Below are 115,343 nucleotides of genomic sequence, written 5' to 3' on the forward strand. Positions count from 1 at the left end.
GCGGAGCGTCACCCACGGCATTCCCACGCTGGAGCGTGAGGAACGATGATCTCAACTATCGTGCGTGGCGCTTTTTCGGGGGCTGACTATCGTGCGACGCTCCGCGTCGCATGCCGTTCTGGACGCTCTGCGTCCTATCCTGAGAACTGCAGCGCGGCGCAAATCTGTGACGCGGAGCGTCACCCACGGCATTCCCACGCTGGAGCGTGAGGAACGATGATCTCAACTATCGTACATGGCGCTTTTTCAGGCTTTCACTATCGTGCGACGCTCTGCGTCGCATGCCGTTCTGGACGCTCCGCGTCCTCTCCTGAGAACTGCGGCGCGGCGCAAATCTATGACGCGGAGCGTCACCCACGGCATTCCCACGCTGGAGCATGAGGAACGATAGCTATCTAACTACCAGAGCAGCAAGCCTGCTCAACCCTCGGCAGGCTGCGACGCCAGGGCAACGGCGCGGAACATGGCGCGGCGCTTGTTCAGGGTTTCTTCCCATTCCAATGCTGGCACCGAGTCGGCAACAATGCCGCCACCGGCCTGCACATGCAGTTCGCCGTTCTTGATAACCGCAGTACGAATCGCGATAGCCGTGTCCATGTTGCCATTCCAGGCCATATACCCCACGGCGCCGCCGTAGACACCGCGCTTGACCGGCTCCAGCTCATCGATGATTTCCATGGCGCGAATTTTCGGTGCGCCAGACAACGTGCCAGCCGGCAGAATCGCCCGCAGTGCATCCATTGCCGTCAGCCCGCTTTTCAGTTGACCGGTGACGTTGGAAACAATGTGCATCACGTTGGAATAACGCTCGATAACCATCTTCTCGGTCAGTTTGACCGTACCGATCTCGGACACCCGCCCAACGTCATTACGGCCCAGATCGATGAGCATCAGGTGTTCGGCGATTTCCTTGTGATCGGACAGCAGGTCTTCTTCCAGCGCAAGATCAGCCTCTTCGGTGGCACCGCGAGGGCGAGTACCGGCGATTGGACGCACCGTGATCAGGTTGTCCTCGACCCGCACCAGCACTTCCGGCGAACTGCCGACGACATGGAAATCGCCGAAGTTGAAGAAGTACATGTAAGGCGTCGGGTTGAAGCAACGCAGTGCCCGATACAGATCGATGGGCGCGGCGCTGAAATCGATGGACATGCGCTGTGACGGGACGACCTGCATCACGTCGCCCGCGAGGATGTACTGCTTGATTGTGTCGACCGCAGCCTCGTAATCGCCCTGAGTAAAGCTGGAACGAAACACCGGGTCGGCGGCCGGAGGTCGGTCCAGGTCCAGCCCGCGACGCGGAGTGATCGGCTGACGCAGTTTATGCATCAGTTCATCAAGCTGCGCAACGCCACGTGCGTAGGCATCCTGTTGCGCCGGATCGACCAGCACGATGGCGTGCATCTTGCCCGCCAGGTTGTCGAACACCACGACCGCGTCAGACACCATCAACAGGATATCCGGCACGCCCAGCGGGTCAGGGTTAGGGCAGTTGGCCAGACGCTTCTCGACATAGCGCACACAGTCGTAGCCAAAGTAGCCCACCAGCCCGCCGTTGAAGCGTGGCAGCCCGGCAATCGTCGGTACGTTGTATCGCGCTTTAAAGGTCTCGACGAAGTCCAGCGGGTCTTCGACATCCAGGCTTTCGATCTCGACGCCATCGTGGGTCACGCTGACGTGATGGCCATGAACGCGCATCACGGTGCGGCATGGCAGGCCGATGATCGAATAACGCCCCCACTTCTCGCCGCCCTGAACCGACTCCAGCAAGTAGGAGTTGGGCTGATCGGCAAGCTTGAGGTAGATCGACAGCGGCGTGTCGAAGTCGGCCAGGGTTTCGCGGGCAAGCGGGATGCGGTTGTAGCCTTCAGCGGCCAAACGCAGGAATTCTTCACGGTTCATGAGCAACCTCGTGGTTTGAGGAAAAACGGTCAGTCAGGCAAACGTGCCGGCAGGCCGGCCAGGATCAGGTCAGGCGCGCCAACGCCAGCGGGCCAGGGCCTTGATGACTTTCATCCAGAGCTTGCGAGTGACCACCACGATGGATTCTCTTGAGGAGGGACGTTTGATGTCGGGCAACAGTATCTCAGCGTCCATGTCCAGGCAACCGGGAATCAGTTTGCGCAGATCATCGATCACCATCGCAGGGTTTTCCTCGGCAATCGGCCGCCCATGGTTGTAGCCATAACTCAACGCGACACAGGCAACACCGGCCGCCTTGGCAGCCTGTACATCACTGCGTGAATCACCCACGAACAGTGCTTGCGAGGCCGGAACACCCGCCATTTTCATTACGAAAAACAGTGCGGCAGGGTCAGGCTTTTTCTGCGGCATGGTGTCGCCACCGATGATCCAGCGAAAGAAACGCCCCAGCTTCATCTCATCCAGCAGCGGCGCGACAAAGCGCTCCGGTTTGTTGGTGATGAGAGCCATTTCGACGCCCATCTTCTGCAGCCATTTCAGGGTTTCACGCACGCCGGGGTAGACCACGGTGAACTCGTGCTTCTGGGCGTAGGCACGCATGAAGATTTCCAGGCCCTGCTCAGCCAGAGCATCATCGACACCACTGTGGTCGAGTTGGTTGGCCAGTGCGCGGCGTACCAGCACCGGAGCACCATTGCCTACCCAGGCACGGACCGATTCAAGCCCGGCTATTGGCCGGCCAAGTTCAGCCAGCATGGTATCCACCGCTACTGCCAGATCAGGGACCGAGTCCACCAGGGTCCCGTCCAGATCGAACATGATCAGCCTGGGCAACTTGCCTGCAAACAGCTGCTCAAAGCCGCTCATGCGCGGGATGCTGCCAGTTCTGCGCGCATTTTCTCGATCACTTCCCGGTAGTCCGGTGCGTTGAAAATGGCTGAACCGGCAACGAAGGTATCAGCACCTGCCGCTGCGATCTCACGGATGTTGTTGACGTTTACGCCACCGTCGATTTCCAGACGGATGTCACGGCCCGACGCATCGATCAACGCCCGCGCTTCACGCAGCTTGTTGAGCGTGCCGGGAATGAACTTCTGCCCGCCGAAACCCGGGTTGACGCTCATGAGCAGAATCATGTCGACCTTATCCATCACGTACTCCAGCAGGTTCAGCGGAGTTGCCGGGTTGAACACCAGCCCCGCCTTGCAGCCGCCTTCACGGATCAGTTGCAACGAACGATCAATGTGCTGGGTCGCTTCCGGGTGAAAGGTAATATAGGTGGCACCTGCCTCGATGAAATCCCCGATGATGCGATCCACCGGGCTGACCATCAAATGCACATCGATCGGTGCAGTAACGCCATATTTGCGCAACGCGCTGCACACCATCGGACCAATGGTCAGGTTCGGGACGTAGTGATTGTCCATCACATCGAAGTGGACAAAGTCGGCGCCGCTGGACAGCACGCTGTCGACTTCCTCGCCCAGACGGGCGAAGTCAGCGGAAAGAATCGATGGGGCAATAACGAAGGGCTGCATGACGCACCTGTTTGAGCAGAATCACGGTGCGCGGATTGTACGCCAAGCTTCGCCCGGAGCGGTAAGCCTCAAGCTGCACGCCAATGGATTCGCCTTGGCTGGCAGCTTGAAACTTGCGGCGCCCGGTTATTGAGCCGTTCGGAGTTTTTCACTACGCCCGCGTAACCACTCCAGTACCAGCAGCAACAGCACGGAGAAGCCGATCAGCAAGGTCGCGGCGGCAGCGATGGTCGGGCTGAGGTTTTCGCGAATGCCGCTGAACATCTGCCGAGGCAAGGTCGCCTGCTCCGGCCCGGCGAGGAACAGCGTCACCACCACTTCGTCGAACGAGGTCGCGAAGGCGAACAGCGCACCGGAAATCACCCCTGGCGCAATCAATGGCAGGGTCACGCGACGGAATGCAGTCAGCGGCGATGCACCGAGGCTGGCGGCAGCGCGTACCAGATTGTGGTTGAAACCCTGCAAAGTGGCCGACACGGTAATGATCACGAACGGCACGCCCAGTACCGCGTGGACCAGAATCAGCGAGGTGTAGCTGTTGCCCAGGCCCAGTGGCGCGAAGAACAGGTAACTGGCGACACCGACGATAACCACTGGCACCACCATCGGCGAAATCACCAGCGCCATGACCAGCGCCTTGCCGGGAAAGTTGCCACGGGTCAGGCCGATCGCCGCCAGCGTGCCGAAGCCCATCGCCAACAACGTAGCGGCCGGGGCAACGATCATGCTGTTCTTCAGCGCGCGCATCCACTCGGCAGAGTTGAAGAAGTCCTGATACCACTGCAACGAGAACCCTTGCAGCGGATAGACCAGAAAGCTGCCTGAATTGAACGACAACGGCACGATGACCAGCACCGGTAACACGAGAAAGAGCAGCACCAGCGCACAGATGATGCGCAGGGCGTAATACCAGATGCGTTCGATCGGCGATGTGTAGGGGTTCAACATGGTGACACTCCTCAGCTCAGACGCAGGCGGCTGGCGCCGACCAGCCAGCTATAAATCAGGTACAGCACGATGGTCGCCAAGAGCAGTAACCCGCCGAGCGCGGTGGCCATGCCCCAGTTGATGCTGGTGTTGGTATAGAAGGCGACGAAGTAGCTGACCATCTGGTCGTTCGGGCTGCCCAGCAAGGCCGGGGTGATGTAGTAGCCGATCGACAGAATGAACACCAGCAGACAGCCTGCACCGATCCCGGCGTAGGTCTGCGGAAAGTACACGCGCCAAAAACTGGTGAACGGATGGCAGCCGAGCGAAATGGCGGCACGCATGTAAGTCGGGGAGATGTTTTTCATCACGCTGTAGATCGGCAGGATCATGAACGGCAGCATGATATGCACCATCGAGATGTATACGCCCACCCGATTGAAGACCAGTTCCAGCGGCTTATCGATGATGCCCATCGCCAGCAACGCGCTGTTGATCAGACCGCTCGACTGCAGTAACACAATCCAGGCAGCCACCCGCACCAGAATCGAGGTCCAGAACGGCAACAGCACCAGAATCATCAGCAGGTTGCTCTGCCGCGCAGGCAGGCTGGCCAGCAGGTAAGCCAGCGGATAAGCCAGCACCAGGCAGATCGCGGTAATCACCAGGCCCATCCAGAAGGTGCGGGCGAAGATATCCAGATAGATTGACTGATCCGGGGTTGCAGGCGCCACTTCCCCAAGGTCGTCGATACGATGGTCTACCGCCGCAAGCAGGTAATACGGGGTGATGCTGCTGGTATTGCGGCGCACCGCCTGCCAATAGGCCGGGTCACCCCAGCGCTCGTCCAGCGCTTCGAGCGCTTCTTTATAAGAGGCCGGTTCAGTCTTGAACGGCAAGGCGCGAGCGGTCTTGCTCAGCAGGCTGCGATAACCGGCCAGTTCCATGTTCAGACGCTTGGACAGATCGCCCAGCGTGGAATTCTTGCGTGTTTCGGCCAGGTCCAGGCTCATTGCCTTGTAGACCGACTCGGGCGGCAGCCCTTTTCCATCCCACTTTTGCACTTCGACCACTGTGGTCGGCAGTGCAGTCACGACTTCCGGGTTGCCGACACTCTTATAGAGCAGCGCAGCAATCGGCACCAGAAACACTAACAGCAGGAAAATCACCAGCGGAGCGATCAATGCCTGAGCCTTCCAGCGGTTGACCCGCTCGGCGCGAGCGAGACGTTGCTTCAAGTTAGGGCTGGCGCCTTCAGTCAGGGGCACGGCGATGGCCATAGCGAACTCCGGAATCTTTCAACGAGAGGGCGCTCCCTACAGCAGAGAGCGCCCGGATCTGACGTGATGCAGCCTGTTTACTTGGCAGCCCAGGCAGTGAAACGCTGCTCAAGGGATTCGCCGTTGTCGGTCCAGAACGCTACGTCCATCTGCACCTGATCCTTGATGTTCTCAGGCGTGGTCGGCATGTTCTGCAGGGTTTCCTTGTCCAGCAGCTTGACCGCCTGGGTATTGGCCGGGCCGTAGGCGATATTCTGCGAATAGGTCTTCTGCTGCTCGGGGCTCAGCATGTAGGCGATGAACTTCTTCGCGGCATCGGCGTTTTTCGAGCCCTTCGGGATGGCCCAGGCATCGAAGTCATATACGCCACCGGTCCACACGACCTTGAGGTTGCTTTCCTTCTGCACAGCAGCGATCCGGCCGTTGTAGGCCGAGCTCATCACCACGTCACCGGAAGCGAGGTACTGCGGCGGCTGTGCGCCTGCTTCCCACCACTGAATGTTTGGCTTGAGTTCATCGAGCTTCTTGAACGCGCGGTCCTGGCCGTCTTTGCTGGCCAGCACTTTATAAACGTCTTTCGGCGCAACGCCGTCAGCCATCAGGGCGAATTCCAGCGTGTACTTGGCACCTTTACGCAGACCGCGCTTGCCCGGGAATTTCTTGGTGTCCCAGAAATCGGCCCAGCCGTTTGGAGCTGTGGCGACCTTGTCGGCGTTGTATGCCAGCACGGTGGACCAGACGAAGAAACCGGCACCGCAGGTGGTGATGGCGCCAGGCACGAAGTCAGCGGCATTGCCCAGCTGTTTCGGGTCCAGCTCTTCGAACATGTCCTCATCGCAACCACGGGCCAGTTCCGGCGATTCGACTTCTACCAGGTCCCAGGAAACGCTCTTGGTGTCGACCATGGTTTTGACCTTGGCCATCTCACCGTTGTATTCACCGGCGATGATCTTGCCGTTACCGGCCTTTTCCCACGGCGCGTAGAACGCCTTTTCCTGAGCGGCCTTGTTGGCACCGCCAAAGGAGATGACGGTCAGGTCGGTGGCTGCCATGGCCTGCGCGGCGCACATGAGGCCCAACGTGATGGCGGTGAACTTCAAAGACTTCAACATAGGTTCTTTTCTCCACGAGCAGTGTTGGTAAGCGATTGGGATGGGCGATCAGGTCGCCTCTGTTATTGCTTTTATCGGTAGATCAATGCACTTGCTGCAAGGGGTCGAGCGCGCGAACGTGCTCGACTTGCCAGCCGATGGGCACCACGTCGCCCACACTCAGGCCAGGGTCCAGTTCGGCAATCGGCTGTTTGACGAAGAAGTCGCTCTTGCCTGCTACCTCCAGACGCACGCGAACGTGGTCACCCAGGTAGATGAACTCAGCCACACGGCCGGAAAAACGGTTTGCACAATTCTCGCTGCGACCATTGAGGTTGATGCGCTCAGGACGGATCGACAGGGTCACCGGGCCGCCAGGCTGGCCGACGTTGATCGCCAGCGCATGCACTTTCTCGCCACGCTCCAGCTCGACCACACAGCGGTCGCCGTCCTGGCTGACCAGACGTCCATTGAGGCGGTTGTTCTCGCCGATGAAGTTGGCCACAAAGGTGTTCTTCGGCTCTTCGTACAGGCTGCGGGGCGGTGCGATCTGCTGGATCTCGCCCTGATGGAAGACGGCGACCCGGTCGGACATGGTCAGGGCTTCACCCTGATCGTGGGTCACGTAGACCACGGTCACACCCAGACGCTGATGCAGATGTTTGATCTCCATCTGCATGTGTTCGCGCAGCTGCTTGTCGAGGGCGCCGAGCGGCTCATCCATCAGCACCAGCTGCGGTTCGAACACCAGCGCGCGTGCCAGCGCCACACGCTGCTGCTGACCACCGGACAACTGCGCCGGGTAGCGATGCGCAAAGGTGTCCAGCTGGACCATGCCCAGCGCCTTTTTAACTTTCTCGCCAACATCGGTCTTGCTCATGCCACGCACCGACAGCGGGAACGCCAGGTTCTCGGCCACGGTCATGTGTGGAAACAACGCGTAATTCTGAAACACCATGCCGATGTCGCGCTTGTGCGGCGGCACGTTGTTGATGGCGCGGCCACCGAGGAGGATTTCACCAGCCGTCGGGGTCTCGAAACCGGCCAGCATCATCAGGCTGGTGGTCTTGCCCGAGCCGGACGGACCGAGCAGGGTCAGGAACTCGCCCTTGCGAATGTCCAGGTTGAGGTCTTTGACGATCAGTGCTTCGCCGTCGTAGCTCTTCTGCACACCACGAAAGCTGACCAGAACATCATTTGCTCCAGCGCTTGTATCGACGTCGCTCATTACCCACACCTTTGTTTTGTCTGCGTGGGCTCAAGCCTAGAGCAGCCTGAATGCCCCGCAAATCGGCAGCCGGGAGAGAATCGCCTAGGCCGGCTGGAAGGCGGGGGGTAGGGATTGCCCTACAGCGATGGCGCGATTGAGTATGTGAGTGAGCCTGATCGTTCCGCACGCTCCAGCGTGGGAATGCAGTGCGTGACGCTCTGCGTCACAAAAGAGGACGCGGAGCGTCCAGAACGGCATGCCGACGCGGAGCGTCGCACGATAGTTGTGAGTAGAGCACCGACCCGACACTCAACTGGAGTGTCGTTTTCAGACTCAGAATAGCTTGTGCTCCATCGCGTATTTGACGAGATCGGCCAGTGAGTTGAGTTTCATTTTCTGCATCAGCCGCGCCTTGTGGGTGCTGATGGTTTTGCTGCTCAGGGCCAGTTGCTGAGCGATGTCGTTGACGTTGGCACCCTGCGCCAGGCGCTCGAACACCGAGAACTCGCGCTCCGACAACAATGAGTGCAAAGGTCGGCTATCGGTCAGGCCCACTTCAAAAACCATGCGGTCGGCGAGGTCAGGGTCGATATAGCGCCCGCCTGCCGCGACCCGACGAATTGCCGTCAGCAGCAGCGCCGGGTCGCTGTCCTTGGTGGCATAACCTGCGGCGCCGACTTTCAGCGCACGTGCCGCCATCTGCGCTTCATTGTGCATCGACAGCACCAGAATGGCGGGCGGACTGGCCAGTGCGCGAATCCTCGGAATCGCCTCAAGACCATTGACGCCGGGCATGGAGATATCCAGCAAAACCACTTCGCAAGTCACATGACGCAAGGTTTCGAGCAACTGCTCGCCGTTGCTGGCCTCACCGACCACTTGCAGGTCTCTGGCCAGACCAATCAGTTGCTTGATCCCTTCACGCACGATGGTGTGGTCTTCGGCTACCAAAACACGAATCACTGGCTTCGCTCCTGTGCGACGGGGTCCAACGGGATGTAGGCGCGCAAGGTTGTGCCCTCACCGGCCTCGCTGTCCAGCTCCAGTCTGCCGCCGAGCATCAGCACCCGCTCGCGCATCCCGACCAGACCGAATGAAACCACCCTGCCCGACTCGACGACAAACCCCTGCCCGTCATCGGCGATGGTCATGCACATCACGCCATCCTGCAACGTCAGGCTGATTTCCACCGTGTGCGCCTGGGCGTGGCGCATGACGTTGGTCAGCGCTTCCTGAAGAATCCGGAACATGCCTGTGGCTCTGGCATCGCTAAGCACTGGCAGGTTGTCCGGCACCTGCACCAGACAAGGGATTTGCGTGCGCGCCTCGAAACGGCGTGCCTGCCACTCGATGGCCGACGCAATGCCGGCGTCGAGAATCGGTGGCCGCAATGCCGTGGCAACATCACGCACCAGTTGAAACAGTTGAGCGATAAGACGCTTCATGCTGTCCAGTCGCTCACCAAGGCCAGGGTCCAGGTCAGCATAGGCCAGCTCGCACATCGACGTTTCCAGCTTCAGCACCGTCAGCATCTGCCCCAGCTCGTCATGCACCTCGCGGGCAATACGCGCCTTCTCTTCTTCACGCACGCTTTCCAGGTGCGCTGACAATTCACGTAGCTGATCATGCGCGCGGCGTCGTTCACTGGCATCACTGAGAAACACCACCAGGTATTCCGCCTCACGAAAGCGCAGGAAGCTCAACGAAACATCGGTAGGCAGAAGGCTGCCATCAGCACGCAGACAATGGGTCTCGAACACCTGAGGGCTGTCTTCAAGAGAGCGCGCGTTCTTCCACAGGTTGAGCCAGCGGTCCATATGCAGACCGGGCTCGAAATCAATCAGCGGGCGCTCGACCACCTGTCCCGGCGCGTAGCCGAGCATGGATTCCGCCGCCCGGTTGGCGTAACGCACACGACTGTCCCAGTTAACCCAGAGGATGCCGACGGTGCTCTGGTCGATGGAGAATTGCGCCAGACGCAGCGCCTCCTCACCTTCAACGCGACGGGCAAGCTCTTCACGCGCGCGCAGCAACTCCTGCTCCTGCGCCTGCTGCTGGCGACGCTGCCAGACCACGATCGCAAAACAGGCCAGCAGCATCACCAGCAGCAGAATGCACAGGTTTTTCCAGAGCTTGGTCGACTCGATGAAATGCGATGGGGTGAGCGGCATCCAGCGCGCGTGCAGTTGCTCAAGCTCTTTGGCAGGAATCGCGCGCAACGCTTCGCTGACGATGGCGGCCAGCTCAGGCATGTCACGGCGCGAAGCCACGCGCAACAATTGCGGCAGCCCGATATCCCCCACTACCGCCAGCCCGGCAAATTCCGGCTCGCGGAGCAGGCGGCTGAGCTGCGCTTCGTCCACCACGGCATAGCGTGCCTGCTGACTGAGCAGCAATTGCAGCGCCTGACGCTCCAGCGGCACGCCTTGCAGGTTCAGGTGCGGGAAGTTGCTGCGCAGGTAATCGGCGGCAGGGCCTGGCATGCGCACAGCAACCCGCGAAAGGCTGTCGAGTTTCTCGAGGTCCACGGTAGTGCTGCCATCGCGTTCGCCGATCAACAGTTGCGAAACACGCAGGTACGGATCGGAAAACAACCACAGACGCAGGCCTGCCGGGGTCTGCATCAAGCCAGGCGCAACATCGATTTCACCATTGGCCAGGGCCTTCTCAAGCGCCGCCTGATCAGGAAAGTTTCGCCACAGCAACTCGACCGGCAGCGTCGAAGCCAGCGCATTCATCAGATCGACATTGGCTCCGGACAACTGCTGCAAGCGTTGATCGAACTGGGCGTAAGGCGCACGCAACACCAGACCCACCCGCAGCGGACCGTGCTGGTCGAGCCAGCTACGCTGTGCTGAACTCAACTGCGCAGACGCAGGCATTTGTGGCTCGTCAGCCTGCGTAATGGCCATCTGAACCATCAAGAGCAAAGCCAGGCAGCCGATAAAACCGGTGCGCAGAAGACCAATCATCAATGTGTCGCTCTCGTGTGTTCGTATGACGGCCATATGCCGCGCAGGCTCAGGCCTGACAAAAGCCGATCAACCCATTAGGCTGCCGGGATAGTTTCTGGCTTGGAATATCCGATGTCCTACACCTTTCGCGCAACGTTTCCTGCATTGTTTCTGTCATTGGTCCTGCCTTGCGCACTGCCTGTACTCGCAGCCGACCCGGCCCCGGCGAAAGACGCTGCTGCCGAAGCGCCGGTAGAACGGGCACCGCTGCTCAGCCGCTCACAGGAAGACGCGATAGCGCTGGAGCGTCAATTGCCTCGCGAGGATCAGCAGCAGCTTCAGGCGGGTGACGAAAGCTTTCTCGCCCTCTGGAAGCCCGCAAACAGTGACGCCCCCCAAGGCGCGGTGATTATTGTGCCTGGCGACGCCGAGTCACCGGACTGGCCGGATGCCGTCGGCCCGTTGCGAAGGAAGTTTCCGGATGTCGGCTGGTCAAGCCTGAGCATCACCCTGCCGGATGCGATGGACAACAGCCTGGTGCCACGCGAGCCCGACGCCGCCCCGACCGACGCGAACGCTGCCAAACCCAAGGAATCCCCCAAGGACGCCAGTCCGAAAGCGCAAGACCCGGCAGCTGAAGCCGAGGCCCTAGCTGCCGCAGCAACCGCAAAGGCAGCTGCCGACGAGGAACTCAACAAGGCTCAGGCGGAGCGCATCTTCGCGCGGATCGAAAGCGCGATCAGCTTTGCGCAGCAGAACAAGGCCCGCAGCATCGTATTGATCGGCCATAGCAGCGGCGCCTACTGGGCAGCCAGATTCCTCAATGAACGCACATCGCCTGCCGTGCAGAAGCTGGTGATGCTTGCTGCGCGCGAGCCGGTAAATGCTGCGCCTTCGCTGCTGGACATGGTGCCTCAGCTCAAAATAAAGACCGCCGACTTCATCTACAAAAACTCGCCGGACCAGGCCGCCAAAGCACGCCTGCAGGCCAGCAAACGCGCCAAAGGCCCCGGTTTTACGCAGATTGGCCTGATCAATATCGTAGGCAATGAAGATACCGAGCAAGAACAACTGTTCCGCAGGGTTCGTGGCTGGATAGACGCCAAGGAAGAAAAATAAGCTTCACGCCAAGCACCCGACGCACGAGCAGGCTCAGTTGAACCCGCGTCGGGCCTTCACCACCCGATAGGCGTTATGCAACTGGCTGGTCTTGTCGGTCGCCAACCGCACTTGCTGAGGGTTGGCACCCGAACCGGCAACCTTGTCAGGGTGATGCCGACTGAGCAGCCGGCGGTAGGCGCGCTTGATGCTCGACGGGTCGGTGTCCGGTTTTATTCCCAGAAGCGTCATCGCACTTTTGTAGTCATCCCCGCTGCTGACCGGCGAACGCTTCATCGGGTCGTGATCGGCAGCCAGCGCCTCGACTTGTGGCCCTGTCCAGCCAAGCCACATGCCCCATACCCCGATCAGCTCACGCTCGACCCGGGAAGCCTTGCCATCCGCCCAGGCCATGCGCCAGCAGGCACGCAACAGCTCCTCGGCGGTGTCCGGCTGCCCGTGCAGGCCGCGCAAATAACTGCGCAGCCCGTCGGCACCATCACGACCACGCTTGAAGGCGTTGATGGCGCGCAACTGATCCGCCTCGTTCAGGTTCAGACGGCGCATTTCGGTACGGGCCTGATGAATATGGCTGGCCAGGACACGTCCGTCACTCTTGGCCAGACGGCCCAGCAATACAAACAGCAGGCCATCCGCAGGTATCGCCGCCCGCCCGCCCAGACGCTCACGCAGGTGCGCCCAGCTCTGCAGCTTCAGGCGACGATCCAGCGCCTGCCCCAATAGAGCACCCAGCATCGCGCCCGGGATGCTGGCAATTGCATAGCCGACACCCGCGCCGATCAATGTGCCAGGCCAAAGCATTCAGCGGGTCTCCGCAAGCAACTGCTCGACTTCTGCCAGGCGCTCGTGAGTGCCGACATCGACCCAACGCCCTCTGTGGTGCTCACCCGTTACCAGGCCTTGATGCATGGCCTCACGCAACAACGGCGCGAGTTTGAACGCACCGGGCTCACAGTCGGCAAACAACTGTGGATGCAGGATGGCGATACCGCTGTAGGTGAGCCGCTGACCTGCCGAATCGTCATCGCGCACCTGCCCGTCAACCAGCGAGAAATCGCCAGTGGGGTGATGTGCCGGGTTATCGACCAGCACCAGATGCGCGAGACCGGTAAGCGGCACGCGCAACGCGCTGAAGTCATAGTCCGTCCAGATATCCCCATTGATCACCACAAAGGGCTCAACGCCCAGCAATGGCAATGCCCGATGAATCCCGCCGCCTGTTTCCAGCGGCTGGCCCTCGGGGGAATAACGGATACTCAGGTCGAAACGCTGACCGTCGCCCAGATAATCCTCGATCTGCTGCCCCAGCCAGGCATGGTTGATGACCAACTGGTGAAACCCGGCTGCGCGCAAGGCGTTCAGGTGGTACTCGATCAACGGCATCCCCCCGGCACGTACCAACGGTTTAGGCGTGTGCAGGGTCAACGGGCGCATTCGCTCGCCTTTACCGGCGGCGAGAATCATCGCTTTCATGCAGTCCTCTTCAACACAATCAGGTTTCTTTCAAAATGGCCGTTTTTCAGGCCGTCTCTGCCGTATCAGACAGCGGTCTCTACCGGTTGCTGCAGACTGGTGAGCAACTGCCCGAGCTGAGCAAGCTCGGGGCGGCGCGACAGAACTGCCTCTATATAAGCGAAAAAGCGCGGAACGTCTTGCAGATAGCGCGGTTTTCCATCGCGGTGGCAGATGCGGGCAAAAATACCGATCACCTTCAGATGGCGCTGAACACCCATCAGATCACTGGCGCGCTCGAAGGCGGCAAAATCCTCCTGCACCGGGATACCAACGGCGCGTGCCTGATCCCAGTAGGTCCTGAGCCAGTCGCTGACGCGTTCTTGTGGCCAGCTCAGGAACGCGTCCTTGAACAGGCAGGTCACGTCATAGGTGACCGGGCCGTAGACAGCGTCCTGAAAATCCAGCACGCCTGGGTTGGGCTCGCTGATCATCAGGTTTCGCGGCATGTAGTCGCGATGCACCAGCACTTTGGGCTGCGCCAGAGCGCTGTTGATCAACAACTCGCTGGCCTGCTGCCAATCGCTCAGTTGCGCCTCGTCCATCTCGATACCCAGGTGGCGCTTGACGTACCACTCGGGGAAAAGCTCCAGCTCACGACGCAGCAACGCGACGTCATAGCTGGGCAGCGGCGCGTCCATCGGCAATTGCTGATAGGCCAGCAACGCCTGGATTGCATCGGCGAACAAGGCATCGGCATTGTCAGCGTCAATCACATCCAGATAGGTCTGACGACCAAGATCATTGAGCAGCAAAAAGCCTTGCGTCAGGTCTTCGGCATAAATTTCCGGAACATTAATGCCCGACTTTTTCAGTAAATGAGCGATATCCACAAACGGTTTGCAGTTTTCCTGCGGTGGTGGCGCATCCATCACAATAAAAGTTCGGCCAGCGCCCTCCCAGCGAAAATAACGACGAAAACTTGCGTCACTACTGGCCGCAGTCAATGTGGCCGGGGGTACAGCGCCCCAATTTTGCGCCGCAAACAGCGCTGGCAACTGCTCATCGAGCCAAACTTTCAGGGATTGCAGGCGTATATCTTGATCTGACATTACAAGGGTCTCCGACGGCGCTAGCCGTCAAGCGGGTCATGCTTTATTATCCGGAATCTTTTTCAGCCCATCGAGAGGCGTGCGGCCCCCCCGCGGGCAGATGGCGCGCAGGAAGCCCGGACTAATAAGATGGCATTGAAATCCCCCGCGTTTCGTAAAAAATTTCCGTTGCTCGTAACCGGCAGTCTGCTGGCGATGCAACCTCTGGCCACTCAGTTCGTGGTCGCCGCGGAACAGTATGACTGCTCAGTCTCTGCTTCGGGTGCCTGGAACTGTGCGCCGAAATCCAATGCTGCTGCAGTGGACCTGCCTCCGCGCCCCGTGCATGACACGACGTCGGTCAGTTCCAACGGCACAGTCACCTCGCAAGGCACCTCTTCGGGTGAGCAGGTTGCAGGTACGCAACTGGTTACCGAAGCCAAGGGCAAAGGTCTGAGGTCGCGTAGTGCTGACTACAGCCACCTCGATTGGGTTCCTCGCGAAAAGCTGACCGCAGCACAACTGGCCGAGACCGGTCCGTATTGCTCGGGTGCCTACGTCGAGCCGATCCGCCCAGGCATGGACGACAAGACGCCGATGAAAGACGCGCCTATGTTCGTCGGAGCCAAGGCTTCGCGTTACGAACAGGAAGCGCAGGTCGCGACGCTGGCAGGTGATGTGGTGTTGCGCCAGGGCAGCATGCAGGTACAGGCCCAGGAGGCCGCACTGCATCAGGCCGAGAACCGTGGCGAGCTGAACGGCGATGTCCGTCTGCGCGACAACGGCGCGCTGATCGTCGGTGACAAGGCCGAGTTGCAACTCGATACCGGCGAAGCCCGTGTCGACAATGCCGAGTACGTCCTGCACAAGTCGAACATCCGCGGTAACGCCCTGTACGCCAAGCGTGCAGAGAACGCGATCATCCGTCTCAAGGACGGTACCTACACCTCGTGTGAGCCGAACAGCAACGCCTGGACGCTCAAAGGCAACAACATCACGCTGAACCCGGCCACCGGCTTTGGTACAGCGACCAACGTTACCCTGCGGGTCAAGGACATACCGGTTCTGTATACGCCGTATATCTACTTCCCGATCGACGACCGTCGTCAGTCCGGTTTCCTGCCGCCGTCCATTGCGGCAGGCGGCGATAACGGTTTCACGCTCGTTACTCCGTACTACTTCAACCTGGCACCGAACTACGACGCCACGTTGTACCCGCGTTACATGGCTGACCGCGGCCTGCTGATGGAAGGCGAGTTCCGCTACCTGACCAAAGGCAGCGAAGGCCAGTTTGGCGGCGCGTACCTGAACGACGAGAATGACGACCGCAAGCTTCAGTCGGACTACGACAAGACTCGCTGGATGATCAACTGGCAGCACAAGGGCGGACTTGATACGCGCTGGCTGACCCAGGTTGATTACACCGACATCAGCGACCCGTATTACTTCCAGGATCTGGAAACCGATCAGATCGGCGTTAAACGGACGGACTTCCTCAACCAGCAGGGATCCCTGACCTACCGTGGCGACAGTTACGTGGCAACGCTCAACGCCCAGGCTTACAAGCTGGCGACGGTCGCGAACATCACACCTTATAACCGCCTGCCACAGCTGACGCTTAACGGCACCTTGCCGTACAACCCGGGTGGTCTGAAGTTCGATTATCAGACAGAAGCTGTCCGTTTTGAACGTGATCTGCGCAGCGGCGCGTTCATTGATGAAGATGGCAACTCCGAGACACGCCTGGACAACAACATCTCCGGCCTTGCCCGGGCAAACGGGGACCGCCTGAATCTGGCGCCGTCCGTCAGCCTGCCAATGAACTGGACCTATGGTTTCCTGACACCGAAGCTTAAGTACGTCTACACCCAGTACGCGCTGGACCTGGACAGTAAGGGCAAAAGCTCGCTTCTGGCTGGCGAGGAATACAGCAGTAGTCAAAGCCGCAGCGTGCCGATCTTCAGCGTCGACAGCGGCCTGTACTTCGACCGCAACACCAACTGGTTCGGCAAGGATTACCGTCAAACCCTGGAACCGCGCCTGTTCTATCTCTATGTACCCGAGAAAGACCAGACCGACATCCCGGTATTCGACACCAGCGAAAGCACATTCAATTATGCCTCGCTATTCCGTGACAACCGCTTCACTGGTTCCGACCGCATCGGCGACGAGAACAAGCTGTCGCTGGGTATCACCAACCGCTGGATTGAAAGCAACGGCTTTGAACGCCAACGCTTCAGCATCGGTCAGGCGCTGTATTTCGAAGACCGCAAGGTGCAGTTGCCTGGCGTGGTGTTCGCTGACCGTGATGATGCGCGTTCCAACGTTTCGCCTTATGCACTGGAATACGAATACCGCTTCAACCGCGACTGGCGCTTCAACTCCGATTTCAACTGGGATCCGGACAGCAAGAGCACCCGTTCGGGCAGCGCAATGTTCCATTACCAGCCTGAAGACAACCCGAACAAGATCGTCAACCTCGGCTATCGCTATCGCAACGACCAGATTCGTTACGACGAAAGCACTGGCCGCTGGATCGTGGGCGGTGGCGACTACGGACGTCCGGGCGATGCCAACTACGTGAAGGACTACTACAAGATCCAGCAGCACGATTTCTCGGTCATCTGGCCAATCGTGCCGCAGTGGAGCCTGATCAGCCGCTGGCAGTATGACTACAACCGTGCGCGCACCATCGAAGCTTTCGGCGGGTTCGAGTACGACAACTGCTGCTGGAAAATGCGTCTGGTCAACCGCTACTGGGTCGATTACGACGAGTTCAGCCAGGCAGCGCCTCAGAACGAGAAAGGCGACCGCGGCATATTCCTACAAATCGTGTTGAAGGGGCTCGGCGGTGTAACTGGCGCCAAGGTAGACAGCTTCCTCGACAAAGGCATTCAAGGTTATCGTGAACGTGAAGACCAAGCTTTCTGATTGTCTGCGCCCGCTGATGCTGGGCGCGTTACTCCTGAGCGGTGCAGTGCATGCTGCGGTTCAACCTCTGGACAGTATCGTGGCCATCGTCGACAACGACTTGATCATGAAAAGCCAGATGGACCAGCGTGTACGTGAGGTTCAGCAAACCATTGCCAAGCGCGGCTCTGGCGTACCTCCTGCGGAAGATCTGCAACGGCAGGTTCTGGATCGTCTGATTCTGGAAAACCTGCAGCTGCAGATGGGCGAACGGTCCGGCATTCGTGTCTCCGACGACGAACTCAATCAGGCCATCGGCACCATTGCCCAGCGCAACAACATGAGCGTGGAGCAGTTCCGCGCCGCACTGGCTCATGACGGCTTGTCCTATAACGATGCACGCGAGCAGGTGCGCCGGGAAATGATCATCAGCCGTGTGCGTCAGCGCCGGGTAGCCGAACGTATCCAGGTATCCCAGCAGGAAGTGAAAAACTTCCTCGCCTCTGATCAGGGCAAGGCTCAGTTGTCTGAAGAGTTCCACCTGGCAAACATTCTGATCGCAACGCCTGACAGCGCCTCTTCGGATGCCATCCAGGCTGCTGCGGTCAAAGCCAAGGGCATTTATGACCAATTGAAGAAAGGTGCTGACTTCACCCAACTCGCAGCCACCAGTTCCTCCAGCGAAAATGCACTGGAAGGCGGTGACATGGGCTGGCGCAAGGCTGCGCAACTGCCACCGCCGTTCGGTGACATGCTCAGCGCGATGCCTGTCGGCGACGTGACGCCTCCAGCGCGCACGCCGGGCGGTTTCATTATCCTCAAGTTACTGGAAAAACGTGGCGGCCAGGGGCAGGCACAAATGCGTGATGAAGTGCATGTGCGTCATATCCTGATCAAACCGAGCGAAATCCGTAACGAAGAAGAGACCAAGCGTCTTGCCGAGAAAATCTACGACCGCATCCAGAATGGCGAAGACTTCGCCGAACTGGCGAAAAGCTTTTCGGAGGATCCGGGCTCGGCACTCAATGGCGGCGATCTGAACTGGGTTGATCCGAACTCTCTGGTTCCGGAATTCCGTCAGGTCATGAACGAAACGCCACAAGGCGAATTGTCCAAACCGTTCCAGACCCAGTATGGCTGGCATGTTCTCGAAGTACTCGGTCGTCGCTCCACGGACGCTACCGACCAAGCTCGTGAACAGCAGGCGTTGAACGTACTGCGTAACCGCAAGTACGACGAAGAGCTGCAAACCTGGCTGCGTCAGATCCGTGACGAAGCCTACGTTGAAATCAAACTCCCTGGCGCGACCCAGGCTGCGCAGTGAAACCCAAGCGTTTCGCCCTGACACCCGGCGAGCCGGCCGGCATAGGCCCTGACCTTTGCCTGCTGCTCGCCACGCAGCCTCAGCCATACCCTCTGATCGCCATCACCAGCCGTGACCTGCTCCTTGAGCGGGCCGCGCAACTGGGTGTGGCGGTCAGTCTGCTTGACGTCACCCCTGATTCGCTTCCCGACCTGCCTGCGCCTGCCGGCAGCCTGTATGTCTGGGATACGCCCCTGGCAGTTGCGGTAGAAACCGGTGTGCTGAACAAGGCCAACGCAGCGTTCGTGCTGCAAACCCTGACTCGCGCTGGCCAAGGCTGTCTCGACGGGCTGTTCAGCGGGATGATTACTGCCCCGGTGCACAAAGGCGTCATCAACGACGGCGGTATCGCTTTTTCCGGACACACCGAATTTCTTGCCGAACTGACCCACACCGAACAGGTGGTGATGATGCTGGCGACCGGCGACCTGCGCGTGGCACTGGTGACCACGCACCTGCCGTTGCGCGAAGTGGCTGATGCCATAACACCGGACCGACTGGAGCGCGTGACACGCATCCTGCATGCCGATCTGGTGAACAAGTTCGGCATTGCCCACCCGCGTATTCTGGTCTGCGGCCTCAACCCTCATGCTGGCGAAAGCGGGCATCTGGGCCGAGAGGAAATCGACATCATCGAACCGACTCTGGAGCGCCTGCGCAGCGAGGGCCTGGACTTACGCGGCCCACTGCCTGCCGACACTCTGTTTACCCCCAAATATCTGGAGCACTGCGACGCAGTGCTGGCGATGTACCACGACCAAGGCTTGCCCGTGCTGAAATACAAAGGTTTCGGCGCAGCAGTCAATGTGACGCTCGGCCTGCCGATCATCCGCACTTCTGTCGATCACGGCACGGCGCTGGATCTGGCTGGCAGCGCGAACATTGATACCGGCAGCCTGCACGTTGCACTGCAAACCGCCTACCAGATGGCCGAGACCCATTCATGACCGAGCAATACCAACACCGGGCGCGCAAGCGTTTCGGGCAGAACTTCCTGCACGACGCAGGCGTTATCGACAAAATCCTGCGCGCCATTCGTGCCAAACCTGAAGACCGGCTGCTGGAAATCGGACCGGGCCAGGGCGCACTCACCGAAGGGCTGCTCAACAGCGGCGCGCAGCTGGACGTGGTCGAGCTGGACAAGGACCTGATCCCGATCCTCACCGGCCAGTTTGGCAACAAGCCGAATTTCAACCTGCATCAGGGTGATGCACTGAAGTTCGACTTCAACAGTCTGGGCGCCGAACCGCGCAGCCTGCGTGTCGTGGGCAACCTGCCGTACAACATCTCGACGCCGTTGATTTTTCATCTGTTGCAGAACGCCAGCCTGATCCGCGACATGCACTTCATGTTGCAGAAGGAAGTGGTCGAGCGCATGGCTGCAGGTCCGGGCGGCGGTGACTGGGGTCGCCTGTCGATCATGGTCCAGTACCATTGCCGCGTGGAGCATCTGTTCAACGTAGGACCGGGGGCGTTCAATCCGCCACCGAAAGTGGACTCGGCCATTGTGCGCCTCGTCCCTTATGAAACACTGCCGCACTCTGCCAAGGATCACCGTGTGCTGGAGCGCATCGTGCGTGAAGCGTTCAACCAGCGTCGCAAGACCCTGCGCAACACGCTCAAGCTGCTGTTGACCAGCGACGAGATTACCGCTTCCGGAGTAGACGGCAGCTTGCGTCCCGAGCAGCTCGATCTGGCTGCATTCGTCCGTCTGGCAGACACTCTCAGCGAAAAAGCTGTAACAGAGTGAACCCTGAGGACAAGTAAACGGCACTGCCAGTCGTCATTTCCCGCTTACTTGTCCTAGACTTGTCTACCTGCCGCACACGCCCTTTTTTTCGTTATGGATTTCAAGGCCTATTGCATGCCCGATTCTCGTTACAAGGTCGACGTCAGCGTCGTCACACGCTTTCTCTCGGAACAGTCGCAACCCGAGCAGAACCGCTTCGCTTTCGCCTACACCATCACCGTGCACAACAACGGTAAATTACCTGCCAGGCTGCTGTCTCGTCACTGGGTCATCACCGACGGCGACGGCCATGTCGAAGAGGTGCGCGGCGAGGGCGTGGTCGGTCAGCAACCGTTGATCGAGGTCGGTAAAAGCCATACCTACAGCAGCGGTACGGTAATGACCACTCGGGTAGGCAATATGCAGGGCTCTTATCAGATGCTGGCTGAAGACGGTAAACGCTTTGAGGCGGTCATAGAGCCCTTTCGTCTGGCCGTCCCGGGTTCGCTGCACTGATGGCGGTGTACGCCGTTGGTGACCTGCAAGGTTGCCTTGAACCTCTGCAATGCCTGCTTGAGCACGTCCACTTCAACCCCGAGCATGATCGACTCTGGCTGGTGGGCGACCTGGTCAACCGTGGTCCGCAATCGCTGGAAACACTTCGCTACCTGTACGGCCTCCGTGAATCGCTGGTGTGCGTGCTGGGTAATCATGACCTGCACCTGCTTGCCGTCGCCCGTAAACACGAACTGCTCAAAAAAGGCGATACGCTGCGCGAAATCCTTGAAGCGCCGGATCGTGACGAATTGCTCGGCTGGGTGCGTCGGCAAAAGCTGATGCACTACGATGCAGAACGCAACGTCGCCATGGTGCATGCCGGTATCGCGCCGCAGTGGTCGCTGAAAAAGGCCTTGAAGCACGCAGCCGAAGTCGAGCATGCACTTCAGGACGACCAGCTGTATGGCGCTTTTCTCGACGGCATGTACGGCAATGAGCCGGCCAAGTGGGACAACGACCTGCAAGGCGTCACGCGTTTGCGGGTCATTACCAACTACTTCACCCGTATGCGCTTCTGCACCAGCGACGGCAAGCTCGACCTGAAGAGCAAGGAAGGCGTTGAAACCGCCATACCTGGTTATGCGCCCTGGTTCAGCCACCCGAAACGCAAGACCCGTGAGCTGAAAATCATTTTTGGCCACTGGGCGGCACTTGAGGGTCGCTGCAACGAGCCCGGCGTCTTTGCCCTCGACAGCGGATGTGTCTGGGGCGGCTCGATGACGCTGCTCAACGTTGATACCCTTGAACGTCACCAATGCAATTGCGATGCTGTCGGCCAGGCCGCCAACGGGCTTGTTACAAGCGCACAGGCCGGCACCGCCACTAACCCCCAGGCTCAGGAGCCCAGGCAATGACCGAATTCAAACGTATTCCACCTGAACAGGCACAGGCACTGCGCGAGCAAGGTGCAGTGCTGGTCGATGTTCGTGATGCGCAGACTTTTCAAAGCAATCACATTCCTGACTCCGTGCATCTGGACAATCACTCGATTGCCGACTTCATCGCCAAGGCCGATCTGGACAAGCCGCTGGTCGTTGTCTGCTACCACGGCAACTCCAGCCAGAGCGCTGCAGCCTACCTGGTGGGCCAGGGTTTCTCCGACGTATACAGCGTGGACGGCGGCTTTGAGCTGTGGCGCGCCACTTACCCTGACGAAACCGCGCAAGGCTGATAAAAAATATTTTTATGACAGCTGATCCCGCGTTCTACGCGGGCTCGCGAGCCATCTGACGAACGGTCAGCCCGTCTTCTCGCGCATCCCTTCTTTATCTTTCCGAATCCGAACTATCCTTAGCCTAGGCCATCCGAATTCAGGGGAGAGCCGGTACACCGGCGCGTGGGTCATCGGTAGTTACTTTTAAGGTGTTCTGGGGGGAAACAGCAGCCGCATTGCGGTCGCTGCCAGCATCGACTGACGATCCGCCGCCGGCTCCACGTATCGAGCGAGGTGACGTCATGAGTATATTCAGCCACTTCCAACAACGCTTCGAAAGCACACGGCAAGAAGAGCTCTCGCTACAGGAGTATCTGGAGCTCTGCAAACAGGACCGCAGCGCCTATGCCTCTGCCGCAGAACGTCTTCTGCTGGCCATTGGCGAGCCCGAACTGGTGGACACCTCCACCAACTCCAGGCTCTCGCGAATATTCTCCAACAAGGTGATACGCCGCTATCCTGCCTTTGCCGACTTCCACGGAATGGAAGAATGCATCGACCAGATCGTTTCGTATTTCCGCCATGCCGCCCAAGGCCTGGAAGAGAAGAAGCAAATCCTGTATCTGCTCGGCCCGGTGGGCGGCGGTAAATCGTCCCTGGCGGAAAAACTCAAGCAACTGATCGAAAAAGTACCGTTCTACGCCATCAAGGGCTCGCCAGTCTTCGAGTCGCCTCTGGGCCTGTTCAACGCCACTGAGGACGGCGCGATTCTGGAAGAAGACTTCGGAATTCCGCGACGCTACCTGAGCACTATCATGTCGCCCTGGGCGACCAAGCGCCTGGCCGAGTTCGGTGGCGACATCAGCCAGTTCAAGGTTGTGAAGCTCTACCCTTCGATTCTCAACCAGATCGCCGTAGCGAAAACCGAGCCCGGCGACGAAAACAACCAGGATATTTCCGCGCTGGTCGGCAAGGTCGATATCCGCAAACTGGAAGAATTCCCACAGAACGACGCCGACGCGTACAGCTACTCGGGCGCACTGTGCCGGGCCAACCAGGGCCTGATGGAATTCGTCGAGATGTTCAAGGCACCGATCAAGGTCCTTCACCCGTTGCTGACCGCGACCCAGGAAGGTAACTACAACAGCACCGAGGGGCTGGGAGCCATCCCGTTCACCGGGATTCTGCTGGCGCACTCCAACGAATCGGAATGGCACAGCTTCCGCAACAACAAGAACAACGAAGCCTTCATCGACCGTATCTACATCGTGAAGGTGCCGTACTGCCTGCGTGTCAGCGACGAGATCAAGATTTACGACAAGCTGCTGTTCAACAGCTCGCTGTCCAAAGCGCATTGCGCGCCTGACACCTTGAAGATGCTCGCGCAGTTCACCACGCTGTCGCGCCTTAAAGAGCCTGACAACTCCAACATCTACTCCAAGATGCGCGTGTATGACGGCGAAAACCTGAAAGATACCGACCCCAAAGCCAAGTCGATCCAGGAATACCGCGACAGTGCGGGTGTCGACGAAGGCATGAACGGTCTCTCTACCCGCTTCGCGTTCAAGATTCTGTCCAAGGTCTTCAACTTCGATCCACACGAAATTGCTGCCAACCCGGTGCACCTGCTGTACGTACTGGAACAGCAAATCGAACAGGAGCAATTCCCGGCAGAGACGCGTGAACGCTACCTGCGTTTCATCAAGGAATACCTGGCACCCCGCTACATCGAGTTCATCGGCAAGGAAATCCAGACGGCGTACCTGGAATCCTACAGCGAGTACGGTCAGAACATTTTCGACCGCTACGTGCTGTATGCAGACTTCTGGATTCAGGATCAGGAATACCGCGACCCGGAAACCGGCGAGATTCTCAACCGCGTAGCCTTGAACGAGGAACTGGAAAAGATCGAGAAACCGGCCGGCATCAGCAACCCGAAAGATTTCCGCAACGAAATCGTCAACTTCGTGCTGCGTGCCCGCGCCAACAACAACGGCAAGAACCCGACCTGGCTCAGCTACGAGAAGCTGCGCGTGGTAATCGAGAAGAAAATGTTCTCCAACACCGAGGACCTACTGCCCGTCATCAGCTTCAATGCCAAGGCCAGCAAGGAGGATCAGCAGAAGCACAACGACTTCGTCACACGAATGGTCGAGAGGGGCTACACGGACAAGCAGGTACGTCTGCTTTCCGAATGGTATCTGCGCGTGCGGAAATCGCAATAAAGCAGCTGCAAGCTTCAAGCTATCAGCTGCAGGCGAAAAGCGATCGAGGCCCGGCTCCGGGATCGATGGCGCGCTCGCTTGCAGCTTGAAGCTTACAACTTGAAGCTCCCCGGAGGAGCCTATGAGCTATGTGATCGACCGACGTCTCAACGGCAAGAACAAGAGCACGGTAAACCGGCAGCGGTTTCTGCGGCGTTACCGTGACCACATTAAAAAGGCAGTGGAGGAAGCGGTCAGCCGGCGCTCCATTACTGACATGGAACACGGCGAGCAGATCAGTATTCCCGGACGCGATATTGACGAGCCGGTCCTGCACCACGGTCGTGGCGGCAAGCAGACCGTTGTTCATCCTGGCAACAAGGAGTTCACCACAGGTGAGCACATCGCCCGCCCTCAAGGCGGTGGTGGCGGCAAAGGGCCTGGCAAGGCAGGCAACTCCGGCGAAGGCATGGATGAGTTCTCGTTTCAGATTACTCAGGAAGAGTTTCTCGAGTTCATGTTCGAAGACCTGGAGCTGCCGAACCTGGTCAAGCGCAACCTGACCGGTACCGATACCTTCAAGACCGTGCGCGCGGGTATCAGCAACGAGGGCAACCCTTCACGCATCAACATCATCCGTACCCTGCGCTCGGCGCATGCGCGACGCATTGCGCTGTCCGGCAGCAGCCGGGCAAAACTCAAAGAGGCAACTGTCGAGCTTGAGCGTATGAAGCGCGAAGAGCCCGACAACTTCGGCGATATTCAGGAACTGGAAGTAGAAATTGATCGACTGAAAGCACGTATTCGTCGCGTACCGTACCTCGACACGTTCGACGTCAAGTACAACCTGCTGGTCAAACAACCCAACCCCAGCTCCAAAGCGGTCATGTTTTGCCTGATGGACGTCTCTGGCTCCATGACCCAGGCGACCAAGGACATCGCCAAGCGCTTCTTCATCCTGCTGTACCTGTTTCTCAAGCGTAATTACGACAAGATCGACGTTGTGTTCATTCGTCACCACACCAGCGCCCGTGAAGTGGACGAAGAAGAGTTTTTCTATTCTCGGGAAACCGGCGGCACCATCGTTTCCAGCGCATTGAAACTGATGCAGGAGATCATGGCCGAACGCTACCCAAGCAGCGACTGGAATATTTACGCGGCACAGGCCTCGGATGGAGACAACTGGAACGACGATTCGCCCATTTGCCGGGAAATCCTGACCAAACAGATCATGCCCTTCGTGCAGTACTACACGTACGTGGAAATCACGCCGCGTGAGCACCAGGCCTTGTGGTACGAATACGAGCGCATCGGTGAAGACTACGCCGACACGTTCGCCCAGCAGCAGCTGGTCTCTGCCGGTGATATTTATCCGGTATTCCGCGAACTCTTCCAGCGAAGGTTAGTGTCATGACCGCCAGAGAGCAGAAGCGCCAACCCCTTTCCACGGGGTCAGAGTGGACATTTGAACTGATCCGGGCCTACGACCGTGAGATCGGCAGAATTGCCGAGCGGTATGCTCTGGACACCTATCCCAACCAGATTGAGGTGATCACTGCCGAACAAATGATGGATGCCTACGCCTCGGTGGGCATGCCCCTGGGCTACCATCACTGGTCATACGGCAAGCACTTTCTCAGCACTGAAAAATCCTATTCGCGTGGCCAGATGGGGCTGGCGTACGAGATTGTGATCAACTCGGACCCGTGTATTGCCTACCTGATGGAAGAAAACACCATCTGCATGCAGGCACTGGTCGTTGCGCACGCCTGCTATGGCCACAACAGCTTCTTCAAGGGCAATTACCTGTTCCGCACCTGGACCGACGCCAGCTCAATCATTGATTATCTGGTGTTCGCCAAGCAGTACATCATGCAATGCGAGGAACGGCACGGCATCGACGCCGTGGAAGATTTGCTCGACTCGTGCCACGCGTTGATGAACTACGGCGTGGACCGCTACAAGCGTCCGTATCCGATTTCCGCTGAAGAGGAACGGCGGCGTCAGAAGGATCGGGAAGAACATCTTCAGCGCCAGATCAACGATCTTTGGCGCACTATTCCGAAGAACGCCGAAAAAGGCAGCAAAGAGGACAACGCACGCTTTCCTGCCGAGCCGCAGGAAAACATTCTCTATTTCATCGAGAAACACGCGCCGCTGCTGGAGCCCTGGCAGCGCGAAGTGGTGCGCATTGTGCGCAAGATCGCGCAGTATTTTTATCCACAGCGCCAGACCCAGGTGATGAACGAAGGCTGGGCAACGTTCTGGCATTACACGCTGATGAACGACCTGTACGACGAAGGTTTGGTCACCGACGGCTTCATGATGGAGTTTCTGCAGTCGCACACCAGCGTGATTTTCCAGCCCGGTTTTGACAGCCCCTACTACAGCGGCATCAATCCCTACGCGCTGGGCTTTGCCATGTATCAGGACATACGCCGGATGTGCGAAAGCCCTACCGATGAGGACCGGCAGTGGTTTCCGGAAATTGCCGGCACCGACTGGCTGACGGCGATCAAGTTTGCGATGACCAGCTTCAAGGACGAGAGCTTCATTCTCCAATACCTGTCGCCCAAGGTGATTCGCGACCTCAAGCTGTTCAGCATCATGGACGACGACCAGCAGGAAGACCTGCTGGTGCCTGCCATTCATGATGAAAACGGTTACCGGACCATTCGCGAGATTCTCGCTGCGCAATACAACCTGGGCAATCGGGAGCCCAACGTGCAGATCTACAGCATCGACCGCCGAGGCGATCGCTCGCTGACCCTGCGCCACCAACAGCACAATCGAAAACCGCTGGGCGATTCGACTGACGAGGTGCTCAAGCACCTGCACCGGCTATGGGGCTTTGATATCCATCTGGAAACCCTGCAGGGCGATCAAGTGGTCAAAACCCATCACGTACCTCCAAAAGGCGAGCATGCCGACAGTGAGTATCCCCGGCTTGATATGGCGGTCGTCCACCTTTAGGCGTTAGGGAAAAGGCTGTTTAAACGGCTGCTCATGCAGCTTTAGCCTCCGCAAGCACGGCACAAGGTTTATCCTGTCGCGCTTACGGAGGCTTTTTATGCAGATTTATAAAGTGGGCGGTGCTGTACGCGACCGCCTCCTGGGTCAACCTGTCACTGATATCGATTGGGTCGTGGTCGGCGCGAGCACTGAGGACATGCTGGTCAAGGGCTATCGCCCGGTCGGCACAGACTTCCCGGTGTTTTTGCACCCGCTGACCAACGAGGAATACGCGCTGGCGCGAACCGAGCGCAAAAGCGGCGTGGGCTATGGAGGCTTTGTTTTTCATGCAAGCCCCGAGGTAACGCTTGAGCAGGACCTGATTCGGCGCGACCTGACGATCAATGCCATGGCCGAAGACAAGGACGGTAACCTGACCGATCCGTATAACGGCCAGAAAGACCTTGAAGCGCGAGTATTGCGCCACGTTTCCCCCGCGTTCGCCGAAGATCCGCTTAGGGTCTTGCGCGTGGCCCGGTTCGCAGCGCGCTACGCACGTTACGGTTTCACCATCGCACCCGAGACTTTGGGGCTGATGCGCCAGCTCAGTGAGTCCGGCGAACTCAAGGCGCTGACTGCCGAACGAAGCTGGAAGGAAATCTCTCGCGCGCTCATGGAAGATCAGCCTCAGGTGTTCATCCAGGTACTGCACGACTGCGGCGCACTCAAGGAACTGATGCCCGAGGTCGAGGCGCTGTTTGGCGTGCCGCAGCCCGCTGCACATCACCCGGAAATAGACACCGGCGTACATGTCCTCAGCGTGCTTGAGCAATCTGCGATTCACAAACACCCGCTGACCGTACGCTGGGCCTGCCTGCTGCACGATCTGGGCAAGGGGCTGACGCCGGAAGCCGAATGGCCCAGGCACATTGCCCATGAACATACCGGCCTGCGCCTGATTAAAGCGGTCAACGAGCGTTTTCGGGTACCCAGGGAATGCCAGGAACTGGCGCTACTGGTCGGCCAGTACCACACCCACGGCCATCGGGCGCTGGAACTGAAACCCTCGACTTTGCTGGAGCTGCTGCAAAGTTTCGACGTCTACCGCCGCCCGCAGCGTTTTGAAGAGTTCATTGCGGCGTGCGAGATGGACGCGCGAGGACGTCACGGCTTCGAACAACGCAGTTATCCACAGGCTGATTACCTGCGCGGTGCAGCACAGGCCGCTCGAACAGTGTCAGTACAGCCGCTGCTGGAGAAGGGCTTCAAGGGCAAGGAACTGGGCGACGCGCTAAAGAACGAACGGCTCAAGGCGCTGAAAATCTATAAGGCGGAGGACGTCGCCTGACTTTAACTGACTACTATCGCTCCCACGCTCCAGCGTAGGAGCGCAGCCCTGAACGCTCTGCGTCCGATCTTCAGCACCCGAGAACCACGAACCCACTCAGCTAGCTACGCAGCAGACTCTCAGGCGTCAGCTCCACTCCGCGCCACTCAAACGCTACCGGCCAGAGCTGCTGATCGATCTGCGCGTCAGCCCAAAGCTTGCTGAAGGCAATACCGACACCCGGATGCAGACGTTCAGGGGCAATCAATGCCAATGGGCACAGCACGAAGGCATTCTTCAGAATCTCCGCTCTGGGCAAAATCAGCCCGTCGAAATTGCCGACCTGCTCGCCATACAACAGCACATCGATATCCAGCGGCAGCCCTTTGCGATCCGGGGCATAGCGGCCATTATCGGCCTCGATGAATTTCAGGCGGCGATCAAGCTCCATCAACGGCAGGTCGGTCAGCGCCGACACCACAAGATTGAAGAATGGCCCGCTCTTGATGCCCACCGCATGGCTTTCAAAGACCGGCGAGCAACTGAGGTCAGTCAAAAAGCCATCCAGCGCATCCAGCCCGGCATGCAGATGGCGCTCGCGCTCGATATTGCTCCCCAGGCCGAGGAAAATCCGCGTCAGCGACATCCGCGCTCGATCTCCACGCCCACACCGGCAGCGGCCGCTACGGCACCCGGCTTGGTCAGTTTCAGACGCAGCCAGGGAATATTGAATTCGCTCATCAGCACTTCAGCCAGCCGCTCAGCGAAGGTCTCTACCAACTGAAACTGAGCCTGCTCGGCGAAAGCCTGAATACGTGTCGAAACACTGGCGTAGTCGAGGGCCTTGCTCAGGTCGTCGCCTGCCGCTGCAGGGCGATTGTCCCAGGCGAAGCTGAGGTCCAGACGCAGGCACTGGCGAATGCCGCGCTCCCAGTCATAGGCGCCGATGACCGTATCAACCTCAAGGCCCTCGATGAAAACTCTGTCCAAGCACTACTCTCCACTGCACGACAAGGGCGCGATGCGCCGTTAGAATCAGGGCATCCTCGCCCGGAATGGTTAGCATGTTTTGGTTACTGGCCACCTTCGCCTACCTGCTTGGTTCGCTGTCCTTCGCCATTCTGCTCAGCCGCCTGAGCGGCAGACCAGACCCGCGCGCCAGTGGCTCGGGCAATGCCGGCGCTACCAACATGCTGCGTCTGGCCGGAAAAAAACTGGCCATCCTGACCCTGCTTGGCGACCTCTGCAAAGGCCTGCTGCCGATCCTGATCGCCAGCGCCTGGAACCTGAACATCGCGCAACAAGGCTGGATCGGCGTCTGTGCAGTGCTGGGCCACCTGTTCCCAGTGTACTTTCGCTTCCGTGGTGGCAAAGGTGTCGCAACAGCCGCCGGGGTGCTGCTGGGGCTATACCCGCCCGCAGCCGCCCTGGCGATAGCGGCCTGGCTGCTGACGCTCTACCTGACCCGCACCAGCTCGCTTGCCGCCCTGATTGCCACACCGCTGACCCTGCCATTACTGGCATGGCAAGAACCTCATGCGCTGTTGCCGATGAGCGTGCTGACACTGCTCATCGTCTGGCGCCATCGCGGCAATCTACGCGACCTGCTCGCCGGGCGCGAACGACATTTCTGAAGGGCAACCTGAAATCATTTTACCCTCGCCTGCCATCACAGCCCCGGCAACTGCTCCATGGGCCAACGCGCCTGCACGCTGATGCTCAAATCTTCCTTCTGCCCTGCCTGCAAACGCTGACAGCCAGCAAAGGCAATCATTGCGCCGTTATCGGTACAGAACTCGGGCCGTGCGTAGTAAACATTGCCGCGCAGGTCGCCGAGCATGCTTTCCAGCGAAGCCCGCAGTGCCTTGTTGGCGCTGACGCCGCCCGCAATAACCAGGCTCTTGAGGCCGGTCTGTTTGAGCGCACGCTTGCACTTGATGGTCAAAGTCTCCACTACCGCCTGCTGGAACGCCAGAGCGATGTCGCAGCGGGTTTGCTCGCTGTCGTCTCCAGCGCCCTGACATTGCTGCCAGGTATTGAGCGCAGAAGTTTTCAAGCCGCTGAAACTGAATTCCAGCCCGGGACGATCGGTCATTGGCCGGGGAAAGACAAAACGCCCCGCCACGCCCTGCATCGCCGCCTTGGAAATCTCCGGGCCGCCTGGGTACTGCATGCCCATCATTTTGGCGGTCTTGTCGAACGCCTCGCCTGCTGCATCATCCAGCGTCTCGCCCAGCAGTTCGTACTGACCGATGCCATCGACGCGGACCAGTTGCGTGTGTCCACCGGACACCAGCAACGCGACGAACGGGAACTGTGGCGGGTTTTCTTCCAGCATCGGGGCCAGCAAATGGCCTTCCATGTGGTGAACGCCCAACGCCGGGATATCCCAGGCGAATGCCAGCGCCTGAGCGCACGAGGCGCCGACCAGCAATGCACCTACCAGACCCGGTCCGGCCGTGTAGGCAATGGCGTCGATGTCAGTGGCCACGCAGTCCGCCTCGGCCAGTGTCTGGCGAATCAGCGGCAGCATGCGCTTGACGTGATCGCGCGAAGCCAGTTCCGGCACCACACCGCCGTAGGCCCGATGCAGGTCGATCTGGCTGAATAATGCGTCCGCGAGCAAACCGCGTTCGCTGTCGTACAACGCGACACCGGTTTCGTCGCAGGAGGTTTCTAATCCCAGTACTAGCATGGGGTTGCGCCTTGTAGGGGGCAGATTTGAAGGCGCGCATAATAGTCGTCGACCGAGGTGCCGACCAGCGGTTTTCGATCAGAGGCTTTGCATTCCTCTCAATGAGGGGTTAACATCCGCAACCCTTAAAAACCGACGTACTTTTGTGCAGTGTTTGCACTAAGCGTTGACCCCGGTAATGAATGAAGGTAGCTCTGGATGCCAGCCGTCAAAGTTAAAGAGAACGAACCCTTCGACGTAGCTCTGCGTCGTTTCAAGCGCTCCTGCGAAAAAGCCGGTGTTCTGGCTGAAGTTCGTAGCCGCGAATTTTACGAGAAGCCGACTTCGGAGCGTAAGCGCAAGGCAGCAGCTGCTGTCAAACGCCACGCCAAGAAAGTCCAGCGCGAACAGCGCCGCGCCGTTCGTCTGTATTAATTTACAGACCTTCGTCGCAAGCTTCTGCCTTGCCCGGCCAACCAGCCGGGCTGTCGGCAGTTCCAGCTTCGCTTTTTTGCGTTAGCTGGATTGCGCGTTAGCTAGATTGATTGACCCCGTCCAGGCCGCCGATGCGACTCAGACATTCAATCAAGCACGTCCAGCCTGTTCACAGGCAACATTGGCCATGCCCACTCGGGCAGCAGACGGCCGGTGACAAGACGAGTATGCCTTGATGACTTCGCAAGAAGCTCAGCCAAGGCAGCGTCTTCCGTGCACCCAGGCTTATGTCTCCGGGTTTTGTCACACTCAGGTGTACACCCAGCATGAAGCCTTCTGACCTGTCCGCAGGTTCAAGTTTATTTCCTTTCAGGCCCACACCGTCCAGCGGATGCAAAGACGTGCCCGTTGATTGCTCACGCCCTCAAAAAAAGACGGCTGACAGGCTGACGGAACGCTCGTAGAGTCTCCCGATACTTTTGCACCACGCTTGAATGATGAGAACGCCATGGCCGGGCTGATTCCCCAGAGCTTTATCGACGACCTTCTGAACCGCACCGACATTGTCGATATAGTCAGTTCGCGCGTGCAGCTCAAGAAAGCCGGGAAGAACTACACCGCCTGCTGCCCGTTCCACAAAGAGAAAACACCCTCTTTCAGCGTCAGCCCGGACAAACAGTTCTATTACTGCTTCGGCTGCGGCGCTGGCGGCAACGCGCTCGGTTTCATCATGGACCACGACAATCTGGATTTCCCCCAGGCTGTCGAAGACCTCGCCAAAGCAGCAGGCATGGAAGTGCCTCGCGAACAGGGCGTAAAAGGCCAGAAGCCCCGCCAGCCAACCGACTCCCCGCTCTACCCGCTGCTGACTGCCGCCGCCGAGTTCTATCGCCAAGCCCTGAAAAGCCATCCATCGCGCAAGGCAGCAGTGGATTACCTCAAAGGCCGCGGGCTGTCCGGTGAAATCGCGAGGGACTTTGGCCTGGGCTTTGCTCCGCCAGGCTGGGACAACCTGTACAAGCACCTGAGCAGCGACTCACTGCAGCAAAAGGTCATGATCGATGCCGGCCTGCTGATCGAAAATGCTGAAACCGGCAAACGCTACGATCGCTTCCGTGACCGGGTGATGTTTCCGATACGCGACTCGCGCGGACGCGTCATTGCCTTTGGCGGTCGCGTACTGGGCGATGACAAGCCCAAATACCTGAACTCGCCGGAAACACCGGTTTTCCACAAGGGCCAAGAGCTGTACGGGCTGTTCGAAGCCCGAAAATTCAATCGCAACCTCGATGAAATCATCGTCGTTGAAGGCTACATGGACGTCATCGCCCTGGCCCAGCAAGGTTTGCGCAATGCCGTGGCCACGCTGGGTACGGCGACCAGCGAAGAGCATTTGAAACGCCTGTTCCGGGTCGTGCCCAACGTGCTGTTCTGCTTCGACGGCGATCAGGCCGGGCGCAACGCCGCGTGGCGGGCACTGGAAGCCACCCTGTCGAACCTGCAGGACGGGCGTCGGGCGCGTTTTTTGTTTCTTCCCGAGGGCGAAGACCCGGACACGCTGGTGCGCTCCGAAGGCACCGACGCGTTCAAGGCGCGCATCAATCAGCATGCCCAGCCGCTGGCCGATTATTTTTTCGAGCAACTGACCAAAGAGTCTGACCCGCGCTCGCTGGAAGGCAAGGCGCACATGGCCACCCTCGCGGCGCCACTCATCGATAAAGTGCCTGGGGCGAACCTGCGCATTCTGATGCGCAAACGCCTGACCGAAATTACCGGGCTTACCGGCGAGGCCGTCAGTCAACTGGTACAGAGCGCGCCGGCGGATGCACCGCCGAGCTACGACCCGTACGTCGATTACGACGCCATGCCTGACTTTGCCGATTACCAGCCCCAAGGCGGTTATGAGCCACAGCAGGAATGGACGCCAAAGAAAACCGGCGGTCAGAATCAAAAAAAATGGGACAACAAATCCTGGGGCAAAAAAGGCAAGCGCCAGGACTTCGAACCTCGAACGCCGCGAGTACCGACCGCTGTCGAGCCACCCATGCAGGCCGCACTGAGAACATTGCTGCACCACCCTGAACTGGCCGAAAAGGTCGAAAATGCCAGCCATTTCGCTGCAGAAGACCAATCTAACGCGCAACTGCTGGTCGCCCTTATCGAAGCCAGGCAAAAGAATCCGAACCTGCGGTCGTTACAGTTGATAGCGCGATGGCACGGGACTGAACAGGGCCGTTTGCTGCGCGCTCTGGCAGAAAAGGAATGGCTGATTGAGGCCGACAACCTTGAACAACAGTTTTTCGACACTATAACTAGCTTATCCGCTCGCCAACGCGAGCGCAGTCTGGAACATCTGATCAGCAAGGCTCGTCAAACCGAGTTGAGCGCAGAAGAGAAAATTCAGCTTAGGGAACTGCTAAATCGCAATGTTCCCGCACAAACCCCGACCTCAACTGGCGCGTGAGGTCATAGCTCGGGTATAATCCTCGGCTTGTTTTTTGCCCGCCAAGACCTTCAGTGGATAGGGTGTTATGTCCGGAAAAGCGCAACAGCAATCTCGTATCAAAGAGTTGATCACCCTGGGTCGTGAGCAGAAGTATCTGACTTACGCAGAGGTCAACGACCACTTGCCCGAGGATATTTCAGATCCCGAGCAGGTGGAAGACATCATCCGCATGATCAACGACATGGGGATCCCGGTACACGAGAGTGCTCCGGATGCGGACGCCTTGATGCTGGCCGACGCCGATACCGACGAGGCAGCCGCAGAAGAAGCGGCTGCAGCGTTGGCAGCGGTCGAGACCGACATCGGGCGTACCACCGATCCCGTTCGTATGTACATGCGTGAAATGGGTACCGTTGAACTTCTGACCCGTGAAGGCGAAATCGAAATCGCCAAACGTATCGAAGAAGGCATCCGTGAAGTGATGGGCGCAATTGCGCACTTCCCTGGCACGGTTGACCATATTCTTTCCGAATACACACGTGTCACCAGTGAAGGCGGTCGCCTCTCCGATGTTCTGAGCGGCTATATCGACCCGGACGACGGCATTGCGCCGCCTGCCGAAGTACCTCCGCCTGTCGATCCCAAAGCCGTCAAGGCCGAAGGCACCGATGACGACGAGGAAGAATCGGCAGACGCCAGCGACGACGAAGACGAAGTCGAAAGCGGTCCCGATCCGGTCATCGCCCAGCAGCGCTTCGGTGCGGTTTCCGACCAAATGGAAATCACCCGCAAGGCGCTGAAGAAATTCGGTCGCGACGACAAGCACGCCATTGCCGAAATGGTTGCACTTGCCGAACTGTTCATGCCGATCAAACTGGTTCCAAAGCAGTTTGAAGGTCTGGTAGAGCGTGTGCGGGGTGCTCTTGAGCGTCTTCGTGCTCAGGAACGCGCCATCATGCAGCTGTGTGTACGTGATGCACGTATGCCGCGCGCCGACTTCCTTCGCCAGTTCCCGGGCAACGAAGTTGACGAAAGCTGGACTGACGCACTGGCCAAGGGCAAGAGCAAATACGCCGAAGCCATTGGTCGTCTGCAGCCTGACATCCAGCGTTGCCAGCAGAAGCTGTCGGCACTGGAAGAAGAGACCGGCCTGAAAATAGCCGAGATCAAGGACATCAACCGTCGCATGTCGATCGGTGAGGCCAAGGCCCGCCGCGCGAAGAAAGAGATGGTTGAAGCGAACTTGCGTCTGGTTATCTCCATCGCCAAGAAGTACACCAACCGTGGTCTGCAATTCCTCGATCTGATCCAGGAAGGCAACATCGGCTTGATGAAGGCTGTGGACAAGTTCGAATACCGTCGTGGCTACAAGTTCTCGACCTATGCCACCTGGTGGATCCGTCAGGCGATCACTCGCTCGATTGCCGACCAGGCCCGCACCATTCGTATTCCGGTGCACATGATCGAGACGATCAACAAGCTCAACCGTATTTCCCGGCAGATGCTGCAGGAAATGGGTCGCGAACCAACCCCGGAAGAGCTGGGCGAACGCATGGAAATGCCTGAGGACAAAATCCGCAAGGTATTGAAGATCGCGAAAGAGCCGATCTCCATGGAAACCCCGATCGGCGACGACGAAGATTCGCATCTGGGTGACTTCATCGAAGACTCGACCATGCAGTCGCCAATCGATGTCGCCACTGTTGAGAGCCTGAAGGAAGCGACACGCGAAGTGCTGTCGGGCCTTACCGCCCGTGAAGCAAAAGTTCTGCGCATGCGTTTCGGCATCGACATGAATACCGATCACACGCTTGAAGAGGTCGGTAAGCAGTTTGACGTTACCCGCGAGCGGATTCGTCAGATAGAAGCCAAGGCACTGCGCAAGCTGCGTCACCCGACAAGAAGCGAGCACCTGCGCTCGTTCCTCGACGAGTAATCGCATCTGCGAGTCAAACAAAACCCCCGGCCTGCCGGGGGTTTTGCGTTTCAGAGAAAAAGAAATCCAGATTTGCAGGTCCAGTCGTCAATTGATCAAATCAAACAGATGTCAGACGTCGGTCTAATTGCAGGCCCTGACGAATTGACCTACAACTATGTATCACACAGGACACAAGCGCTTCTCAGTCCAGCCTTGGCCAGTGATTGTTACAAATTCACGCCACAACAATATCAGCGATAGTCAAACACGGACGTAAGCCGCATATGCGTGAAGTAATAATCGACACCAATGACCGGGAAGCGTCGTGCCTGTCCGAGGGAAAATTCGCCTCGGTCTTCGCTCAGTGCCCGGATGCCATGATTATCGCAAGCCTTGTCGACGGGCATATCATGGATGCCAACGCGGCATTCGTTGAACGGACCGGCATCGCCCTCGACGAAGTGATCGGAAAAACGCCCACCGAACTGGACCTGTGGGCAGTGCCAGGTATAGGCCCAAAAGTTTTGCAGCAACTGCAGACAGGCAACATCCATAATCTGGAGATACCCTTTCGGCGCAAGAACGGCGAAACCTTTTCCGGGCTCATGTCCGCCCAGCCTTTCGACCAGAGCTCCACGCCAGCCGTACTGGTGATAGTGCGTGACATCACCCAGCGCAAGCAGGCCCAGCAGCAACTTCAACTTTCCGAAGAAAAATTCGCCAAGGCGTTTCATGCCTCGCCTGACGGGCTGGCTATCACCCGCCAACAGGACGGAATGCTTTTAGAGGTGAACGAAGGTTTCTGCCGCATCACGGGGTATAGCGAAGCGTACTGCCTTGAGCACTCGACATTCGACCTGGGTGTTTGGGTGGATCTGGGCGACCGCTCCAGGCTCATTGAGCAACTGAAGCGGCACGGATCCGTCCGGGACTTCAGGGCCCGGCTTCGTAATGTTGATGGCAGTATCAAACTGTGCGAACTGTCCTCGCACCCGATCGTCATCGCAGGCGACGACTGCCTGCTGACGATTGCACGGGATATAACCGAAAGCAGACAAATGCAGGAAAAACTGCACTTGGCTGCAACGGTGTTCGAGAGCACAGCCGAGGGCGTGCTCATTACCGACACCAACCAGCGCATCAATGCAGTAAACCGTGCCTTCACTGAGATTACCGGCTACAGCGAGAGCGAAGCCATCGGCCAGACGCCTCGCCTGCTCGCCTCAGGCCAGCATGACAGCGCGTTCTATGCCTCAATGTGGCATCAACTTGCAGCCGATGGCCACTGGCAGGGCGAGATCAGCAACCGACGCAAGAGCGGCGAGCTCTACCCAAGCTGGCTGACGATCAATGCAGTGCGCAACAAAGCCAACCTCACCACCCATTTCGTCGCCGTCTTCGCTGACATCTCCAGCCTCAAACACGCCCAGGCGCGCCTCGACTACCAGGCCCACCACGACCCACTCACCGGCCTGCCCAACCGAACCCTGTTCGAGAGTCGCCTTCAATCGGCATTGCTGCACAGCGAAGAATCCGGCAGCCTTGGCGCAGTGCTGTTCCTCGATCTGGACCGCTTCAAACACATCAACGACAGCCTGGGCCATCCGGTCGGCGATCTGCTGCTCAAGGGCATCGCACACCGGCTCAAGGAGACCCTGCGCGATGTCGACACGGTCGCGCGCCTTGGTGGTGACGAGTTCATCGTTCTGTTACCTGGCCTGCTGCAGCCCAGCGACGCACAAGCCATTGCCAACAAACTGCTGTCCAGCTTCAACACACCTTTTGAAGCTGGCGAACATGAGCTCTACATCAGCCCGAGCATTGGCAGCTGCGTTTTCCCGACTGACGGCACCGACGTAGCAACGCTGGTCAAAAACGCCGACGCTGCGATGTACCGCTCCAAGGCCAAGGGCCGCAACCGGGTCGAAAGCTACACCTGCGACCTGACCACACAGGCCAGCGAACGTATTGCCCTTGAACAGGAATTGAGAAGAGCGCTGGACCGCAATCAGCTGTCCCTGGCCTACCAGCCCAAAATCAGCCTTCTGACCCACACGCTGATAGGCGCAGAAGCGCTGATCCGCTGGAACCACCCGACCTTCGGCGACGTGCCGCCCGAACACTTCATACCGCTGGCCGAAGAAAACGGCATGATTCTGCAAATCGGCGAATGGGTGCTGGAGCAGGCCTGCCAACAGATGGGCAAATGGCACAAAACCTGTCAGCCGTTCGGCCCCGTGTCAGTCAACCTGGCAGGCGCTCAATTGCGCCAGACAAACCTTGTCGAACACATCGAACAACTGCTGGCCGACAACGGCCTGGAGCCAGGCTGCCTGCAGCTGGAAATCACCGAACACTTCATCATGAGCCAGACCCAGGAGGCGCTGGCAGTGCTGCACAAACTGAAGAAACTCGGCGTGCAGCTGGCCATCGACGACTTCGGCACCGGCTATTCCTCGCTGAGCTACCTCAAACGCCTGCCGCTGGACATCCTCAAGATCGACCAGTCCTTCGTTCGCGGCCTGCCCGAAGACACCCACGACGCCGCCATCGTCCGCGCCATCATCGCCCTTGGGCGCAGCATGCAACTGACCGTGATTGCCGAAGGCGTAGAGAACAGCGAACAACAGCAATTCCTGACCCGCGAGGGCTGTGAACAGATCCAGGGCTACATCATCAGCCTGCCCCTTCAACCCGAAGAATTCAGCGCGAGATTTCTTCTTATGAATCTTTCGGACGTTTCGGATAGCACAGCCGCGAAACCGCCGTTATAATCCGCGGCCTACTGAGGGCCCATAGCTCAGTTGGTTAGAGCAGAGGACTCATAATCCTTTGGTCCACGGTTCGAGTCCGTGTGGGCCCACCATACTCAAAGCCGCGCACTGCGCGGCTTTCGTGTTTCTGGGTGGTTCTCCACTAATACAGTCCTATGGTCCAAAGGTACAAAATCGGTACAGTGCTGGTGCGCCAGTACACCTTTGGAGTCCTTTCAGATGGCAACATTAGTCAAAACCCCTTCCGGCACCTGGAAGGCTTTGATCCGCAAAACCGGCTGGCCAACTGTGGCTAAAACCTTCCGCACCAAACGCGATGCGGAGGACTGGTCACGTCGCACCGAAGACGAAATGGTCAGAGGTGTTTATATCCAGCGCAGCGGCTCCGAGCGCATGACGCTGGAGGCGGCCCTAAAGCGCTACTTGAGCGACATCACCCCCACCAAGAAGCCCACCACTCAGCGTGGCGAAACCTCGAAAGCCAAGAAGCTCATCGAGCATCTGGGCAAATACTCACTGGCTGCGCTCTCCGCTGACATCATCGCCGGCTATCGCGACAAGCGCCTGAACGAGCCCAGCCGTGGTGGGACCATTAGCAACAACACTGTGCGCCTCGAACTGGCCCTGTTGAGCCACCTGTACACCGTAGCGATTCAGGAGTGGGGGTTGGGCCTGACTTTCAACCCAGTGCTGAATATCCGTAAGCCTAGCCCTGGGGATGGTCGTGATCGGAGGCTATCGCCGGAGGAAGAACGTCTTCTGCTCGCGGCCGTGAATCGACATAGCAATCCTATGTTGGGCTGGATTGTTTGCATCGCTTTGGAAACGGGCATGCGCTCGTCAGAGATTTCATCCCTACGTCGACCTCAAGTGGATTTGGCAAAGCGCGTCATACGCCTCTCCGACACAAAGAACGACGGCTCGCGCACTGTGCCTCTAAGCAAGCGTGCCACCGAAGTATTCAAAGCCGCGATGGATAACCCGGTGCGACCAATTGACTGCAATCTGGTGTTTTTCGGTGAGCCTGGAAAGGACGGAAAGCGTAGGCCGTATACCTTCACCAAAATTTGGGGTCAGCTGAAGAAGAAGCTCGACCTACCTGATTTCAGGTTTCACGACCTGCGCCATGAGGCAGTGAGTCGGCTTGTCGAAGGCGGGCTATCTGACCAAGAGGTTTCTGCCATCAGTGGCCATAAGTCGATGCAGATGTTGAAGCGCTATACCCACCTTCGTGCGGAAGATCTGGTTGGGAGGCTCGACAGCTTGAAGGGAAAAAATAAGTGAAAATAAATTATATCAAATACGCAAAACCAATAGATTTCAATCAATACCCTATAAATCCTGGACCTAACACCAAAAAGCACGACCAAGATTATATAAATTGGCAAATACAGATAAGTAACTCCACTAATCCAAACTAATACGTATTGGTCGAAAATCACGACGTGCCCATTTGACGGCTGCCTATAACTACTCAAAGATACGCTCAACTGCTATCAATATGGTCACAACGACAAACGACCAGCACGGAGACCTTATGACTGCTGAAGAATATCTTCTGGACCGATTCGGTCCTCTGATGAGCATGGCCCAAGTCGCGGATTTGCTGGATAGGTCTCCAGACGGCTTCAGGGTCGCAATGTACACGGACTCAGACTTGTCTCGAAAGCTAAAGCCAACCGTGGTAAGGGTTGGACGCCGGGTATTTTTCCGCACGATCCAAGTCAATGACGCCCTAGGCTTAGATGTAATAGTGGAATGACTATACGCGCCGACGACTGGATCTGGACCGCCCTAGCCAGTCAAATCGAAGGGTCCGGGAAGGGTTACGCCAAGTTACTTTCATCAGCGAACTATCAGAATTTCCGTTAAATATCTAGGCAGCATGCCGCATGGTGCAGTAACCAAAAAGCAGAAAACAAAAGGCCCAGCGTGGTAGCCGGGCCTTTTGGAGTAGTTAGAACAGGTTTTCTCTTTCGACGGTAGAAACCTGCTTCTAATCCCCCTCGATTCACATAAGAAGGTGAGCTGATTATGGCTGGCACCTCGACTTCGCACAAGTTGAAGAAACCAGTTTCAATCATCTTATCGCCGAATGGCGGGAACATGAACGCAATTTCAAATGCTTTGACCTCGGCATCCGTTAACGATAGCGCACAAAGCAAAAAGCAGACAAGCAAGGCTAAAGCGGTCCCAACCCGCTACTTTGAAGAGGGGACCGCCCTCAACAGAATTCTTACTGAATCGCCTTACCTCGCGCGTTGCAGTGATAACAAAACCGCCGCGCTGGTTCGACCACGTGAGCATGCGATTCGGTTCCCCTATATGCAGATCAACCGGCGCGAAATGGTGTCGTGGTTGATCTTTGACCTCGATCACGCGAACTCCTTGATCTGGGATGATCTAGGCCTGCCGCAACCCAACCTGATCGTGCGCAATCGCGTAAGCGGGCATTCCCATCTGTACTATGCCATCTCCCCCGTATGCACGTCAGAGAAGGCCAGAGACAAACCGATTCAGTATATGAAAGCGGTTTACTCTGCCTTTGCGTTGCTTCTCAAAGCAGACCCGGACTACAGCAGCGGACCGGTAGCCAAGACACCAGGCCACCCTTGGTGGCTTACGACGGAGCTACATGACAGCGTCTACGAGCTTGCTGATCTGGCTGACTATGTGGACACGCAGGTTTCGTCATGGAGCAAGGCATCGAGGCTTGAAGACCTGCCAAAATCCAGGCACGGAATTTTATTTGAGAAGCTGCGCTACTACGCATACAGCGTGGTCGGCCAACAGCGTGAGGAAGGAAATTTCGAGTCGTTCTGTCGGTTGCTCGACACATATGCCGCAAACATCAACAATTTTAGCCGTCAGGGGTTCCAGACTGGAAACCTACCCTTGTCGTCACTCCGAGCGACCGTTAGGTCAGTCAGCCGTTGGACGTGGACTAAGTATTGGGGCAACTCGAGCTGCTGCCGGGGAGTTATGGCGTTAGATCGCTCGCTTCCACTGAAACAGCGGCAAAGGCTTGCAGCAAAGCGCACACATGAAGTGCGCCAGAAGGAAACTGAAAACAAGATCCGCGTTGCCTGTCACGCCCTCCATAGGAGGGGCGAACAGCTTCGTTTGACCCTTGTGGCAAAAGAAGCACGAGTTACCCGTCAGACGGTTGCTAACTACACACATATCCTTGCTGAAGCAGCGAATGCATCATCCATCGCGGACTTGAATCCCCGACCAGCGAGCGAGGCGTCTGGGCTCTGTAAGCAGGACTCGCACTCAGCAGGACAACCGGGCTCAACATTGTTAGACCCTAATTTCGGTCGTTTCCAGAGCATGGGGAATAGCTATAAAAATGTTAAGCATGCTGTACGTCAGATATCATCACGTAGCGTGAAGTCGATGGGTGTACGCTTAGAAGATGCGCAAGACCACAATTCCTCGTAGCACTGACGCTGAATTAATACTGCCGTAGATTTATATTGATGTGCCCAAGCTAAGGTTTACCTCTATTTAAGGCTGCTGTCGCCCTTGAGAGTTTGAAGCCTGCCCGTCGCTACCGCTCGAAACAGACTAGAAACCTGATTTGGGGGTATTCACCAAAATACTGATGGTAAAGACAAACCTTGGATAGTATTTGTGGCATGTCGGCGGGCTTGGGGGTTGCGCGGCATTATGATATCGGCGACTCTATTCTCTATGGGGTGGCACCCCAGAAATCGGGCTACCCTATGGATTCTTTGCCGTTTCGGGACGCGATACCAAATTAAAGCATTCAAGGAGTGATAATGCCACTAAGCGACGAGCAAATTCAGGAGTGCCACCAGAGATATCTGCGTGAATATGACAGATATTCAAAGATGGCAGATCTGGTATATCAGAAATGTATAGAAATCGTACAAAAAAAATTAACTGTGCGTGCAACCGTGCAACGACGTGCAAAGAACCCTAAAAGCTTTTTCGATAAATTGAGAAAAGCAGAACTGCGGAATAGATATAACAGTGTTGATGAGGTATTTGAAAGAATCAGCGATCTAGCTGGAGTGCGAATCGCAACCTATCTAGAGTCAGATCGTCAAAATGTAGTTCAGGAAATCAGGCAGGCCTTTGTCGGAAGAGACGGAGGTGAGCCAGACATTGACTTAAAAGATCGCTCAGAAGCAGGAAGACATTATCGAGCGACCCACTGCCAAGTATATTTGATTGAAGAGGATTTCGCGGGCACAAACTCTAACCTAGAGGGTACGACATGTGAGATTCAAGTCTGTAGTTTGCTTGCTCATGTCTTCAACGAAATTGAGCATGATCTTCAATATAAACCTCTAAGCGGTGAACTGTCTGACGCGGAGCGAGAATTTATAGATCAGCTGGGCCTGCTAACGAAAGCGGGTGACCTGACTATCAAAAGACTCCTCGCTGATACGGATGAGCGTCTAACCCATCGAACTGGCGCATTTGATGATGTCCATGATTTCGTAGCACGAATGAGAAAGGAGCTCGATGTTGGAACCGGTTTTTCCGCTAATGCTGGACAGTTATTTGAAGAGCTGGAAGCATTACGAATAAATACACCGGGAGAAATTCACAATACAATCTGTCCCGGCGGAGAAAACCTTAAGGAAACGGTCCAGCAAGAGTTTGATCGCCTGCTCAGATTTGCCGAAGAGCAAAATGTGGATATATTAGAGAGAGACAGTTCGGACTTACTTTTAGCTGGATTATTGAAAAACAAGGTTGACGAAATTCTAGCCAGGCATCCGATGGGAAGAGCCAAAGGTCGTCCAACACGACTCGCGCAGATTGCTAAGCTATACAACCAAATGCCGTAAATCTCGCTTCCGAGCTTATGAACTCTATAGAAAATACGGCGAATTCATCAATAGGAATACAGTTTCAGGAGAAGAAATGAAAGAACTAGGATGGCAAAAAGACAACCCTTTCATGCCCGACTTAAAAACGGCAAAAGATGTTGAAGATTACATAGCAGCAGGCGGATTAGGAGTCATAGAAGCTCGCATCGAACGGGCATTTAGCGCAAGATTTAGCGAACTAAAAGAAAAAATTTCGCGCCTGTTTGATATCGAGCTTAGCGATCCGTTTGAAGCGAATCTTTTATTAACGTCCATTCTGGTCGATACTCGCGCGCTCTTTCTTGAGTCGGATCGCCAGAAGCGCAACGCAACGTTACAGAATGTTTATCGCGCCCGACGCATGGAATCCAGAGCCGCAGCCGTTGACGCGGTGTTTGATGAGGAATTTTTCCCTGGGAAATCCTTGCGAGAAGTAATTAAAGCGTGGGTTGATAAACGTGTCGTCCACATGGATTGGCTGTGGGATGACGATGAAGTAATACTATTCAAGCGTATGGAGTCGCTAATTTTCGGTGGAGGAATGAAGAACCTGCTAATAGTGTTAGTAGAGCTTATTACGGAATATGAAGAAGTAGTTTTAAGATTTGGTGAAAATATGCGAGAACAATTGGATCTTATTGTTAGATCGATGACCGGGGGCACCAAGGAATGACAGATGAGGCAGGCAGCTATCAGCCAGCTGCCTGCCCCCATACTGTAAGCTCTTAAAGGCAGAGCTAACTCCACCGATAGCTTTACAGGTTGATCTCTGATTCTAGCTTCCGCACCGCTGTAATCTCGCCAGTATCTGTCTTCCGGAAAGACCGTTTGCAGCAAACGCTTTTCCTATTGCAGCTGGATCTGTGAATAAAGGGCCGTCAAATGAAAGGCCGATAATGACTTGCCTGAGATCACCCAGCAGACTAAACACTAGCTCCTCGGTCATTATCATAGGTCCAAAACTAATGTCTTCTACTCTATCGGCCTTTGCTGAGTTGGTTACGAAAACTGGTGTAATTCCTCTCTCAGGGGCCTCTATATGCTCTCGGCACCACTCAAGGCTAAGCACAAGCTGTGCAGCCTCTACTTTGAAGATATCCGCTGTCTTCTCACTCTTAGCTTCCAAGCAAAAAGCAACGTCGTCAAATAACCAGAGGTTGTCCGGCCCTCTCTCTGTTTCTCTTTCGGGACGACTAGACGCCGCTCCGAGAACTTTCCCTAGTTCCAGAATGCCCTGCTCAACAATATCAGCTGGCATCGCAAAACTCAGCTTTGCGGCAATCTCATCCAACTTGGCAATTGCGGCATTAGCTTGGGCAAAACTTCCAAGGTAATCTCTAGCTGCGATGGCTTGGTTCGTCAAACGAGCAAATTTCTTATCTGCAACCTTGTCAGGCCTGGGGAAGTCAGAGTTGATTTCAAAGGCGGCGCGATAAGCGTCAGCAGCAGCTGCGGGATCAAATTGGTGAAGGTTTGCAGCTATTTTGTAAAGTAACTCTCCGCGTTGAACAGGATGTAAGCCAGGGTTGTTACAAGCGTCTCTGAGTACAGGAACTGCTGCTTGGAAATTTCGTCCTTTTGCCGACTTCCAGCTCACCCGAGCGGCTAGCGCAATGGTTTCATGCACAGTTATCTCATTTCCTTGCCGGACAGTTTTCTCTGCTTCTCGGACGCGCGCCCTATGGGCCTCTTTCCACTGCTCATTTCTGGATAAAATTGCCTGAACCATACCGTTAACCGCGGCGGGTAGCGTGGTGCCAGGAGTCAGTTTCACTAGGTCTTTCCCTAGATCAACTTGCACCCGCGTCCGGGATTCTAGCAACTCTCTCACAGATCTCTTTCCGATAAATGCAGCGATATCAGTACCTACTAATAGGATGGCCGCATAGTCAGCACTGGAGCGAACTGCCCGCCCTAGTGCCTGCTCGAATCTATTAACCGTCCTCACCTCGTATTCTGGCGAATCTTTCTGCCTTGAGGCGTCAACTTTATCGCTCAGACGATCTCCAGAGGGTACACCATCAATCACTAGCACGCGGCAAGCGTCATCTGGCAAATCGACGCCATCGAAACGCTGCGTAAAGACCACAAAATTTCCACTACTGCTCTTAAGCCTTTCTATTGCTGGCTCAAAACTCTTTCCTTGAGAGAGGCAAGCTCCCGCCTCAACCCAAACTTTAGATTGAGCTTCAGAACTTGTCAAAACAACAACATTAGTTTGTTTTGCCAAACTCGCACACACATTAGCGATCTCTTTTTTGGAAGCATCGGGAGTTATCAACGAAGTCGCGAGCATCATTCGTTCACCCGCCCCCTCGTCCTCCACTGGCTCAATTACTCGCTTGAAGGCTTGCGGATCGCAATCGAGGTCTCCAATGAAGGAAGATCCATCTTTAATACTGGCTGACATGAACAGCCTATGCTTAGCAGACGCATATACAGCTCGTTCTTCTACAGCTGCAATGGGCAATGAGATTTCAGCAGCTACGCCAGAGATACACACTCGCGCCTGATCCATATACCTCGCTATATTTCCCCACTGGTACTTCATCTCATCTTCATATTTGTAAGGCTCGAGCAGCTTAGCCGCCTCGCCCTGAATATTGGACCAAACCCAATATGGCACCTCAAAACGCGCGTCATGTGATGAGCTTTTTATCCCCCTCCAAGTCGCTGGGTCTGATGATTCGCAAAGAGGCAGCAACATTGCCTTGAACTGCTCAAAGCAAGAGTCCGGCACACGCACGGTGTAACAACCTCTAACGCGCTCAACCCCTGCGTGAACATCATCAAGGATAATAGCTGACGGTCGCGCACCATTCGCTTCTAGCCGGCTAATCGCGTTGAAAATACGGTCATAGGTACATACTAAGATCGACTCACCAGCGAGGGCCTCAAATGGAAGCCCAGACACAGGAAATGTGCTTGCTGGAGCCCCAATGGCCTGGGCTGATTGAAGTACTTGCTCTACCAGTTGGATCGTTGGGCAAACATAAAGAATTGGATCGCCTTTGTAACGGCAACGCATCATTTCTGCATAGACAAGGCCCACCACTGTTTTGCCCGACCCAGTGCTGAGCTTGAGTACAATATCCTTTTCGCCAGCTTGTTCATCGAGTTTTCTGAGAGCCGCTGCTTGAGCTGGGCGAAGACTGATATGAGTAGCCTTACGGTCTAGCTGACCAAACAGCTCTATCAGAGTGGCTGGGCACTCAGATCTAGGCTTAAGGGTAAGACTTGTAAAATCGAACATCGGTCCCTCTCTATTCGAAAATTTGGCGTGGCGTGATCGTCAGATAGGGCAACGTCTGAGTCAAGCTAATACGACACTTATCGGCGTTTATCGTTGCCAGCCCTAGAATTTCTAGGACGGGCAATAGCTGCGGGGTGACACCGTTACAGCGGAGTGCTTGGTTTCACTTGAGGTGAACTGACTGCTTTTGACTGGGTACTGCCAGTCAATCCAGGATTCAATTTGGTCATACTGCACCCAGAATCTGGAGACGGTTTGCAGGCATACGTAATTGAATGGACACGCGTGGTTCGACCCAATGCGAGCCAGGCTCCTAGTTATAAAAAGTACTGGTCAATTGGCAGCCCATCCGTTCAGTCTGGAAGCCGAACGAAAAAAACAGCGTGTTAGCCCCGCGCTTCGCTTGGGCAACCCCTTCGGTTGCATTCCGCGTCCTATCCTTGCCGGACGGGCGGCAGGGGCAGGTCCGGCGGCTTCGCCTTGTTCCTTCCCCTGTCGCTAGGCTTGGGCGCTTACAGCTGCATCAAGGGTGAAGGCTTTGCCCATCATCCTCACCCGTTCGGTGCTCGCCCTTCGGGCTCCGCTCCGCTGCGGCCTGCGGTGATGCCCTTGACCCAGCTTCCAGCTATTGATCGATTTCTACAGCGATAAACTCAGCGAGAGTCAGCTTGCCCTTCACGAAGGCCTGAGCGTGCTGTTCTTCATCGGTGCTGATTACAAACCCCTCAAGCGCAAGTGATGCGCGGGCATAATCAACTGCTTTTTGACGACGAAGCATTTCCGCATCCGAAACGTCGATGATGTCTGGAGTATTCATGGCCCCTCCAAGTACTCAATGATTAAAAACAAGACAATTTCAGCGCTAGATCGGCAGAGGGAGGGTCAAGGGCGTCACCGGAGGCCGCAGCACGCGAAGCGGGACCGGGCGAGGATGACGGCGAAGCGAACCCTTGACGCAATGCAATCCACATCCTATCTGCGGGGGCTGCTGGGCGCTTTTCCCAGCGGCCCCTGCTACCGGCGAGGGCGGGAAGTCCAGAGGGGCAGAGCCCCTTTGGGTAAGCCCGCGAGGGCGCGTAGCGCGATTCACTGCACTGCTGTTTTGATCTGCTAGCTACTTACCTTCCCTCCCCTTGCCTTACCCCAGTTACGTCCAAGGTTTTGCATCACGTGCTGCCGATAAGCCGGGTTCCAAGCAGTGTTGCCCGCGACCCAGTGATTGGCAGCCCTCGCGCTGGTCATCATGCCTGACTGAAGATCGCGCCGTGTTGTCATGGGATTAACAGCGTTATAAACCGCCTTCGCGGGATTTATCGCGGCTTGGGCCATCTGCCTCAGTGTAATCGCGCTGGACGATAAACCACCCGCAAGTTGACTTCCCAAGGAGCTGGCTTGATAGACCATGTAGAGAACTATCCCACTCAGCGCCAAGACCTCCAACATATCGGTCGCGGGGCCATTACCAGCAGTCGGCTGGATGTCCGTCAACATCGTAGTGAAAAACTTCATACCTAGCGTCAGCACGGACGTTATCGCCGCGCTCTGCATAATGTAGTTCATCACCTGCGCAAACCACTGGTCGAACCACTTGCCGGTCATTTGGCCGAAGAGCAGCATTGCGATGAAGATCGGGCCACACCCCAGCAGAAACGACATCAGCACCTTGGCGGTAATGATCATGGCACCGGCAGGCAGCGTGATCAGAAATGTTGCGACGAGCATCGTGCCAGCCATGAGCAAGTCATAGCACATCATGCCTATCTCCGTTACGCCTCGCCTCCCTGCGCGGGCAAGGAGATCAGAGGCAATTTTGAAACCATCAGTCATAGCCCTGTCGATTACCTGATAGACAGACGTCGCCGTAGCTCCTTTACCATTGGGCGAAAACGCATCAGCCAACCCAACTTCCAGGCCACGGATCGCTTCCACAACCCATCCAAGGTACGTGTGGGCGTTTAATGCCAGAGCTCCAATGAAAGCCCATTTAAGTGCGATTTTGAAGAGATGTGGTAGAGGTTGCTCAATGAAGCCGCCGACAGACAATAGTCCCATCGTCATGAAAAATAGCGCGCCACCCAAGGCGAGCAAAACGGAGAAGTCGCCAATGACACTCTGCGCCATGAGCTGAACGTATTCGTTTAATACGACATCGATAGATCCACCTACCCATTCGTAGAAATTGGATTCCATAGTCACCGCTCCTTCAAATCTAAAGTCTCGCGCTTACGGAACCCTCGCTCGGCAAGCCGCAGCTCATTCTCGGCGTGCTTGGCGTTGACGCAATTCGGCGTCAACGCAAGCCTTCCCGGATCACGCTCACATTCCGAAATATGAATCGCTCTTTCCGCGTTATGAGCCTTGTACCAATCGACGGAGCGGACAGGCTCATCCGCTCCACACCCTGTTAGCAGTAAGGGAATCAAAACCAACCAGCGAGAGGTAATCATTCCTGATCCTCCCGCTCGACAACGCTCAGGTTCCGGGGCGAGGCGCAACGCGCCTTAGCTCGAAACTGTTCTGCGTATTTAAGGGAGTAAGCGAGTTCGGCAGCATCGATAATCTGCAAAGCGGCAAGCGTGCGCAGGGCACTTTCTCTTGTGCCAGCCCAACTACCAGCAATGCGAGCTTCGGCCTTCGAAACCAAAAGAGCCGAGGCAAGCGCGCAGGCAAATGAAATCAAAACTGCAAGCGTTGATGAAATCGGGCCTGTTGCTCGAGGCGGGACTATCTGGAGCCAATCAGCAAGCGCCAAGAGGAATGGCATCACTGCGGTAGCGGCGGCGAGCAGATCACTCTGAATCAGTTCTGGGGCACGCCGCGATACCTCTTTCAGAGCGCCGAACCGGCCGATACACAACCAGAATTTACGCAATGACGTGAGAATGAAGAAGCAAACGATGATCGGGAGGATGTGAGCGTACGAAACCATTTCAATTTCCCCCCAGGTTCAGCATGGTGCGAGTTTTGAATCCTCGCTTATCAAGAATCTGAGCATTCAATTCACGCTGCCTCTGCTCCTGTACCTTGTCCTCTGCCTGAGCCACCATTTGGAACATCTGCAACTTGGTCTGCTCGTTTTGAATCATTGCTTGCTCTGCAGCAATGCGCCCCTGTAGCTCGGCGATGCCTTTGGGGTCTTGGGTTTTATCGATTTGCCCCATAAGCTGATCAAGCTGACGCAACCTACCTTTGGCTTGATCATAGGCATCCAATGCGAACGCTTTGTCTTGCGATGGCTTTACAGCCTGGGCCTGGCAGGCACCACGCTGCTCATCCTGAGCGAAGCTTTGGCATGCATCGAACACTTTATTATCTGCATAAATCGTCTCGGCACGGCCATCCAGGCCTGAATATCCGCCGCGTTTCACTGAGTCATAGACCGCTTGCCATTCTTGTGGCAGATACTCTCGGAGCCGGGGATCATCGAACACTCTTCCGAGCCCTCGCGAGCCTGTGATCGCCCCGTACTGCTGCTTCATCTGGTCAATCTGAGAAGCCATCTGTTGAACCTGCTGGCCCCAGCGGGTGGAGTTAGAAGCAAACTCAGCGATAGTCATTGGGGAGTCCGTAACCTGGCTGGTAACGGTTACGGGAATTTGTGCAAAGCCATGCTGCGCGCACATCAAGGATGAAAACGCGGTAGCAATACGAAGCGGCTGCTTGCCCATACGAGCCAGACACCTAAACAGATCCATAGTCACCTCTCCATTAGAATTGGTGAGCGCTGGACCGTCTGTCCGGCCTGTCGATCTGTTTAGGAATCGCACCCGGCACGGCGTTGCCGTTCTTGGGGTGACTATGCGCCAGTCTTACCCGGTGTAGGCCCCGTCTTTTAAGGGCCGCGCCCATAATGCAAGCAGCATCAGCGAGGCGGTTTCAGCGTTCGTTTCAGAAACCAAAAAACAGTATTTTGGCGAAACAATTATCTCATTATAGTGCTATGACCTGAAGTACCGACCATCTAGGAAATTTCGTCATGACGACGTTTTTCTCTGCCTAAAAGCTAGTGACGGATCAGTTAAACCAAAACACTATATATTGGCAAACCAACTATATAACTTTGGCTCAACCGTCGAATAATACGCTCCTAATTCTTCGTCATGACGAAGTTTTTATTGTCACGAAATACTAGTGCAGGATAGGCTAAACGCCGGTTAATGTGCGCACACATTTAGCAGCGCATGGCTTTGCAAGTTTCGTTATCGTCGACTGGAGTGTTTATGGAGAGCTCAAGCCGAGCCTTGAACGTTCACCTTGGAGCAGACCTAAAAGCTCGCTGGGCGGATTATTGCCTCGCTTTGGGTAAATCTCCTGGAGCAGCAATCAAAGCTGCGATTGAGCAACAGCTTGCGCAATCAGCAGCCAACCCACCGCTAAAGCCTTACCAGCAGGTCGAAGAGACGACGACACGCGATCCCATGCAACGCTTTGAAATCCTGCTGACTGCTTCGGAGAAAGCAGCTATCAACGAGCGAGCTCAGATAGAGCGGTGTTCCATGAGGCGTTGGATCGTCGACGCCATCCGGATCGGTTTGACCCACGAGCCACAGTTCGGCATGGATGAAATCGATGCATTAGGTGAATCGAACTATCAGCTTTTGGCTCTAGGACGAAATCTCAACCAGATCGCCCGCCGCATGAACGAAGGCGGATATGAGCCGGTTACAGCCGAGCGGATCGAGGCGCTGAGCAGAATCATCGACAACCATACAGAAAAGGTTAGTCGGGCAATTCGCGCCAGCATTGAACGCTGGGACCTTAGGCAGACGCCTGAGGATGGGCTGGGACATACCCACCAGAGGGGCCGGGAGTGAATGCACCTCCGGTGAAGCATGAATGCTGAGTTAGGGGCCTGCCAGCGCATCATTACTCACCGCATACACCAACACCATCAGGCGCCGTAACAGATGTGGTGCTCACGGCAATGGGACGCAGGTCGGATTGCGCGCACTCATGGCAAAGTGCTATAGATGCTCATATCAAGAACACCAAGGAGGGTCCATGGCTAAATTTCCGAAGCATCCGCAGTATATGCCAGTCATCAAATGGCAATCTTGGGAGCAGCGCGCCCTCGAAAAGGTAGATGCCGAACTCAAACCTCGTATGCGCCCCTGTATCGAGGTACGTACTTCCAAACAGCACCTGAATCTTCTGAGCAAACTTCAGACTGTTTGGCCACACGACGTACTTGTGGACTACTCAAACCCCAGTGGACTTTTGAGCCACGTCCGACAGAGCGAGCTCCTGGACTTCATGCAACATGCGGTTCAGCAGAAAATCCCCGCTTCCCCGATAATCGGGCCAGCTTACGTTGCAAATATGGGAGCGAAGTTCCTGAAACTGGCCGCATCGTTGCCAGGTGTGGGTATTCGCCTGCGCTTAGGGGCGCTAGCAGTCCCTAACGATAAGCTGCAACTTGCTAAAGGGGCCTACGCGTACCTTAAAGCCGCAGGCATCAACACAACTTTGATTGTCGATCTGGGCGTAAGCCCAAAAGAGTGGTCGCCCGCGCAGGTCACTAGCTTTGGCCACGACCTGAATTCTTTAGCCGCTATCGGCTACCAATCTATGCATCTCGTCTCTGGCGCCTACCCCGCGAGCTTAGCTTCGGTCAAAACAGGTAGCGCGACATTCCAACGGTCCGATTGGCGATTCTGGTACGACGTGAATGCTAATGTGCCGAATCTGGGGTTAGGGTTCGGTGATTACGGAACTCTATCCCCGGAGTGGACTGAGGAGATTCTGGAGCGGCGCAGCAATCGCATTGCTATTCGATACACCAGAGGTGTTGACTGGCTCATCCTGCGGGCTGATGGAAAAACCACCAACGACTCTGTCGCAATCTCCGAGATCTTGGTAAACACATATCCCAAGGACTTCAAAGGCGCTCCATACTCATTTGGCGATCAGATCCTTTCTGAGCGAGCAGACCCTACCGTGCCGGTGAAACAGAAGCGCTGCGGTCATTACCACATCACTGAAGGCTGGAGTCACCACATCGCGTACGTACTTAAAGAGCAGTACTGAGACAGCCCATAGCACGCTCGATTAGGCATTTGCGAACCCTCTCCTTGAGATCTTTCAAGGGGAGTAGTTCAGCGACCTTGGCTTGTATGACGTACAGGCTCTTGCTTTTGAAGCCACGCGTAATACCCAGCTCTTCTAGAATCTGCAGACCTTCTTCGCGCTTAATTAAAGTTACCAGCACATCAGGCTTGTGGCGAGTGTTTGCCTTAGCCTTCCGAACCTGCTTGAAGCCCTTTCCTGACTCATTAGGCACCACCATTACCCCCCACCAAGGAGGGAGCATAGGCATTGCCTTTTTGAGGTGGCATTCAGCGGTAACGAGAGTGACCTGATCGAAAGCCCGAGCATACCGAGATCCCTGACCAATAAGTCTGTTCAGTGAATCACTGGCGCTTTTTATCTCATAGCAATGCATGTCCATGACCTGTACGAGATCCGCCCGAATCTCACCACCGTTGATTTCAACCTCCTCCAAGAAATGGAAGACGTCGTTAGGCATCGCAGCTGCCAGATGGTATGTGAGAGCGAGTTTTATTTCGGCTTCGCGCATGGTCGTTCCTCAAGGGGGCATCAATCATGCCGGAAAGAGATGTCAGCTGCGTCCCTTTTCCGACACAACGAAGGAATTTTAGCTGATGGCGAAGAATATGCATATATGCTATAAATAATGCATGAATCGACCAAAACCGCTGCACCAACTTATCTCGGAGCTGCTGCAGTTTTTCACTGCGAACGGCATTGGAACGAGCTCATCTATAGCAAAGGCTACAGGCATAAACCAATCCCAGGTCTATCGAAATTTATTTGCCGCACCGAAAAAAGTGACAAAAACACATCTGCGCTTATGCAAATTTGCGAATATTGATGCACGCGAAGACACACTCGACCCTCGCTCAAGCGAAATCCTGATGGAAGCGCTAGCCACTATCTGGGATGGCTCTGATGATCACGCGCGCAGACTTGCTGACTTACTCTTTGCACATAGCCGCGCCAGCGTGGGAACATGTACCTAGGAACAGCGTTATAGGAGGTTGCATATGCATGACGCAAAGACTCCGATAACCGTTAAAACTGCGTTCGAAAGCCTCAAGGCTGCTGGCTACCCGCGTGCGTATGTCACGAAGCTCCTGCCTGACTGGTGGGACAACAGCCTTCTGAAAACCAGTGCAGGGGCCTTCCAGTTCGCTCTGATCCTGAAGCAGCGGTTAGGCCTGGACGTAAGTTTTGGGCAAGACGGTGATCTGGCGATCGAGCCACGGGCAGCTCGTGCCAATTTCAAGCATCGGGCAGGAACTGATGCCGATGAATTAAATGTCGCGGCGAGCCTCGGCATCGCTTTGGCGCGCGTAGCGGTTTTTGCCACCCGCGAAGCTTACCGTGCGTTGCCTGCAGACCCACTGGCAATTTATGAATTGGTACGCAAAAGCACTGGCAAAGCATGTGTTGATTTCGAAGGTTTGTTGGACTTGTGCTGGATGCATGGCATTCCAGTCCTGTTCTTAAAGGACATGCCTAAAAACACCAAACGAATGACCGGCATGGCTGTCATGGTGGATGGCCGCCCCTCGATATTACTTGGCTTCAACTATGCAGTGCACTCAAAGCAGTTGTTTGTGCTGGCTCATGAGCTAGCGCACATCTTGTGCGAGCACGTCCAGACAAATGGTGCGCTGGTCGATGAGGATATAGCGGACGTCAGCGAGGGACTTGAGGGGCGGGCTCAGGTTCGGCGCGATGCGCAAGAACGGGAGGCAGATGCTTTTGCGCTCAGTCTAATCAGGCACGGCCAAATAGATATCATCCGGCAGATCCCCCGCCAAGCATCTGCTGCGACACTCGCCGCCGCAGCAATGAAGCTTGGTCTAACTCACGGTATAGATCTCGGGCATCTGATCATGTCCTATGCAAAGGAGCATGATGACTGGATCAGGGCGAACCAAGCGATGGGTTTCGTGCCGCAAGACATTGGAGCAATTGAGTTACTGCGAGACAGGTTCATAAAAAATGCTGACCTGTCAGCGATAACCGAGGAAGGTGCCGACCACCTTTTCACCATGCAGGGATTTGCGAGGTAACCCGTTCTTGTATCTGCTAGATAGTGATGCCGCCAAGAAGATCTGCCAATACCACCTTCTCCACGAACTGGCTGGAGCGCTAAACTGCGCCTTAGCCGATTTCGCGGTGCTACCGCAGCTCAAATTCCAGTTGAAGCTAACCAAAGATGACAAGGCCCTAGCAAAGCTTGGCACCCAGGAAGCAGTGGATCTCGCGCGACAACTGGTGGCAGCGGCATGCGAGGTTCAGGTCGTGGCCGAATCAGCAAATCCACTATTGCTACTCAATCGGCCCGATATTGATAGCGGAGAGGCAACATTGTTCGCTGCGTTATACGGCAACGAGGCAGAACTGCTGAGCGGAGACAAACGGGCCTATGTGGCTCTTTCCAAGGTTGATGACGTGCCAACAGTGGATGCTCTTTGGGCCCATTTAATCTGCCTGGAAGAGGCAATGTGGCTTGTTTTGAAGCATATAGATTTTCAGCAGGTCTCGGACAAGGTCCGGGGCCGACCGGATGTCGACATGGCTATCAGCATCTCGTTTGGCCGGACAGCGGCGAACCCATTAGAGACTGTGAATGAGGCGCTTTGGGGCTACCTGAGAAGTCTGCGGACAGATACCGGCGGAAAGTATCTACTGCCGAGCTGCGCCACCGCATGAAGCGCCAAAACTATCGTGATGGTGGAAGGAAACGGTACAGTAGCAGTACAATGCCGATGTTTCATAGACTTCGCAGAATTACGCTAAACCCATGATATTGAAACACTTAAAGCTTCCTGCACCTACGGAAAATTATGCTCGTTTTTGCTGGGCTTATAGTGTCGCCCAGCAACTCATAATCCTTTGGTCCACGGTTCGAGTCCGTGTGGGCCCACCACCTTTGAAAGCCGCGCATTGCGCGGCTTTTGTGTTTCTGGCGGAACACGTCAGATACAGTCCTATGGTCCAAAGGTACGCGCCTTCACCGCTCAGCTTCCGGACAATTCGAGAGAACCGACCTTTTCAACAGAATCGGCCAAAAACTGCCGTTCAGATCGCAGCTCAATTCTTCGCAGGCGCTGGCGCAGAGGGAAGTTGTTGCACCTCTGTGCAGTCGACCATCGCAACAGGCGCAGCCGCTGGCGGTGCGATGTTCAGCCTCGTTGGCAGTACAGGCGTATTCGTAGAGACGGCCATCCTGATGCTGTGTTGGCCGCGTTGCTGGTTGCGCTGCGTGTCCGGATGCCTTCTGTTCATGGCAGTACCCTGACCAGGTCAGCGATGCATCGTTGATAAGATGCCCCGAGGCGCCGCAGCCGCTGCACAAACGCAGATCTGGAGGGCTGTCGAACAAGGGGTGTTGTCGTAGAATGCCCACCCTTGAACAACCTCAAAGGAATGAAATCTATGCCCGGCGAAAAAACCAGGAAGACGCTTGTGTATTCGGCGTGGGGGTTACTGTTTTTGAGCGTGGTGGGGGTTCTGGTCATACAGGCTTTCCAAGAAACACCCCAGCCGAGCAAACCCACCTTTCTCAGCGACCTCATCATTGTGACCGCGCGAACGATGGCCCAGAATCGAATAATCGACGAAGATATAACCTTCGTTCGGGCGCAAGCGGCCAACAGTCACGCACTCAAGTTCTATTACACGTTGACCCGTTATGACACTCATCCCAATAACGTTGACTTGGGCGTTATGAAATCAAACATCCTCAAGGCTAATTGCGCCGCGCAAATGCGCAGCGACCAATCGATACTTTCCTTAGGCGGCACCCTCATTTACATTTTTGGCAGCAAAAATGTAAAAGAGGTTGGACAGTTCGAAATTAACAAGCAGAGTTGTGAGGGCTGATGCTACCCCTGATGTCGCCTGCATGACAGGGGCAGGTCAGCCTTTGCGCTCTCCCCTATCCCAGCCTTTCCCGGTGCAATTCAGGTTCAAGCCCGCTTGGGCAACTTCCAGTTCGGCCGGATGAAGTGACAGGTATACCCGTTCGGTATCCGCTCCAGATAATCCTGATGCTCCGGCTCCGCCTCCCAGAACTCGCTGGCGGGCTCGATTTGTGTGACCACACGCCCCGGCCACAGCTTGGAGGCGTCCACGTCAGCCGCGGTATCTTCGGCAATATCCCTTTGCTGTTCGCTCAGGTAGTAAATCGCCGAACGATAGCTTGGTCCAAGATCATTGCCCTGCCGGTTAGGCGTGCTCGGGTCATGGATCTGGAAAAAGAACTCAAGAATCTGCCGGTAGCTGATCACCGCCGGGTCAAACACGATCTCAATCGCTTCGGCATGATTGCCGTGGTTGCGGTAGGTGGCGTTCGGTACGTCACCACCGGTGTAGCCGACTCGCGTATGCAGCACGCCGGGGTAGCGTCGCAATAAATCTTGCATGCCCCAGAAGCAGCCGCCGGCAAGGATGGCGGTTTCGGTTGAGTTGGTCATGGTCTGTCCTTGCTGTTCATGGATACAGGGATAGTTATGGGGTGATGTCAGGCAATACCAAGCCGGATGAAGTAAAAAACCGGATCGTGTTGCGGAACGAGTACACGTCCTACAGAAGCCTTGGCGCCTTGCTCCGTTGCCTACAGTTGCATCAGAATCCGCTGGCTTGAGCGCTTGAGTCAGCGTTTCCAAGATGGCTCGTTCGCTGACAACTCAGTGATCGGGTTTAGTTGACCCACTACAAACCTGCCAACCAAACAACTGTAAGTCCAGTCATCGACCCTCTCAATCACCCGATCAAAACATCCGATTAGCCATCCTCCGAAACATTCCGTAACGTTGTTTCCCCGTGCGACAGATGCGCGCACCGCTTGAGCTTCTGCTCCCCACGCTCAGCCCACGACCACGCACGAGCCCACCATGTCTCTGAACACCCCGCAGCAAATCGCTGAAATTGCCGTCGAAAGTGGCGTCAAGAAAGCCCACTTGGGCCTGTCGTCGTTGATGATCCTGGGCTTTCTGGCAGGGGCTTTCATTGCCCTCGGGTTTCTTCTCGATATTCATGTCAGCACCATGATCCCTCACGAATGGGCGTCGCTGGGCAATCTGCTTGGTGCTGTGGTATTTCCGGTCGGGCTTATTCTGGTGGTGCTGGCCGGTGGCGAGTTGCTGACCGGCAACATGATGAGCCTGCCCATGGCGCTGTTCGCCGGGCGTATCGGTCTGGGTCAGTTGGTGCGCAACTGGGTACTGGTGACGCTGGCCAACCTGATCGGCGCGCTGTTCGTCGCCTATTGTTTCGGCCATGTGGTGGGGCTGACTGAAGGAGCATTCATGGCCAAGACTGTGGCCATCGCCAATGCCAAGGTGGGGGCCAGCTTTGAACAGGCGTTCATCTCCGGCATTGGCTGCAATTGGCTGGTGTGCCTGGCGGTGTGGCTCAGCTACGCGAGCAAGGACGTGATCGGTAAAGTGGTCGGCATGTGGTTTCCGGTGATGGCATTCGTCGCGATCGGCTTTCAGCACATCGTCGCCAACATGTTCGTTATTCCTGCAGCGATCTTTGCCGGCGCCTTGAGCTGGGCGCAGTTCGGCGACAACTTCGTTCCGGTATTTTTGGGTAACGCGGTGGGCGGTGCGGTGTTCGTAGGCCTGGCCTATCACCTGGCCTTCTTCAATGCGGCAGCCCGACCTGTTGAGCTGTCCAGGACCAGCGGCGCGCAAGCACCGGAATAATCTGACGCCATACACGCTCTGTGGTGAAAAGAGATGACGACCGCAGAGCAAACCAGCAAGTTAAAGAGCAAAACTCACGTCACAAGCAAATAGTCGAGTTGCTCGACAAGAGCAGCCTTTGATTTGAAATGAAGCCGACTCCTCGCGTGCCTGCTGCCAACCCATGCCGCACACGTTCAGACACTGTCCATAAAACCGATCCACGCCGCCAGCAGCAACAAAACCGCCAGCACTCTATTCATGCACTTCACTCGCCAAGGCGATGTGAGCCAGCGGGTCGAGCCTGCGCCCATCAACGCCCAGCTGCCGAGGCAGGGCAAGGAAATCAGAAAGAACACCAGCGCCAGGTAAGACACCGGGTTGCTCTGGCTGAATACACTGACCACCGCCAGCGCCATGACCCAGGTCTTGGGATTTACTAATTGCAGTGCTGCGCCACCGATAAAGCCCATCGGTAGGCTGTTTTGCCGCTCGATTGAGTCGGTCGGGCTGGCACCTGTCTTCCAGGCCAGCCAGGTCAGCCACAGCACGCCGACCCACGCCATGACGCGCTGAGCATTGGGGATCGCGAGCAGTGAGTGGCCGACACCCATGCCGACGAGCAACACCAACAGTGCAGCGCCGGTGCAGGCTCCCAGAATCAACGGTACGACGGCGCGCCAGCCGAAGCGGGCACTGTTGCTTAATACAAGGATGTTGGTGGGGCCGGGGGTAATCGAGGCGACGAAGGCGAACAGAATGAAAGGCAGCATGATCGGCAATCCAGGGCTGAAAAAGCCCATGCTGCGACATACCACAGGATCAGTCTGGAAGGTTTGAGCAGCGCAAGCGATAGGCCGCCGGGCTCAGTCCGTAGGCGCGCATGAACCAGCGGCCCAGATGGCTTTGGTCAGCAAAGCCCAGATCGCTGGCCACCTGAGCGGGCCAGATTCCGGCTGCCAGCATTCGACGGGCCTTGGCCAGGCGCAGCTGTACCAGATATGCATGAGGCGGCAGGCCGAAGGCGGCCTTGAACGCCCGAGTCAGGCGAAAGCGGTCAACGCCACAAACAGTTGCCAACTCGTTCATGCCCACGTCCTGATGCAGATGCGCGTGCAGATAATCCCTCGCCCGCAAGGCCACCTGCGGCAAGCGCGGATCGGGATCGGTCATGCGTCGCCATTGCACCCGATCAATGAGCTGCGCCAGTAATTCATCCAACGCGCTTTGACGAACGATGCGTAGTTCTTTTTGATGCAGCGCCGTGAAAGCGAACGTGACCGCGTGAGCCAGCCGTGATTCGGTTTGCAGGGTGTTGGCGAAAGAAGGCAGATGCTGGTCGGGAGCCTGATCGAACAACCCACTGAGCTCCCGGCTCAGCCAATGCGGGTCCAGGTACAGCATCTGATAGGTGAACCCTTCGGCGCACGGGGCATTGCCATCATGAATTTCCCCCGGTTCCAGTGTGAACACCTGCCCGGGCGTGCTGGCATGGCGCTGACGGCGGCAATTGAATTGCTGCACACCTTGCCGGGTAACACCCACCAGATAGCTGTCATGCCAATGGGGATCATAGGCATGCCCCTGAAAGTGCGCGTGCAGCGTCTCGATGCCTGTATCAAAGTCGCGAGCGAGGTCTATCCAGTGTGTGGAAGGCATAAAACACCTGAATCGATGAAAGCGATTGGTTATCGCTGACGTCAGGAGGTGAGTCTAGAACATTCGTGCATTCATCTGTCTGTTGGAATTGCAGTTGCCAAAGGTCGCGACACGAAGCCCAACGGCTCGCTATCCAAAAGTTTTCATAAACGGCTCAGCACATCGCCTGACCGCAGCGATGACCTCCGGCGCCCGCTCGTTCAGCTCAACCGAACGCGCCAGTACTTGCTCCAGTGCCTGAAGTTGCCCGGAAATCACCTCCTCTGGACGTGTCACATCACAGATCTGGGCGAAATCCAGTAGGCCCTGCCGCGAGGCGAATAGCGACTTGTTGCCGAGCAGATCCAGTGCCAACACGTCCTCGGGGATGTAAGCCGTGGTGTTGACGATGTCGTAAGCTGGAGCGAGCCGTGCATCTCGTTGGGTGGGGTTGGAATACAGCAAACCGAAGTTTTTCAGGTGGGCGTCGCCGTTGCCGACAATACAGCTCAGGGTCACGATGGCGAATAGCTGGGCCAATGAGTCCTGTACCTGGTCGGGGGCACAGAACAGACGGATTGCTTCGGCGATAGCGGAGTAGCTCTTGCAGCGTGGTCATCATCAGTCGAATACTCCCTCAATTTCATCCAGTGTAGGCATGACAGCGGGTATGACCGAGAGCTCACAATCCAGCGCCCCGAGCACGCGCGCATAGGCCGTCATACCTACTGAGAGGTCACCTTTTTCTACGGCAATTATCTTTTGCCGGGTGACGGCTGCCATCGTGGCAAGCCTGGCTTGCGTAAGCCCTCGATTGAGGCGGCGCTGCCGAATCTGCTCGCCAAGACGCGTTGTGATGAGGGAATAGTCCATGTTCCGTATACATAACAAATTAGATGAAATGTAACGTATACCTAACCTTTGAATAAATCAAACTGTTGTGTGAACGGGGCTTTGAATCGCGGCACCGGCTAGCGGATTTATTGAAATGCTATTACAAAGTCAGATGAGGCCTGGCGGCTCTGAGCTACACATCGAGGCCATTTCAAAGCCACCATCCCAACCACATTCGTCCCCAATTCAACCTCGATGCCCACGCCCTCCAACTGCCCCACCTCTGCCCACTCCCCCAACTCACGCCCATGCAGTTTCAAAAACGCTTCTCGCTCACACCAGGCCCTGGCAAACGCGACCGGGCGCATCGTCTCGGAAACATCCCGCAGTCGCGCACCTACATCTGGCCCGAGATAATCCCGCGCAACAACCTGCCAGTCCGGTACAGGCTGGACCTGCATCAAGTCCACACCCACCGCTCCGTTGAGATTGACCGCAGCCAGAGAGAATCCAGCTTCGTGGCTGATGGAAAAACCGGGCTCCGGCAGGCCGTCGATCATCAATCGCGGTGCAACACCTGGAGCGCTGATGAACGTGATCGCGTCCGGGGGCAATTCGAGCCACTGCCCCACGGCTATACGCGCGCAGGTCCGAATGCGGTTTCTCGCGTCATCTCTTGCAGAGCCAGGCCTGGTGACGCAACTGACCAGCAATACACCGTGGTTCGGGAAAGACTTGGGAGGGGCAAGCTGGCCATTTTCATCAAATGTCCAGCTCGCTCCGGGCCTCATGCTTTGTCAGGTGCCGCAGGGCAGCCGGCCCAGCGGCTGCACGCGGGGATGTGTTCGCCTTTCATCACCAGGGTCAGTGGGCCAAGGTGCGCATCGTTGCCGACTACGGCGCTGTAGAGCACGGCGCTGCGTGGCCCCATGTACACCCGTTCGCCGATGATGACGTGGTCGATTTTCATCACCCGGTCTTCAAACAGGTGTGTTTGCGGGCAGGCACCGGCATTCAGTTCGCTGTCTGCGCCGATGCTGACGCAGTCGAATTCGGTGATGTCGGTGGTGTCCATGTACACCCCTCGTCCAATCTTGCAGCCGAGCAGGTTGAAGGCCAGCGGCAGCCACGGAGTACCGCGCAGGTAGCGCATGAAGTTTGGTGCGGCCATGCCTTCATAGAGACTGGTGATGCCTTCCGAGAGCCATACGAATGGCGTCCACATAGGGTCCGCGCGTTTGCGATAGCGCCCCATGACCAGCCACTTCAAGGCTGCAATCAACAGAAAGTTACCCACGCTGTAAGCCAGGCCGATTACGGCAAGGTAAGCCAGCACGGCACCCCAGCGCTCTTGGTCGGCGAGTGGCATCAGGTCAAGCATCACCGTATAGCCAACCGCAATCACCACTGCGTGCGGAGTGACGATGCGTACACCTTCGACCAGACCTCGGGCCAGACGACGCAATGGCGAGGGCTTGAAGGTCAGCGATTCCGGAGCACCGCTTACCTGCTCGCGGGCTGGCAGGTGAATTGGCGGCGAGCCCAGCCAGGTGTCGCCATCGGCCATCTTGCTGTTATCCGGTGCACAGGAGTGGACGCCGATCAGGACGTTTTCTGGCAGCACCGTGCCATCTGAAATGTAACCGCCGTTGCCGACAAAGCTGCGATTGGATACGACTGTGGGTTGCATGGTCATCCAGCCGCCATCGATACGCTCATCGCCCAGCATCACCGCATCGGCGATAAAGGTTTCATCACCCAGGGTCAGCATGTCCGGAATGACGCCCTGGGCGCTGGAAATCTCGGCGTCGCGCCCTACTTTCGCACCCAACAGTCGATACCAGAAGGGCGAATACACCGTGGCGTAGATGCCGGACAGCACGTTGAGGCTCGCTTCCTGAATCTGGCTGATCAGCCACTTGGCGCAGTAGGTATTGCTGTGTACCGCATAGCGACCCGGCTTGAGACGTGGAAAGACGATCCAGCGCAATGCCGCAGACGCCAGAACAGTCGCGACGATCAGCACCGCACTGGCCGGAAACGCGAGTATGAAATAGCGAGCCAATTGCCCCGCTGCCCCGCTGCCCTCAAACCACGGCAACACGTGCCGGGTATCGAACCAGTCGATCAGGAAAAAAGTAGGGAAGACCGGAATGAAGAACAGCGTGGCAACCGACAGAATACCGAGGGCAAAGAACAGTTTTTCTGCACGCAAGCGCGCACGACTTGCCATGGGCCGCGCAGGCTGACTGAGCGTATCGAACGCGCCGACATCACGCGCAGGTGAGCCCTGCCAGATACGCCCAGCCGGAACCTGCCGGCCGTCGGCCATGGCCGATTGCGCCTCAAGATGCCCCCACGGACCGATAGCGGTATTGCCTTCCATGATCACGTAAGAACCCACACAGGCATTGTCCTGCAAGGCGATACGTCCCAGATGCAGCTGACCCCGCTCGACGCGTGCGTTCTCGAAGCTCACGCCGTTGCCGACGCTGACCCCGTCACCGATTTCCAGCAGGTCGTGGGCCCGCATTGTGGCCCCGCCGATAATCACTTCCTCACCGATCTTTGCTCCCAGGGCGCGCAGCCACAGGGGATAAAGCGAAGAACCACTCAACAGGTAAGTCGGTGCCGACTCGACCATACGGTCGGCGGCCCACCAGCGAAAGTAAGTGACGCCCCACAATGGGTATATTCCAGGCTTCAGGCGACCAACGATCAGCCATTTGGCCGCCCACGCGATGAAAAACTGCAGAACGGTGGCAATCAGAAACACCGAGATAGAAGCCAGAGTCGCCAAAGCCACAGAGTCGTCAGGCGAACCGGTAAGCAAGTGGTAGGTAAAGAACGGCGCGAGCCACTGGGTCATTCGCAGGCTGACCATTACCGGCAATGCCAGGGCCTGAGCCACGCCGCAGCGCCAGCGACGCCACGCGGACGGAAGCGTCCAGTCGACCGGGGCAGCCATCTCTTGCGGTGCTTGATCCAGCACTTCGGCAATCGCGCCGATACGGCGTTGCTGGTAAATGTCGCGCACGGTGATTTGTGCAAAGCGAGGGTTCGCCCGCAAGGCCGAGGCCAAACGAGCGGCAAAGAAGGAATGCCCGCCCAGATCGGTGAAAAAGTCCGCATTGCGGCGGATCGGCATGCCTGGAAAGAGTGTGGCCAACGCAGCAAACAGTGCAATTTCGCCTTCAGTTTCAGCCACGTCGGACTCTGCGTCAGCACCAGCGGCATCAACCGTCAACGGGCGGGCCTTGAGTGTTTTGCGGTCGATTTTTCCGGACGTGAGGCGCGGCATGCTATCGAGCAGCTCGAAATGCCCCGGCACCATGTACGACGGTAACCGGGCCTGCAAGGCCTTGCGCATCTGGCTGGTGAATGTGGAATCCGTCGATGTGTCGCAAACCAGATAAGCAATCAACTGATCAACGCCACCCTCGTTGCGCAACAGGACTGCGACAGTACCTACACCGGGTTGTTGCGCCAACAGCGCTTCAATCTCGCCCAGTTCGACGCGAAAGCCACGAATTTTCACCTGATCATCGGCACGTCCCAGGCATTGTACTTGCCCTTCATCGTCGATCCGTGCGAGGTCGCCGGTCCGGTACAGGCGCGCATCGTGATAGCCGGTGGACCACGGGTTAGGCAGGAATTTCTCCTGGGTCAGATCCGGCCTGCCCAGATAACCTTCAGCCAGACCTGGGCCGATGATGCACAGTTCGCCGACTTCGCCACGGGGCAGCAGGCTGGGTGCCAGGCTGCTGCCGACCGCTGGGTCATTGGCGATTACCAACAGACCATAATTGGGGAGCGGCGTACCAATCGAGACCGGGCGACCACGCGACAACCGCGCCAGACTCGCCGATACAGTGGCTTCGGTGGGCCCGTAGGTGTTGAACATTTGCCGGTTCGGCGTGGCCCAGCGGTCGACCAGCGACTCAGGGCACATCTCGCCGCCCAGATTGATCACGCGCAGGCCGGGGACGTCTTCGCTGAACAGCGCCAGCAAGGTAGGCACCGCGTGCAAAACGCTGATGCGCTGCTCGTTCAGCAGACGTGGCAGGGTTTCGGGGTCTCCGCTGGTTTCCTTTGGGCCTATCCACAACGTTGCGCCCACCAGATAGGCAATCCAGATTTCCTCGAACGACATGTCGAATGCCACGGAAAAGCCCTGGTAGACCCGGTCGCTGGCGCGGATACCGAGTACCGCGTTTTCGCTGCGCAGGAAATGGCAGATGCTGCGCTGGGAAATCAGGATGCCCTTGGGCTTGCCGGTGGAGCCGGAGGTGTAGATCACGTACGCAGGATGTTCGGGAAGCACACCACTGCGGCGCACCAACGCTGCGTCGGTCTGTGTCAGCAGCGATTCGGCAGTCCACACTTTCAGACCGCTACCAGCCAGCAACGGGCTCAGCGCGTTACAGGACACCAGCCCCACGGCACTGGCATCGTCCAGGCATATCTGCAGACGCTCAACCGGCGTGTCCTGATCCAGAGGCAGCCAGGCGGCACCCGCCTTGGCGATACCGGCCTGCATCACCAGAAGCTCAATGCCTCGCGGCAGCCACAGACCAACGATGTGCCCCGGCCTTACGCCAGCCTTGATCAGCGCAGAAGCCACCTGATCAGCCTGCCGGTCCAGCTCCCCATAACTGATCCGGTGCTCGCCGAAGATCAGTGCCACTTGCTGCGGATCGCGCCGGGCGCTGGCTTCCAGCAAATCGGCCAGCACTTCCTCGCGCAGCAGTTCAGGTTGAATCGGACCGTAAATCACGTCCGCCGATTGTTCGTTCTGGCAGGTCTGCAGCAGGTTCAGGTTATTCATGGCAGCAAATATTCGCTCGTCTGAAGGAGATGCCTGAGATTTCTGGTTATGGGGTCAGAGCCGGTCCATCAGCGAGTGGCGTGCATTTTGTGGTGACAAGGTGTCCGCAATATTTATGTTTTGATACATTTTGGCTGGAGCGCTGCAGCTCTCACCGCGGTGAAAGAACAGGCTGGCAAGGCGAATATGGCAAAGACTGGCTGTACGAATCTTGAACGATGCAGCGAAGGCAGCAGGTGCCTGTCGAGACAATGGTCTGCCCGTTTTTTCAGTGCTATGACTGCACTCAGGGATCGTTTAAACGAATGGCGCGCACCGTTTCAAGTGCTCCATTCAAAGGAAAACTTCGGTGCCGTGAGCCAAGGAGGGAATGCATCTTTCAGGGTAAAAACCTTGAGGACGGCAACACGCGTCAGGTGCTGCCGACGGCCTTGTGCTCTTCAGCCAGGCAGGGCTCAGCGCCCGACTGAAGAGCAGCTATTTGCCATAGCGGCTGATGAACAGCGCGGCGCGTTTGGTCACCACGGGCAGCGAACTCAGATCGATGGTTTCATTCTCGCTGTGGGCACCCTGCCCCCACGCGCCAAGCCCGTCCAGGCTCGCCGTTACATATTTGTTCACATAGGAAATATCGGCACCGCCTCTTTCCGCTGACGGAGCCGATTCCAGTGCAGGTCCATCAAGGTCCTGGCTGACCTTGCTGTAGGCTTGCAGAAGTTTGCGATTACTTTCGCGATCAACCATGACCGGCATGATTGCCTTGATCTTCAACTCGCTATGGGTCTGTGGCAGCGAGTGACTGGCTATTTCCTGCAGGCGGGCTTCGGCGGAGCTTCGCTGTTCTTCACTGCTGAACCGCAGGTCGCCATGCACGGACACTATTCTGGCGATTGTGGTTTTTCTTCCCGAGGCAGTGCCTTGCCCGCTTGGTACATCTTCCTGGGCTGTGGCACCGCCCAGAATGAGCCCAGGGTTGATGGTCAAGCCTTGCTCACCGGAGAGTTTGGAGCGAATTTCATCAAGCACCCGGGCCGACTCGTACACCGCACCGAAACCGGTTTCAGGCTGAAAAATAGTCGCTGAGTGTTTGTCTATGCCGGTACTGGTCAGAAACCATTCGCTCAACCCTCTGCGTTCGGTGAGAGCCTGATTGGGCGACAAGGCGAATTCAAAGCCCAGTGCTATGTCACTTCTTTTGGCTTCGGCAATCAGCCATTCTCTGGAAATTTCAGTCGGCTTGGCCGCCAGCTCTTCGTCACCAACCAGGACCACAGAGATATTCATGTCCTGCAATGCGCCGCTGTGTTTCAGCGCCTGCAAGGCGTAAAGAATGGTGACCAGGCCGCCCTTGTCGTCGATCACTCCGGGGCCTTTGGCTTTTTTGCCGCCATCTATCAATGAATACTCCTGAAACTTGCTGGTGGCCGGAAACACCGTGTCCAGATGGCCTATCAGCAGAATTCGTTTCGCAGACTTGTTACCGTCATGCACCGCGACAAGGCTACCGGCATGGTTCATCCCTGCGGGCAGCTCGTGCCAACGGGTATCGAAGCCCAGCGCTTCCAACTCTGCCTTCATCAGATCACCGACCTTGACGACACCGTCCACGTTGTCCGTGCCGCTGTTGATGTTCACCAGTTTTTCAAGCAACGCGACCTGCTCGGCACTGTGACTGTCGACGTACGAAGTAATGCTCTGTTCATCGAGCATCGTTCCTGCCAATGCGCCATGGCAGAAAAACAAAGTCGTGAGCAGGGAAATACTTTTTTTCATGGAAGATAAACTCCGCTTGGCCATTAGTGATGACCGGGGCATTGCGCCCGGGATCTCATCAGATTGCCCACAAGGAGCGATGCTGTGCCGTCCTAAGTGTCGGGAAGGCTGATACGGTTCCATTGCGCCAGCAAGTGAACCACTATGAAGGCGGACGAACGGTAGTTGAATTTTTTTGGCCCGAAACAACGTCTGGACGGTGAGCCGAATAGCCAGCACAATCGGCTCACCTTATGAGCCGATTAAACCCGTATTCGGCTCACCTCAAAGGCATATCCAATGTCCGAACATCTCTGGATCTGGCAGCAGCCGGACTGGCCCCACTTCAACTGGAGCGATGAACGCATCGCGCCCTTGATACGAGCGTGCGCTAAAGCTCAAGGTCGCCTGCTGGGAATGAGCGGCGTAGTGAGTGGCGATGCCGAAATGCGCGAGGGCGTGGACACCCTGTTGCAGAATATTGTTACCTCGTCTGCCATCGAAGGCGAGCGACTGAATGTGGGCTCTGTCAGGTCTTCGTTGGCGCGTCGTCTGGGTATTGCCAATAACGGTAAACAAAACCCCCGCAGCGAGGGGTTGGCAGAGCTGATGCTGGACGCCACACGCAGGCACGATCAACCGCTTGACCTGCAACGCCTGTACACCTGGCATCGCTGGCTGTTCCCGGCAGAAGACAGCTTTGTATCCGCTCGCATCCTGGCAGGCCAGTTGCGTAGCGACGAGCCCATGCAGGTGGTCTCCGGGAGACTTGATAGACCGGTCGTGCATTTCGAAGCACCACCGCGCGCGGTGCTTGCGCAACAACTGGACGACTTCCTCGACTGGTTTGCCGCCAGTCAAAATGATCCGGGGCTAGATCCATTCGTGCGTGCCGGCATCGCACATTTCTGGTTTGTGACGCTGCATCCATTTGACGACGGTAATGGTCGCCTGACGCGGGCACTGACTGACCTGACGCTGACTCAGGGCGATCAACAAGCCATTCGGCTGTTTTCCATGTCTGCCAGCATCCTCGATGACCGCGCCGGGTATTACCATGTTCTGGAAACCAGCCAGAAACGTACAACCGATATCACCGAGTGGCTGGAATGGTTTTTGCGCACATTGCTGAACAGCATTGAGCATGCCCTGGTTCGTATCGAACGGGTGTTGGCCAAGACGCGATTCTGGCAGTTGCACAATGGTGACGGCTTGTCCGCCGAGCAGGTCAAGGTGTTGAATCGACTGCTTGATGGCGGCGAGCGGGGCTTTGAAGAAGGTCTGAGCGCCGCGCAGTATCAAGCGGTAGCGAAAGTCTCCAAGGCCACGGCGACCCGGCATTTAAGTGATCTGCTTGGCAGAAACTGCCTGACTCGTCTGCCCGGCGGCGGCCGCAGCACTCGCTACCAGATCAATCGGCCCTTGCCATAAGGGCTGCAGAATCTGAGAGGGCTACTAGCCCTTCAAGCGCGCGGCACTGGTAGCATCGACCGTAGCGTCCAACTCTGCACACAGGACACGCCATATAAATGTAGGCCTGAGCCATCAGAAGTCCTCCGGCTTGCTTCTGGGCAGGCGAACGCGCTTGCGGTCGGCCGCTTCAAGCTGTTCGACGCTAAACGACTCGTCGTCTCGCAGCCCCTGAAACAAGCGCTCTGACACACCCAGCCCCCAGACCACCAGCATGAAGTCGCGCAGCGATACGCCGTCTGCGCTGCCTGCTTCGATGCGTCGAAATGTACGCAGCGAAATGCCCAGCCGCTCGGCAAGATCCACTTGCCGAACGCCCTGTTGTAGCCGGGCCTGCTTTACCAGCAGGGCAATCCGCAACAGCGTGTCGCTGCATTGAACGGGGAAAAAAGCTTTCATGAGCAGTTACCAGCGAGCAGGCGCGGGGGTTCAAGGAATCACAAAGTAGCAAGCTTGCAGGCTTGAACCTGTAGATAATAGATCATGAAAGTACACATTAATGACCATAAAGCCTCATATAAAGGCATCTTAAAAAGTGCTGGATTTCATCCTTACTGAATTCAGATCGTCATTCCTACCGCTTGAATCCACGATGTCATGTTCACTGATCGCCAACATACACCACCCATCTCCTCTCAAAATGTGGCTTACTGAGACCTGCCATCATCCAATCAGGGAATCTCTTCCCTACCCTCGCGGTCTCTTAACGCATGACGAATTCGCGCTCTGCTTTCATACCCTCCTGGCTTCGCCCTGTTCTGCGTCCGCTGCTGGACCCGTATCGCCGTTATCGGCATGCGCGGCTGATCCACGCGGCGCGAATTGCGGTGGGCTTGCTGGTGACGATTCTGTTGACCACGGGCCTCAATCTGCCCCATGGCGAGTGGGCGTCGGTGACGATGCTGATCGTGATCGGCGGTTTGCAGCACCACGGCAATATCGGCAAAAAATCAGTCGAGCGCGCCTACGGAACGTTGATTGGGGCTGGTCTTGGCCTGATCGTGGTGGTCCAGCAGGGCTATCTGGAAATGCCGTTGCTGACCTACGCGATGATGTCGGTGCTGTGCGGTTTTTTTGCCTATCACGCTATCGGCAAAGGCGGTTACACCGCGTTGCTGTCGGCGATAACGCTGTTTATCGTGGCTGGTCATGGCTACAACCCGATCAGTGACGGGTTGTGGCGCACAGTAGATATTTTGATCGGTATCGCGCTGGCGCTGGCCTTCTCCTTCGCCCTGCCGCTGTATGCCGTGTTTTCCTGGCGCTACAACCTGGCCAGTGGCTTGCGTGATTGCGCCAAGGTCTATGGACGCATCGTGCAAGGCCAGCCGGTCACCGCAGACGAGCATCTCAAGCTGACCGCCAGGCTCAACGCCACGATGCTGCAATTGCGCTCACTGCTGCCGTCGGTTTCCAAGGAAGTGAAGATGTCCATGGTCGAACTGGACGCCATTCAAGGCCATTTCCGCATGTGCCTGAGCACCCTGGAAATTCTTGCCAATATTCGCCCCGCCGATCTGGATAAAGTGGCGGGCGAGTCGTTGAAGACTTCGCTGGATAACGATTACCGGCAGATCCGTCGTCAGTTGATCGGCATGGCTCGCGCGCTGCAAACCGGCGCAACCGAGCGTCTGGTACGCACATCAGAAAGCGCTCCCGCGCAGCCGGTCATTCCAGCCGAGTTGATGGGCTATCACTTGATGACTCAGCAACTGGCACAGAACCTGGATGGCCTGCAGGCACGTCTGGCCAAGACCGCCAAACGCTGGAAGTTTTAAGGAAATACCCGTGCCCGATACCCGCCCGCCCGTGCTGGACGAAATTGATCGCCAGTTGATCGCAGCGCTGCAAATCAATGCACGCGAAAGCGTTGCCATGCTCGCCCGTCAACTGGGCATCGCCCGCACCACCGTTACCTCCCGGCTGGCACGCCTGGAAAGCAGCAAGGTGATTACCGGCTATGGCGTGCGCCTTGGCCAGCGAGTGGTCAGTGGCGGATTGCAGGCGTATGTCGGCATTACCGTGCAACCTCGATCGGGCAAGGAAGTGTTGCGGCGGCTGAGTGCCATGGCGCAGGTTCAGCAACTCTGTGCGGTGAGTGGCGAGTTCGATTATGTCGCCTGGCTGCGCACGGACTCTCCCGAGCAACTGGACCAGCTACTGGACCTGATCGGCAGCGTGGATGGTGTCGAGAAGACCACGACATCGATCATCCTCAGCAGCAAGATCGACCGCGGGCAACCGGTATAAGCAAGCCGTGGCTGAACAGAACCATACAATATGACCAAAATTTTCGTCAATTCGCATAAACAAACAGCATAACGACGACACTTTGCGTCTTATTTACGTGCTCACCCTTCTCTAGACTGTTGTTTTTCGCCGTTGCCCATCAAGGTCCGTCATGAAGAACAACCGTCACCCTGCCAACGGCAAAAAGCCGATCACCATGTTCGGCCCCGACTTCCCCTTTGCCTTCGATGACTGGATCGAACACCCGAAAGGTCTGGGCAGTATCCCGGCTGAAAATCATGGCGCGGAAGTAGCGATTATCGGTGCCGGTATCGCCGGGCTGGTGGCGGCCTACGAGCTGATGAAGATGGGCCTCAAGCCAGTGGTTTACGAAGCCTCCAAGATGGGTGGGCGGTTGCGTTCGCAAGAGTTTGAAGGTGCCAAAGGCATCGTTGCCGAACTGGGCGGCATGCGTTTTCCGGTGTCATCGACCGCATTCTTTCATTACGTCGACAAACTGGGCCTTGAGTCCAGGCCCTTTCCCAACCCGCTGACCGCCGCTTCAGGCAGCACCGTCATCGACCTGGAAGGCACCACCTATTACGCACAAATGCTCTCGGATCTGCCGGCGCTGTTTCAGGAAGTGGCCGACGCCTGGGCCGACGCACTGGAAAGCGGCTCGCAGTTCGGTGACATCCAGCAGGCTATCCGTGACCGTGATGTGCCGCGCCTCAAAGAGCTGTGGAACAAGCTGGTGCCGCTGTGGGACGACCGCACCTTCTACGATTTCGTCGCGACGTCCAAGGCCTTCGCCAAACTGTCTTTCTATCATCGCGAGGTGTTCGGTCAGGTAGGCTTCGGCACCGGCGGCTGGGACTCGGATTTCCCCAACTCGATGCTGGAAATCTTCCGCGTGGTGATGACCAATTGCGATGAGCACCAGCACCTGATCGTCGGCGGCGTGCAGCAGGTGCCGGTCGGTTTGTGGAGCCACGTGCCCGAGCGTTGCGCGCACTGGCCCAAGGGCACCAGCCTGTCTTCGCTGCACCGTGGCGCACCGCGTCCTGGCGTAAAACGTATTGCTCGGGCCGAGGACGGAAGCTTTTCCGTGACTGACAACTGGGGCGACACCCGGCAATACGCAGCCGTGCTGACCACCTGCCAGAGCTGGCTGCTGACCACGCAGATCGAATGCGAAGAATCGTTGTTCTCGCAAAAAATGTGGATGGCCCTGGACCGCACTCGCTACATGCAATCCTCGAAGACTTTCGTGATGGTCGACCGTCCGTTCTGGAAAGACAAGGACCCGGAAACCGGTCGCGATCTGATGAGCATGACCCTCACCGATCGCCTGACCCGTGGCACGTACCTGTTCGATAACGGTGACGACAAGCCGGGCGTGATCTGCCTGTCTTACTCGTGGATGAGCGATGCGCTGAAGATGCTGCCGCAGCCTATCGAGAAGCGTGTGAAGCTGGCGCTTGATGCGCTGAAGAAGATCTATCCGAAAGTGGACATCGCAGCGCGCATCATCGGCGACCCAATCACCGTTTCCTGGGAGGCCGACCCGCACTTCCTGGGTGCCTTCAAGGGTGCGCTGCCGGGGCATTACCGCTATAACCAGCGCATGTACGCGCACTTCATGCAGCAGGACATGCCCAGCGAACAGCGCGGCATGTTCATAGCCGGTGACGATGTATCCTGGACACCGGCCTGGGTTGAAGGCGCAGTGCAGACTTCGCTCAACGCCGTGTGGGGCATCATGAACCACTTCGGTGGCAAGACTCACGCCGAGAACCCAGGCCCCGGTGACGTGTTCCATGAAATCGGCCCGATTGCACTGGGCGACTGACAGAAGGAAGCTCCCATGCGCATTGCGCTGTATCAATGCTCGCCGTTGCCGCTGGATGTCAGCGGCAACCTGACGCGTCTGGAACACCAGGCCCAGACTGTCGCAGAGCAAGGGGCACAGCTGCTCATCTGCCCGGAGATGTTCCTGACTGGCTACAACATCGGTGCACAGGCAGCCAGTGAACTGGCGCAAGCGCAGGACGGTCCGGCGGCGACACGCATTGCCGCCATCGCGCAAGCCAGCGGCATTGCGATTCTGTACGGCTACCCGGAGCGCGGGCCTGATCAGCAGATCTACAACGCCGTGCAGTTGATCGACAGCCAGGGCACACGTCTGTGCAACTACCGCAAGACCCATCTGTTCAGTGAGCTGGACAGGTCGATGTTCGCAGCAGGCGAGGATCATTACCCGGTGGTCGAATTGAACGGCTGGCGTCTGGGCATGCTGATTTGCTACGACGTGGAGTTCCCTGAAAACACCCGTCGGCTCGCGCTGGCAGGGGCCGAGCTGATACTGGTGCCGACCGCGAACATGCTGCCTTACGACTTTGTCTGTGAAGTGACCGTACGGGCGCGAGCGTTCGAGAACCACTGCTACGTGGTGTACGCCAACTATTGCGGCAGCGAAGGCGAGATTCGTTACTGCGGGCTCAGCAGCCTCTGCGCACCGGACGGCAGCCGCCCACTGCTGGCATGTCAGGACGAAGGCTTGCTGGTGGGGACGCTGGACAAGGCATTGCTGGCCCAGGCCAGGACGGTGAACGACTATTTCGTTGATCGTCGGCCGGGGCTGTATACGTCGCTGACTTGATCCCGAGGCGTCACGCTCGGCGCTCCTACACTGGAGTGACGATCTCGACTATCGTGCGACGCTCCGCGTCGGCATGCAGTTCTGGAAGCTCCGCGTCCTGCCTTGGTTCAGCCATGCTCGCGAACTTCGCCGGTTATCCGCTAGCATGACGCTTTGCATTCCCTGCTGCCGTGGACACCCTCATGCCTGCCCCGCCTTCCTCTGACATCAAACGCCTCACGCTGGCCAACGGCCTGAATGTGGTGCTGTGTCATGAGCCGCGCCTCAAGCGCTGCGCGGCCTCATTGCGCGTCGCGGCGGGCAGCCATGATGCGCCGCGGGCCTGGCCGGGGCTGGCGCATTTTCTGGAGCATCTGTTGTTCCTCGGCACCGAGCGTTTCCCTGCCAGCGAAAACCTGATGACGTTCGTGCAGCGCCATGGCGGTCAGGTCAATGCCAGCACACGCGAACGCACCACTGACTTCTTCTTTGAGCTGCCGCAGGCGGTCTTTGCCCAAGGGCTGGAGCGACTGTGCGAGATGCTTGCCCGGCCGCGCATGAGCATGGCCGATCAACTGCGCGAGCGCGAAGTGCTGCACGCCGAGTTCATCGCCTGGGTCGGCGATAGCGCAGCACGCGATCAGGCGCACCGGCTGGCACCGATCAATCCACTGCATCCACTGCGCGGCTTTCATGCGGGCAATCGTTACAGCCTGTCAGTGCCCAACCCGGCTTTTCAGCAAGCGTTGAAAGACTTTTGCCGAGGCTTCTATCAGGCCGGACAGATGACCCTGTGCCTGAGTGGGCCGCTACCAATCGCCGAGCTGGAAACGCTGGCAATCAACCATGGCGCAATGTTCGCCAGTGGTGTGAAGGTCATACAGCAACCGCCTCCACCGCTGATTGCCAATCGACCAAAGGCTGACGAGCAAAACCACCTGCTGTTTGCCTTTGAGGACTTGCCGGAAAAGTCTGACGAAGCAGTAGCGTTCTTCTGTCACTGGCTTAATGCAGCTCAGCCGGGCGGACTGATTGCCGAGCTGGTCGACAGGGGCTTTGCCAGCTCATTGAAAGCCGCACCGCTGTACCAGTTCGGCGGACAGCTCTTGATTGATATCGAATTGAAAAATGCCCTTGCGAACACTCTCACCCTCAACAGCCTGTTTTTCAGCTGGCTCGATTTTTTCAAGGCTCACTGGCCGGTGCTGGTCGAGCAATATCAACGCCTCGAACAACGCCGCCTGCACATGCTCGGTGCGTTGGCGCTGGCACATCATTACTGTCGCGAGACGCCTGCGCAGTTAAGCGAGCAAGGCCAAGAGGCATTGCGCGTGCTGCTTGAACATTTCACGCCCGACGCGCTGGTCAGTTCCGCATTCGCCGATACCCACAGCATCGAGCAGGTCAATTGGCGTTTGCCAGCGCCGAATCCGTTTCTCGGTACGGTACTCAACAACAGCGATGAAGCCGCGTTTTATCTGCGTTGGGAACTGCCCTCCCCGCAGCCAGCCCTCTGGCGGATGCTCGATGCAGGGCTCAAGCCATTGATCGAAGACGCACGTCAGGCTGGTGTGGCCCTGACGTTCAGTGCTTACGGGCCTTATTGGCAGCTTCAACTGAACGGCCTGCGCGAGCCGATGGTTGCGGTTATCGAACACGCTCTGCATCGCTTGCAGCACCCTGAGCCCGCATCGCTGGCAGGCGACGAACCTGAGCTGATTCCGATTCGTCAGTTGCTCAAACAGCTTGCTGATCATTACCTGAGCAGCGAACCGCAGCTGACGGTTGGCGATCTGCCGAGCGTATGGGCGGCTTCGCGCTGGATCAGCTTCGCGAGTGGCTTGTGTGCGGCCAGCCAGCCCCTGATAGACGCCACATTGAAAGCAGCACCGGGCGTTCGGCAATCAGACTCACCAACGCTGCCCGCCACTCGCCCTGGCAAGCGCTGGGCGACTGAAGCGTCGTCCTCGTCGGAAGACGCGGTGCTGGTGTTTTGCCCGGCCCCTACGGCCTCCGTTGCAGATGAAGCTGCCTGGCGGCTGCTCGCGCACGTGTCACAAGCGCCCTTCTACCAGCGGCTGCGGGTCGAGCTGCAATTGGGTTACGCCGTGTTCAGTGGCACCAGGCAGATCAGCGGAAGGACCGGGCTACTGTTTGGCGTTCAATCGCCCTCATGCGACGCAGAGCAACTTTTTCAGCACATTGAAGCGTTCATCGGCAGCTTGCCCGAGCGGGTTCGCGATGCAGATGTGCCTGAGCAGATAAAAGCCCTTTCAGCCCAATTTGAGCCGTTGAGCATGCCGGACCAGCAGCAGGCAGACATGCAGTGGCAAGCGCATCTTGCCGGGCATCAGGGTAGCCACTCGCAGGCGCTGCAATGTGCTCTGTCAAATCTGGATACACACTCGTTACTCGCTGCTGCGGAGCAACTGACCAATGCCACTGACGGCTGGCTGATCGTGGCCAATCGCCCTGCCAGCGCGGCCATCCCGCTATCCTTACCTGAACGGTAATGGTCTTTCCTGCAGATTCCAGTCCTGCGCAATTGTTAAATTGAGTAACATAGCTCCCTAACTATCTGAACGTATGCCTTCAGCGATGCACTAAGATGTAGTCACCAACCGCAGCACTTATCCGAGGAGATTTTTATGTCGTGGACTAAACCTGCTTACACTGATCTGCGTATCGGTTTTGAAGTCACCATGTACTTCGCAAGCCGTTGATTTCAGTGCGCTGTGAAGCCTCGGTTCGCCGGGGCTTTTTTTATGGTTGTGGCTGTTTTTTATTTCAGAACGTGTGCCAGGAGCTGTCATGTACATCCAGATTCTAGGTTCTGCTGCTGGCGGTGGATTCCCCCAGTGGAACTGCAACTGCGTCAATTGCGCAGGTTTTCGCGACGGCAGCCTGCGTGCCCATGCGCGGACCCAGTCGTCCATTGCGCTGTCCGACGACGGCATAAACTGGGTGCTGTGCAACGCCTCACCGGATATCCGTGCGCAACTGCAGGGCTTTGCGCCGATGCAGCCCGGGCGCGCCTTGCGCGACACCGGCATCAGCGCCATTGTGCTGATGGACAGCCAGATCGACCACACCACCGGTTTGCTCAGCCTGCGCGAAGGCTGCCCGCACCAGGTCTGGTGTACCGACATGGTCCATGAAGACCTGAGCACCGGCTTCCCGTTGTTCGAAATGCTCAAGCACTGGAACGGCGGCCTGACCTGGAACCGCATCGAGTTACAGGGCAGCTTCGTGATCCCCGCCTGCCCGAACCTGCGTTTCACGCCCTTCCCGCTGCGCAGCGCCGCACCACCTTATTCGCCGCACCGTTTCGACCCGCATCCGGGCGACAACATCGGCCTGCTGGTCGAAGACACCCGCACCGGCGGCAAGCTGTTCTACGCGCCGGGCCTGGGCAAGGTCGATGAAGCACTGGCCGAGAAAATGCGTGACGCCGACTGCCTGCTGGTCGACGGCACAATGTGGGACGACGACGAAATGCAGCGCCGTGGCGTGGGCACGCGTACCGGCCGGGAAATGGGCCATCTGGCACAGAACGGCCCCGGTGGCATGCTGGAAGTCCTCGAAGGCTTTCCCGAGCAGCGCAAGGTGCTTATCCACATCAACAACACCAACCCGATTCTCGACGAAGACTCCCCGGAACGCGCGGAGCTGGTTCGTCGCAACGTCGAAGTGGCCTTCGACGGCATGAGCATCGAGCTTTAGGAGCTGACATGAGCGAATCGACTGCGCTGTCCCCCGCCGAATTCGAACAGGCCTTGCGCGCCAAGGGCGCCTATTACCACATCTACCACCCGTTCCATGTGGCGATGTACGAGGGCCGCGCGACCCGCGAGCAGATTCAGGGCTGGGTCGCCAACCGCTTCTACTATCAGGTGAACATTCCGCTCAAGGACGCAGCGATTCTGGCCAACTGTCCGGATCGCGAGATCCGTCGCGAGTGGATTCAGCGCTTGCTTGACCATGACGGTGCGCCCGGCGAAGACGGCGGCATCGAGGCCTGGCTGCGCCTCGGCCAGGCCGTGGGGCTGGACCCGGACCAACTGCGCTCGCAGGAACTGGTGCTGCCGGGTGTACGTTTTGCCGTTGACGCTTACGTAAATTTCGCCCGCCGCGCCAACTGGCAGGAAGCGGCCAGCAGCTCGCTGACCGAACTGTTCGCACCGCAGATCCACCAGTCACGCCTGGACAGCTGGCCGCAGCATTACCCGTGGATCGACCCGGCCGGCTACGAGTATTTCCGCACTCGCCTGGGCCAGGCCCGACGCGACGTGGAACACGGCCTCGCCATCACGTTACAGCACTACACTACGTATGAAGGCCAGCAGCGCATGCTGGAAATCCTGCAGTTCAAGCTCGATATCCTGTGGAGCATGCTCGATGCGATGTCCATGGCCTACGAGTTGAACCGCCCGCCGTATCACAGCGTTACAGACAAAAAGGTCTGGCATAAGGGGATTACGCTATGAAGCACGATCCGCAGTTCCGAGCGTTGACACCCAAATGGCATCAAGGCTATCGCTTTCAGTACGAGCCTGCGCAAAAGGCGCATGTGGTGCTTTACCCTGAGGGCATGATCAAACTCAATGATAGCGCTGCCCTGATTGGCGGGCTGATCGATGGCAAGCGCACCATCACCGCCATCATTCATGAGCTTCAGCAGCAGTTCCCCAATGTTCCCGAACTGGGCATGGACGTAGACGAGTTCATGGAAGGCGCCAAAAAGAAAAACTGGATCGATCTTGTCTGACCTGGCCCCCGTCACCAACACCCCGTACATACCGCCCACTCCCGAGGTCGGGCTGCCCCTGTGGCTGCTCGCCGAGCTGACCTATCGCTGCCCGTTGCAGTGCCCGTATTGTTCCAACCCGCTGGACTTCGCCAAACAGGGCCAGGAACTGACCACCGAGCAGTGGTTCAAGGTCATGCAGGAAGCGCGGGAGATGGGCGCGGCGCAGATCGGCTTTTCAGGCGGCGAACCGCTGGTGCGCCAGGACCTTGCCGAGTTGATCGCCGAGGCGCGGCGTCTGGGTTTCTACACCAACCTGATCACCTCGGGCATCGGCCTTACCGAAGAGAAGATCGTCGCCTTCAAGGAAGCGGGCCTGGACCACATCCAGATCAGCTTTCAGGCCAGCGACGAGCAGGTCAACAACATGCTCGCCGGCTCGAAAAAAGCCTTCGCGCAAAAGCTGGAAATGGCCCGCGCGGTGAAAAAGCACGGCTATCCGATGGTGCTGAATTTCGTCACCCATCGGCACAACATCGACCGCATCGACAAGATCATCGAGCTGTGTCTGGCGCTTGAAGCGGACTTCGTCGAACTGGCCACCTGTCAGTTCTATGGCTGGGCGCACCTGAATCGCCTCGGCCTGCTGCCGACCAAAGATCAACTGGTCCGCGCCGAAGCCGTTACCAATGAATACCGCGCCCGTCTGGAGGCAGAGAATCATCCGTGCAAACTGATTTTCGTCACGCCTGATTATTACGAAGAGCGTCCCAAGGCGTGCATGAACGGCTGGGGCAATATCTTCCTGACCGTGACGCCGGATGGCACCGCACTGCCCTGCCACGGCGCGCGGCAGATGCCGATCCAGTTCCCCAACGTGCGCGATCACAGCATGCAGCACATCTGGTACGACTCGTTCGGCTTCAATCGCTTCCGCGGTTACGACTGGATGCCCGAGCCGTGCCGTTCGTGTGACGAGAAGGAAAAGGACTTCGGCGGTTGTCGCTGCCAGGCCTTCATGCTGACCGGCGACGCCGCCAATGCCGACCCGGTGTGCAGCAAGTCCTACCATCACGGGATCATCACTCAGGCTCGTGACGAGTCCGAAACCGCTACTCAAACCATTGAAGAGCTGGCCTTTCGTAATGACCGAAACTCACGACTCATCGCAAAATCCTCCTGAACGCCTGAGCGCCGCACAAGCGGTTGCCGCAGGCGTCGACTTCGCCGAACTGGATGTCAGCTCGGCGGGCCTTTTCTGGAACGAATACCGCCCCGAAGACGGCGCCTGTCGTATCTGGCACTGGTACGCGAACAGCAAGCGCTGCCTGACGCCACAAGGCTTCAGCGTTCGCAGCCGGGTGTATGAATACGGTGGTGGTTCGTTCTGTCTGGCCGACGACGCGCTGGTGTTCGTCAATGAGCGCGACCAGCAATTGTACCGCCAGACGCTGGACGCCAGCGCGCCGGTTGCGCTGACGGAGGGCGACAAGCGTTATGGCGGCCTGTTCTTCAGCGGTGGTCAGATTCTCGCCGTTGAAGAAGACCACAATACGCATCGGCTGGTCGCTATCGATCTGGCTGACGGGCAACGCCGATTGCTGGCAGAAGGCGCGGACTTCTACGCAGCGCCGATCATCAGCGCCGACGGCAAACGCTTGGCCTGGATCGAATGGCAACGCCCGCATCAGCCGTGGACCAGCACCAGGTTGATGTGTGCAGCGAGACAAGACGACGGCCACTGGGGCACTGCGCAGTGTGTTGCAGGCGACGGCGCGCAAGAGTCACTGCAACAACCGCGCTTCGATGCCCACGGGCGGCTGTATTGCCTGACTGACCGCGCGGGCTTCTGGCAGCCGTGGGGTGAATCGCCTTCAGGGTTTGCGCCGCTGCCCGCCAGCCCGGCCGATCACGCTTCCGCGCCTTGGCAACTGGGCAGCTGCACCTGGCTGCCGATCAACGATGGCTATCTGGCGAGCTGGATCGAAGACGGCTCCAGTGTTCTGGGGCTTTGTCAGGCTGACGGCAGCGTCGAGGATTTCAGCGTTGGTTACAGCCGCTTTCGCAGCCTCGCCATTGACGAAGAGTTCGTGTATTGCATCGCGGCATCCGCGGTGAGCACATCTGCCGTACTGGCTATTTCTCGCCATGACGCCGGTGTGCAGGTGCTTGCCGGGGGAGGCTCGCCGCTGCCGCCCGAACTGATCAGCCGCCCTCAGCCGCTGCGTTATCCCAGCGGTGGAGCCGAGGCCTACGGCTATTTCTACCCGGCCATGACCGGCGCGCAAAAGCCGCCACTGGTGGTGTTCATCCACGGCGGCCCGACTTCCGCCTGCTACCCGGTGCTGGACCCGCGTATTCAATACTGGACACACCGCGGCTTCGCCGTGGCAGACCTCAATTATCGCGGCAGCAGCGGCTACGGTCGCGTCTACCGGCAAGGCCTGCACCTGACATGGGGCGTGGCGGACGTGGAAGACGCCTGTGCGGTTGTCACGCATCTGGCGGGGCGTGGCCTGATTGACCAAGGACAGGCCTTCATTCGCGGCGGCAGCGCAGGCGGTTACACCACGCTTTGTGCATTGGCCTTCAAGGATGTGTTTCGTGCAGGGGCCAGTCTGTATGGCGTCAGCGACCCGGTGGCGCTGGCCAGGGCCACGCATAAATTCGAGGGCGATTACCTGGACTGGCTGATCGGCGACCCGGACAAGGACATCGAGCGCTACCAGGACCGAACGCCGCTGTTGCACGCAGACAGAATCAAGGTGCCGGTGATTTTCTTTCAAGGCGAGCTGGATGCCGTGGTAGTGCCCGAACAGACCCGGGCCATGCTCAAAGCCCTGCAAGACAACGGTATCAAGACTGAAGCGCACTTCTACGCAGACGAGCATCATGGATTCCGCAAAGCGAGTAACCTGGCAGATGCTCTGGAGAAGGAATGGCGTTTTTATCGGGATGTGCTTGATGCCTGATCAAGCCGTGTGATCGTTCCCGCAGCAGGGAACGATCAACGAGTGCGACAAGGTCTTACTTACGCGAGACGATGATGTAGATCGCGTGGATGATTCCCGGGATGTAACCCAGCAGGGTCAGCAGGATATTCAGCCAAAAAGCGCCGGCAAAGCCTACTTGCATGAACACGCCTACCGGGGGCAGCAGAATGGCGAAAATGATACGAATGATGTCCATGGAAAGCTCCTGATTGAATTGGCTCTGATTGGCCATACAGCTAATCGACCCTTGCCGTCGGTGAGGGTTCAACCGGCTCTGGCACGACGCCATTATTCTTTCTCGGGAGATGACTGCCACACGCATGGGTAGTGCATGCGCAAGACAGAATTCTGCGGGCAGGGAAAACCGAATCGTTAAAACGCAGACAAAGAAAACCCCGCCTAAGCGGGGCTTTCCAGACTGTTTCCCTGATTTCCCTTTCACCCCACCGTCCTGGCAGGCTTCCCTACGTGTCCCTGTTATGTCTTGTTGCGCGTCCTGCGCTACGTCCATGGGTGAAGATTAACTTTGGATCCCTTTTTTGGGAAGAGGCCAATGTGCACTACGTCGTGTAAGTTAATGCTTACACGACTTTTTCAAGTCAGAATTGTGACGCCTCCAGCAGGAACAGCGATTCGCTGCCAGCACGCACCGAAGCATCCAGCGAGTGGATACGTGGCAGCAGGCGCGCGAAGTAGAAGCGTGCGGTGCCCAGCTTGCTCGCATAGAACTCCTCCTGCTGCTCTTTACCGAGCGCTGCCTTGGCCATCATCGCCCACATGTAGGCGTAGGCGGTGTAACCAAACAGATGCAGATACTCCACGGATGCAGCGCCGATTTCATTGGGGTTGCCGCGCGAGCGGTCCAGCACCCAGCCAGTCAGCTCATCCAGCATGTTCAAGGCTTTTGCCAGCGGCTGGGTGAACTCGTTGAGTGCGCTATTTGCGCCATTGATGAACTGGCGCACTTCATCCGAAAACAACTGATAGAACGCGCCGTTCGAACCGACGATCTTGCGCCCCACCAGGTCCAGCGCCTGAATGCCGTTGGTGCCCTCGTAGATCTGCGTGATGCGCACGTCACGCACTAGTTGCTCTTGGCCCCACTCGCGGATGTAACCGTGGCCGCCGAAAACCTGCTGGCCATGCACGGTGGTTTCCAGACCGATATCACTCAGGAACGCCTTGGCGACCGGGGTCAACAGCGCCACCAGATCATCGGCACGCTTGCGCGCGATATCGTCTTCGCTGAACTTGGCGATATCCAGTTGCAGGGCTACGTAGCTGGAAAACGCCCGACCGCCTTCGTTGAACGCCTTCATGGTCAGGAGCATGCGACGCACGTCAGGATGGACGATGATCGGGTCAGCAGCCTTGTCCTTGTTCTGCGCACCGGTCGGGGCACGGCTCTGCAGACGGTCCTGCGCATACTCGACGGCGGCCTGATAAGAGCGCACGCCAGAGGCCAGGCCCTGGATACCGACGCCGAGGCGCTCGTAGTTCATCATCGTGAACATCGCCGCCAGCCCTTTGTTCGGTTCGCCGATCAGGTAACCAGTGGCGGCGTCGAAGTTCATCACACACGTTGCAGACGCCTGGATGCCCATCTTGTGCTCGATCGAGCCACAGCTGACGGTGTTGCGCTCGCCAAGGCTGCCGTCGTCGCCGACCATGAACTTGGGCACCAGAAACAGCGAAATGCCTTTCGGCCCAGGCGGTGCATCCGGCAGCTTGGCCAAGACCAGATGAATGATGTTTTCGGTCAGGTCGTGTTCGCCGCCGGTGATGAAAATCTTGCTGCCGGTGATCTTGTAGGCACCGTCAGCCTGCGGTTCGGCCCGGGTGCGAATGATGCCCAGGTCAGTACCTGCGTGGGCCTCGGTCAGGCACATCGAACCGGCCCAGACGCCTGAATACATATTGGGCAGAAATTTGGTCTTGAGCGCTTCGCTGGCGTGGGTGTCTATCGATACGCAGGCGCCGGACGTGAGCATCGCGTACAGACCGAACGCCAGGCTGGCAGAGTTGAGCATCTCTTCGACCTGGGCCGACACCACCTTGGGCATGCCCATGCCGCCAAACTCGGGATTGCCGCCTACACCGACCCAGCCGCCCTCAGCGTAGGTCTTATAGGCCTCGGGGAAACCTGCAGGTGTGGTGACGACGGTGTCCTTCCAGTGGCAGCCCTCCTCGTCACCGTTACGGCTCAGCGGCGCAATGGTCTTGCTGGTCACTTTACCGGCTTCTTCGAGAATGGCTTCGACCGTTTCAGCGTCGACTGTTTCGGCCAGCTCGGGCAGTTGAGCCCAGAGCTTTGAAACCTCGAAGACTTCATTGAGGACGAAGCGCATATCGCGCAGTGGCGCTTTGTAGTCAGCCATGGCAAACCTCGTGAACACGGTGCGAAATTCTGTTGGAGGCTGATCGATGCATGCACAGACGCAGATCAGCAGTCGAGTTTCACGAGTCTACCCGAACAACATTTCAGAGACATAGGGTCGTGTCATGACTGAATAGTCACGACAGGTCACGGGAAATAGCAGGATTGCCTCAGGTGGCCGCTTCGGTCGTACGAACAGCACCGCGCCGGTTCAACTGCCCATAAGCGACCACGCAGTTGCGCCCGGCCCCCTTGGCCGCATACAGCGCCTGGTCAGCACTCTTGAGCACCTCTTCCGGCGTGCGATGTTCAGGCTGGCGTTCGGCAACGCCGATACTGACCGTTACCGACACGCTGCCTGCCTGCGCTCCACCACGGCGTTGTCGGCCTTGCTGATCATCCTGAGGACGACTGTCCTTGTTGCGCAGCTGAATCTCGTAATTGGCGATGGTCTCGCGGATGGCTTCCAGATGCGGCATGCATTCATCAATGCTCTTGGCGGCAAACACGATGGCGAACTCTTCGCCACCATAGCGATACGCCTTGCCACCACCGTTGGTGATTTTCGACAGCTTGCTGGCCACCAGACGCAGCACCTGATCACCCACATCGTGGCCGTGGGTGTCGTTGAATTTCTTGAAGTGATCGACGTCGCTCATCGCCAGCACGTAGTTGCGTCCCAGACGCTGCATGCGCTCATTGAGCGCCCGGCGACCAGGCAGTCCAGTCAGTTCATCCCGGAAGGCCATCTGATATGCCTCGTGAGCCACGGCGGCGGCAATCATCAGCATTACCTGACTGCAGAGGATATTCAGCGTGAACGGCAGGATGAAGGTTTTCGGCAGTGCCCAGAACAACCCCAGCAGGCCGACAATCTGCGCGGCGTGCAGCGGTCGCGGTTTTTCCAGGTATTGCCAGATCAACACCCCGAATGACACCAGAAACATGGCATAGGACAGCTGAATCAGACTCATCCATGCGCCATGCAGCGCAGGCCAGCGGATGTCGGCCAGCCAGACTTGCAATTCGACCGGATAACTCTGTTCAAGACCCAGTGCCACGCTGCCTACCGCCACCAATACCGCAAGCCGCGCGACCATGTCCTGAAACAGATGCGTACGCTCTTCCCACGCGGCATACAGCCCGAACAGCACCGGCAGCAGCAGGCAGACCAGGTGGAAAATCACCGCCGCATCCTCACGGACCTTGCCGTTATCACGGTAAAAGTCGGTCTGGGTATCCAGCAGGTAGTAGGCGATATACACCGTGAGCATCAGAAACAGCTCGCGCTGACGCCGGTAAACACAGCAATACGCACCGCCCAACAGCAGGACCAGCGTGGGCAGAACATTGAAAAGCGATGTGAAGAAGACGTTCAGGTCCTTTACGTACGCAGCCGCAAGCCCCGCCACCAGCAGACCCAGTGAAGGCAAAAAATGACTCAATCGCGCAACTGATGGACGCAACAAAAGGGGTTATCTCCTACCCGGCATCTGAATGAATGGCTGGCCTGATGGCATTGTGCCCTCCGCCAGCGAACAATGCATCGGCAGGATCAATAAACGAGCTACTTTCTGTAACGGCAGGAGGTGGGAAATGTTTATTGCGGAAGTCGCGGGCGTTGGTGCTATCTGTATCTCGGACCGGATTGAATAGCGCCCCATGGCTGTGATGTGACGCAGAGCGTCACGAAATGCATCACCACACGGAGCGTGGGAACGAGCATTATCGGGGTGTCAGCGCTCCCCCAAGTCTTGTTGGGATTAGTGTTAACAATGAGCCAAAACGCACCCATAAAAAAACCGCCTGATCAGCGATCAGGCGGTTTTTTTCATTACCGCAGCGAAGCTTAGTAAGCCAGGCCGAAGTCTTCTTCTTTCATGTCCATCAGGTTGGCAGCGCCCGACAGGATGGCTGCAACGTGTGTGCGAGTGCGCGGCAGGATGCGCTGGAAGTAGAAACGCGCGGTCTGGATCTTGGCGCGGTAGAACGCCTCGTCCGATGTACCGGCAGCCAGCTTCTCGGCCGCAAGACGCGCCATGTCGGCCCAGAAATAAGCCAGGCAGGCATAACCGGAGAACATGATGTAGTCCACCGAAGCGGCGCCGACTTCTTCGCGATCCTTCATGGCCGCCATGCCGACTTTCAGGGTCAGATCGCCCCACTCCTTGTTCAGCGCGGACAACGGCGTCACGAATTCCTGAACGGCTTCGTTACCCTCATTGCCCTGACAGAACTTGTGGACGATCTTGGTGAAGCCCTTGAGCGCTTCGCCCTGGGTCATCAGCACTTTACGGCCCAGCAGGTCAAGAGCCTGAATGCCAGTGGTGCCTTCGTACAGCATCGAAATCCGGCTGTCGCGAACGTTCTGTTCCATGCCCCACTCGGCAATGAAACCGTGACCGCCGTAGATCTGCACACCGTGGTTGGCGGCTTCAAAGCCCACTTCGGTCATGAAGGCCTTGGCAATCGGCGTCATGAACGCCAGCAAGGCGTCGGCGGCTTTCTTTTGCTCAGGGTCTTCGCTGTACTTGACGATATCGACCTGTTTGGCCGTGAAGTACACCATGGCACGCGTGCCTTCGGCGAAAGCCTTCATGGTCAGCAGCATGCGGCGCACGTCTGGATGGACGATGATCGGGTCAGCGGCCTTGTCCGGTGCTTTAGGGCCGGTCAACGAACGCATCTGCAGACGGTCACGGGCATATTGCAGACCACCCTGGAAAGCCACTTCGGCATGCGCCAGACCTTGCAGTGCAGTGCCCAGACGCGCGGTGTTCATGAACGTGAACATGCAGTTCAGGCCCTTGTTCGGCGGGCCGATCAGGTAGCCGGTAGCGCCGTCGAAGTTCATCACGCAGGTAGCGTTGCCGTGGATGCCCATCTTGTGTTCGATGGAGCCACAGTTAACCGCGTTGCGCTCACCGATGCTGCCATCAGCCGCCGAGAGGAACTTGGGCACAATGAACAGCGAAATGCCTTTGGTGCCAGCCGGTGCGTCCGGCAGACGTGCCAGCACGATGTGGACGATGTTATCGGCCATGTCGTGTTCGCCAGCGGAAATGAAAATCTTGGTGCCGGTGACCTTGTAAGTCCCGTCAGCCTGAGGTTCAGCCCTGGTGCGCAGCATGCCCAGGTCAGTGCCGCAGTGAGATTCGGTCAGGCACATGGTGCCGGTCCATTCGCCGGAGACCAGCTTGGTCAGGTAGGCGTCCTGCTGCTCGGGGGTGCCGTGCTCGGAGATGGTGTTCATCGCACCATGCGACAGGCCAGGGTACATGCCCCACGACCAGTTCGCTTCGCCGACCATCTCGCTGACCGCCAGACCCAGCGACTCGGGCAAGCCCTGGCCGCCATGCGCAACGTCATGCGCCAGACTCGGCCAACCGCCCTCGACAAATTGCTTGTAAGCCTGTTTGAAACCGGTCGGTGTCTTCACGCCCGACTCGCTCCAGGTGCAGCCCTCGGTATCGCCCACCCGGTTCAGCGGTGCCAGAACCTGCTCGCAGAACTTGGCACCCTCTTCGAGAATGGCGTCGACCATGTCCGGGGTGGCGTCATGACAGGCTGGCAGACTTTGATAGTGCGCTTCATAACCGAGCAGCTCATCACGGACGAAACGAATATCACGCAAGGGGGCCTTGTAGTCAGGCATAGCGATAAACCTCTGCTGATGAATCCTGGAACGAATGACCGGGCGGTCGCTGAAAGCATAGCCTCAAGCACCAGACAATCTCGTATGCCTTGCGGTCAAACAGGTGTTTGAAACATACGTTTACGCCTAAACCTTGTCAATAGCGAAGCGCGCACCATTCGTCCACGGCCCATGCATAAGCCACGCAGGCGTACGTCTTGCGGGGGCGAGCGAAGCGTAAGCAAAAGTCTAGTGGAGGGCGAAACCGGGTGCAGGTGAGATACAGGACAATGATGCGGAGAAATTCAGGAAGCAACGCCGTGCGCGGATGGCACGGCGGGAATTGACGCGAAAATCAGGCGTAGGTGTCGATCAGCGTGCCGAGCATTTCATTGCTGGCTTTCTGCGCAGCCAGTCCGGCTGCAAACTGATCCTTTCCAGCCTCGAGTTCGACGATATTGGACGGCAAGTCGGAACGCTGGCTGCGATCAACAGAGCGCAGGTTCTCGAGCTGAAAGTCAGAAGACTGACTTCTGCCCGACACTTCGATGTTGGAGCTGGCGATCTGGGTGGCCGCCTGATCCACACGACCTTGCCCGACCTGCATAGCGCTCAGGCCCGGGTAGAGGGTGTTGTTCATGGTGATTTGCATAAGCCGATCCTCAGTTCAAAAAACGAACACGTGTCATTGAACCAGCATTTGCGCAGAAATACTCGACAAATAGACTAATGGCACTAGGCCGCATGATAGCCTGACTCTTGAAAAAACCAAAACAACGTTGCCTGTCAGCAAGATAGCAACGCTGTCAGCGCAGTTGCCCTAATTCAAGGTATTGCGCCACATTTTCGGCGCTCGCCTCGTTCAATCGTGGCACTCGTCCAAGACAGGGTGCAGGCAGACGCTCGACCAGCGTCGCGAGGTTTTCTTCAAGCCGCGAGGTGTTTGCGTCTATGACGTTGGCCACCCAGCCTGCCAGGTGCAGACCGTCCCGGGCGATGGCTTCGGCAGTCAGCAGCGCATGATTGATACAGCCCAGACGCACGCCCACCACCAGGATGATCGGTAGATCCAGCGCAATGGCCAGATCGGACAGGTTGCTCTGCCCGGCCAAGGGCACGCGCCAGCCGCCAGCGCCTTCGATCAAGGTGAAGTCGGCCTGTTTATCCAGAACATGCCGCATCGAATGCAGCAACGAGTCGACCGTCAATACGACACCTGCCTCGCGCGCGGCCAGATGCGGCGCAATGGCCGGTTCGAAAGCCAGCGGATTGACTTCATCGTAATCCAGCTCGATAGAGCACTCGGCCTGCAACGCCAGCGCGTCGGAATTGCGCAGCCCCTGTGCAGTCACCACACAGCCGGACGCCACAGGTTTGCCCGCCGCAGTGCTCAAGCCCTTCAAGCGGGCGGCATGCAGCAAACCGGCAGCTACCGTGGTCTTGCCAGCGTCGGTGTCGGTTCCGGTGATGAAATAGGCAGCGCTCATCTCGGTAATCTTCCTTATAACGTGGAGCCGTCAGGCTTTTTCAAGCACCGCGTACACCACTTGATAGGTAGCGGGCAGACCGGCTTCCTGACGGAAAGCTTCGTAGGCCTGAACCATGCCCTTGATCCGCTCGCGTCCGGTCAGGCCGCTGGGTCTCCCGGGGTTGAGGTTGTGCGCCCCGAGCGCTTTCAGCTCATGCGTCAGGCTGCGCACATCGGGGTAATGCAGCACCTGTGGGCACACGTCCAGGCTGCGCACCTGTAAACCGCTGACGGCGCACAACTGCCGATAATCATCTTCGTGACGAAAGCGGTTCACATGCACCTGGCCGTCGACTGCCTGCCAGCTGTCGCGCAACTCGTACAGCGTGCCGACACACAGGCTGGCGAAGGCAAACACACCGCCAGGTTGCAATACACGGTGAGCTTCACGGAGCACCGCGGCGAAATCCGCACACCACTGCACGGCGAGGCTGGAGAAAATCAGCCCGCAACTCTGATCACGCAGTGGCAGGTGCTCGGCATCACCTGCCACAAAGTGCTGTGCACCACCCAATGGCCGCGCATGCCGCAACATGCCTTGGGCGATATCCAGTGCAATGCCTTCGCTGCCACTGAAAACCTGATCCAGTGCCCGGCTGAAATAGCCTGTGCCGCTACCCAGATCCAGCCAGCGAGCCGGACTGCACTGCGCAGGCAGACGCGACAGCAGCTCGCTGCCGACGCCGCGCTGTAGTTCGGCCACACTGTCATAGCCGCCTGCGGCCCGGGAAAAAGACGCGGCGACCTGTCGTTTGTCAGGCAGGACAGAGGGCGGTTTGGGCATAGAAAGATCAGTCATCGTCCAACTCGTGCAGAAAGGCGTGGATCGCAGCGGCTACTCCATGGGGATTTTCCACAAGGAATGCATGGCTGGCCTGTTCGATCAGACCGACCTCGACATCCGGCAACAAGGCCAGCAGATCACTTGCTGCTTCAGCCGGCACGAATGCATCGAGTCCGGCAAACAGGTGCAGTTGCGGGCCGCGATAGGTTTGCAGCGCGCCACGTGTATCGAGTTGCTGGAGTATCTTCAGGCCATCGACCAAAGCGGTTTTGGAGCTGTGCGGCGCGCCAGCCTTGAGCAACCGGGCGAGACCGCGTGAGTCTTCTGCGCCTTGGGTGCATAACAGGCTGAAACGCTTGAGGGTCGCATCAGGGTCAGCAGAACAGCCAGCCAGAAACGCATCGAAATCCTGCGCGGGCATCGCATTCGGCCACGCGCCCTGGGTGACGAAACAGGCATTACTGGCCAGGGTCAGCAGCCCGCAGCAACCTTCGCCACGCCGTGCTGCAAGCTCGGCGGCAAGCATGCCGCCCAGCGACCAGCCGCCCAGCCAGACGTTATCCGGCAGGTTGGCATCCAGTTCGTCGAGCCAGTCAGGCAGGTCGCAGCTGTCGATGTCCGGCAACGGCTCGATTTCGACCCGCAAATGCTCGTCAAGCCCGCGCAACGCGGCGGCAAGCGGCTCCAGCGGCGAAACGCCCAAGCCCCAGCCCGGCAGTAGAATCAAACGATCACGCATGGACGGGCTCCATGGATTCACTTGCATCCAGCAGCGGGTAGCACTGCTCCAGAGCCTCTAATAATAGCTGTACGTCGGCCTCGCTGTGCGCGGCAGACAACGTTACGCGCAATCGGGCACTGCCCGCAGGCACGGTCGGCGGACGAATCGCCGTCACCAGCAAGCCACGCTCACGAAGCAACTGCGACAGACGCAGAGCCCGTCCGGCATCGCCGATCATGATTGGCTGGATCGGCGTAAAGCTGTCCATCAATTGCAGGCCGATCTGCTCGGCACCCTGACGAAACTGCTGGATCAGGCTCGCCAGATGCTCGCGACGCCAATGTTCGTTACGCAGCAAATGCAGGCTTTTCAAGGTCGCGCAGGCCAGCGCAGGTGGCTGGCTGGTGGTGTAAATGTAGGGTCGGGCGAACTGGATCAAGGTTTCGATCAACTCTTCACTGCCGGCCACGAATGCTCCAGAGGTGCCGAACGATTTACCGAGGGTGCCGACCAGTACCGGCACATCCTCCATGCTCAGGCCGAAGTGCTCGACGATTCCGGCACCGTTTGCACCCAGCGGCCCGAAGCCGTGGGCGTCATCCACCATCAGCCAGGCACCCTTGGCCTTCGCAGCCTGCGCCAGCGCAGGCAAGTCAGCGATGTCGCCATCCATGCTGAACACGCCGTCAGTGACCACCAGCGTATCGCCCACGGATTTCTCCAGGCGGCTTGTCAGGCTGGTCACATCGTTGTGCAGATAGCGCGAGAACCGTGCGCCGCTGAGCAGACCGGCATCCAGCAGCGAGGCATGATTGAGGCGGTCTTCCAGAACTGTATCGCCCTGCCCCACCAAGGCTGTCACCGCGCCGAGGTTGGCCATGTAGCCATTGGAGAACAACAGGGCACGAGGACGACCGGTCAGCTCGGCCAGCGCTTCTTCCAGTTCGTGGTGCGGCGTGCTGTGGCCGATCACCAGATGCGACGCCCCGCCACCCACGCCCCAGCGCTCGGCTCCCGCCTGCCAGGCGGCGATCACTTCAGGATGGTTAGCCAGGCCCATGTAATCGTTGTTGCAGAACGCCAGCAATGGCTGACCGTCGACAACCACCTGCGGGCCTTGCGGGCTTTGCAGCAAGGGGCGCTGGCGGTAAAGATGTTCGGCGCGACGGGCGTCGAGGCGCGTGCGGAGATCGAAAGACATGCAGGCCCCGGTCCGAAAGATGGCAGTTCAAAACGGGCCGGAGCAGGCCGGCCCGTTCAAGGGGTCAGGCAGAGGCAGCGTCGTAGAACATCGAACTGCTTTGCTGTTCGACCAGCGCCTGTTCGATGGCAGCCTGATGCACTTCGTCGGCATGGCCTTCGCCCGCTTCGGGCTTGATGCCCAGACGCGAGAACAACAGCATGTCCTTGTCGGCTTGCGGGTTGGCGGTGGTCAGCAGCTTGTCGCCATAGAAAATCGAGTTGGCACCGGCGAAGAATGCCAGCGCCTGCATCTGCTCGTTCATCGCTTCACGCCCGGCAGACAAACGCACATGGGACTGCGGCATGAGAATCCGTGCCACCGCGAGCATGCGGATGAAGTCGAACGGGTCGACGTCTTCGGCGTTTTCCAGCGGCGTACCGGCAACCTTGACCAGCATGTTGATCGGCACCGACTCCGGGTGCTCCGGCAGGTTTGCCAGCTGGATCAGCAGCCCGGCGCGGTCGTCGAGGGACTCGCCCATGCCCAGAATACCGCCAGAGCAGATCTTCATCCCGGCATCGCGCACGTAGGCCAGGGTTTGCAGGCGCTCGCTGTACGTACGGGTGGTGATGATGCTGCCGTAGAACTCCGGCGAGGTGTCCAGGTTATGGTTGTAGTAATCCAGGCCCGCAGTGGCCAGCGCTTCGGTCTGCTCCTGATCGAGACGGCCCAGGGTCATGCAGGTTTCCATGCCCATGGCTTTCACGCCTTTGACCATCTCCAGCACGTAAGGCATGTCCTTGGCGGAAGGATGCTTCCAGGCCGCGCCCATGCAGAAACGGGTCGAACCAATGGCCTTGGCACGCGCAGCTTCCTCAAGCACCTTCTGCACTTCCAGCAGTTTTTCTTTCTCGAGGCCGGTGTTGTAGTGACCGGACTGCGGACAGTACTTGCAGTCTTCCGGGCACGCACCGGTCTTGATCGACAGCAGCGTGGAAACCTGCACACGGTTGGCGTCGAAATGAGCGCGGTGCACCGTTTGCGCCTGAAACAGCAGGTCATTGAATGGCTGTACGAACAGCGCCCTGACCTCGGCTAAAGTCCAGTCGTGACGCAAAGTGGCGGTGGTGCTGGCGCTCATCGGGCGGCTCCTTGGTGTTTCTGGGCAATGCGCGAGGGCGTAAAGGCACCATGCGCTACACGGATGTCGGGCATATTTAAGGAAGAGCCATGCGCTGTCAACCCAACCGCCAATACGAGGTTTACATCTGGTTAAAAAACAAACAAAACTGTTTGTTATGCGATGAGCGCAGCGAGGTGCCAATGCCTGTCTGCGTGCCGTGCGAAGCCGAGCTGCCATGGCTGGGCAGCCAGTGCGACTGCTGTGCGCTGCCGTTACCCATCTCCGGCATGAGCTGCGCGCAATGTTGCAAGCGCCCTCCCGGATTTGCGCAGGTCATCGCGCCGTGGCTGTACGACTTCCCGGTGGACAGCCTGATTACCCGATTCAAACATAACGGTAAATGGCCGATGGGACGCCTGCTGGCCGAACTGTGTGGGCAGTTTCTACAACACCGTTTCGAGGAAGACCTGCCACGTCCCGATTACCTGATTCCTGTTCCTCTCGCCAACAAGCGCCTGCGCCAGCGCGGCTATAACCAGGCGGCGATGCTGGCCGGGTGGCTGGGTGAACAGTTGCAGCTGCCCGTTGACGAACACCATGTGTTGCGCAGCCGGGAGACAGCAGCGCAACAAGGGCTGGACGCCAAGGCACGCAAACGCAACCTGCGCGACGCCTTCACCCTGGTTGATCCCGAATGGGTGCAGGGCAAGCACCTGGCGCTGGTGGACGACGTCCTGACCACCGGTTCGACGGCAGAGGTCATTGCGCGACTCCTTAACAAGGCCGGCGCACAAAGAGTGGACGTGTATTGCCTGGCCAGAACGCCGAAGCCGGGCGATTGATTGGGCGCTATGCTCAGGAACCTCAAGACGCTCATCGCTTGCACGCTCCACTTCCGATCCTGAGCGTGCAGTGCGGCGCAGAATTGTGACGCAGAGCGTCACGAACGGCATGCCAACGCGGAGCATTGGCACGATAGTCAATTGAAATAATATCGCGGGACGCTCCGCGTCCGGTTTCGACGTCATGCACGAGAGCGATCATACTGCCCTCTCCTACTCGACCATCGCAGATCGCCATGTCGCTACCCACCCTGCTGACGCAACACATGGTTCACCGCCCGCAACGTATCGCGCTGTTGCAGCACATTGCCGAACAGGGCTCGATCACCCGTGCCGCGAAAAGCGCAGGCTTGAGCTACAAGGCGGCCTGGGATGCCATTGATGAGCTGAACAATCTGGCGCAAAAGCCGCTGGTAGAACGCAGTGTCGGCGGACGTGGCGGTGGCGGCGCAAAGCTGTCGGTAGAGGGCGAGCGAGTGCTGCGTCTTTATCAGCGGGTGCAGGCATTGCAGGCGCAGGTGCTGGAAGCGGCCGAAGACAGCAGCGACCTTGACCTGCTCAATCGTCTGACCTTGCGCACCAGCGCACGCAACCAGTTGCTGGGGCGGATCGTCAGCATCACCCGTCATGGGCACAACGATCAGGTTCGCCTGCAACTGGCTGGTGAGGTGTTTATCGAAGCACAGGTCACCCATTACAGCACTCTGCGTCTGCAGCTGGAAAACGGCACGGAGGTGGTTGCACTGATCAAGGCCGGCTGGCTGGAACTGCATGCAGACAACGGCGAAGAAACAAATGGAAACAATTGCCTGATCGGCCGAATCGACAGCGTGACCGACGCCGAAGATGGCCCAAGCGAAGTACGCATCTCACTCCCCGGCGGCCAGACGCTGTGCGCCCTGGCGACACCTGAGCACCTGCATGCACAGCGGCTGAAAACCGGTGCCACGGTGCAGGCAAGATTTGCCGCTTCACTGGTGTTGCTGGGTATACCGATGTAAGCGTCGGCAAGTCATTACCGCGACACAATTCCGTCATATGCGCGCACTAAGGTGGCTGCCATATTCGAGGGAGCCGTGATAATGAAACTATTAGAAGAAAATCAAACCACCGATCTGGAAAACCTGGTCGGCACAGACAAGGTCGGCCTCACCCGCCGCGGCTTCATCAGCGCAGGTGCCCTGTGCGGCGCAGCGATGTTTCTGGGTGGCAACCTGTTGAGCCGCACGGTTCTCGCGAGCAGCGTCAGCGCAGCGTCCGGCACACTGCTGGGCTTCCAGAGCATCCCTGCCGCCACTGCCGACAGCATCAGCCTGCCGCAAGGCTATACCTCATCCGTTCTGATCAGTTGGGGCCACCCTTTACAGGCAGGCGGCCCGGCTTTCGACCCGAGCGGCAAGGGTACGGCCCAGGCTCAGGAAGTGCAGTTCGGCGACAACAACGACGGCATGTGCCTGTTCCCGATGCCAGGCCACAAGGATCGCGCACTGATGGCGATCAACAACGAATACACCAATTACCGCTACCTTTTCGATCATGGCAAAGAGCCGCAATCGGCTGAAGAAGTGCAAAAGGCACTGGCTGCAGAAGGCGTTTCCGTGATCGAAGTGCAACAGCACAATGGTAAGTGGCAGTTCGTTCAGGACTCGCGCTACAACCGTCGCATTCACGGCAACACGCCGATCAGCCTGAGTGGTCCGGCAGCCGGGCACGACTGGCTCAAAACGGATGCCGACAAGACCGGCACTCAGGCGCTCGGCACATTTCAGAACTGCTCCAGCGGCCAGACGCCGTGGGGCACTTACCTGACCTGCGAAGAGAACTTCACTGATTGCTTCGGCAGCAGCAACGCTGAGCAGAAGTTCGACGCCGGCATGAAGCGCTATGGCGTGGTTGCCGCCAGCAAGGAGATCAACTGGCACCCGCACGACCCACGCTTCGACGTTGCGAAAAACCCCAATGAGGTCAACCGTCATGGCTGGGTGGTCGAGATCGATCCGTTCGATCCCAAGTCCACACCGGTCAAACGCACCGCACTCGGTCGCTTCAAGCATGAGAATGCAGCGTTCACCCAAACCAAGGGTGGCCGCGCCGTGGTGTACATGGGCGACGACGAGCGTGGCGAGTTCATCTACAAATTCATCAGCCGCGACAAGATCGATCATCAGAACCCCAAAGCCAACCGTAACCTGCTTGACCACGGCACCTTGTACGTGGCGCAGTTCGATGCAGGCGACAGCAATCCGGATCATCCGAAAGGCAAGGGCCAGTGGGTCGAACTGACTCATGGCAAGAATGGCCTGGACGCGGCTGCCGGTTTCAATAATCAGGCAGAAGTGTTGATCCATGCGCGCCTGGCGGCCAGCGTTGTAAAAGCCACGCGGATGGACCGTCCGGAGTGGATCGTGGTCAGTCCCAAGGACGGTCAGGTCTATTGCACACTGACCAATAACGTCAAACGCGGCGAAGAGGGTCAGCCTGTAGGCGGGCCGAATCCGCGCGCCAAGAACCAGTACGGACAGATCCTGCGCTGGAGCGAAGAAGACAGTAATCCTTCAGCGATGACCTTCGACTGGGACCTGTTCGTGGTCGCCGGTAACCCGACTGTGCATGCCGGTACGCCGCAAGCCGGGTCGAGCAATATCAACGCGCAGAACATGTTCAATAGCCCCGACGGCCTGAGCTTTGATGAAGCCGGCAGGCTGTGGATTCAGACCGATGGCGACTCAAGCAACAAGGGCGATTTTGCAGGCATGGGCAACAACCAGATGCTCTGCGCCGACCCTGCCAGCGGCGAAATTCGTCGCTTTCTGGTCGGGCCGATCGGTTGCGAAATCACCGGCATCAGCTTTGCGCCGGACTATAAGACGATGTTCATCGGCATCCAGCATCCCGGTGAAAACGGTGGCTCCACGTTCCCCGAGCATTTGCCAAACGGCAAACCGCGCTCATCGGTGATGGTGATTACCCGGGAAGATGGCGGCGTTATCGGCGCCTGATCGGCAATCAGGAAGAGGACGCAGATCGCTGATCGTTACATAAAGGTCTGCTATTGATTCTGGCCGGAGGCCGTGGGAGCGAACTTGTTCGCGAAGAGGGCTGTATGATCGTCGAAAATGCATCGACTGAAACACCGTCTTCGTGAGCAAGCTCACTCCCACAAGGATCTTTACTCCGCCTGATACTGCGCGTCGAGCCCCGCTTTCCGGGCTCATCAAGACTTGAGTATGACGCCGGGCGCAGAGCGTGGGAGCGATGAGCAATCAATTAATCAATCAACCCGTTCACATCGTAGAACGGGTATGGCCCTTCATAGTCGCCGAACACGGCGTTATGACTGACAAACCCCTGTTCCGAATGCCAGCGATGCAGCACGTAGCCGGCCGGTTCCAGGTTGAAATGGGCAGGCGCGGCGTCGTCGAGGTCCAGCACGATCTGGTGTGAGGTGCCAGGGCAGATGCTTGCCACGCTGCCACCAAAACGCCGCTGCATGGGGCGATGCAAATGCCCGCACAACAAACGCTCCACTTGCGGATGCTGGGCAATCACACGCTCCAGCGCCGACGCGTTGCCGAAGGGTTCGCGGTCCATGTGCCCTATGCCGGAAATGAACGGTGGATGGTGCAGGATGATCACCGTCGGCACATAAGGACGACGTGACAGCTGCGCGTGCAACCAGTCCAGCTGACAGTAATCCAGTTGCCCGCCATGTTCGCCGGGAATGGTCGTGTCCATGCCGATCAGCCGCACCGGGTACTTTTCCACAACCCAGTCCAGAGGTCCGCTGGCCGACAATGGCAGGTACACCTGTTCGGCAAACGCCGCCAGCAGGTTGTGTCGATCATCATGATTGCCGGGCACCAGATAGAACGGCATGTGCAGGCGTTCCAGCTCAGGCTTGAGCACGGCGTATTCGTCCTCACGCCCGAAGTCCACCAGATCACCACTGATCACCACAATGTCAGGACGCTGCTTGCTGGCGTTGATGTGTGCGACTGCGCGGCGCAATGCACCCAGGGTATCGACCACGCCATAGGTCAGACGGCCGTCGGCTTTGAGGTGCAAGTCACTGATCTGGGCAATAAGAAACGGACGATTCAAAATAATCTCTCTACGGAAACGATGTTACGAATGCAGGGTGAACAGCGCCTGCGGCTCGACACTCAAGGCGATGGCAGCGTTGGCGGCGTGAATAACGTTGTCGGTGCTGTCTACCAACAGTGGTTGCGGACCACCGACATCGACCAGCAAGCGGCTTTGCGCCCCCTGAAAAAACTGCCCGACCAGGCGACCCTGAAGGTGCCCGCGCTCCGGCATCAAACGCAGATGCTCCGGGCGGCAATACACCGTGCCCGGCAGATCAGCGCCACTCCATGGCAGTTCGCCGCCGCTTACCTTGAGACCGGCAGGTGTGCGCTCGACCACGCTGAACGCATTTAGGTTGCCGACAAACCCTGCGACAAACGCATTGGCCGGCTGCTGATAGATTTCTCTGGGCGTTGCCAACTGCGACACGCAGCCTTTTTCCATGACCAGAATCCGGTCGCCCAGGGCCATGGCTTCGCCCTGATCGTGGGTGACGAACACCGAGGTGATGCCCAACCCACGCAACAACTGGTCGAGCTCGCTGCGCAAGCGCTCACGCAACTGCGCATCCAGTGCCGCCAGCGGCTCGTCGAGCAACAGCACCCGAGGACGCGGTGCCAGTGCCCGAGCCAGCGCGACCCGTTGACGCTGACCGCCGGAGAGTTCGTTGACACGACGATTACCGTGACCGGTCAGGCCAACCAGTTCCAGCAACTCATCGCAACGCTTGCTTCGTTCGACAGGCGACAGGCCGCGAATCTTCAGGCCGTAAACAATGTTGCCGGCCACGTCGAGATTCGGGAACAGCGCATAGTTCTGAAACACCATCCCGACGTCACGCCGCTCGATAGGCAGGCGCGTGACGTCCTGATCATCGAACAGCACCTGACCGACATCCGGCCGCTCCAGCCCGGCGATCAGACGCAAGGTGGTGGTCTTGCCGCAACCGGACGGACCGAGAATCGCCAGCGTTTCGCCAGGCTCGATGGTCAAGTGCAAATCCTGTACAGCAACGGTGCCGTCGGCAAATGCCTTGCGGCAGCCTTTCAGGCGAATGGTGGTTCCGCTCATCGGCTCTCTCCACGGGCAAGACGCGCACTGATGGCCTGCAACGCAATCAGCAGCGGCACAATCAGCAACAGAAAAAGAAGGGTGTAGGCGCTGGCGACTTCCAGTCGGGCTGAGGCGTAGCTGTCGGCCAGACCGACCGGCAGGGTCTTGGTCATGGGCGTGTGCAGCATCCATGTCAGGTTGAACTCGCCCAGCGACAGGGTCACAACCATCAGCACACCGGCCAGAATTCCGGCCCGGCAGTTCGGTACTACTACGCTGAAAAAACGCTTGATCGGCCCGGCGCCCAGACTGGCGGCAGCCTCTTCAAGCACCGGCAACTGTTGACGCTGCATGACCGCCATGACCGGGCGCACCAGAAACGGCAATGTGAACAACACATGGCCCACCAGAATGAACAGCCAGCTGCTGCGAAAGCTGCCGAACTGGCCGTAGGTCAGCAGCAACGCCAGGGCGCTGGCCAGGCCGGGCATGGCGACGGGGAGAACCATCAGTTCTTCAAAGGCCCGGCTGAAGCGATTGTTCATGCGTACCAGCGCATACGCCGCAGGAACGCCGACCAGGCATACGCAGATCGCACAGGCCACAGCCAGTTGCAGCGACAACCAGACGGTCGGTGAATAGGCTTGCCAGACCTGCACCAGCCAGTCGAATGTCAAACCGCTCGACAGGCCCAGAAAGTAATTGCGGGTCAGCCCGGCAAGCAGCGAGAGCACTACCGGGACCAGCATGAACGCACAAACCAGTAACGTGAATGCCAGTTGCGCAGCAAACAATGGAGAACGTTTCAAAGGGCAACCCCTGATGTCCCGACCATGCGACGAGCCAGCAACAGCACCGCCCATGTCACTAGCCCGAGGATCACCGACAGCGCGGCGGCTACGGTGAAGTTGGCGTAATTGGTGAACACGTTGTAGATCGCCACCGGCGTGACGTTCAGGCGTGTACCAAGCGTAAATGCCGTACCGAATGCGCCCATCGATGTGGCGAAACAGATCGCACCGCAGGACACCAGCGCGGGTGCCAGCCCCGGAACGATCACATCGCACACCACCCGCCAATGACCCGCACCCAGCGAATGCGCAGCTTCTTCAAGGCTGCGGTCCAGGCTTTCGCAAGCGGCCATGACAGTGAGGATCACGCGCGGAATCGAGAAATACAGGTAGCCAATGAACAAACCGGTCAGTGAGTAGGCGAATATCCAGCGTTCGCCAGCCAGCTCCAGTCCGAGTGCCGCGAAGATGCCTTGGCGACCGGCCAGCAGAATCACCAGAAAGCCCACCACTACGCCAGGAAACGCCAGCGGAAAGGTCAGCAGCGCCACCAGCGCAGAGCGCCCAAAAAACTGGTTACGGGCCAGAAACACACCGCTGATACCGCCGACCAGCAACGCCGCAAGTGTGACCACCAGTGCCAGCAGACAGGTCTGCACCAGGCTGCCGAGGTATTGAGCACTGCTCAACACCTGCCAGTAACCGCTGCCATTGCCGTCAGCGCCTTGCGCGCCGAGCAGGATCAGGTGGGTCAGCGGCAGCAGCCAGAATGCCAGCAATACCGCCAGCGCCGGAGCAAGCGCCAGCGCAGCGGTCGGGCGCAGCCGCAGCCTCATAAATCCGCCCTTGTGCAGAGCCAGCGCGTGTCCCGGCGAGGCTGACATTACTTCACCTCACGCAGATAACGGGCAGCAAAGGCTTCCTGCACGGCAGCCATGTGCTGGTAATCCACCACACCGGCACGAGCGTAATCGCTGTCGGGCAGGAACTGCGCGGCCACGTCGGCAGACATCTTCGAGCGCACTGGACGCAGATAAGCCTTGGCCCACAGCGCCTGGCCCTCGTCAGACAGGACGAAATCCAGCACCTTCTCGGCATTGGCGCGGTGCGGTGCCTTGGCAATCATGCTCATCACGTACGGCACGCCAATGGTGCCTTCCTTGGGAATCACGAAAGCGACGTTGGCCTTGTCCTTGTAGCGAGCGCGATAGGCGTTGAAGTCGTAGTCGACCAGAATCGGCAGTTCACCGGACAGTACGCGTGCATAAGCGGTTTGCTTGGGCACGATGGGCGAGTTCTTCGCCAGCTTCTGGAAGTAGTCGATGGCCGGGCCGAAGTTGTCCAGTGTGCCGCCCATGGCCTGATTGATCGCAACGGCGGACACGTACCCGACGAATGCACTGGAGGGGTCGAGGTAGCCGACCATGCCCTTGTATTCGGGCTTGAGCAGATCCGCCCAGCTTTGCGGCACCGGCAGACCGCCCAGTGCGTCGACATTGACCATGATGCCCAGCGTGCCGGAATGAATGGCGAACCAGTGCCCTTCAGGGTCCTTCAGGCCTGCGGGAATGTCGTCCCAGTGCTTGGGTTTGTAGGTATCGACCACACCAGCCTTTTGCGCTTGCAGGCCGAAGGTCACGCCGTAATACACCACGTCTGCGACCGGCGCGGCCTGCTCGGCGACGATCTGCGCCAGCGCCTGCCCCGAGTTCTTGTTGTCCAGCGGCACTTGTACACCGGTGCTGTCGGCAATGGCCTTGAGCTGCGTGCCCCAGTCAGCCCACTCAGGCGGGCAGTTGTAACAGATGGCGGTTTCGGCGGCCTGGGCGAGGCTGGCCGCACTACATAACAGCAGTGCCGCGAGGGTTTTACTGAGGCTGAGCATGAAGCATCTCCTGGTAGGGCTGGGTGCTTTCGCCGGGCCGGATATGGCACGGCAGACAATGAGAAACCGGTGCCGCGCCGGCAATCCGCGACAGCAACTGGTCGATGACGATGTGCGCCAGTTCGGTAATCGGCTGAACCACACTGCACAGCGTCGGGTGCATCTGCGTGCCCAGCGTGATGCCGTCGAAGCCGATGACCGAAAGACGCTCGGGAACACCCCAACCATTGCGGCGTAATTCGGCAATCAGGCTGATAGCCAATAGATCGTTGGAACAGACCAGCGCGCTTGGCGCAGTCGGACCATGTAACAACGGTTCGAGCGCGGCGAAGTCGGCGTTGGTATGGGCAGGCATTTCAATCACCGGGCGCGCCTCAAGCCCACCCTCGTTCATGGCATCGCGATAGCCTTCGTAACGCAGACGGGCGCGGTCGGACTGCATGACCGGGCCTGCGACCATGGCGATACGCCGGTGGCCGGCGTCGATCAGATACCGCGTCGCCAGCGCCATGCCTGCGCGGTTATCCACAGACACAGCGCTGTAATCCTCATTGTCGGTCTGGTGATAAGCCAGCACGAACGGCGTGTCCTCGATGGCCAGGCTCTCTAGCACACGGTTGTGCTCGGCGTCGGTTACGGTCAGCACCAGCCCGTCGACCCGCTGGCGCAGCAATTCTTCAACCACGGCACTTTCACGCTCGGCGCTGTAGTCGGTGGTCGCCAGCAACAGGTTGTAGCCCCGCGCCCGCGCCGCTCGCTCCATGGCCTGAAACTGCTCGGCGAACACCGGGTTGAGCAGGTTTGGCACGATGACGCCAATCAGATTGGTGGTTTGCAGACGTAACTGTCTGCCCAACCGATTGGGGCGAAAGCCAAGTTCACGGGCAGCGACGAATACTCGCTCGCGGGTTTCGGCTCGCACCACCTCAGGGTTTGCGAAGGCACGTGCAGCGGTGGCCCGGGAAACCCCGGCCAGTCGTGCAACTTCTTTCAAATCAGTCATGGTCGCTCGCTTGAGATCGATCTCATTGGCGGCAACTCTAAGTGGCGAACATGGCTAAACAGCGACCGGAGGATGACCGTTTGGTGACAACTCGACCCTTGGGCACTTTAAACTGAAGGGGTTTAGCGAACCGGGACCGGTCTGCGTTACCATCAGCGGTCCGACGCGGCAACCTGCTGCGCGCAGGAGTAGTCATGGCTCACCCGTTTGCAACACTTACTCCCGATCTGGTTCTGGATGCTGTCGAAAGCATCGGTTTTCTCAGCGATGCCCGCATCCTGGCACTCAACAGCTACGAAAACCGCGTGTATCAGGTCGGTATCGAAGACGGTCAGCCGCTGATCGCCAAGTTCTATCGTCCACAACGCTGGACCAACGAAGCCATCCTTGAAGAACACAGCTTCACCTACGAGCTGGTCGAGGTCGAAGTGCCCGTTGTCGCGCCCATGGTGCATAACGGCGAAACCCTGTTCGAACATGCCGGTTTTCGTTTCACGTTATTCCCGCGCCGGGGCGGACGCGCGCCGGAGCCGGGCAATCTGGATCAGTTGTATCGCCTGGGCCAGTTACTGGGGCGTATCCATGCGGTCGGCTCGACCAAACCGTTCGCGCACCGCGAGGCACTGGGCGTGAAGAACTTCGGCCATGCGTCGGTCAATTACCTGCTGGAAAACGACTGCATCCCGCGCAGCCTGCTTCCAGCTTACGAGTCGGTAGCCCGCGATCTGCTCAAGCGTGTCGAAGACGTTTACGCCGCCACGCCGCACACCAACATTCGCATGCACGGCGACTGCCACCCCGGCAACATGATGTGCCGCGACGAAATGTTCCACATCGTTGACCTGGACGACTGCCGCCTTGGCCCCGCCGTTCAGGACATCTGGATGATGCTGGCCGGTGATCGTCAGGAACGCCTCGGCCAGTTGTCGGAACTGATGGACGGCTACAACGAATTTCATGATTTCGATCCACGCGAGCTGGCCCTGATCGAACCACTGCGTGCCCTGCGCCTGATGCACTACAGCGCCTGGCTCGCCCGTCGCTGGGACGACCCTGCGTTCCCGCACAGCTTTCCATGGTTCGGCACCGAGCGTTACTGGGGCGACCATATCCTGGCCCTGCGTGAGCAGATGTCAGCGCTGAATGAAGAGCCGTTGAAACTGTTTTGACCTGATGAGCCCCAGGTTATCGTGCGGCGCTCCGCGTCGCATGCAGTTCTGGACGCTCCGCGTCCGATCCTGAGCAAGCGGCGCGGCACAGATGTCGTGAATCAGTCGAACCTGTGTATAACATCGAGCGCTCCAGCGTGAGTACGATCAAAACCATCAACCGCATCACCCCACAATAAAACCGGAAATTTCTGTATTAAAGGGACGCTCCATGCAAGCTGCCAATCCACGCCGTGGATACATTCTGGGCCTGAGTGCTTACATCATCTGGGGCCTGTTCCCCATCTACTTCAAGGCTATCTCCGCCGTTCCGGCCATCGAGATCATCATCCATCGTGTGCTCTGGTCAGCCCTCTTCGGCTCGATTGTGCTGATGTTCTGGAAGCATCCCGGCTGGTGGCGTGACCTGCGCAACAACCCACAGCGACTGGCCGTGCTGGCACTGAGCGGCACGCTGATCGCGGCCAACTGGATCGTCTACGTATGGGCCGTGAACAACGGCCGCATGCTTGAAGCCAGTCTCGGCTATTACATCAACCCGCTGGTCAACGTACTACTGGGCATGTTGTTACTGGGCGAACGGCTCAGGCGCCTGCAAATGCTGGCGGTCGCTTTCGCCGCCATTGGTGTCGCCCAACAGGTCTGGCACGTGGGCAGCCTGCCATGGGTGTCGCTGGCACTGCCATTGACCTTCGCGTTCTACGGCCTGATCCGCAAAAAAGCCCCGGTTGCCGCCCTCCCTGGCCTGGTGGTGGAAACCTGGATGCTGGTGCCACTGGCATTGATCTGGCTGGCACTCAACCCGACAGCCATCAGCGCACAAGCACAATTCTGGACCACCACCCAGGCCCTCTGGCTCGCAGCCGCAGGCCCGGTAACGCTGATCCCGCTGGTGTGCTTCAACGCCGCAGCCCGCCACCTGCCCTTCACCACCCTGGGCTTCCTGCAATACCTTGCGCCCACGCTGGTCCTGCTGCTGGCCGTACTGCTGTATGGCGAGCATCTGACCACCAGCACCATCATCACCTTCGCCTTTATCTGGGCGGGGCTGGCAATCTACAGTGTGGATATCTGGCTGAAATCCCGCGGTCGCAGCTGATCAAAAAACACACAATCCCTTGCAGACCACGCTCCCCGTGGCCTGCAAGAGGTTCTCCAAGGGTTATCCACAGGCAGGCTAACCTTATCTGTGCACAAGCCCTTGAAACTGTTGGTTTTTTGATCAACTTTCGCCAAGCCACGGCGAACGTGGCGCGCAAGGCTATTCCCCCAGGTTATCCACAGGCAGGTGCACGGTTAACTTGGATAACCTGAATAGGCCTATATTCTGGTTGAATAGTGCACCTTTTTTGGTACACTCGACTATGAATAAATATCCTCCCACTTTAAACGTTAAGTTTTTCTACACCGAAGCGGGCAATGAGCCCGTACGCGAATGGCTGACCAATTTGCCACGCGATGACCGTAAGGCAGTAGGCACGGACATCAAGACTGTTCAGTTTGGATGGCCAATAGGCATGCCTGTGGTCCGTAAAATGGAGCCCGAACTTTGGGAGGTCCGAGTTGATTTGAAGGAAAGAATTGCACGAGTACTGTTCACCGTTGAAGCAAGCTCAATGGTTTTGCTTCATGGCTTTATCAAGAAAAGCGAAAAAACTCCCGCATCAGATCTGGAAACTGCCAGACAGCGCAAAGCAGCACTTAAGAGGAACAAGTAATGAACCAGCATATTGGCTCTGACTTCGATGACTTTCTTGCCGAGCAAGGCTTTGCCGAGGAAGTTTCTGCCGCGGCCCTCAAACGAGTTATTTCCTGGCAAATCGCTGAAGTCATGAAACAGCAGAAGGTTACCAAGAAGGCTCTCGCAGAGCGTATGCACACAAGCCGAACGGCAGTAGACCGCGCTCTGGATCAGAATGATCCCGGGATGACCCTTGCAACACTGGCCAGCGCTGCAAGAGCACTGGGTCAACGGGTGGAGGTCAGACTGGTGCCGGAACAAGAAGCCAAACGCGCCTGAACATAATCAACACAGGAGTCACGCTTCCCCACCCAACACCAACTCCACCATCAGATCATCAGCCAGGGTCTCAAGCCCTGCCTGCAGGTCATCCAGCGACAAGCCCAGCGGTACGCCCAGCACGGCATCGGCGTGAAACAGCAACTCGCTGCTCATGGGCGCAGGGGAAACGTCGGTGATCAAGTGTTCGACGTTAACGCCCTGCCCGGCCAGCAAGCGGGTGATGTCGCGCACAATGCCGGGACGGTCGTTACCGACCAGTTGCATGCTGATCAACTGGGTCGGGGCAGTTGTCTCGATCACGCTTTCAGCCAACAGCATGCGAATGCCGTGGGCTGACAGTGCGTTCAACGCCTTGATCAGGTCATCGTACTTTTCCGGCTCGACACCCACCTTGAGGATCCCGGCAAATTGCCCGGCCATGCGCGACATGCGGCTTTCCAGCCAGTTACCGCCCTGCTCGGCAATGCACTGCGCGATACGTTCGACCTGACCCGGTTTGTCGGGAGCAACCAGCGTTACGACGAGATGATCCACGGTCAATTCCTCTTTCTGTGCAGGTGATTTGAAAACGGCGTCGGTCGCACGAGTATAGACAGACCCGAGGGCAGCCCGTGCGCGGTAAATCGTGTACCGTTTACCACGCTTTATGGAACAATCCCGAGCGCTTTTGGGAGCACAATGAATATCATCGTGACCCGATATGAATATCCAGTCGTTTAGTGACATATTCAGCGACGTTTTCACGCGACGGCGGCTCATGTAGTATCCGAAATCTCGCACTACATGACACCAAGATCAATAACAGAGCGCTCCCCGAGTGTGCTCGACCCTGCTGAGCAGAGTGAGGCAAGTGCAATGACTGAGTACGTTCAAGTCGGTGACCTGCAAGTCGCCAGAGTCCTGTTCGACTTCGTGCAGAACGAAGCCACACCCGGAACCGGCATCGACGCCACTGCGTTCTGGGCCGGTGCGGACCAACTGATCCACGACCTTGCGCCAAAGAACAAGGCACTGCTCGCCAAACGAGATGAATTGCAGGCGCAGATCGACACGTGGCACCAATCGCGTGCCGGACAGGCTCACGACGCCTCGGCTTACAAAGCCTTCCTTCAGGAGATCGGCTACCTGCTGCCAGAAGCAGCGGACTTCCAGATCACCACGCAAAACGTCGATGAAGAAATAGCCACCATGGCCGGACCGCAACTGGTCGTGCCGGTGATGAACGCACGGTTTGCGCTCAATGCGTCCAATGCCCGCTGGGGCTCGCTGTATGACGCGCTCTATGGCACCGATGCCATCAGCGAAGAAGGTGGCGCGGAGAAAGGCAAGGGCTACAACAAGGTGCGTGGCGACAAGGTGATCGCCTTCGCCCGCGCGTTCCTCGATCAGGCTGCCCCTTTGGCGGCTGGCTCGCACGTTGATTCGACTGCTTACAAGTTGATCGACGGCAGACTGGTCATCAGCCTCAAGGGCGGCAGCAACACCGGCCTGCGCGACGATGCACAACTGGTGGGTTTCCAGGGTGATGCCTCAGCGCCGTTCGCCGTGCTCTTCAGGCACAATGGGCTGCATTTCGAATTGCAGATCGACGCTTCCAGCCCGGTTGGCCAAACCGATGCGGCAGGCGTGAAAGACATCCTCATGGAAGCCGCGCTGACCACCATCATGGACTGCGAAGACTCCATTGCGGCCGTCGATGCCGACGACAAAGTGGTCGTCTACCGTAACTGGCTGGGCCTGATGAAAGGCGATCTGGCGGAATCGGTGTCCAAAGGCGGCGAGACCTTCACCCGCACCATGAACCCGGACCGGGTCTACACCACGCCACAAGGCGGCGAAGCCACGCTGCACGGTCGTTCGCTGCTGTTCATTCGCAACGTAGGTCACTTGATGACCATCGACGCGATACTCGACAAGCATGGCAATGAAGTGCCGGAAGGTATTCTCGACGGCCTGTTGACCAGTCTGGCTGCGATCCACAACCTCAACGGCAATACCTCGCGCAGCAACAGCCGCAGCGGCTCGATGTACATCGTCAAACCGAAGATGCACGGGCCGGAGGAAGCCGCGTTTACCAACGAACTGTTCGGGCGTATCGAGCAGGTCCTGGGCTTGCCGCGCAACACATTGAAAGTCGGCATCATGGACGAGGAACGCCGTACCACGGTCAACCTCAAAGCCTGTATTCAGGCAGCCAGCGAGCGCGTGGTATTCATCAACACCGGCTTCCTCGATCGCACCGGTGACGAAATCCATACCTCGATGGAAGCGGGCCCGGTGGTGCGCAAGGCGCAGATGAAAGCCGAGAAATGGATCAGTGCCTACGAGAACTCCAACGTCGACATCGGCCTGAAATGCGGCTTGCAAGGTCGTGCGCAGATCGGCAAAGGCATGTGGGCCATGCCCGACCTGATGGCTGCCATGCTGGAACAGAAAATTGCCCACCCGCTGGCTGGCGCAAACACGGCCTGGGTGCCCTCGCCTACAGCGGCCGCGCTGCACGCCCTGCATTATCACAAGGTCGATGTGTTCGCTCGCCAGGCCGAACTGGCTCAGCGCGAGCAGGCATCGGTAGATGACATTCTGACCATTCCCCTGGCGCCGAACACCGACTGGACGCCCGAAGAAATCCAGAACGAACTGGACAACAACGCACAGGGCATTCTTGGCTATGTAGTGCGCTGGATCGATCAGGGCGTGGGTTGCTCGAAAGTACCGGACATCAACGACATCGGTCTGATGGAAGACCGCGCAACGCTGCGCATCTCAAGCCAGCACATGGCCAACTGGCTGCGTCATGGCGTTGTCACCGAAGCTCAGGTGCTGGAAAGCTTGAAGCGCATGGCCCCCGTCGTGGATCGCCAGAACGCCAACGACCCGCTGTATCGCCCACTGGCACCAGACTTCGACAGCAACATTGCCTTCCAGGCAGCCGTAGAACTGGTGATCGAAGGCACGCGGCAGCCTAACGGCTATACCGAGCCGGTGTTGCACCGCCGCCGTCGTGAGTTCAAGGCTAGTAAAGGTCTGTAACGAGTCGTCTGAGCCATTGCGGGTGCTTGTCCTTGCCGGATGAGCAATCCGCAAAGGCTCACCGTTTCAACTTATCCCCAACTCCCGCTTCACCAGCTTCACCAGTTGCTTGGTGTTAAGCGGCTTGAGCAGGAAGTCCACCACGTTCAAGTGCATGGCATCGATGGCATCGCGCACGTTGGCATCGCCGGAGACGATAATGATCGGCAGTTCGGCGCGATCCGACTCCCGTACCTTGCGGATCAGGTCCAGCCCGTCGAAAGGCGCCATGCGCAAATCGGTGATCAGCAGTCCGATGGACTGACGCGTCTGGATCATTTCAAGCGCGCTGTCGCCACCGGGTGCGGTCATGCAACTGATGTCATTGAGGCTCAGAATTTCGGCCAGCAGCTCTCGCGCGTCGCTGTCGTCATCGACGATCAGAACTCGTTGCGGTGCGTCACGGGCGGGCGTGAGCATGACCTCATGGAGGGCATTACGCTCTTCATCGCTCAAAATATCGTGATCAATCATTGCAATCTCATCATTCCCTGAACTAATCCGACAGCAGATATGGATAAATCTGCGATGCATTTCGTCGGCATCCTGGCCAGTCTTCGCTCGCAATCCATTGCGTTCGTCAAATCAGTTACGCCGCAGCAGGCACGGCACTGTCACTCGGTTCAAGCGTAAGACTTACGTCCAATGGGCACCTGGCTGCAAGCGGCCGACCATGAGCACCAATAACAAGAACGCGGAACAGGCCATGAGCAAGGCAGATGCTTTCACCCAGGCAGGCAAGACAGCCGTGCTACAGAACATACACGGCACCATGCAGTTTCTGCAAAAATTCCCGCCTTTCAACCAGATGGAAAACGCGCATCTGGCGTACCTCGTAGAGCAGTGTCAGCTCCGGTTCTATGCTGCGGATGAAAGCATCATCAAGCCTGGCGATGGCCCGGTAGAGCACTTTTACATCGTCAAGCAGGGGCGAATCGTCGGTGAACGTCCGCATTCTGCCAAAGGCGGCACAGAAACAACATTTGAAATTACCACCGGCGAGTGTTTTCCACTTGCGGCCCTGCTGGGCGAGCGTGCCACTCGCACTGAACACCTGGCTGCAGAAGACACCTTCTGCCTGCAATTGAACAAGCAGGCTTTCATCAAGCTATTCGCGCTTTCCACAACGTTTCGCGACTTTGCCCTGCGCGGCGTCAGCAGCCTGCTGGATCAGGTCAATCAGCAGGTCCAGCAGCGCGCCGCTGAAACCCTGGGCACGCAGTATTCCCTGAATACACGTCTGGGCGAACTGGCCATGCGTCACCCGGTGATGTGCAGCCCTGAAACACCCATGCGCGACGCGGTGAAACTGATGCATGAACAGCAGGTAGGCAGCATCGTGATTGTCGACGAGCAGCAGGCCCCGCTGGGGATTTTTACCCTGCGCGACCTGCGTGAGGCAGTTGCCGATGTGAATGCCGATTTCAGCGCGCCGGTCAGACACACCATGAGCCTGTCGCCGTTCCATCTGAGCCCGGACGCCAGCGCATTCGACGCGGCCATCGCCATGACCGGACGTCACATCGCCCACGTGTGCCTGGTCAGAGACGGGCGATTGTGTGGCGTGGTATCGGAGCGCGATTTGTTTTCCTTGCAACGGGTCGATCTGGTCCACCTGGCGCGGACCATCCGCAATGCGCCGCGTATCGAGGCGCTCGCCGGTTTGAGGGGCGATATCGTCCAGTTGGTCGACCGCATGCTGGCCCATGGTGCCTCTTCGACCCAGATAACCCAGATCATTACCCTGCTCAATGACCACACCGTGTGCCGCGTGATCGAGCTGACGCTTGCAGAAAATGGCGACCCCGGCATTGCATTCAGCTGGCTGTGCTTTGGCAGCGAAGGCCGTCGCGAGCAGACGCTGCATACCGATCAGGACAACGGCATTCTGTTTGAAGCCAGCGATGCGGCGGAGGCAGAGCAGATCCGCACGTTATTGTTGCCGATTGCCGAACGTATCAATCAGAGCCTGGCACAGTGCGGTTTTACCCTGTGCAAGGGCAACATCATGGCCGGCAACCCCGACCTGTGCCTGTCCCGGCTCGAATGGTCACAGCGCTTTGCAGCCTTTATCCGCGAGGCAACTCCGGAGAACCTGCTGGCATCGAGTATCTATTTCGATCTGCGCGTGGTCTGGGGCGATGAGAGCGGCGGCGAGCAACTGCGCCGCGGCATTCTTGATCAGGTAGCAGACAACAAGCTGTTCCAGCGCATGATGGCCGAGAACGCACTGCGCCAAAGGCCGCCGGTGGGCCGCTTCAAGGATTTCGTCCTGGCGCGCAAAGGCAGCGAAAAAGACACCCTGGACCTCAAGACCGAAGGCCTGACGCCCTTTGTCGACGGTGCGCGCCTGCTGGCGCTTGCCAATGGTGTCGGCGTCAACAATACCCAGGAACGCCTGCGCCAACTGGTCGAACGTGAAGTCATCGACCCCCTGGATGGCGCTGCGTATGAAGAGGCGTACCACTTCATTCAGCAGACCCGCATGCAGCAACATCAATTGCAAAGCCGCCAGAACCTTCCTTACTCCAACCGCATCGACCCTGACACGCTCAACCATCTGGACAGACGCATTCTGCGCGAATCGTTTCGCCAGGCGCAGCGACTGCAAACCAGCCTGACCCTGCGTTATCAACTATGAACCTGTTCGAATGGCTCAAGCCGCGCGCGAAAAAGACACCCTTGCAAGCGCATCAACTGGATCGCCTCAAAAAGCTGCCGGTCTGCGCGCCCCTCAGCGACAAGCCGTTGCGCCAACAGCGCTGGGTCGTGCTGGACCTTGAAACCAGCGGCTTGAACATGAACCGCGATCAAGTGCTGTCCATCGGTGCGGTCGTAATTGAAGACGGTGCCATCGATCTGGGTCAACAGTTCGAGCGTACGCTGTTGCGCGTCGACCACAAGGTCAGCCCGGCCGTGCTTATTCATGGTTTGGCGCCCAGTGCGATTGCCGCGGGCAGCGAGCCGGCCGAGGCGTTGCTGGATTTCATGGAGTTCGTCGGCGAAAGCCCGATTCTGGGTTTTCATGCGCCGTTCGATCAGCACATGCTGTCGCGCGCACTGAAAGAAAGCCTGGACTACCGCTTGCGGCATCCGTTTTTCGATGCCGCAGAAATAGCCCCGATGCTCTGTGAACAAGCCAACCTGCGTCACGCAGGGCTGGACGACTGGACGCAGTTTTTTGGCCTGCATGCCGAAGAGCGTCACAACGCCAGCGCTGATGCACTGGTCACCGCAGAGCTGGCGCTGATTCTGTTCAGCCACGCCCGTCGTCAGCAGATCGACAGCCCGCGGCTACTGGAAGAGCGCCTTGGGCAATGGCGCAGACGTAAACAATCGCACTCGTTTTGACTGCGACCTGCGCTCAGCTCTGGGAAATGGTCTTGGCGATTACATCCACCGTCGCGTCCACCTGCTCGCGGTAACGCTTGAGCTCGACCTTGTGCAATTGCTCAAGCTCGATTTGCTGCGAACAGAGGTTCAGCGCTGCCAGAACCAGCAGACGGTCGCCGATCAACGTCGGGTATTTGCGCTTGGTGTCGGCCAGCGACGCGTTGAGCATCGCGGCGGCCTTCATGAGGGTCAGGTCTTCACCGGCCGGGGCTTTGACCGAGTACTCATTACCCAGAATGGTGAGAACGGTTACACCGTTGCCATCGACGTTCATGCGCCAACAGCACTTGCGCTGGTCGCGCGGTCAACCAGTGCCTGGATACGGGCGGCGGTGCTGCCCTGCTTCTCTTCCTGCTCCATCAGGCTCAGTTGCAAGTTCTCGTTCTCGTCCTTGGCTTTTGCCAGCTCGGCACCGAGCTGTGCATTTGTGTCTTGAAGGGCCTGGTTCTGTTGCACCAGATCACCGACAAGTTGTTCCAATTGGCTAAGGGAGGCTTCCAACATTTTGATTTCTCGAGCAAATTTCAACGGGCGCGTACGATAAAGAAAAGTCGCTGCGCATGCCAGCGCTCAGGCTTTGATACTGATCTGTCATGACGTTGACATGTCCATAACGTAGACGCGTAGGGGGCTTGTGACTACGTATTCGGAATCCGGTTCCTGCTGTTCGTCAGACCGTCCCGAACTGCGACAAATGCGCACAGCCAATGAGCAAACTGACATCACCCTAATCCCCCTCAACCCAGTCTTTTCAAGGGTTTGTGCGAATGTTTGTCATATTCAAAAATAACCGCCAGTAATAAGTCGTCAATATTTAGTGCCTGCTGACTCAAGACGTTAGTCGCATGACCGATAGGCAGCCATTCACTGCATTCCCTTCACCGTTAAATCGCATGGATTGCGTACCTGACCCTGGAAGCTTTCTATGTCCCTGCGAAATATGAACATCGCGCCCCGAGCGTTTCTTGGATTTGCCATGATCGGCACACTCATGTTGATTCTGGGTGTATTTGCACTGTCTCAGATGAGCAAGATCCGTGGCGCCACTGAAGTGCTGGCCGACAACAATGTGCCGAGCATCAAGAGCCTTGACCGATTCGCTGAAGTCAGCATTCGTTTGCGCGTTCTGTCCTATCGATTGCTGGTCAACCGCGACCCGGAAACCCAGCAGAAAACCATCGAGTTGATGGCGATGCGCAACAAGCAGATCACTGACGCTCAGGCGATTTACGAGAAGCTCATCAGCGATCCCGACGAGCGCAATCTTTACAGCCAGTACGTACAACTGCTGGGACAATATCGCCAGCTTGAAGAGCGCCTGAAGACCCTGACTCGCGCCAACAAGATCGATGAATTGCAGGGCCTGCTCAATAACGAAATGCTCAACAACTCCGACCAGATGAATGTTGTGCTCAGCAAACTGGTGGAGTTCAACACGGCTCAGTTGAACCAGGTGAAGAAGGATGCGTCCAGCGAGTACGATTCGGCATTCAATCTGGTCGTCGGACTGTTGATCGCTGCCACCCTGCTGACCATCGTGTTTGCCTGGATGCTGATCAAAAGTATTACCACGCCGATTGCCACAGCTCTGCATGCAGCGGAGACCATCGCGCAAGGCAACCTGACCCGGCCGATCGAGATCGACGGCACCGATGAAGCAGGTCGTTTGCTGCTGGCCATGAAAACCATGCAGGACAAGCTGCGCGATACGTTGCAGGGCATTTCCGGTTCGGCCACGCAACTGGCCTCGGCTGCTGAAGAGCTCAATGCTGTCACCGACGAAAGTGCACGCGGGCTGGTGCAGCAGAACAACGAAATCGAGCAGGCGGCCACCGCGGTGAACGAGATGACCAGCGCCGTGGAAGAAGTCGCACGCAATGCCGTCAGCACGTCCCAAGCGTCGCGCAATGCTGCGACATCTGCTGGCGACGGTCGTGATCTGGTTCAGGAAACCGTCAGCGCCATCGAACGCATGAGCGGTGATGTGAAAGATACTGCTGAACTGATCATCAACCTGGCCAGTGAATCGCGTGATATCGGCAAGGTGCTGGATGTGATTCGCGGCCTGGCCGACCAGACCAACCTGCTCGCCCTTAACGCCGCCATCGAGGCTGCACGCGCCGGTGAGGCCGGGCGTGGCTTTGCTGTAGTCGCCGACGAAGTCCGCGCCCTGGCGCACCGTACTCAGCAATCGACCAGTGAAATCGAACGCATGATCGGTAGCATTCAGAGCGGTACGGAGCAGGCGGTGAGCTCGATGCGCAACAGCACAGAACGCGCCGAATCGACCTTGAACATCGCCAAGGGCGCAGGCTTGGCGCTGAACACCATCAACGTCGCGGTAGAAGAGATCAACGAACGCAACATGGTCATCGCCAGTGCTGCCGAAGAGCAGGCGCAAGTCGCTCGCGAAGTGGACCGCAACCTGGTCAACATCCGCGACCTGTCCGCACAATCCACCACCGGCGCCAACCAGACCAGCGCGGCCAGCACCGAGCTGTCACGCCTCGCCGTGGACCTCAACAGCATGGTGTCGCGCTTCGCGCTTTAAACACGCGAAAACTCAACTAGCGTGTCGGCGCTCCGCGTCCTCTTGCGACGCAGAGCGTCGAGAGCTGCATTACCACGCTGAATCCCGACTATAGTGCGGCGCTCCGCGTCGCATGCCGTTCTGGACGCTTCGCGTCCTC

101 protein-coding genes, 2 tRNA genes and 2 pseudogenes are annotated in these 115,343 nt (G+C 57.8%); 54 read left to right on the plus strand and 51 right to left on the minus strand.

All coding sequences use genetic code 11. From position 1 onward, the window contains the following. Nucleotides 1-420 precede the first annotated feature (420 nt). The 9 genes from trpE to RYB09_RS18035 form a co-directional block, all read right to left on the minus strand. Nucleotides 421-1,902: an anthranilate synthase component I gene (gene trpE, locus RYB09_RS17995; protein ID WP_058408556.1), complete on the minus strand. Its 1,482-nt coding sequence runs from the start codon at nt 1,900-1,902 to the stop codon at nt 421-423. A gap of 69 nt (nt 1,903-1,971) precedes the next feature. Next, a complete protein-coding gene (locus tag RYB09_RS18000; protein WP_122258498.1) occupies nt 1,972-2,790 on the minus strand; it encodes a phosphoglycolate phosphatase in 819 nt (272 codons plus the stop codon). After that, nucleotides 2,787-3,461, minus strand: a complete 675-nt coding sequence (gene rpe, locus RYB09_RS18005; RefSeq protein ID WP_230016960.1) for a ribulose-phosphate 3-epimerase — start codon at nt 3,459-3,461, stop codon at nt 2,787-2,789. The genes RYB09_RS18000 and rpe overlap by 4 nt, the downstream gene beginning before the upstream one ends. Before the next feature lie 126 nt (nt 3,462-3,587). Further along, a complete protein-coding gene (locus RYB09_RS18010) occupies nt 3,588-4,409 on the minus strand; it encodes an ABC transporter permease (protein WP_002551902.1) in 822 nt (273 codons plus the stop codon). Between the two features lie 11 nt (nt 4,410-4,420). Then, nucleotides 4,421-5,668, minus strand: a complete 1,248-nt coding sequence (locus RYB09_RS18015; protein ID WP_058400986.1) for an ABC transporter permease — start codon at nt 5,666-5,668, stop codon at nt 4,421-4,423. A gap of 77 nt (nt 5,669-5,745) precedes the next feature. Beyond that, a complete protein-coding gene (locus RYB09_RS18020) occupies nt 5,746-6,780 on the minus strand; it encodes a polyamine ABC transporter substrate-binding protein (protein ID WP_002551900.1) in 1,035 nt (344 codons plus the stop codon). An 82-nt stretch (nt 6,781-6,862) separates the two neighbouring features. Beyond that, a complete protein-coding gene (locus RYB09_RS18025) occupies nt 6,863-7,987 on the minus strand; it encodes an ABC transporter ATP-binding protein (RefSeq protein WP_058400987.1) in 1,125 nt (374 codons plus the stop codon). A gap of 315 nt (nt 7,988-8,302) precedes the next feature. Next, nucleotides 8,303-8,932, minus strand: a complete 630-nt coding sequence (locus RYB09_RS18030; protein ID WP_122280247.1) for a response regulator transcription factor — start codon at nt 8,930-8,932, stop codon at nt 8,303-8,305. Then, nucleotides 8,929-10,977, minus strand: a complete 2,049-nt coding sequence (locus RYB09_RS18035; RefSeq protein WP_316889595.1) for a histidine kinase — start codon at nt 10,975-10,977, stop codon at nt 8,929-8,931. Before RYB09_RS18035 ends, RYB09_RS18030 begins: the two co-directional genes overlap by 4 nt. 78 nt (nt 10,978-11,055) lie before the next feature. On the opposite strand from RYB09_RS18035, the gene RYB09_RS18040 reads away from it, so the two are divergent. After that, the gene (locus RYB09_RS18040) at nt 11,056-12,042 is read left to right on the plus strand and encodes an alpha/beta hydrolase family protein (protein WP_219170376.1); all 987 of its coding nucleotides are present in this window, start codon (nt 11,056-11,058) and stop codon (nt 12,040-12,042) included. A gap of 33 nt (nt 12,043-12,075) precedes the next feature. On the opposite strand, the gene RYB09_RS18045 is transcribed toward RYB09_RS18040, so the two are convergent. From RYB09_RS18045 to RYB09_RS18055, 3 genes are all read right to left on the minus strand, one after another. Further along, nucleotides 12,076-12,843, minus strand: coding sequence for a TerB family tellurite resistance protein (locus RYB09_RS18045; RefSeq protein WP_219170378.1), 768 nt, complete (start codon nt 12,841-12,843; stop codon nt 12,076-12,078). Beyond that, entirely contained in the window at nt 12,844-13,515 is a 672-nt protein-coding gene (murU, locus tag RYB09_RS18050; RefSeq protein WP_058400990.1) for an N-acetylmuramate alpha-1-phosphate uridylyltransferase MurU, read from the minus strand. Nucleotides 13,516-13,580: 65 nt separating this feature from the next. Next, entirely contained in the window at nt 13,581-14,606 is a 1,026-nt protein-coding gene (locus RYB09_RS18055; RefSeq protein WP_058400991.1) for an aminoglycoside phosphotransferase family protein, read from the minus strand. A 129-nt stretch (nt 14,607-14,735) separates the two neighbouring features. Here RYB09_RS18055 and RYB09_RS18060 point away from each other — a divergent pair, with 129 nt between their 5' ends. The 11 genes from RYB09_RS18060 (at nt 14,736) to RYB09_RS18110 (ending at nt 28,802) form a co-directional block, all read left to right on the plus strand. Next, the gene (locus RYB09_RS18060) at nt 14,736-17,516 is read left to right on the plus strand and encodes an LPS-assembly protein LptD (protein WP_058400992.1); all 2,781 of its coding nucleotides are present in this window, start codon (nt 14,736-14,738) and stop codon (nt 17,514-17,516) included. Continuing rightward, on the plus strand, nt 17,497-18,819 hold the full coding sequence (locus tag RYB09_RS18065) for a peptidylprolyl isomerase (RefSeq protein ID WP_316889599.1): 1,323 nt from the start codon (nt 17,497-17,499) through the stop codon (nt 18,817-18,819). Before RYB09_RS18060 ends, RYB09_RS18065 begins: the two co-directional genes overlap by 20 nt. Beyond that, nucleotides 18,816-19,805: a 4-hydroxythreonine-4-phosphate dehydrogenase PdxA gene (pdxA, locus tag RYB09_RS18070; RefSeq protein WP_058408547.1), complete on the plus strand. Its 990-nt coding sequence runs from the start codon at nt 18,816-18,818 to the stop codon at nt 19,803-19,805. Before RYB09_RS18065 ends, pdxA begins: the two co-directional genes overlap by 4 nt. Continuing rightward, nucleotides 19,802-20,608, plus strand: coding sequence for a 16S rRNA (adenine(1518)-N(6)/adenine(1519)-N(6))-dimethyltransferase RsmA (gene rsmA, locus RYB09_RS18075; protein ID WP_316889602.1), 807 nt, complete (start codon nt 19,802-19,804; stop codon nt 20,606-20,608). Before pdxA ends, rsmA begins: the two co-directional genes overlap by 4 nt. Before the next feature lie 114 nt (nt 20,609-20,722). Then, on the plus strand, nt 20,723-21,103 hold the full coding sequence (gene apaG, locus RYB09_RS18080) for a Co2+/Mg2+ efflux protein ApaG (RefSeq protein ID WP_058401035.1): 381 nt from the start codon (nt 20,723-20,725) through the stop codon (nt 21,101-21,103). Further along, nucleotides 21,103-21,999 (plus strand): symmetrical bis(5'-nucleosyl)-tetraphosphatase, encoded by an 897-nt coding sequence (locus RYB09_RS18085; RefSeq protein ID WP_058400995.1) that lies wholly within the window; start codon nt 21,103-21,105, stop codon nt 21,997-21,999. Before apaG ends, RYB09_RS18085 begins: the two co-directional genes overlap by 1 nt. After that, nucleotides 21,996-22,316: a thiosulfate sulfurtransferase GlpE gene (gene glpE / locus RYB09_RS18090; protein WP_002551886.1), complete on the plus strand. Its 321-nt coding sequence runs from the start codon at nt 21,996-21,998 to the stop codon at nt 22,314-22,316. Before RYB09_RS18085 ends, glpE begins: the two co-directional genes overlap by 4 nt. Nucleotides 22,317-22,600: 284 nt before the next feature. After that, nucleotides 22,601-24,523, plus strand: coding sequence for a PrkA family serine protein kinase (locus RYB09_RS18095; protein WP_003316247.1), 1,923 nt, complete (start codon nt 22,601-22,603; stop codon nt 24,521-24,523). 121 nt (nt 24,524-24,644) lie between these two features. Beyond that, the gene (locus tag RYB09_RS18100) at nt 24,645-25,916 is read left to right on the plus strand and encodes a YeaH/YhbH family protein (protein ID WP_316889606.1); all 1,272 of its coding nucleotides are present in this window, start codon (nt 24,645-24,647) and stop codon (nt 25,914-25,916) included. After that, entirely contained in the window at nt 25,913-27,475 is a 1,563-nt protein-coding gene (locus RYB09_RS18105; protein ID WP_219170382.1) for a SpoVR family protein, read from the plus strand. The genes RYB09_RS18100 and RYB09_RS18105 overlap by 4 nt, the downstream gene beginning before the upstream one ends. 97 nt (nt 27,476-27,572) lie before the next feature. Then, nucleotides 27,573-28,802 carry a multifunctional CCA addition/repair protein gene (locus RYB09_RS18110; protein WP_316889608.1) on the plus strand — a complete coding sequence of 410 codons (1,230 nt, stop codon included), beginning with the start codon at nt 27,573-27,575 and terminating at the stop codon, nt 28,800-28,802. A gap of 100 nt (nt 28,803-28,902) precedes the next feature. On the opposite strand, the gene folK is transcribed toward RYB09_RS18110, so the two are convergent. Together folK and folB are read right to left on the minus strand one after the other, a co-directional pair. Continuing rightward, nucleotides 28,903-29,427 (minus strand): 2-amino-4-hydroxy-6-hydroxymethyldihydropteridine diphosphokinase, encoded by a 525-nt coding sequence (folK, locus tag RYB09_RS18115; RefSeq protein WP_122258490.1) that lies wholly within the window; start codon nt 29,425-29,427, stop codon nt 28,903-28,905. Further along, a complete protein-coding gene (folB, locus tag RYB09_RS18120) occupies nt 29,418-29,771 on the minus strand; it encodes a dihydroneopterin aldolase (RefSeq protein ID WP_002551880.1) in 354 nt (117 codons plus the stop codon). The genes folK and folB overlap by 10 nt, the downstream gene beginning before the upstream one ends. 74 nt (nt 29,772-29,845) lie before the next feature. On the opposite strand from folB, the gene plsY reads away from it, so the two are divergent. Further along, nucleotides 29,846-30,415 (plus strand): glycerol-3-phosphate 1-O-acyltransferase PlsY, encoded by a 570-nt coding sequence (plsY, locus tag RYB09_RS18125; protein WP_004660108.1) that lies wholly within the window; start codon nt 29,846-29,848, stop codon nt 30,413-30,415. A gap of 35 nt (nt 30,416-30,450) precedes the next feature. On the opposite strand, the gene tsaD is transcribed toward plsY, so the two are convergent. Then, the gene (gene tsaD, locus RYB09_RS18130) at nt 30,451-31,476 is read right to left on the minus strand and encodes a tRNA (adenosine(37)-N6)-threonylcarbamoyltransferase complex transferase subunit TsaD (RefSeq protein ID WP_002551878.1); all 1,026 of its coding nucleotides are present in this window, start codon (nt 31,474-31,476) and stop codon (nt 30,451-30,453) included. Nucleotides 31,477-31,674: 198 nt separating this feature from the next. Between tsaD and rpsU the strand changes: the two genes are divergently transcribed. From rpsU to RYB09_RS18180, 9 genes are all read left to right on the plus strand, one after another. Then, on the plus strand, nt 31,675-31,890 hold the full coding sequence (rpsU, locus tag RYB09_RS18135; RefSeq protein WP_002551877.1) for a 30S ribosomal protein S21: 216 nt from the start codon (nt 31,675-31,677) through the stop codon (nt 31,888-31,890). A gap of 508 nt (nt 31,891-32,398) precedes the next feature. Beyond that, nucleotides 32,399-34,354, plus strand: coding sequence for a DNA primase (dnaG, locus tag RYB09_RS18140; protein ID WP_230016966.1), 1,956 nt, complete (start codon nt 32,399-32,401; stop codon nt 34,352-34,354). A 67-nt stretch (nt 34,355-34,421) separates the two neighbouring features. Next, nucleotides 34,422-36,272 (plus strand): RNA polymerase sigma factor RpoD, encoded by a 1,851-nt coding sequence (rpoD, locus tag RYB09_RS18145; RefSeq protein ID WP_002551876.1) that lies wholly within the window; start codon nt 34,422-34,424, stop codon nt 36,270-36,272. A gap of 278 nt (nt 36,273-36,550) precedes the next feature. Beyond that, complete coding sequence (locus RYB09_RS18150) at nt 36,551-39,028, plus strand: EAL domain-containing protein (RefSeq protein WP_410478317.1); 2,478 nt, start codon at nt 36,551-36,553, stop codon at nt 39,026-39,028. Nucleotides 39,029-39,043: 15 nt separating this feature from the next. Next, a tRNA-Ile gene (locus RYB09_RS18155) sits at nt 39,044-39,120 on the plus strand. Nucleotides 39,121-39,247: 127 nt separating this feature from the next. After that, nucleotides 39,248-40,312, plus strand: coding sequence for a site-specific integrase (locus RYB09_RS18160; RefSeq protein ID WP_316889612.1), 1,065 nt, complete (start codon nt 39,248-39,250; stop codon nt 40,310-40,312). A 750-nt stretch (nt 40,313-41,062) separates the two neighbouring features. After that, complete coding sequence (locus RYB09_RS18170) at nt 41,063-42,472, plus strand: replication initiation protein (protein WP_316889616.1); 1,410 nt, start codon at nt 41,063-41,065, stop codon at nt 42,470-42,472. 341 nt (nt 42,473-42,813) lie between these two features. Continuing rightward, on the plus strand, nt 42,814-43,854 hold the full coding sequence (locus tag RYB09_RS18175; protein ID WP_316889618.1) for a hypothetical protein: 1,041 nt from the start codon (nt 42,814-42,816) through the stop codon (nt 43,852-43,854). 76 nt (nt 43,855-43,930) lie between these two features. Next, the gene (locus RYB09_RS18180; RefSeq protein ID WP_316889619.1) at nt 43,931-44,548 is read left to right on the plus strand and encodes a hypothetical protein; all 618 of its coding nucleotides are present in this window, start codon (nt 43,931-43,933) and stop codon (nt 44,546-44,548) included. Between the two features lie 102 nt (nt 44,549-44,650). Here RYB09_RS18180 and RYB09_RS18185 read toward each other — a convergent pair whose 3' ends face one another. From RYB09_RS18185 to virB5, 6 genes are all read right to left on the minus strand, one after another. Then, nucleotides 44,651-47,128 (minus strand): DEAD/DEAH box helicase family protein, encoded by a 2,478-nt coding sequence (locus RYB09_RS18185; RefSeq protein WP_316889620.1) that lies wholly within the window; start codon nt 47,126-47,128, stop codon nt 44,651-44,653. Between the two features lie 625 nt (nt 47,129-47,753). After that, nucleotides 47,754-47,945, minus strand: coding sequence for an antitoxin VbhA family protein (locus RYB09_RS18190; RefSeq protein WP_316889622.1), 192 nt, complete (start codon nt 47,943-47,945; stop codon nt 47,754-47,756). Nucleotides 47,946-48,238: 293 nt separating this feature from the next. After that, complete coding sequence (locus RYB09_RS18195; protein ID WP_316889624.1) at nt 48,239-49,318, minus strand: type IV secretion system protein; 1,080 nt, start codon at nt 49,316-49,318, stop codon at nt 48,239-48,241. Between the two features lie 2 nt (nt 49,319-49,320). Then, entirely contained in the window at nt 49,321-49,575 is a 255-nt protein-coding gene (locus RYB09_RS18200; protein WP_316889625.1) for an EexN family lipoprotein, read from the minus strand. Then, nucleotides 49,572-50,057: a hypothetical protein gene (locus RYB09_RS18205; protein WP_316889627.1), complete on the minus strand. Its 486-nt coding sequence runs from the start codon at nt 50,055-50,057 to the stop codon at nt 49,572-49,574. The genes RYB09_RS18200 and RYB09_RS18205 overlap by 4 nt, the downstream gene beginning before the upstream one ends. A gap of 1 nt (nt 50,058) precedes the next feature. Then, a complete protein-coding gene (gene virB5 / locus RYB09_RS18210) occupies nt 50,059-50,796 on the minus strand; it encodes a P-type DNA transfer protein VirB5 (protein WP_316889629.1) in 738 nt (245 codons plus the stop codon). Nucleotides 50,797-51,348: 552 nt separating this feature from the next. On the opposite strand from virB5, the gene mobC reads away from it, so the two are divergent. Together mobC and RYB09_RS18220 are read left to right on the plus strand one after the other, a co-directional pair. Next, nucleotides 51,349-51,942, plus strand: a complete 594-nt coding sequence (gene mobC, locus RYB09_RS18215) for a plasmid mobilization relaxosome protein MobC (protein WP_316889631.1) — start codon at nt 51,349-51,351, stop codon at nt 51,940-51,942. Nucleotides 51,943-52,129: 187 nt separating this feature from the next. After that, the gene (locus tag RYB09_RS18220) at nt 52,130-53,155 is read left to right on the plus strand and encodes a beta family protein (RefSeq protein ID WP_316889633.1); all 1,026 of its coding nucleotides are present in this window, start codon (nt 52,130-52,132) and stop codon (nt 53,153-53,155) included. Here the strand turns inward: RYB09_RS18220 and RYB09_RS18225 are convergent. Continuing rightward, complete coding sequence (locus RYB09_RS18225) at nt 53,139-53,705, minus strand: sce7726 family protein (RefSeq protein WP_122679700.1); 567 nt, start codon at nt 53,703-53,705, stop codon at nt 53,139-53,141. The two genes, RYB09_RS18220 and RYB09_RS18225, sit on opposite strands and share 17 nt — an antisense overlap. Nucleotides 53,706-53,826: 121 nt before the next feature. Here RYB09_RS18225 and RYB09_RS18230 point away from each other — a divergent pair, with 121 nt between their 5' ends. From RYB09_RS18230 to RYB09_RS18250, 5 genes are all read left to right on the plus strand, one after another. After that, nucleotides 53,827-54,168, plus strand: coding sequence for a hypothetical protein (locus RYB09_RS18230; protein WP_163030978.1), 342 nt, complete (start codon nt 53,827-53,829; stop codon nt 54,166-54,168). Between the two features lie 24 nt (nt 54,169-54,192). Then, nucleotides 54,193-55,230, plus strand: coding sequence for an ImmA/IrrE family metallo-endopeptidase (locus RYB09_RS18235; RefSeq protein WP_122679699.1), 1,038 nt, complete (start codon nt 54,193-54,195; stop codon nt 55,228-55,230). A 7-nt stretch (nt 55,231-55,237) separates the two neighbouring features. After that, on the plus strand, nt 55,238-55,873 hold the full coding sequence (locus tag RYB09_RS18240; RefSeq protein WP_163030979.1) for a hypothetical protein: 636 nt from the start codon (nt 55,238-55,240) through the stop codon (nt 55,871-55,873). A gap of 149 nt (nt 55,874-56,022) precedes the next feature. After that, nucleotides 56,023-56,090: transfer RNA gene (locus tag RYB09_RS18245), tRNA-OTHER, on the plus strand. A 509-nt stretch (nt 56,091-56,599) separates the two neighbouring features. After that, the gene (locus tag RYB09_RS18250) at nt 56,600-57,046 is read left to right on the plus strand and encodes a hypothetical protein (protein ID WP_054076623.1); all 447 of its coding nucleotides are present in this window, start codon (nt 56,600-56,602) and stop codon (nt 57,044-57,046) included. Nucleotides 57,047-57,132: 86 nt separating this feature from the next. Here RYB09_RS18250 and msrA read toward each other — a convergent pair whose 3' ends face one another. Beyond that, nucleotides 57,133-57,639 (minus strand): peptide-methionine (S)-S-oxide reductase MsrA, encoded by a 507-nt coding sequence (msrA, locus tag RYB09_RS18255; protein ID WP_024663355.1) that lies wholly within the window; start codon nt 57,637-57,639, stop codon nt 57,133-57,135. Between the two features lie 420 nt (nt 57,640-58,059). On the opposite strand from msrA, the gene RYB09_RS18260 reads away from it, so the two are divergent. After that, entirely contained in the window at nt 58,060-58,875 is an 816-nt protein-coding gene (locus RYB09_RS18260) for a formate/nitrite transporter family protein (protein ID WP_316889642.1), read from the plus strand. A 176-nt stretch (nt 58,876-59,051) separates the two neighbouring features. Here the strand turns inward: RYB09_RS18260 and RYB09_RS18265 are convergent, their stop codons facing one another. The 7 genes and pseudogenes from RYB09_RS18265 to RYB09_RS18295 form a co-directional block, all read right to left on the minus strand. Beyond that, a complete protein-coding gene (locus RYB09_RS18265; protein WP_058401000.1) occupies nt 59,052-59,627 on the minus strand; it encodes a LysE family translocator in 576 nt (191 codons plus the stop codon). Nucleotides 59,628-59,676: 49 nt separating this feature from the next. Then, nucleotides 59,677-60,513: an AraC family transcriptional regulator gene (locus tag RYB09_RS18270; RefSeq protein WP_058401001.1), complete on the minus strand. Its 837-nt coding sequence runs from the start codon at nt 60,511-60,513 to the stop codon at nt 59,677-59,679. 129 nt (nt 60,514-60,642) lie between these two features. Beyond that, nucleotides 60,643-61,098, minus strand: a pseudogene (locus RYB09_RS18275) (HipA domain-containing protein); the annotation flags it as partial. Between the two features lie 15 nt (nt 61,099-61,113). Then, a complete protein-coding gene (locus RYB09_RS18280) occupies nt 61,114-61,365 on the minus strand; it encodes a helix-turn-helix transcriptional regulator (RefSeq protein WP_057460022.1) in 252 nt (83 codons plus the stop codon). A 107-nt stretch (nt 61,366-61,472) separates the two neighbouring features. Beyond that, complete coding sequence (locus RYB09_RS18285; protein ID WP_122258476.1) at nt 61,473-62,117, minus strand: 4'-phosphopantetheinyl transferase family protein; 645 nt, start codon at nt 62,115-62,117, stop codon at nt 61,473-61,475. Beyond that, nucleotides 62,114-66,154, minus strand: coding sequence for a Pls/PosA family non-ribosomal peptide synthetase (locus RYB09_RS18290; RefSeq protein ID WP_316889646.1), 4,041 nt, complete (start codon nt 66,152-66,154; stop codon nt 62,114-62,116). The genes RYB09_RS18285 and RYB09_RS18290 overlap by 4 nt, the downstream gene beginning before the upstream one ends. A gap of 477 nt (nt 66,155-66,631) precedes the next feature. Continuing rightward, nucleotides 66,632-67,927, minus strand: coding sequence for a M20 family metallopeptidase (locus RYB09_RS18295; protein ID WP_122280265.1), 1,296 nt, complete (start codon nt 67,925-67,927; stop codon nt 66,632-66,634). A gap of 279 nt (nt 67,928-68,206) precedes the next feature. Here RYB09_RS18295 and RYB09_RS18300 point away from each other — a divergent pair, with 279 nt between their 5' ends. Then, entirely contained in the window at nt 68,207-69,337 is a 1,131-nt protein-coding gene (locus tag RYB09_RS18300; RefSeq protein WP_057404992.1) for a Fic family protein, read from the plus strand. 114 nt (nt 69,338-69,451) lie between these two features. Here RYB09_RS18300 and RYB09_RS18305 read toward each other — a convergent pair whose 3' ends face one another. Continuing rightward, the gene (locus RYB09_RS18305) at nt 69,452-69,775 is read right to left on the minus strand and encodes a helix-turn-helix domain-containing protein (RefSeq protein ID WP_004654729.1); all 324 of its coding nucleotides are present in this window, start codon (nt 69,773-69,775) and stop codon (nt 69,452-69,454) included. Nucleotides 69,776-70,086: 311 nt separating this feature from the next. Here RYB09_RS18305 and RYB09_RS18310 point away from each other — a divergent pair, with 311 nt between their 5' ends. The 11 genes from RYB09_RS18310 to RYB09_RS18360 all read left to right on the plus strand — a co-directional run bounded on the left by RYB09_RS18310 (nt 70,087) and on the right by RYB09_RS18360 (nt 81,965). Continuing rightward, nucleotides 70,087-71,154 carry an FUSC family protein gene (locus RYB09_RS18310; RefSeq protein WP_058401007.1) on the plus strand — a complete coding sequence of 356 codons (1,068 nt, stop codon included), beginning with the start codon at nt 70,087-70,089 and terminating at the stop codon, nt 71,152-71,154. Nucleotides 71,155-71,164: 10 nt separating this feature from the next. After that, nucleotides 71,165-71,626, plus strand: a complete 462-nt coding sequence (locus RYB09_RS18315; RefSeq protein ID WP_002555556.1) for an Lrp/AsnC family transcriptional regulator — start codon at nt 71,165-71,167, stop codon at nt 71,624-71,626. A 151-nt stretch (nt 71,627-71,777) separates the two neighbouring features. Continuing rightward, nucleotides 71,778-73,457 carry a flavin monoamine oxidase family protein gene (locus tag RYB09_RS18320; protein WP_005735082.1) on the plus strand — a complete coding sequence of 560 codons (1,680 nt, stop codon included), beginning with the start codon at nt 71,778-71,780 and terminating at the stop codon, nt 73,455-73,457. A 15-nt stretch (nt 73,458-73,472) separates the two neighbouring features. Continuing rightward, on the plus strand, nt 73,473-74,267 hold the full coding sequence (locus tag RYB09_RS18325; protein WP_316889651.1) for a carbon-nitrogen hydrolase family protein: 795 nt from the start codon (nt 73,473-73,475) through the stop codon (nt 74,265-74,267). Between the two features lie 182 nt (nt 74,268-74,449). Continuing rightward, complete coding sequence (gene pqqF, locus RYB09_RS18330; RefSeq protein ID WP_316889652.1) at nt 74,450-76,759, plus strand: pyrroloquinoline quinone biosynthesis protein PqqF; 2,310 nt, start codon at nt 74,450-74,452, stop codon at nt 76,757-76,759. Between the two features lie 135 nt (nt 76,760-76,894). Continuing rightward, nucleotides 76,895-76,969: a pyrroloquinoline quinone precursor peptide PqqA gene (gene pqqA / locus RYB09_RS18335; protein WP_003422658.1), complete on the plus strand. Its 75-nt coding sequence runs from the start codon at nt 76,895-76,897 to the stop codon at nt 76,967-76,969. A gap of 88 nt (nt 76,970-77,057) precedes the next feature. After that, nucleotides 77,058-77,969 (plus strand): pyrroloquinoline quinone biosynthesis protein PqqB, encoded by a 912-nt coding sequence (pqqB, locus tag RYB09_RS18340; protein ID WP_003411817.1) that lies wholly within the window; start codon nt 77,058-77,060, stop codon nt 77,967-77,969. An 8-nt stretch (nt 77,970-77,977) separates the two neighbouring features. Further along, nucleotides 77,978-78,733, plus strand: a complete 756-nt coding sequence (gene pqqC / locus RYB09_RS18345; protein WP_230017004.1) for a pyrroloquinoline-quinone synthase PqqC — start codon at nt 77,978-77,980, stop codon at nt 78,731-78,733. Then, the gene (gene pqqD / locus RYB09_RS18350) at nt 78,730-79,014 is read left to right on the plus strand and encodes a pyrroloquinoline quinone biosynthesis peptide chaperone PqqD (protein WP_002555562.1); all 285 of its coding nucleotides are present in this window, start codon (nt 78,730-78,732) and stop codon (nt 79,012-79,014) included. Before pqqC ends, pqqD begins: the two co-directional genes overlap by 4 nt. Then, the gene (pqqE, locus tag RYB09_RS18355; protein WP_122280269.1) at nt 79,007-80,176 is read left to right on the plus strand and encodes a pyrroloquinoline quinone biosynthesis protein PqqE; all 1,170 of its coding nucleotides are present in this window, start codon (nt 79,007-79,009) and stop codon (nt 80,174-80,176) included. Before pqqD ends, pqqE begins: the two co-directional genes overlap by 8 nt. Continuing rightward, entirely contained in the window at nt 80,139-81,965 is a 1,827-nt protein-coding gene (locus tag RYB09_RS18360; protein ID WP_316889655.1) for a S9 family peptidase, read from the plus strand. Before pqqE ends, RYB09_RS18360 begins: the two co-directional genes overlap by 38 nt. Before the next feature lie 55 nt (nt 81,966-82,020). Here RYB09_RS18360 and RYB09_RS18365 read toward each other — a convergent pair whose 3' ends face one another. From RYB09_RS18365 to bioB, 10 genes are all read right to left on the minus strand, one after another. After that, the gene (locus RYB09_RS18365) at nt 82,021-82,182 is read right to left on the minus strand and encodes a YqaE/Pmp3 family membrane protein (RefSeq protein ID WP_002555565.1); all 162 of its coding nucleotides are present in this window, start codon (nt 82,180-82,182) and stop codon (nt 82,021-82,023) included. A gap of 403 nt (nt 82,183-82,585) precedes the next feature. Further along, nucleotides 82,586-84,364 carry an acyl-CoA dehydrogenase C-terminal domain-containing protein gene (locus RYB09_RS18370; RefSeq protein ID WP_058409540.1) on the minus strand — a complete coding sequence of 593 codons (1,779 nt, stop codon included), beginning with the start codon at nt 84,362-84,364 and terminating at the stop codon, nt 82,586-82,588. Between the two features lie 169 nt (nt 84,365-84,533). Then, a complete protein-coding gene (locus tag RYB09_RS18375; RefSeq protein ID WP_122259571.1) occupies nt 84,534-85,832 on the minus strand; it encodes a sensor domain-containing diguanylate cyclase in 1,299 nt (432 codons plus the stop codon). Between the two features lie 380 nt (nt 85,833-86,212). Continuing rightward, the gene (locus tag RYB09_RS18380; RefSeq protein WP_122259570.1) at nt 86,213-88,018 is read right to left on the minus strand and encodes a phenylacyl-CoA dehydrogenase; all 1,806 of its coding nucleotides are present in this window, start codon (nt 88,016-88,018) and stop codon (nt 86,213-86,215) included. 334 nt (nt 88,019-88,352) lie between these two features. Further along, a complete protein-coding gene (locus RYB09_RS18385; protein ID WP_005735070.1) occupies nt 88,353-88,649 on the minus strand; it encodes a hypothetical protein in 297 nt (98 codons plus the stop codon). Nucleotides 88,650-88,803: 154 nt separating this feature from the next. Continuing rightward, entirely contained in the window at nt 88,804-89,484 is a 681-nt protein-coding gene (gene bioD, locus RYB09_RS18390; protein ID WP_058401016.1) for a dethiobiotin synthase, read from the minus strand. 30 nt (nt 89,485-89,514) lie between these two features. Next, nucleotides 89,515-90,324, minus strand: a complete 810-nt coding sequence (gene bioC, locus RYB09_RS18395) for a malonyl-ACP O-methyltransferase BioC (protein ID WP_316889658.1) — start codon at nt 90,322-90,324, stop codon at nt 89,515-89,517. Next, on the minus strand, nt 90,317-91,048 hold the full coding sequence (locus RYB09_RS18400; RefSeq protein WP_122280275.1) for an alpha/beta fold hydrolase: 732 nt from the start codon (nt 91,046-91,048) through the stop codon (nt 90,317-90,319). Before RYB09_RS18400 ends, bioC begins: the two co-directional genes overlap by 8 nt. Beyond that, nucleotides 91,041-92,231, minus strand: a complete 1,191-nt coding sequence (gene bioF, locus RYB09_RS18405; protein ID WP_316889660.1) for an 8-amino-7-oxononanoate synthase — start codon at nt 92,229-92,231, stop codon at nt 91,041-91,043. The genes RYB09_RS18400 and bioF overlap by 8 nt, the downstream gene beginning before the upstream one ends. A 64-nt stretch (nt 92,232-92,295) precedes the next feature. Continuing rightward, the gene (gene bioB, locus RYB09_RS18410) at nt 92,296-93,354 is read right to left on the minus strand and encodes a biotin synthase BioB (protein WP_002555574.1); all 1,059 of its coding nucleotides are present in this window, start codon (nt 93,352-93,354) and stop codon (nt 92,296-92,298) included. Nucleotides 93,355-93,443: 89 nt separating this feature from the next. Between bioB and RYB09_RS18415 the strand changes: the two genes are divergently transcribed. The 3 genes from RYB09_RS18415 to RYB09_RS18425 all read left to right on the plus strand — a co-directional run bounded on the left by RYB09_RS18415 (nt 93,444) and on the right by RYB09_RS18425 (nt 97,177). Further along, complete coding sequence (locus RYB09_RS18415) at nt 93,444-94,178, plus strand: ComF family protein (protein WP_316889662.1); 735 nt, start codon at nt 93,444-93,446, stop codon at nt 94,176-94,178. A gap of 236 nt (nt 94,179-94,414) precedes the next feature. Beyond that, nucleotides 94,415-95,179: a TOBE domain-containing protein gene (locus RYB09_RS18420; protein ID WP_316889664.1), complete on the plus strand. Its 765-nt coding sequence runs from the start codon at nt 94,415-94,417 to the stop codon at nt 95,177-95,179. Nucleotides 95,180-95,260: 81 nt separating this feature from the next. After that, nucleotides 95,261-97,177, plus strand: coding sequence for a PhoX family phosphatase (locus RYB09_RS18425; protein ID WP_316889666.1), 1,917 nt, complete (start codon nt 95,261-95,263; stop codon nt 97,175-97,177). Nucleotides 97,178-97,445: 268 nt separating this feature from the next. Here the strand turns inward: RYB09_RS18425 and RYB09_RS18430 are convergent, their stop codons facing one another. The 6 genes from RYB09_RS18430 to RYB09_RS18455 are packed head-to-tail and all read right to left on the minus strand — an operon-like array spanning nt 97,446 to nt 102,996. Continuing rightward, nucleotides 97,446-98,279, minus strand: coding sequence for a phosphodiesterase (locus RYB09_RS18430; protein WP_058409549.1), 834 nt, complete (start codon nt 98,277-98,279; stop codon nt 97,446-97,448). A gap of 24 nt (nt 98,280-98,303) precedes the next feature. Beyond that, nucleotides 98,304-99,335, minus strand: coding sequence for an ABC transporter ATP-binding protein (locus RYB09_RS18435; RefSeq protein WP_058401024.1), 1,032 nt, complete (start codon nt 99,333-99,335; stop codon nt 98,304-98,306). After that, nucleotides 99,332-100,126 (minus strand): ABC transporter permease, encoded by a 795-nt coding sequence (locus RYB09_RS18440; RefSeq protein ID WP_002555581.1) that lies wholly within the window; start codon nt 100,124-100,126, stop codon nt 99,332-99,334. Before RYB09_RS18440 ends, RYB09_RS18435 begins: the two co-directional genes overlap by 4 nt. Next, nucleotides 100,123-100,992: an ABC transporter permease gene (locus RYB09_RS18445; protein WP_122259561.1), complete on the minus strand. Its 870-nt coding sequence runs from the start codon at nt 100,990-100,992 to the stop codon at nt 100,123-100,125. The genes RYB09_RS18440 and RYB09_RS18445 overlap by 4 nt, the downstream gene beginning before the upstream one ends. Beyond that, entirely contained in the window at nt 100,992-101,993 is a 1,002-nt protein-coding gene (locus tag RYB09_RS18450; protein ID WP_316889668.1) for an ABC transporter substrate-binding protein, read from the minus strand. The genes RYB09_RS18445 and RYB09_RS18450 overlap by 1 nt, the downstream gene beginning before the upstream one ends. Next, nucleotides 101,977-102,996 (minus strand): substrate-binding domain-containing protein, encoded by a 1,020-nt coding sequence (locus RYB09_RS18455; RefSeq protein WP_122259560.1) that lies wholly within the window; start codon nt 102,994-102,996, stop codon nt 101,977-101,979. Before RYB09_RS18455 ends, RYB09_RS18450 begins: the two co-directional genes overlap by 17 nt. A 194-nt stretch (nt 102,997-103,190) precedes the next feature. Here RYB09_RS18455 and RYB09_RS18460 point away from each other — a divergent pair, with 194 nt between their 5' ends. The 4 genes from RYB09_RS18460 to RYB09_RS18475 all read left to right on the plus strand — a co-directional run bounded on the left by RYB09_RS18460 (nt 103,191) and on the right by RYB09_RS18475 (nt 106,185). Beyond that, complete coding sequence (locus RYB09_RS18460) at nt 103,191-104,165, plus strand: serine/threonine protein kinase (protein WP_058409553.1); 975 nt, start codon at nt 103,191-103,193, stop codon at nt 104,163-104,165. 211 nt (nt 104,166-104,376) lie between these two features. After that, entirely contained in the window at nt 104,377-105,264 is an 888-nt protein-coding gene (rarD, locus tag RYB09_RS18465; RefSeq protein ID WP_057403205.1) for an EamA family transporter RarD, read from the plus strand. A gap of 265 nt (nt 105,265-105,529) precedes the next feature. After that, nucleotides 105,530-105,883: a type II toxin-antitoxin system RelE/ParE family toxin gene (locus RYB09_RS18470; RefSeq protein ID WP_316889673.1), complete on the plus strand. Its 354-nt coding sequence runs from the start codon at nt 105,530-105,532 to the stop codon at nt 105,881-105,883. Then, the gene (locus RYB09_RS18475; protein ID WP_003379963.1) at nt 105,883-106,185 is read left to right on the plus strand and encodes an XRE family transcriptional regulator; all 303 of its coding nucleotides are present in this window, start codon (nt 105,883-105,885) and stop codon (nt 106,183-106,185) included. Before RYB09_RS18470 ends, RYB09_RS18475 begins: the two co-directional genes overlap by 1 nt. An 18-nt stretch (nt 106,186-106,203) precedes the next feature. Here the strand turns inward: RYB09_RS18475 and RYB09_RS18480 are convergent, their stop codons facing one another. After that, nucleotides 106,204-106,722 carry a glycine cleavage system protein R gene (locus tag RYB09_RS18480; protein WP_058401030.1) on the minus strand — a complete coding sequence of 173 codons (519 nt, stop codon included), beginning with the start codon at nt 106,720-106,722 and terminating at the stop codon, nt 106,204-106,206. Nucleotides 106,723-107,043: 321 nt separating this feature from the next. Between RYB09_RS18480 and RYB09_RS18485 the strand changes: the two genes are divergently transcribed. Beyond that, nucleotides 107,044-109,221, plus strand: coding sequence for a malate synthase G (locus RYB09_RS18485; RefSeq protein WP_058409554.1), 2,178 nt, complete (start codon nt 107,044-107,046; stop codon nt 109,219-109,221). Nucleotides 109,222-109,287: 66 nt separating this feature from the next. Here RYB09_RS18485 and RYB09_RS18490 read toward each other — a convergent pair whose 3' ends face one another. Continuing rightward, nucleotides 109,288-109,734, minus strand: a complete 447-nt coding sequence (locus RYB09_RS18490; RefSeq protein WP_057403209.1) for a response regulator — start codon at nt 109,732-109,734, stop codon at nt 109,288-109,290. Nucleotides 109,735-109,966: 232 nt separating this feature from the next. Here RYB09_RS18490 and RYB09_RS18495 point away from each other — a divergent pair, with 232 nt between their 5' ends. Next, a complete protein-coding gene (locus RYB09_RS18495) occupies nt 109,967-111,901 on the plus strand; it encodes a putative nucleotidyltransferase substrate binding domain-containing protein (RefSeq protein WP_005735054.1) in 1,935 nt (644 codons plus the stop codon). After that, the gene (locus RYB09_RS18500; RefSeq protein ID WP_316889677.1) at nt 111,898-112,611 is read left to right on the plus strand and encodes a 3'-5' exonuclease; all 714 of its coding nucleotides are present in this window, start codon (nt 111,898-111,900) and stop codon (nt 112,609-112,611) included. Before RYB09_RS18495 ends, RYB09_RS18500 begins: the two co-directional genes overlap by 4 nt. A 13-nt stretch (nt 112,612-112,624) precedes the next feature. Here RYB09_RS18500 and RYB09_RS18505 read toward each other — a convergent pair whose 3' ends face one another. Together RYB09_RS18505 and RYB09_RS18510 are read right to left on the minus strand one after the other, a co-directional pair. Beyond that, entirely contained in the window at nt 112,625-112,927 is a 303-nt protein-coding gene (locus tag RYB09_RS18505) for a cell division protein ZapA (protein ID WP_005735052.1), read from the minus strand. Continuing rightward, nucleotides 112,924-113,157 (minus strand): hypothetical protein, encoded by a 234-nt coding sequence (locus tag RYB09_RS18510; RefSeq protein ID WP_002555595.1) that lies wholly within the window; start codon nt 113,155-113,157, stop codon nt 112,924-112,926. Before RYB09_RS18510 ends, RYB09_RS18505 begins: the two co-directional genes overlap by 4 nt. Nucleotides 113,158-113,644: 487 nt before the next feature. Here RYB09_RS18510 and RYB09_RS27285 point away from each other — a divergent pair. Together RYB09_RS27285 and RYB09_RS18515 are read left to right on the plus strand one after the other, a co-directional pair. Next, nucleotides 113,645-114,073 (plus strand): annotated as a pseudogene (locus RYB09_RS27285) (MCP four helix bundle domain-containing protein); the annotation flags it as partial. After that, the gene (locus RYB09_RS18515) at nt 114,074-115,204 is read left to right on the plus strand and encodes a methyl-accepting chemotaxis protein (RefSeq protein WP_410478318.1); all 1,131 of its coding nucleotides are present in this window, start codon (nt 114,074-114,076) and stop codon (nt 115,202-115,204) included. It abuts the pseudogene before it with no gap. Nucleotides 115,205-115,343: the final 139 nt, after the last annotated feature.

Source organism: Pseudomonas syringae group sp. J254-4 (assembly GCF_032586855.1).
GTDB classification, from domain to species: domain Bacteria; phylum Pseudomonadota; class Gammaproteobacteria; order Pseudomonadales; family Pseudomonadaceae; genus Aquipseudomonas; species Aquipseudomonas amygdali.

What these genes read in the sequence shown, in the direction of transcription:
- murU (WP_058400990.1), bottom strand. Translation starts at nt 13,515, where the DNA reads ATGAAAGCGATGATTCTCGCCGCCGGTAAAGGCGAGCGAATGCGCCCG.
- RYB09_RS18485 (WP_058409554.1), top strand. Translation starts at nt 107,044, where the DNA reads ATGACTGAGTACGTTCAAGTCGGTGACCTGCAAGTCGCCAGAGTCCTG.
- RYB09_RS18025 (WP_058400987.1), bottom strand. Translation starts at nt 7,987, where the DNA reads ATGAGCGACGTCGATACAAGCGCTGGAGCAAATGATGTTCTGGTCAGC.
- RYB09_RS18460 (WP_058409553.1), top strand. Translation starts at nt 103,191, where the DNA reads ATGGCTCACCCGTTTGCAACACTTACTCCCGATCTGGTTCTGGATGCT.
- RYB09_RS18425 (WP_316889666.1), top strand. Translation starts at nt 95,261, where the DNA reads ATGAAACTATTAGAAGAAAATCAAACCACCGATCTGGAAAACCTGGTC.
- RYB09_RS18445 (WP_122259561.1), bottom strand. Translation starts at nt 100,992, where the DNA reads ATGTCAGCCTCGCCGGGACACGCGCTGGCTCTGCACAAGGGCGGATTT.
- RYB09_RS18435 (WP_058401024.1), bottom strand. Translation starts at nt 99,335, where the DNA reads ATGAGCGGAACCACCATTCGCCTGAAAGGCTGCCGCAAGGCATTTGCC.
- RYB09_RS18495 (WP_005735054.1), top strand. Translation starts at nt 109,967, where the DNA reads ATGAGCAAGGCAGATGCTTTCACCCAGGCAGGCAAGACAGCCGTGCTA.
- RYB09_RS18280 (WP_057460022.1), bottom strand. Translation starts at nt 61,365, where the DNA reads ATGGACTATTCCCTCATCACAACGCGTCTTGGCGAGCAGATTCGGCAG.
- RYB09_RS18045 (WP_219170378.1), bottom strand. Translation starts at nt 12,843, where the DNA reads ATGCTTTGGCCTGGCACATTGATCGGCGCGGGTGTCGGCTATGCAATT.
- RYB09_RS18455 (WP_122259560.1), bottom strand. Translation starts at nt 102,996, where the DNA reads ATGACTGATTTGAAAGAAGTTGCACGACTGGCCGGGGTTTCCCGGGCC.
- RYB09_RS18270 (WP_058401001.1), bottom strand. Translation starts at nt 60,513, where the DNA reads ATGCCTTCCACACACTGGATAGACCTCGCTCGCGACTTTGATACAGGC.
- RYB09_RS18175 (WP_316889618.1), top strand. Translation starts at nt 42,814, where the DNA reads ATGCCACTAAGCGACGAGCAAATTCAGGAGTGCCACCAGAGATATCTG.
- RYB09_RS18230 (WP_163030978.1), top strand. Translation starts at nt 53,827, where the DNA reads ATGAATCGACCAAAACCGCTGCACCAACTTATCTCGGAGCTGCTGCAG.
- plsY (WP_004660108.1), top strand. Translation starts at nt 29,846, where the DNA reads ATGTTTTGGTTACTGGCCACCTTCGCCTACCTGCTTGGTTCGCTGTCC.
- RYB09_RS18105 (WP_219170382.1), top strand. Translation starts at nt 25,913, where the DNA reads ATGACCGCCAGAGAGCAGAAGCGCCAACCCCTTTCCACGGGGTCAGAG.
- RYB09_RS18260 (WP_316889642.1), top strand. Translation starts at nt 58,060, where the DNA reads ATGTCTCTGAACACCCCGCAGCAAATCGCTGAAATTGCCGTCGAAAGT.
- RYB09_RS18500 (WP_316889677.1), top strand. Translation starts at nt 111,898, where the DNA reads ATGAACCTGTTCGAATGGCTCAAGCCGCGCGCGAAAAAGACACCCTTG.
- virB5 (WP_316889629.1), bottom strand. Translation starts at nt 50,796, where the DNA reads ATGGGCAAGCAGCCGCTTCGTATTGCTACCGCGTTTTCATCCTTGATG.
- RYB09_RS18420 (WP_316889664.1), top strand. Translation starts at nt 94,415, where the DNA reads ATGTCGCTACCCACCCTGCTGACGCAACACATGGTTCACCGCCCGCAA.
- rarD (WP_057403205.1), top strand. Translation starts at nt 104,377, where the DNA reads ATGCAAGCTGCCAATCCACGCCGTGGATACATTCTGGGCCTGAGTGCT.
- RYB09_RS18200 (WP_316889625.1), bottom strand. Translation starts at nt 49,575, where the DNA reads ATGATTACCTCTCGCTGGTTGGTTTTGATTCCCTTACTGCTAACAGGG.
- RYB09_RS18385 (WP_005735070.1), bottom strand. Translation starts at nt 88,649, where the DNA reads ATGCAAATCACCATGAACAACACCCTCTACCCGGGCCTGAGCGCTATG.
- RYB09_RS18300 (WP_057404992.1), top strand. Translation starts at nt 68,207, where the DNA reads ATGTCCGAACATCTCTGGATCTGGCAGCAGCCGGACTGGCCCCACTTC.
- rpoD (WP_002551876.1), top strand. Translation starts at nt 34,422, where the DNA reads ATGTCCGGAAAAGCGCAACAGCAATCTCGTATCAAAGAGTTGATCACC.
- pqqD (WP_002555562.1), top strand. Translation starts at nt 78,730, where the DNA reads ATGAAGCACGATCCGCAGTTCCGAGCGTTGACACCCAAATGGCATCAA.
- mobC (WP_316889631.1), top strand. Translation starts at nt 51,349, where the DNA reads ATGGAGAGCTCAAGCCGAGCCTTGAACGTTCACCTTGGAGCAGACCTA.
- RYB09_RS18035 (WP_316889595.1), bottom strand. Translation starts at nt 10,977, where the DNA reads ATGGCCGTCATACGAACACACGAGAGCGACACATTGATGATTGGTCTT.
- rpsU (WP_002551877.1), top strand. Translation starts at nt 31,675, where the DNA reads ATGCCAGCCGTCAAAGTTAAAGAGAACGAACCCTTCGACGTAGCTCTG.
- RYB09_RS18250 (WP_054076623.1), top strand. Translation starts at nt 56,600, where the DNA reads ATGCCCGGCGAAAAAACCAGGAAGACGCTTGTGTATTCGGCGTGGGGG.
- pqqC (WP_230017004.1), top strand. Translation starts at nt 77,978, where the DNA reads ATGAGCGAATCGACTGCGCTGTCCCCCGCCGAATTCGAACAGGCCTTG.
- RYB09_RS18380 (WP_122259570.1), bottom strand. Translation starts at nt 88,018, where the DNA reads ATGCCTGACTACAAGGCCCCCTTGCGTGATATTCGTTTCGTCCGTGAT.
- folK (WP_122258490.1), bottom strand. Translation starts at nt 29,427, where the DNA reads ATGTCGCTGACGCGGATTTTCCTCGGCCTGGGGAGCAATATCGAGCGC.
- RYB09_RS18475 (WP_003379963.1), top strand. Translation starts at nt 105,883, where the DNA reads ATGAACCAGCATATTGGCTCTGACTTCGATGACTTTCTTGCCGAGCAA.
- RYB09_RS18450 (WP_316889668.1), bottom strand. Translation starts at nt 101,993, where the DNA reads ATGCTCAGCCTCAGTAAAACCCTCGCGGCACTGCTGTTATGTAGTGCG.
- RYB09_RS18470 (WP_316889673.1), top strand. Translation starts at nt 105,530, where the DNA reads ATGAATAAATATCCTCCCACTTTAAACGTTAAGTTTTTCTACACCGAA.
- pqqF (WP_316889652.1), top strand. Translation starts at nt 74,450, where the DNA reads ATGCCTGCCCCGCCTTCCTCTGACATCAAACGCCTCACGCTGGCCAAC.
- RYB09_RS18225 (WP_122679700.1), bottom strand. Translation starts at nt 53,705, where the DNA reads ATGCGCGAAGCCGAAATAAAACTCGCTCTCACATACCATCTGGCAGCT.
- RYB09_RS18370 (WP_058409540.1), bottom strand. Translation starts at nt 84,364, where the DNA reads ATGGCTGACTACAAAGCGCCACTGCGCGATATGCGCTTCGTCCTCAAT.
- RYB09_RS18295 (WP_122280265.1), bottom strand. Translation starts at nt 67,927, where the DNA reads ATGAAAAAAAGTATTTCCCTGCTCACGACTTTGTTTTTCTGCCATGGC.
- RYB09_RS18205 (WP_316889627.1), bottom strand. Translation starts at nt 50,057, where the DNA reads ATGGTTTCGTACGCTCACATCCTCCCGATCATCGTTTGCTTCTTCATT.
- rsmA (WP_316889602.1), top strand. Translation starts at nt 19,802, where the DNA reads ATGACCGAGCAATACCAACACCGGGCGCGCAAGCGTTTCGGGCAGAAC.
- RYB09_RS18290 (WP_316889646.1), bottom strand. Translation starts at nt 66,154, where the DNA reads ATGAATAACCTGAACCTGCTGCAGACCTGCCAGAACGAACAATCGGCG.
- RYB09_RS18320 (WP_005735082.1), top strand. Translation starts at nt 71,778, where the DNA reads ATGAAGAACAACCGTCACCCTGCCAACGGCAAAAAGCCGATCACCATG.
- RYB09_RS18415 (WP_316889662.1), top strand. Translation starts at nt 93,444, where the DNA reads ATGCGCTGTCAACCCAACCGCCAATACGAGGTTTACATCTGGTTAAAA.
- RYB09_RS18195 (WP_316889624.1), bottom strand. Translation starts at nt 49,318, where the DNA reads ATGGAATCCAATTTCTACGAATGGGTAGGTGGATCTATCGATGTCGTA.
- RYB09_RS18015 (WP_058400986.1), bottom strand. Translation starts at nt 5,668, where the DNA reads ATGGCCATCGCCGTGCCCCTGACTGAAGGCGCCAGCCCTAACTTGAAG.
- RYB09_RS18085 (WP_058400995.1), top strand. Translation starts at nt 21,103, where the DNA reads ATGGCGGTGTACGCCGTTGGTGACCTGCAAGGTTGCCTTGAACCTCTG.
- bioC (WP_316889658.1), bottom strand. Translation starts at nt 90,324, where the DNA reads ATGACTGATCTTTCTATGCCCAAACCGCCCTCTGTCCTGCCTGACAAA.
- glpE (WP_002551886.1), top strand. Translation starts at nt 21,996, where the DNA reads ATGACCGAATTCAAACGTATTCCACCTGAACAGGCACAGGCACTGCGC.
- RYB09_RS18095 (WP_003316247.1), top strand. Translation starts at nt 22,601, where the DNA reads ATGAGTATATTCAGCCACTTCCAACAACGCTTCGAAAGCACACGGCAA.
- dnaG (WP_230016966.1), top strand. Translation starts at nt 32,399, where the DNA reads ATGGCCGGGCTGATTCCCCAGAGCTTTATCGACGACCTTCTGAACCGC.
- rpe (WP_230016960.1), bottom strand. Translation starts at nt 3,461, where the DNA reads ATGCAGCCCTTCGTTATTGCCCCATCGATTCTTTCCGCTGACTTCGCC.
- RYB09_RS18060 (WP_058400992.1), top strand. Translation starts at nt 14,736, where the DNA reads ATGGCATTGAAATCCCCCGCGTTTCGTAAAAAATTTCCGTTGCTCGTA.
- bioF (WP_316889660.1), bottom strand. Translation starts at nt 92,231, where the DNA reads ATGTCTTTCGATCTCCGCACGCGCCTCGACGCCCGTCGCGCCGAACAT.
- RYB09_RS18360 (WP_316889655.1), top strand. Translation starts at nt 80,139, where the DNA reads ATGACCGAAACTCACGACTCATCGCAAAATCCTCCTGAACGCCTGAGC.
- RYB09_RS18000 (WP_122258498.1), bottom strand. Translation starts at nt 2,790, where the DNA reads ATGAGCGGCTTTGAGCAGCTGTTTGCAGGCAAGTTGCCCAGGCTGATC.
- apaG (WP_058401035.1), top strand. Translation starts at nt 20,723, where the DNA reads ATGCCCGATTCTCGTTACAAGGTCGACGTCAGCGTCGTCACACGCTTT.
- RYB09_RS18305 (WP_004654729.1), bottom strand. Translation starts at nt 69,775, where the DNA reads ATGAAAGCTTTTTTCCCCGTTCAATGCAGCGACACGCTGTTGCGGATT.
- RYB09_RS18010 (WP_002551902.1), bottom strand. Translation starts at nt 4,409, where the DNA reads ATGTTGAACCCCTACACATCGCCGATCGAACGCATCTGGTATTACGCC.
- RYB09_RS18185 (WP_316889620.1), bottom strand. Translation starts at nt 47,128, where the DNA reads ATGTTCGATTTTACAAGTCTTACCCTTAAGCCTAGATCTGAGTGCCCA.
- RYB09_RS18505 (WP_005735052.1), bottom strand. Translation starts at nt 112,927, where the DNA reads ATGAACGTCGATGGCAACGGTGTAACCGTTCTCACCATTCTGGGTAAT.
- pqqB (WP_003411817.1), top strand. Translation starts at nt 77,058, where the DNA reads ATGTACATCCAGATTCTAGGTTCTGCTGCTGGCGGTGGATTCCCCCAG.
- RYB09_RS18040 (WP_219170376.1), top strand. Translation starts at nt 11,056, where the DNA reads ATGTCCTACACCTTTCGCGCAACGTTTCCTGCATTGTTTCTGTCATTG.
- trpE (WP_058408556.1), bottom strand. Translation starts at nt 1,902, where the DNA reads ATGAACCGTGAAGAATTCCTGCGTTTGGCCGCTGAAGGCTACAACCGC.
- bioD (WP_058401016.1), bottom strand. Translation starts at nt 89,484, where the DNA reads ATGAGCGCTGCCTATTTCATCACCGGAACCGACACCGACGCTGGCAAG.
- bioB (WP_002555574.1), bottom strand. Translation starts at nt 93,354, where the DNA reads ATGAGCGCCAGCACCACCGCCACTTTGCGTCACGACTGGACTTTAGCC.
- msrA (WP_024663355.1), bottom strand. Translation starts at nt 57,639, where the DNA reads ATGACCAACTCAACCGAAACCGCCATCCTTGCCGGCGGCTGCTTCTGG.
- RYB09_RS18400 (WP_122280275.1), bottom strand. Translation starts at nt 91,048, where the DNA reads ATGCGTGATCGTTTGATTCTACTGCCGGGCTGGGGCTTGGGCGTTTCG.
- RYB09_RS18020 (WP_002551900.1), bottom strand. Translation starts at nt 6,780, where the DNA reads ATGTTGAAGTCTTTGAAGTTCACCGCCATCACGTTGGGCCTCATGTGC.
- RYB09_RS18285 (WP_122258476.1), bottom strand. Translation starts at nt 62,117, where the DNA reads ATGAGGCCCGGAGCGAGCTGGACATTTGATGAAAATGGCCAGCTTGCC.
- RYB09_RS18490 (WP_057403209.1), bottom strand. Translation starts at nt 109,734, where the DNA reads ATGATTGATCACGATATTTTGAGCGATGAAGAGCGTAATGCCCTCCAT.
- RYB09_RS18220 (WP_316889633.1), top strand. Translation starts at nt 52,130, where the DNA reads ATGGCTAAATTTCCGAAGCATCCGCAGTATATGCCAGTCATCAAATGG.
- tsaD (WP_002551878.1), bottom strand. Translation starts at nt 31,476, where the DNA reads ATGCTAGTACTGGGATTAGAAACCTCCTGCGACGAAACCGGTGTCGCG.
- RYB09_RS18180 (WP_316889619.1), top strand. Translation starts at nt 43,931, where the DNA reads ATGAAAGAACTAGGATGGCAAAAAGACAACCCTTTCATGCCCGACTTA.
- RYB09_RS18190 (WP_316889622.1), bottom strand. Translation starts at nt 47,945, where the DNA reads ATGAATACTCCAGACATCATCGACGTTTCGGATGCGGAAATGCTTCGT.
- RYB09_RS18265 (WP_058401000.1), bottom strand. Translation starts at nt 59,627, where the DNA reads ATGCTGCCTTTCATTCTGTTCGCCTTCGTCGCCTCGATTACCCCCGGC.
- RYB09_RS18325 (WP_316889651.1), top strand. Translation starts at nt 73,473, where the DNA reads ATGCGCATTGCGCTGTATCAATGCTCGCCGTTGCCGCTGGATGTCAGC.
- RYB09_RS18365 (WP_002555565.1), bottom strand. Translation starts at nt 82,182, where the DNA reads ATGGACATCATTCGTATCATTTTCGCCATTCTGCTGCCCCCGGTAGGC.
- RYB09_RS18310 (WP_058401007.1), top strand. Translation starts at nt 70,087, where the DNA reads ATGACGAATTCGCGCTCTGCTTTCATACCCTCCTGGCTTCGCCCTGTT.
- RYB09_RS18510 (WP_002555595.1), bottom strand. Translation starts at nt 113,157, where the DNA reads ATGTTGGAAGCCTCCCTTAGCCAATTGGAACAACTTGTCGGTGATCTG.
- RYB09_RS18235 (WP_122679699.1), top strand. Translation starts at nt 54,193, where the DNA reads ATGCATGACGCAAAGACTCCGATAACCGTTAAAACTGCGTTCGAAAGC.
- RYB09_RS18100 (WP_316889606.1), top strand. Translation starts at nt 24,645, where the DNA reads ATGAGCTATGTGATCGACCGACGTCTCAACGGCAAGAACAAGAGCACG.
- RYB09_RS18055 (WP_058400991.1), bottom strand. Translation starts at nt 14,606, where the DNA reads ATGTCAGATCAAGATATACGCCTGCAATCCCTGAAAGTTTGGCTCGAT.
- RYB09_RS18160 (WP_316889612.1), top strand. Translation starts at nt 39,248, where the DNA reads ATGGCAACATTAGTCAAAACCCCTTCCGGCACCTGGAAGGCTTTGATC.
- RYB09_RS18170 (WP_316889616.1), top strand. Translation starts at nt 41,063, where the DNA reads ATGGCTGGCACCTCGACTTCGCACAAGTTGAAGAAACCAGTTTCAATC.
- RYB09_RS18110 (WP_316889608.1), top strand. Translation starts at nt 27,573, where the DNA reads ATGCAGATTTATAAAGTGGGCGGTGCTGTACGCGACCGCCTCCTGGGT.